The sequence below is a fragment of the Thiomonas delicata genome (genome assembly GCF_900088825.1).
GTDB lineage: Bacteria > Pseudomonadota > Gammaproteobacteria > Burkholderiales > Burkholderiaceae_C > Thiomonas_A > Thiomonas_A delicata.
Window position 1 is genome coordinate 918,852 of sequence record NZ_LT592170.1, and the last position, 114,176, is coordinate 1,033,027.

Genomic DNA, 114,176 nt, shown 5'->3' on the forward strand with positions numbered 1-114,176 from the left:
GCCGATCCAGTTCTCCTGCATCAGGCGCACGCGCTCGGGCCAGCCCGCCAGGTAGTTGGGGTCGTCCGGGTTGCTCACCGCCGACAGCAACTCGTCGGCGTAGCGCGTGATGTTGAGGTAATAGCCCGGGATTTCGCGCTTTTCCACCACCGCGCCGCTGCGCCAGCCGCGCCCGTCGATGACCTGCTCGTTGGCCAGCACGGTCTGGTCCACCGGGTCCCAGTTCACCACCTGGGTGCGGCGCTCGGCAATGCCGGCTTGCAGCATCTTGAGGAACAGCCACTGGTTCCACTTGTAGTACGCCGGCGTGCAGGTGGCGACCTCGCGGCTCCAGTCGATCGCCAGCCCCATGGCCTGCATCTGCCGCTTCATGGTGGCGATGTTGTCGTAGGTCCACGCCGCCGGCGGCACCCTGTTCTTCATCGCCGCATTCTCGGCTGGCAGGCCGAAGGCGTCCCAGCCCATGGGCATGAGCACGTTGTACCCGTTCATGCGCAGATGGCGGGCCAGCATGTCGTTGATGGTGTAGTTGCGCACATGACCCATGTGCAATTTGCCCGAGGGGTAGGGCAGCATGGAACAGGCGTAGAACTTCGGGCCTGGCTTGGTTTCGTCCACGCGGTAGGCGTCGGCGGCCTGCCAGTGTTGCTGCGCGGCGTATTCGACCGCGGCGGCGTCGTACTTGTCGTTCATGGATGGTTCGGAAGAAGCGCCACGGATCATGGCCGGCAAAGGGCTCGGGCGTCGGCATGCATGTTAGTGGGGAGGCGGCCTGGCGGTGCCGCCCCATGCCGTGCGCGGCAGGCGCTTCGCGCGCAGAATTGCCGCGATCAGCGCTCCGCACTCCGTCTTGGCCATGCTCCGTCAGCCCACCTTGTTCGTTTCGCATGGTTCGCCCATGCTTCCTCTGGAACCCGGTACGGCCGTGCCCATGCTGCGGCAACTCGGGCTTGATTTGCCGCGTCCGCAGGCCATCCTGGCATTCTCGCCACATTGGATGGCGCGCGAGCCCTTGGCGGGATCCAGCCCGCGGCCCGCGACGCTTCACGACTTCGGCGGCTTCGACCCGGCGCTGCGTGCGCTGCGCTATCCGGTCCCTGGCGACCCGGCGCTTGCAAGGCGGGCCGCTGCGCTACTTCGACAGGCGGGATGGCCGGCAAGGCTGGACGCCGAGCGCGGCCTGGATCATGGGGTCTGGGTGCCGCTGCGCGTCCTGTTCGCGCAGGCCGACGTTCCTGTCGTGCCCCTGGCCATGCCTTGGCCGCTCGATGCCGCCGGGGCTTTTCGCCTGGGCGAGGCCCTCGGCGTCCTGGCCGACGAGGGGGTGCTGTTGTTCGGCACGGGCAGCCTGACCCACAACCTGCATGAGTTCCGTCCCGGCGCCGCCACGGACAGTCCGCCCGAGCCTTATGTGGTGGCGTTCACCGACTGGATGCGCCAGTCGATCGAGCAAGGCGATATCGCGGCCCTGCTCGACTACCGGCGCCGCGCGCCCCATGCGCAGCGCGCCCACCCCACGGACGAACACCTGTTGCCGCTGTTCTGGGCGCTGGGAGCTGCCGGGGCCGCTGTTCGGTCGCGGTACTGGCACGGCGGCGTGCACTACGGCGTGCTGAGCATGGATGCGTGGACATTCGGCGCCTGAGGGGCCGCGTCTGACCCTAGCTTTGCGCTGGCGACACGGACAGGCCTCGCCCGGAGACGCGGCCTTCGCGGCGGCGCCGGGCGTCGCTTTTCAAAGACAAAAAAATCGTGCGAAAACAAGGCTTTGTATACATCTAGTTTTTGGTGTCTGATCAAAGCGACGCTTTTTTGCGGCCACGCTGGACTTTCTTTGGCTTTGCGCGAGGTTGGCATCGCGGCTGATTTTTTAAGCTCTTCATTTTCAAGATTAAATCTGGGATGGCACGCAAACTGCTTCCATCGTCGGCATGTTCAGAGGGCGATGCGGTCCGCTGTGGCGATCTGTCCGCGCGTTCTTGGCTCCCATGAGGCCCGCTTGGGCCTGATCCCCATCGTCAAGCCTTTGTGACCTCGCGATGGGTCATGGTTTTGCTGACTCTTGACTGTTTCGCGGTGCGTATCCCGGCTCATCATGGTTTCGAGGAGGATTGGTCATGTTTGGAAACCCAACGCAAACTGCGGCTTCGCGTCCCGCCACGCGGCGAGCGAAGCTGTTCGAACCCCTGAGCGCACCCGTGACCGGCGTTTCTTCCAGCCATGTGAATCCGCTCGCTGCGGGTTTGTCATACAAGGCCAGCAAGGACTACGAACTGGCGGCGAGCTGGTTGGGCAAAGCCGCCGAGCAGGGAAACAGCAGCGCCCAGTACCACCTGGGGTCGCTCTACAAACATGGCCAGGGCCTTGTCCAGGACGACAAGCAAGCCGCCTATTGGTATGGCCGCGCCGCAGCGCAGGGGCATGCGCGCGCCCAGTGCGCCTTGGGGGTTCTGTACAAGCTCGGGCTGGGTGTTCCCCAGGACTTCGCCTTGGCCTTGCAATGGCTGCGCGCAGCGGTCATGCAAGGCCACGGCACGGCCCAATCTCACTTGGGCGTTCTGTATCAGGAAGGTCTGGGCGTGACGCGCAACCTCGAGCAAGCCGCCCATTGGTTTCGACAGGCCGCCGAACAAGGATGCAGCGCGGCGCAGTATTACCTGGCCATGCTGTACCGGGATGGGCGCGGCGTCGCGCGAGATACCGAGCAGGCCGCCCACTGGCTCCGACAGGCCGCCGACCAGGGAAGCAGCTTGGCTCAGTACGCCCTCGGAGATCTCTACAAGAGCGGCCTGGGCGTACCCCAGGACGACGAGCAGGCGGCAGCCTGGTTGCGCAAGGCCGTGGACTACGGCCATGCCGAGAGGCCATGAAGGCACGGCCATGCGCACGAAACTTCAGTTTCGATCGGCGATCGGTGCCTGGAGTGGGCGGGGGATGCAACGCAAAAACCGGGTCGCGCGCGCTGGCCCTTGCGTTGCGGAGTTTCAGATGATTTTGGCGCCTGGCTTGGCGTGCTCGCGTAACCGTCTTGGTGCGGTTCGCACGAGTTTTGTGCGGCGCAGCATCCGTGCGTCGCTAAATGCCGCGGCAAGGGGTCCTGCGTCTTTCGCCGCGGCCAGCATCCAAGCCTGCGCTTTGCGATCGGTATCGGGTCGTCGGCCTGCCAGTTGCGTCTTGGCCCATGACTTGCTTATCAAACGATGTGACAGGCCGCGGTCGCAGCGCGCGACCAGCGTTTAGCAATCCGTTCGGGGCTTGGCCCTTTTGCACGTGATCTGCACGTCTCGCGATAACGACGCGAGACCGCAGCAAGGCGCAGATTGCGCGCTGCAAGGGTCAATGCCGGATACCAGGAGGTCCATGTCATGATGCGAGGAGCGGTGCAGTCGTCCTACGACAACGCGGAGCTGTTTCTCCGCGTGATGGATACCCTCTTCATCGTCGGCGCGCTGATTGCAAGCGTCTTGCTCAACAAGGGTGTGCCTGGTGATCACATCTATATGCTGATCACCACCGCGCTCTTGTTTTTTCAGGTTGGCGCCCGGTTCTGGGGGCTTTACGACTCGTGGCAGAAGCTGCCGCTGCACGAGGAGGCGCGGCAGATCGTTATCGTCTGGTGCGCCGTTCTGATCGCGCTGCTGGCCACCGGATTTGCGCTGCATGTCACGTCCGATTACTCGCGGATTTCCCTAGGGTTGTGGTCCCTGATGGTGCCCACGCTGATGGTGGGGCAGCGCGCGTATCTGCGCCATCACATCGAGCGCAATGCCCGCCAGGGCGTGGGCGTCCGCATCCTGGCTTTCGTCGGCGCCAACCGCACGGCAGACCGCATCGCGCGCCAGTTGAGCAATCGGATGTGGTCGGGCCTGCGCATCGCCGGGGTGTATGACGACCGCGCCGCCAAGCGGGTGAACTTGCGCGACCTCTCGCTGATCGGCAATTTCGACCGCCTGGTGCGCGACGCCAGGGCCGGCCGCGTGGATTTCGTCTTCATCACCCTGCCGACCTACGCGGAGCAGCGCATCGACGGCCTGGTGCGCGACCTTGCCGATTCCACGGCCTCCGTGTTCATCGTGCCCGACGCCTACATTTTCGAGCGCAACCAGGTGAATTGGTGCGAGGTCGCGGGGCATCCCATCATCAGCGTGTACGACACGCCGTTCTTCGGCGTCAACGGCCTGCTCAAGCGCATCGAGGACGTGGTCATCTCCAGCTTCATCCTGCTGCTCATCAGTCCGCTGATGCTGGCCATCGCCGCCGCGGTGCGCTTCACCTCGCCGGGGCCGGTGATTTTCAAGCAGCGCCGCTACGGACTCAACGGCCAGATCGTCGAGGTCTGGAAGTTCCGCAGCATGACCGTCACCGAGGACGGCGACACGGTCGTGCAGGCCACCCGCGGCGATTCCCGCATCACCCCGGTCGGCGCCTTCCTGCGCCGCACTTCCCTGGATGAACTGCCGCAGTTCTTCAATGTGCTGCAAGGCCATATGTCCATCGTCGGACCGCGCCCGCACGCGGTGGCGCACAACGAGCAGTACCGGGCGCTGATTCACGGTTACATGCTGCGCCACAAGGTCAAGCCCGGCATCACCGGATGGGCGCAGATCAACGGCTGGCGCGGCGAGACCGACTGCGTGGAAAAAATGCAAAAACGGGTGGAGTACGACATGCAGTACATCCGCAACTGGTCGCTGGTCATGGACATGCGCATCATCCTCGCCACCATTTTCAAGGGTTTTCGCGGTCAGAACGCGTACTGATCCCGCATCCGCCATGGCCTACTTCGACATCCTGCTGCCGGTCAAGAACGGTGCGGCCTATCTGGCCGAAGCCCTGGCCAGCATCCGTGCCCAGACCTTCACGGACTGGCGCCTGCTGGTGCTCGACCACGGCTCGACCGACCGCACCCTGGACATTGCCCAGGCCCATGCGCTCGAGGACGCGCGCATCCGCATCCACAGCCTGCCCGACGCCCGTGGCCTGTCCGGCCTGCTCAATGCCGGCCTCGATCTGTGCGATGCGAACTATGTGGTGCGCCACGACGCCGATGACATCGCCCTGCCCGAGCGCCTGCGCCATACGCAGGCGGGCTTCGCGGCGCATCCCGCCATGGTGGCCATCGGTGGGCAGCTGACCAACTTCGACGACCAGGGCAGGACGCTGCGCCAGCATCTCTTGCCCACCGAACCCGGCCGCATCGCCGCCGCGATGCTGTTCTGCAACCCGGTGGCGCATCCCACCGTGGCCATGCGGCTGGACCGGTTGCAGGCTTTGGGCGCGCGCTATGGCGTGGAGTTCGGCGCCGGTCAGCCGGCACGCCCCGCGCCCGAGTTCGGGAATCTGGTGGAAGACTATTTCCTGTTCGGCCAACTTGCGCTCCTCGGGTTGGTGGCCAATCTGCCGCAACAACTCATCCGCTACCGCGTTCATCCTGGCGGCGTGGGGCGGCAGAAATTCGCGGCGCAGATGGCCGCCTCGCAGAACGTCTCGTTGCATCTGGCCGAGCGCCTGCGCGGCATGGCCGGCACGGTCCGTTTCGATCCAACGCCCTTTTGCAACCACGGCGGCATCTTGTTCGACCTGGGCGAGGAGCGAACCGATTTCTCCCCCGAATTCGAAGCCGTGCGCACGGCCTTGCTGCGCATGGACGCCCACCCGGCGCAGGTCCGGCGCGAACTGCGCTACCGCCAGATCCTGGCCAACCGCAGCCGCGCGGTCATGCTCGCCCGCTATGCCCTGTTCCGCAGTCTCCACCGACCGATGATGAACGAGGAAACCACCATCAAGCTCCATCTTCTCGGCCGCAAGGGCCCGCAGGCGCAACGGCTTCCGGCGCCGGCTGCGGTCTGACACGACATGGAGACGCGCATGGACATCGCCTACCTCATCCTGGCCCACGATCAGCCGGCCCATTTGCGCGAGCTGATCGCGCGCCTGTCCACGCCGGACAGCCATTTCTACATCCATATCGACAGGAAGTCCCGGCTCGCCGACTTCAGCCTTCCAGCCAACCCGCGCGTGCACGTGCTGCAGCAGCGCGCCCGTGTGTTTTGGGGCGATTACTCCCAGGTCGAAGCCATTGTGTCGTTGATGCGCGCGGCGCTTTCGCAGCCGGGCCCGGCGCACGCGCGCTTCGTCTTGCTCAGCGGGTCGGACTATCCCGTGCGCAGCAATGCGTTCATCCACCAGTTTTTCCAGGCCCATGCGGACATGGAATTCATCAACCTGACGCCCATGCCGTCGGCGGATGGGTCCAAGCCGCTGTCGAGGCTGGCGACCTATCAGCCGCGAAAAACCGCTTCCCGTGTGGTCAACCGCCTGAAGCGCACCGCCCAAGGGGTGGGGCTGCTTCCCAGGCAGCGGGATTTCGGGCCTGCCCTGGGCAGACTGAAACCCTATGGCGGATCGCAATGGTGGGCCTTGACTCGCCCGGCGGTCGCGTATGTCCTCGACTTCATGGACGCACATCCGGCCTATGTCGACTTCTACCGCAACACCGTCGTCCCGGACGAGTCCTGTTTTCACACCATTCTCGGCAACTCCCCCTTTGCTGCGCTGGCGCAGCGCAGCCTGACCTATGCCGACTGGAGCCGCCGCCGTCAAAGCCCTGAATACCTGAGCCTGGCGCATGCGCAGTTTCTGACCGCAAACCCGTCGCACCCGCCCAGCGCGGACTTTCCGCAGGGCATGCCCTTTTTGTTCGCGCGCAAGTTTTCCGCGCAATCGCGCGAGCTGCTGCGGCTGCTGAACGCCAGCCTGGACGGCAAGCCGCAGGCGCGCGATGCAGTCGCACGCGCGAATCCAGGCAATCCTGGCGCGGGCCGGCCCATGGCCTCGGCCTCGCGCGTCAACTGAAAAGGCAAGACGGCCATGGAAATCTTCTTCTATCGCGGTGCATCCCCGAATTTCGGCGATGAGCTCAACACCTGGCTCTGGCCGCGGCTGCTGGGCGAAGTTTTCGACGGCGCCGGAGATCTGTTCGTCGGCATCGGCTCGAACATCGTGCGGGGCTTTGCCGCGACGCGCAGGAAGATCATTTTCGGGGCGGGCTACGGTGGCTATACGGCATTGCCAGAACTTGATCACACGTGGTCGTTTTACTTCGTGCGGGGCAAATTGACAGCGCGCGCGCTGGGCCTGGACGAGGCCTTCGGTATCGGTGACGCCGGGATTTACGTCCGCTCCTGCCAGATACCGCGACAACGTATCGAGGGCCGGGTGGCGTTCATCCCGCATTGGGAAAGTGTCTGGCCTGGTCGGTGGGACGAGGTCTGCCGTCTGGCCGGACTGCATTTCATCGACCCGACGAACCCCGTGGAGTCCGTCCTGTCCGAGATCGCCAGTTCCGACTACGTCATCACCGAGGCCATGCATGGCGCCATCATTGCCGATGCCTTGCGCGTTCCGTGGATTGCCGCCCGCCCGAAGCGCGCCCATCGCATGAAATGGCACGATTGGGCTTCCGCGCTGGGCATGGAGATCGATTGGGCGCGCCTGCCCAGAAGTTCACTGCTGGAGATCGCCCAGCAGCATGCGCCGGCTGGCAGCGGCCTGGCCAGAACGCTGGCTTGCAGAAGGCGGGTCACGACCCTGCTGCGAGACCATACGCCGCATTGGTTGTTGCAGCGCACGGCGGAGCACCTGCGCGCCGTGTCGACCAGCGTCGAGCCACGGCTGAGCCGCGACGCCGCGATCGAATCCGTCCATTCCCGCATGCTCGACCAGCTCCATCGCTTCGTGCGCAAGGAAGGCGTCGGGCGCGTCCTGGTCTGACCGCAGGACGCCGAGATCCATACCCCTGCCGCCATGACCCGCCCCCGCCCCGCCATGACCGCCGCCTCTCCCCTGCCCAACAGGCGCTGGGCCGCCGCCTCCGACATCGAGGTCAGCGTGATCGTTTGCACGCGCAACCGCGCGCGGCAGCTGGTGGCCTGCCTGAACCATTTCCGCCGGCAGCAAACCGCCGTGCGCTGGGAACTTCTGATCGTGGACAACGGCTCCACCGACGCGACCCGCAGCGTGGCCGATGCCTTCATCGCCGACCTCGATGTGCCGGCCTGCACCCTGTCCGAGCCGACGCGCGGCAATGGCGCCGGGCGCAACGCCGGCATTGTCTGGGCACGCGGCCAGGTGATCGGTTTTACCGACGACGACTGCTACGTCGCCCACGATTATGTGGAACAGCTCGCCCGCACCTTCCGCACCCACGCGGTGGACTACATCGCCGGGCGCATCCTGCTGTTCGACCCCGACGACGCGCCGGTGACCATTGCCGAATCGACCGTTCCGCGCGACGTGCCGGCGCACCAGCCCGTGCCCGGCGCATTTATTCAGGGCGCGAACATGGCCTTTCGCCGCGCCGCCTTGCTCAAGCAAGGCGGATTCGATCCGGTGTTCGGCGCCGGCGCCCGCTTTGCCGGCGAGGACTGGGAAGTCGCGATGCGGGTCAGCGATGGGGGCGGCGCCGGCCGCTACGAGCCCGCCGTCGTGGTTTGGCACCATCACGGCAGAAAACTCCCGGACGTGCCCGCCTTGTGGCGCTTTTACCTGATCGGCGAGGGCGCGATGTATGCCAAGACGCTGCTGCACAGCCGCTTCAAGCTGGCCATCCTCAAGATGATGTTCCTTGCCCTGCGTCGTCAGTACACATGGCGTCCGACCCGGCCTTTTCTGTATCTGGTGCGGGGCTTCATTCAATACCTTGCCCTGCGCGCCGCCCCGGGCCTACGCTGAAACCAGAAATGAGCGAGCCAACCGCAGGGATCAAGGAGAAGGCGTTTTCCGCCGTGCGCTGGACGGCCGTCTCCGCGGCCACCGGGGCCATCGTGCAACTGCTGCAGGTGATGGTGCTGACACGCATCCTGACGCCGGCGGACTATGGCGTCATGGCCATCGTCGCCGCGGTGCTGACCTTTCCCTGGGTGATCAACGGCACCGGGCTGAACAGCGCCTTCATCTATCGCCGTCATGTCACCGAGGGCGAGCGCTCCAGCCTGTTCTGGGCCGGCGTGATCTTCGCCGTGCTGCTGGGGGGCGTGGTGTTGGCGCTCGCTCCGCTCATCGCCTGGGCCTACGGCGACCCGCGGCTGTTCCCGCTGCTCGCCCTGTCGTCGGCGACCTTCCTGGTCAGCGGCGTGGGCGCGCAGTTCCGCATGAATGCGGAAAAAAACTTGCGCTTCAAGCCCATGGCCATCATCGAAACCGCGGCTGCGGCGGTCAGCATGATGGTGGCCGTGCTCACGGCGATGGCGGGCGCCGGGCCCTACACCCTGGTCTGGGCGAGCCTATCCGGCGCCGTGGTCAACAGCGGGCTGTCGTGGTTCTACCTGTCCGCGGACTGGAAGCCGAGCTGGCACATCAGTTGGCGGGAACTGCAGCCCTACGTCCATTTCAGCCTGGCCGCGGTGTCCAGCGCCATCATCAGCAACGTCAACCGCAGCCTGGACGTCATCGTCTTGGGCAGGTTCGTGCCGGCCGGCAGCCTGGGGCTGTACAGCGTGCCGCGCAACTTCATGCAGCAGTTGCAGACCTTCGTCAACCCGATCATTTCGCGGGTTGGCTTTCCGCTGATCTCCAGCGTGCAGCACGACCGTGCCCGGGTCAGCGCCATCACCACCTCCACCCTCAACATGGTCGGCGCGCTGAACGCCCCGGTCTACGTCGGCATGGCGCTGTTCGCCGACCCGCTGGTGCGGGTGCTGTTCGGCACGGAATGGCACGGCACCGGGCATCTGCTGTCCATTCTGGCGGTGGTGGGCTATGTGCGCGCCATGTTCAGCCCGATTCGCGACCTCATTCTCGGCGTCGGCCTGGCGCAACTGGAACTGCGCTGGAACTTGGTCGTCCTGGCCGCCACCGTCCCGGCGATCCTGATCGGTTCCATGCACGGCCCGTTCTGGCTGGCGATCTGCCTGGCCGCCACCGCGACGCTGCTGCTGCTGCCGGCGTGGTACGGCATTTATCGCCCCTTGGCGGGCATCGGTTTTGCGCAGTTCATGGTGCTGATCCTGCGCCCGGTGCTGCTGGCCCTGGCAGGGATGGTGCCGGCCGTGCTGATCGCGCGCGAGTTCAGCCTGCCCTTGGCCCAGCTCGCCGCGGGCGCCCTGGTCACGGCGCCGCTTTACCTGCTGCTGAACATGCTGACCAATCGTCCCTTTGTCCATTCGATGTCTCGCTTGTTGTTGGTGCGACGTGCGTAAAGCGATCACGACCATGCTCCTGTCCCCCTCTCATGTCCCACGCCGTCCGCGGCGCGCACAGCCCCTGCGGGATGCGCTGCTGAGGCCGATTCGGCGTCTCGGCAGCGGTGTTGCCGCATTGGGTCTGCTGTGCGCCGCGCTGCCCGCGCAGGCCGCGGAATTTCCGCCCGCATGGGCGCCCGACACACCGGGGTTGCACCCGGTGCTGCGCTTGCAGCACACTTGTTCAAGCAATCTGTTCGGGTTGAGCAGCGGCGCGGCAGCGCAGCGCCTGTTCGGCGATACGCAGTTGTCGGACTGCTGGACCACCGCGCAGGGCGGCTTGCGTTTCGACAACGACGGCGCGGTCGGCCGCCTGCACGGCCATGCTCTGGTCGAACGCACGCAGTACAACCACTACCGCGCGCTGGATTTCACCGGTCACGATGTATCGTTGACCTATAACCTCGACCACACCCCGCATTGGAGCGCGTATGCCTCGGCCAGCGACCGCGCCGCGCTGCAGGATCTGACCATCCTGCAGGCTCCTGTGCTCGACGTGGTACGCAAGCAGGTGGTGAGCGCTGGGGGCATGCGGCGCCTTGAAGGTCCGTTTTCCCTGACGGCCGATACGGCATTGATCCGTATCCGCAACGCAGCGGCCAGCCAGCGTCCCTACGACATGGATATCGGCCTGGTCCGCCTGGGGCCGCGCTATACCAGCGCAGCGGGCAACAGCGTTGGCTACGTGTTGTCGCTGCAGCAGGGCCGCTACCCCAACGCCGCCATGCAAACCAGCGGTGCGCCGCTCGCCGACTATCACCAGATCGAAAACGCCGCGCAGTTCTTCTGGTCGGATGCGGCTTATTGGCAGGTGTCGGGCACGGCGGGCTACATGCAGTACACCGCGCCGAGCCTGCCGTCGCTGGACTTCCATGGCGCGGTGGGCGATGTAGAGGCCAAACTCGCAGTGACCGGCAAGACGGCGTTGGGCATGAAGCTCTATCGCAAACTGATGGCCTACAACACCCTCACCACCAACTATCAAGTGGTCACCGGCGCGCAACTCAACGCGACTTGGGACGTCGATGCCGCCGTGCGTCTGGGGGCCGAATGGACGCGCGACCAAGCGTTCTTTCCCGGCACCACCCGGCGCGACAACATCCAGGGCGGAGCCATCACCTTGGCCTACCTGCCCCGGCCGGGAACCCAACTTGCGCTGCTTCTTGGGCGCACAAACCGCAGTTCCAACGTGGTTGACGCCAGCTATGTCAACCGCACCGTGAGCCTTAACCTGCAACAAGCGTTCTGATCCACTACCGGAGGCCGTTCTGCCATGCGTATCCGTCATCTGCTATTTCTACTTCTGGCCGGTTTGTCCACCATGTTCTGGGGCGGGCCCGCTGTCGCCGGGGAGTACATGCTCGGCACTGGCGACATCGTCAGCGTCAGCGTCTACGGCCATCCCGAATTGCAAGTGCCCGCTGTCGAAGTGGACGCACAGGGCCAGGTGGTGCTGCCGCTGGTGGGTTATGTCACCATCGGCGGCATGAGTCCCACCAGCGCGGGCAAGGCCATCGCCGCCAAGTTGAAAGAGGGCGGATTCATCCTCAAGCCCTACGTCAACTTGCTGGTGAAGAAGTATTCCAGCCAGCAGGCCGTGGTGCTCGGCAATGTCAACAAGCCGGGCCAATACGTGCTGCAGCGGGACAGCCGGCTCACGGACCTGCTCGCGCAGGCCGGCGGTGTGAGTCCCACCGGGGCGAACACGGTGATCTTGCAGCGCGATCAGAACGGCAAGCGGGTGGACACCCCGATCCGCCTCGCCGGCCTGTTCGATGGTTCTGCGCCCGCTGCCGATCCGACCATCGTCAGCGGCGATGTGATCTACGTGCCGCAGGCGCCGGTGTTCTACATTGAGGGCGAGGTGCAGAAGCCGGGCGCTTACCGGATCGAGCCAGGGATGACCCTGTTGCAGGCCATCGCCCTGGGCGGCGGCCTGACGCGGCGCGGCACCCTCCACGGCGCGGAAATCCGCCGCCCCGGGGCCGATGGCAAGCTCGATGCCATTGCCGCAGACGCTGGCGCGCGCATTCGCGCCAACGATGTGATCGACATCCGGCAAAGCCTGTTCTAGGAGCCGTCATGGACCTTCAGGGATTCCTGCTCGTTCTGCGCGCCCGCTGGTTCGTCATCGCCGCGCTCACCGTGCTCGCGGCCGCGGCTGCGGGCATCACCGCGAAGCTGCTGCCCAAGCACTACATGGCCACGGCATCTGTGGTGATCAACAGCCAGTACGTCAACCCGGTGACCCGCGCGCAGATGCAGGGCATGCTGATGCCAGCCTATCTCAACACCCAGGCGATGATTCTGACCAACCGCACCACGGCGCTCAAAGTGGTGGACATGCTGCACCTGACCGACGACAAGACCTACCAGAAGCTGTACGCCGCCCAGGCCGCCAAGCTCCCGCCGGGCGTCAGTTCCCTGCGCGAGTGGATCGCCCAGCATCTGCTGTCGCAGTTGAAGGTCAACACCTCCGATCGCGACAACGTCATCAGTTTCAGCTATACCGCGCGCGACCCCGAGCAGGCCGCGCGTATCACCAACGCCTTTCTCGACGCCTACGTCCAGACCAATCTGGCGCTGAAGACCGGGCCCGCGCAGCGCACGGCTCAGTGGTACGCCAGCCAGCTCAAGACCATGCAGGCCAAGATCGAACAGGCACAGTCCAAGCTCATCGCCTACCAGAAAGAGCATGGGGTCATCCTGTCCGAGAAGGATGGGCAGGCCTCGCTGCCGCTCCAGGCCCTCGTCACGCAGCAGGCCATCGCCGCGGCGCAGAACTATGGCGATCTATCCAAGGCCCAGCTTCTGGGCGAACACAACGCCGACGTGATGCGCGACCCGGTGGTGCAGGCGCTCAAGACCAGCCTGGCTCAGGCACAGGCCAAGCTCAGCCAACTCGCGCAGACCGAAGGCGCCAACAATCCGCAGTACATCGCCGCGCAGACCGAGGTGAGCAGTCTGCAGCGCAAACTCAGCCAGCAGGTCGCCGCGGTGCAACGCGCGGTGCAGGCCACGGCGCAGGCCTCGCGGCAGAGCATGGCCGACATGCAGGCAGCGGTGCAGGCTCAGCAGAAGCGGATGATCGCTGACAACACCCTCAAGGCCGAGGGCCAGTTCCTGGTGCAGCAGGTGACCAATGCGCAGCGGCTTTACGACGCCACGCTGCGCAGCTATCAGGAAAGCGAGTTGCTGTCCAAGTCGGATCAGACCGACATGTCGGTGCTCAGCCGCGCCGTCGCCCCGATGGAGCCCATCGGCCCGCGCGCCTTGGTCAAGGCCGCGCTGGGTGCCGCGCTCGGCCTCATCCTGGGCGTTTTGCTGGCCTTGCTGCTCGAACAGCTGCAGCGCAAAGTGCGCTCCGTTCAGGAAGTCATCGATCTGACCGGTGCTCCGCTTCTGGGCACGGTGCAGATTCGACCCTTGTTTTTGCGATGATGGACGCCCCGACCGACCACGAGCCGATCTTGGTGGGGCGCGTTGCGCGCCGCCAGACGGCGAACAACCAGAACAATCCCATGAGCGTACTGCCTGCCGAAACGCGATCCAGCGCCACCGTCCCGATGGCGCTGGGCAAGGATCTGAAACTAGGCCAGCTGCTGCTCGACTCGGGCAAGCTCAGCGCGGCGGACGCCGAGCGCGTGCTGCGGCTGCAGAAGGCCAAGAACCTTCGCTTCGGCGACGCCGCCGTGCGGCTTGGCCTGGTCAGCGAGCAGGACATCCTGCTCGCCTTGTCGCAGCAGTTCGATTACCCCTACCTTGCCCCGGGGGCGAATGGGTTCAGCGATGAACTCGTGGCGGCCTATCAGCCTTTCACGCCGCAGGTCGAGCAACTGCGCGCCTTGCGCAGTCAGCTCATGCTGCGCTGGTTTGGCACCGGACAGCGCAGCCTCGCCCTTGTCGGCACCGGACCGACGGGTTCGATGAGCAACCTGGCGGCCAACCTGGCCATCGTGTTCTCCCAGCTTGGCGAACGCACCCTGCTGATCGACGCCAATCTGGGCCGGCCGATGCTGCACGAGCTGTTCAATCTTCCGGTGCGTCACGGTCTGTCGGACGTGCTGATCGGACGTGCCGGCTCCGAGGCGGCGGTGCGCATCGAACCGCTGCTTGGCCTCACTGTGTTGAGTGCCGGGACCCAGCCGCCCAATCCGGCCGAGCTGCTGGCGCGACCAACCTTTGCCGAGTTGCTGGCGCTCAACGCGGAGGTCTTCGACGTCATTCTCGTCAACACCGCGCCCACCCACCTCGCCGAAATCCTGCCCGTCTGCGCGGCCACGCAAGGCGCGCTGCTCATGGTCGACCAGCATCTCAGCGCCGCCGCCGACGTGCGGGCGGCGGCCAGCGCCATCCAGCACGCCGGGCTGAGCCTGGTGGGCAGCGTGCTCAACCGGCGCTGAACGCCCCCGAAGCGATGGCACGACCGCTTGCCTCACCTGCCCAACCGCGCCAGCGCACGCTGCTGGCGCTGACGATTCTGGGCGGCGGTGCGCTGGCCCTGCTGGCGGGTTACGTCGTCGGTCGGCTGAACCTTGGCGGCCACATCCATCTGGCCCTGCTCGTCGCGCTACCTGCCGCTTTCGTCCTGGGCCTGCTGTTCATCTATGCAAGGCAAACCTTGCTGTGGCTCATCATTCTGTTCCGTGCCAATCTCGATCCGATGCTGAACATGACCAAGATCGGCGGCGGCAGCTCGGCCATCGGCCTGGGCGGTCTGCTCAACGGCCTGGTCATCGGCCTCATCGTCATGGAACTGTTCAACCGCCAGCGCATCCCGGTGAAGCGTCTGCTGCTTCAGACCTGGCTGCCCTTGCTCGTGGTCATGGTCGGCACCTTGACCATCACCCCGCGGCTGGTGCCGGGGATCAAGAACGACCTCAGCCTGCTGTCCAACGCCGCCATCTTCTTGCTCGCCTTCGTCTACGTGCGTGATAAAGCCAGTCACGACGCCTGGCTGCGGGCCGTGCTGTTGTCGACCATCGGCCCCACGCTCTACGGCCTGTACCAGATCGTCACCCACACAGGCTTCCACGACTTCCAGGTGGGATTGCGCATCGACAGCACCTTCTCGCACCCGAACATCTTCGCCTTCTATCTGGTGCTGATGGTGTCGCTGCTGTTCGTGGTTTGGCGCGGCGGCGTCCTCGCCGTCGGTCCGCGGGTGCGGCGCCTGCTGCCGCTCTACATCCTGGTCTTGCTGGCCCTGCTGATGACGACCAAGACGCGCAGCGCCTGGGGCGCCATGGCGTTCTTCTTCCTCGCCTACAGCCTCGTGATGGAGCGCAAATTGCTCCCTCTGCTCGTCATCGCCGGATTCGCCTCGTTGTTGCTGCCCGACGTGCGGGAACGCATCAGCGAACTCACCACCGGCAACAGCGGCATGTACTACCAGCCTCTCAACTCCTTCGCCTGGCGCAAGGAGATGTGGACCGCGGCGCTGCGCTTCATGGAGCCGTCGCACTATTTGTTCGGCTACGGCAAGGAGTCCTACGAGTTCTACTCACGGCTGTTCTATCCGCTGAGCAACGGCGTCGGCCCGCCCGCGCACAACGTGTACATGCAGGTGTTCTTCGACGGCGGGGTGATGGGCCTGAGCGGCTTCGTCTGGCTGCTCCTCGGTACCGGAGCGCTTGTCGCGGGCGTGCGCAAGACCGACCGCATGGAGGGTTTTTTGCTCTTGATGCTGGTGCTGGAGTTCGCGTTGGTTTCCGTGTCCGACAACATGCTCGACTACCTGGTCTACAACTGGTATCTCTGGTTCGTTCTCGGCACCGGGGTCAGTCTCCATTTCCGGCGCATGGCGCAGGCCGCAGCCAAGCCGCAGCCGACGCACGGCACCGTGTTCGAACGGCCTGCGCTGGCGCGGGCGGCGCAGCGGGGACGGTGATGTTGCTCAAAAACGATCCGGACTGGCAGCAGGATCTGCAGCGGCTCGGCATGACGCGCCCTTTCTTCAAGGAGCAGTCGATCTGGGCGATCTTCGTGTATCGCTACGGGCGCCGGGTCGACTCCATGGCTCCCGGCGTCGGCAAGCGCATCAGGACCAAGCTCTATTGGCTTTTGTTCCGTTGGGTCGAAACCTGGACCGGCATCAGCTTGCCCAAGGAGGCGGAGATCGGCGGCGGGCTGCGCATTTTTCACTTCGGCTGCATCTTCGTGCATCCCGGCGCGAAAATCGGCAAGAACTGTACCCTGCGCCAAGGCGTGACCATCGGCAACAAGTCCGAGGGAGGCCCGGTCCCGGTTCTGGAGGACGATGTGGAATTGGGCGCTTTTGCGCAGGTGTTGGGCGGCGTCGTGCTCGGCGCCGGTTGCCGCGTGGGCGCTTTGTCCGTCGTCGTCCATGACGTCGGCGCCGGCGTGACCGTGGCCGGTGTTCCAGCGCGGCCCCTGGGCCGCGGCGCGCCCGAATCGGTTGCGCGGCTGAAGTCGTTGATCCAGCAGGCGGACTGCTGACATGCGTGCCATCGCCAATCAAGCCGAAACGCAACCCGCCGGCGCGGATGCGGGAATGAAGATCGCCTACTTCATCAACCAATACCCCAAGGTCAGCCACACCTTCATCCGGCGCGAAATCCAGGCGCTGGAGCGTCAGGGCTTTTCGGTGCTGCGCATCGCGCTGCGCGGCTGGGATGCCGAGCTGGCGGATGCGGCGGATCTGGCGGAGCGGGATCAAACCCGCTATGTGCTGCGGCATGGGCTGCGCGGCCTGTTGGGTCCGCTGCTCGGCATGGCGCTGCGTCATCCTGTGCGCACGTCGCGGGCGCTGGCCTGGGCCGCTCGCCTGGCGCGGCTCAACGAGCGCAGCCTTCCCTATCACTGGATCTATGTCGCCGAGGCTTGCCGGCTCGTGCAATGGGTGCGGGCTGCGGGCGCTGTGCATGTGCATGCGCACTTCGGCACCAACTCGGCGGAGGTCGTGCTGTTGGCGCGGCTGCTCGGCGGACCCAGGTTCAGCTTCACGGTGCATGGGCCGGAGGAGTTCGACAAACCGCTGGGCATCCATCTCAGGGAAAAAATCGAGCACAGCGCTTTCGTCGTGGCGATCAGTTCGTTTTGCCGAAGCCAGTTGTTTCGCTGGGTGGGCTCCGCGCACTGGGGCAAGGTCGAGGTGGTGCGCTGTGGCATCGAGCCGAACTTCCACAGCGGCGTCGAGGTGCGATGCAATCCCAACCGGCAGCTGGTCTGCGTCGGGCGCTTGAGCGAGCAGAAGGGCCACCTGTTGCTCATCGAGGCGGCCGCCTTGCTTGCGGCGGAAGGCGAAGACTTCACGCTGCTTCTTGCGGGTGATGGCGAATTGCGCGCGCAGATCGAGGCGACCATCGCGGCGAACGGCTTGGGCGGGCGCGTCGTGATCACCGGCTGGATTGGAAGCATGCAAGTGCGCGAGCTTCTTCTGGGCTCGCGGGCCTTGGTGCTGTCGAGTTTCGCCGAAGGCTTGCCCGTGGTCGTGATGGAGGCGATGGCCTTGGGGCGCCCAGTCGTGGCCACGCAAGTCGCGGCGATGGCTGAACTGGTGGAAGACGGCCGCAGCGGCTGGCTGTGCCCGGCGGGAGACGCGGCCGCGCTGGCGGCGGCGATGCGGCGTTGCCTGCACGCCAGCGAGGAGCAGCTCACGGCCATGGGGACACATGGCCGTGCCGTGGTGCTGTCCAGGCACGACGCCGACAGGGAGGCGCAGAAGCTCGGGAACTTGTTCCAGGCGGCTGCCAACGCCGCGGGCGCAGGCGCCATGAACGCGACCGACCGGCTGTCCGAAAGGCGCGCTCTACCGCCCTTGGAAAATTTGGCGCGCAGCGACGGGAGAATGCTCCCGTGAGCGCGGTGCTCTACGCCATCTTGCTGGTCGCTTGCATCGCGCTGGCGCTGCCCGTCGGCTTGCTGCTGTTGCAGGTCTTGAGCGCCTGGCTGCCGGGGCGTGCGGCGCAGCCTTGCTCCGATGCGGCGGGGCGCATCGCCGTGCTGGTGCCTGCGCATGACGAGGCCCTGAACATTCGCCGCACGGTGGAGAACCTGCAGCAGGATTTGCGCCCGATCGACCGTCTGCTGGTGGTGGCAGACAACTGTGACGACGACACGGCCGCCATCGCGCGGGCGGCCGGCGCAGAGGTGGTTGCGCGGCATGATCCGCTGCGCCGCGGCAAGGGCTATGCCTTGGATTTTGGACTGCGCCATCTGGCGTCGGACCCGCCGGATGTGGTGGTCATCGTCGATGCCGACTGCACGGTGCGCCCAGGGTCGATCGGCCGCGTTGCCGCCGTTGCCTTGCGGACCTGCGCTCCCGCGCAGGCGCACTACCGCATGGAGCTTCCGCCGGATGCCGGACTGAAGCTCAAAATCGCCGGTTTCGCCTGGCGCGTCAAAAACCTGGTCCGTCCCCTGGGCTACCTTCACCTGGGCCTGCCCTGCCAGCTCATGGGAAGCGGAATGGCCTTCCCTTGGACCTTGATCGAACAGGCCGATTTGGCGGACGCACACCTCGTCGAGGATCTCAAGCTCGGCCTCGAGTTCGCGCGCCTTCGCACGGCACCCAGGTTCGTGCCGCAAGCCGAGGTGACCAGCGTCTTCCCGGCCAGCGCCGCCGGCGTGGCGACCCAGCGCAGGCGCTGGGAGCATGGCCATCTGGGCATGCTGGTCGACGTGGCGCCGCGGTTGCTCTGGCAGGGTCTGCGCACGGCCAATGTCGGCTTGCTGGCTTTGGCCGCCGATCTGTGCATTCCGCCGCTTGCGCTCTTGGCCTTGTCGATGACGGCGGCAGTCCTGGCGTCCACCTTCGCCTGGTGGACGCTGGGCTGGACGACTCCGGCCTTGATCGCCTGGGCTTCCTGCCTGGCGTTCGCCTTGGCCGTCCTGGGCGCATGGACGCGCTTTGGTCGGGACGTCCTGAGCCTTTCAGAGATGACGGGCATTCCGCTCTATGTGCTTTGGAAGGTGCCCGTCTATCTTCGCTTCATGCTGCGGCGCGAGCGCGACTGGGTGCGTTCGGCGCGGGATGTCGAGAAATGAAACCGGACATGTCGGAGCACCAGGCTTCACGCGCCGAAGACGCAACGCTGCGCCTGTTCGGCCTGCCGTTGCGGAACACGACGCTTGCGTTGGCCGCCGGCGAACTGCTTCGCGCGGCGGCACGGGGGCAGCGGCGCAACGTGTATTTCGTCAACGCGCATTGCGTCAACGTCGCCGCTTCCGATGCCGTCTATGACGGAATTCTGCGGGCGGCCGACCTGCTGTATGCGGATGGCATCGGGATGCGGATTGCCGCCCGCGCGGCGGGTGAGACGCTGCGCGACAACGTCAATGGCACCGACTTGTTTCCGCTGTTGTGCGCGGGAGCGGCGCAGGCTGGGCTGGAACTGGCGTTCATCGGTGGCAGGCCGGGTGTGGCGCAGGCCTGTGCGCGCAACATGATGGCCGCGCACCCCGGATTGAAGGTGGCCTACGTCCAAGACGGATATTTTCCCGCGGCGCGGACGGGCGCCGTGCTTGAGGCCTTGGCGCAGTCGCGGGCGCGGCTGATTTTCGTGGCGATGGGCGTGCCCCGACAGGAGCAGTTCATCCACCGCCATGACGCCGAACTCGGCGATACGGTACGCCTCGGGGTTGGCGCCTTGTTCGACTTCTACTCCGGCACCATGCCCCGAGCGCCGTCGGTGTTGCGCAGGCTGGGCATGGAATGGCTGTTTCGCTTGCTGGTGGAACCGCGTCGCCTGTTCAGGCGGTATGTGCTGGGTAACCCACGGTTCCTCGCCCGCGTGATGTGGCGACGTCTGCTGAGCCGCGCGACCTTGACCCATGCGCCGCTCTCGGGCTGAGCGAGCGGGTTTGGGCGGGATTTTTTAGGAGGCATCCATGCCAGAAGCGTGAATTTGCGTCACCGTGGAGAAATTGACTGGTTGTCAGCCGAATGACGCAGGACATTTCCAAAAACCATCCATTCCTATTCAGGCATGACGATCCGGTTTGTAGGATGCCGATCTTCCGCTGCCTTGTTTCCACGACCGTGCCGGCCGGGTCATGGCGGTCGTCGCGTCGAACGACGCGGCAAGCCAGCGATTCAGCGCGCGGTTGCAAGGATTTTTCATGCGCCAAGTCTTGGGTCTTTCAATTGCTTTCGTTCTGCTCGTGGCCAATGGTGGTTGCGGAGGAGAGGGCGGCTCCTCCCTGAGCGCGGGCGGTAACGTGGCCGCCGCCGCCACCGTCACGGGTCGCGACGACGCTGGGACTCCGACTGGGGCGGCGATTCAGGCGACTTCGCTCAGTCATGTGTTCTCGCCACGCAGCTTCTGGTATCAGCCCATTCCGGCCAACGCGCCGCTGAATCCGAAGTCTTCGATCTACACGCAAGACCTGCTCGACCAGATCAAGAACCATTACGGTACCGTCAACCTCAACACCACCAGCTTCGCCAGCCCGATCTATTACGTGCGGACCAGCGGCGGATCCGACGCGGTGACCTGGGTGGACGGCACGCCGATCTATCCGGTCAGAAAGCGGGTCAATGTCAAGTTCTGGGACTGCCAGAACAAGGGCCGGACTCCTCACGAACTTGTCGAGCAATGGCGGGGCGTGCCGATTCCCGCAGGCGCGACGCCGGCGAACGGAAGCGACAGCGAAATGTCCATCTATGACCTCAGCACGCACACGCTGTGGGAATTCTGGGTGACGCGCAGGGTGGGCGGCGAATGGCAGGCCTGCTGGGGCGGGCGGGTGCGGGACACGATGCAAAACCCAGGGATCTTCCCGCACCCCTACGGAGCCACCGCCACCGGCCTGCCCTTCATCGGCGGCGAGATCTCGGCCGAGGAACTGGCGCGGGGGCAGATCAACCACGTCATCGGCATCGCCCTGGTCAACGCGGCGAGCTGGAAAGAGTTTTCCTGGCCGGCCAGCCGCTCGGATGGCTACAACCCGAATGACGTGCCCGATCGCATCCCCGAGGGCATACGCTTGCGGCTCGATCCCAGTGTCGACGTCGATGCACTGAATCTCACCCCTGTAGGCCGCATCATCGCCAAGGCGGCGCAAAAGTACGGCTTCGTGGTCTGGGACAAGGCGGGTGCTGTTTCGCTTCGAATGGTCAATCCCGCAAGCTATGAACTCGCGGGCCTGCCAAATCCCTACCCCGCCTTGTTCGACAATATCGCTTCTTATGATGTGCTGAAGGGCTTTCCATGGGACAAGATGCAGTTCATGCCGATGAACTACGGCAAGCCCTAGCCGCCCGAACGTCGACGCCGTGCTGCTGCAGAGCAAGAGAGGTTGCGAGCTTGATGCCGGGACTGCCGGGCGGAAGCCCGCGCAAACCCTGCCACGCAGGGTGATCGCGAGCCGCGCATCATCGCCTGCATGTCCATGACCGTCGCGTCTTTCTGGGTTTCCGTCACCGATTTCGGCGATACCGCGGTGTTGCTGCCGCTTGCCCTCGTCATTCTGGTCTGGATGGGTCTGGGCGCACGGCGGCTGGCCCTGTTCTGGGGGAGCTTGCTGGTCGCGGATATCGCGCTTGTGGCGCTCACCAAGATTGCCTACATGGGCTGGGGTTTGCATCCGCCCGGGATCGATTTCACGGGCCTGAGCGGGCATAGCGCATTGTCGATGCTGATTTGGCCCACGATAGGCGTGCTGCTGTCGGTCGGACGGCGGCGACTGTGGCGGTTGGTCATGCCGTTGTTGGGCGCGGCACTGTCGTTGGCGATCGCGATCTCGCGGCTGGCCACCGATGCGCACACGCCGCCCGAAGTGGCGCTCGGCGCCTTGTGGGGCGGCGGCCTGGCACTGACGTTCCTTTATTCCTGTTGGCACGAGACAAGGCTCAGCCTGCCTCGCCCCGGCCTCCTGCTGCCGCTGATCCTGCTTCTGCCGCTGGCGCTGGGCTACGGGCGGGTCTTCCCCTCCATGCAAGTGCTCGCGGATGTGTCCTGCCTATTGAGCGGTCATGCCCAACCCTATACCCGAACCGATTTGGAACGGCAATTCCAGCAGACAACGCAGGAGCATTTGACGAGCGTGTCACCGCCCGCCACGCCGAGCATGGGGTCTTTCTGCTTGCCTCCCGCGGCGCGTTTTTCGATTGGGGCCAGCAACGCCATGCAGCAGTCCTGGGTCTCCAACACTCAGGCTTGCCCATTTGAACTGGATGCCGGGTGCGCCGGAGAAGGTGTGCGCTCGTCGCTGGTTAGGGCGTTGGGCACAGAATGAACACGGCAGGGCAGTGCTCCGGGACATAAAAAAAGCCGGTCAATTGACCGGCCTTCCAACTAACAAGGCTTTTGCTCGAGGCAAGAATGCCAAGTTCGTCAATGTGGTTGCGGGGGCCTGCTGCGAACGCTGGTTGCGTGCAGTCCGGGTGCCGCTGGGTTGAGGAACCACAGTGCCGAGCAAGAGGGCTCGGTTGGTTCATGGGGATGCCCGACAGGAGGCCCCAATTCTGCAGCACTGCTGAAGTAGCGGACAAGTCAAAGGAGCGCCGGTCGGTTCGCGGCTTGCAGATGCGAATCTTAGTGTGGCCGCGTGCCCCCGAAGGCGTTCCACGCTGACGGCAGAGCTGTCGAAGCTTGAGCTGCCAAAGGTTGGTTCAGTTCAACGATGACTGAGTAGCCCTCGAACTGCTCAGGGATTCGCGCAGACCGATCCCAAAACTGCTTGCTCAATCTCACGATGAGCTTCGTCTGTCCGTCACGCATTGCAGGCCAGATCACCGCTGCCCCAGGAGGCAGCGACAAGCTGGCCAACAGAGCGGTGGCGGCAGGGCTTGGCTTCATTTCAGACTCCGTGCGTAGCTTCAATGGTCGCACCGAATGCAGTCATGATCAAGTCTAGCGGGACAATGACCGAGATGGAGCCGTTGCCCGCAAAGACGAGCCCTACCGAGGCAATCTCTCCCGACGGAAGCTCACCAACAACCAGTGAACCGGAGTCTCCGCTGTCAGAAAAAGCGCCGCCGACTCCCTCAACGACCCAAGCCTCGTTGAAGAAAACGTTGAACTGCTGTTGGAGTTCAGGGACAACGTAGCTTACCGATTGGTAGCCAGCGACTTTGCCCATCACTAAGCCGCGCGTATGCCCCGTCGTGCGTCCAACCTTCTGGACGGCCATGCCATCAGCAAGCGGCGCGATCGACGCAGGAGTTGCGTACACCGATCCCTGCATTGCGCTGACCTTTGCGTCATCGACGATCCGCATGAGTGCTGCGTCCAAATTGCCGGACACATTGACTGTCGCTGGCGATCCGTACACCATTGGCGCACATCTCTCGTATACACCGATGCTGAACGGATGAATCAAGAAGTTCGGATTGATGTCCAGGTTGCCGGGAGCCAATACGGGATGCCCACCTTCTGCATAGCTACAGCGGCCGATCACGTGGTTGTTTGAAAGGCCAAACAGATCGCCATTGATGCGAACGAGCGCTCCAAGAGTGCCCGCACCAAGGCTGCCACCGAGGCCAATCGAACTTCCGCAGGCAATTCGATTGTCGTGTAGATAGTGACTCGGGGCGCCGACGCCAGCCGGTGGCGTCCCGCCGACTTGTCCGATGACCCCGTGCCGGTACTCTACGTCGTAGGCGTCGATGGTTGACGGCAGCCTTTCGGTCTGCTTTGCCGTGAAGCCCTTGTTCAGGTAGACAAGGATCTTGCCTTCGGTCGCATTGACAGCAACGGCGTGGACTCTTCTCGCGTTCACAGCTCGGTTCAAGGGTGCGTCGAGACCGGCGAACGCACCCTCCACAAGTCCAAAATAGTCATCGCCAACCGGGATGTCCGTGACCTGTGCGGCGGCGACTGTCGGTGCCAGTCCATGCCTGGCGGCCCATGTGCGAAATGCGGCTCCTGCTTCGAAGATGGACATCTGTACTCCAGGCAATGGATGGAGATACGCGCGATCGCCCCAATAACGCGACTGCGCAATGTAGAGAAATCGTAGCTGATCCCGTGTATACAGCCTGCGAGGGCAGAACAAGCTAGCCCATATGCCTCACAGGAACCCACAAGGGGGTTAGCCTGCCTCGCCCATGGTGCTGACAAGCACGCCTAGATACCCTCAACGGCCACCCCATGTTCCGCGAGCCAAGCCTTGCGCTTGGCGTAGTCCGGCATCGCGCGCTCCACTCGCAGCCAGAACGCCGGGGTGTGGTGGGGCTCGTGCAAATGCGCCATCTCGTGCACGACCACGTACTCGGCGATCCTCGCTGGCAGCAGGATCGCCTTCCAGTGGAAGTACAACCAGTCGCCCTTGCCGCAGGAGCCCCAGCGGTACCCGAGGTCTTGCACCTTGATGCCAGCGGGGTCGACCTCCATCCTGCTCTGGTATTCGGCCACCCGGCCGCTTAGCCAGGCGGCTGCGCGGTCGCAGTACCAACGCGTGAAATGCTCGCGCGCGCTGGGCAAGGCATCCTGGCGCAGACAGAATCGCCCGGCAGCCAGCTTGAGCGGCGCGTCCTGGGCCTCGACCAGCTTCAGCCGATGGCTGCGGCCCAGATAAAGAAAACCCTCGCCGCCGACGAACTCCTTGCGCGGAACGCGACGCCGCAGCGCGTCCTTTTCAGCGAGCTTGGTGTAGACCCAGAAGCGCTTCTCGTGGACGAAGGCGCGCAGGCGGATTTCGTCGATTCCAGTCGGAGCACAGAGCACCAGCGATCCGTCCCGCTCGACCGTGATCTCCATCGTCTTGCGCAGCGGGCTGAGCCGCAGCGCGAACTGCAGGTCGTCGACCTGAAGGCTGCGGGGATTTGCAGGCACGACCATCGATTCATACCCGAACGAGCTTGTCGTGGCTGGCGCGTGCTTGCTCCATCAGCCGGTCCGCCAGGATGCCGGCCTTGTCCGAGTCGACGAGCGGCGGACGCAGGCGCATTAGATGCTCGAACAGTTGTCCGTTCAGATTGTCCTGGTCGGCGCGCTTGCTCGGCATCCAGATATTGCGATTGCCCTGCAATTCCTGAACCAGCAAGTCCACCAACTCGACGGTCACATCCTTCAGGCGCAAGAGTTCTGCCGGCGACGGTGCCTGCCCTGGTTCAACCACGTCCAACACCGTGCGCAAGAAGGGGGCGCAGTGTTCGGGAAGCCCTCCGGATGCATCCTCGGCGCCGATCTGGCCGGTCTTGAGTTCATCGATGATCGTCTGCAACTGCGCGATCACCTCGTCCCACTGCTCGCCCAGGGTCTTCAGGATGTCACTCAGCCGCTCCGACAGCTTGCGATACAGAACAGGGTCTTCGTCGGTGTGCTTGCTGTTGATTCATTTCCAAAACTGGGCCATTTGGGGACGCGTTCACGTTGAAATCTGAGCCACGTTGCCGCTCTATCGTGCTGAGTTTTTCAGCACAGGGGAGCAGGAGTGATCAACGTGAGCACATTGAGCAAGTTGCGCCGCCTCGTGCTGAGGCAGGACGTGTCGGTGCGCGAGGCCAGCCGCAGGCTGGGCATCTCGCGCAACACAGCCACCAAGTGGCTCAAAGATGGTCAGATGACCGAGCCCAGATACCCTCAACGGGTGTCAGGTCCCAGCATCCTGGATCCGTACAAGGAGCAGTTGAGCCAGTGGCTCAAAGCCGATAGCCATCGCAGCAAACGCGATCGGCGCGGGATCAAGGCGATGTTTGAAGCGCTGCGGGCGCAGGGCTACAGCGGCAGCCGGGGGCCGGTGTACACATTTGCCCAGCGCTGGCAGCAAGAGCAAGGCAACGCGGCACGCGGCGCGGGGTTTATACCGCTGAGCTTCGAGTTGGGCGAGGCGTTCCAGTTCGACTGGAGCTGCGAGTACCTCTTCATCGGTGGGCTGCGTCGCCGCCTGGAGGTGGCACACACCAAGCTGGCGGCCAGTCGTGCCTTCTGCCTGGTGGCGTACTACAGCCAGGCGCACGAGATGCTGTTCGATGCGCACGCGCGCGCGTTCGCTCTCTTCGGTGGCGTGCCCCGGCGGGGCATCTACGACAACATGAAGACGGCGGTGGACAAGGTCGGCCAGGGCAAGCAGCGCAGCGTCAACGCGCGCTTTGAGGCCATGACCGGGCACTATCTGTTCGAGCCGGAGTTCTGCAACCGGGCCGCCGGCTGGGAGAAGGGGGTCGTCGAGAAGAATGTTCAGGATCGGCGCAAGGACATCTGGCGCGAGGCCAGTGAACGGCGCTGGGGATCGCTTGGCGAGTTCAACGACTGGTTGCAGCAGGCCTGTGTGAAGGCCTGGGCCGAGATGAGCCACCCTGAATGGACGCAGCTCACGGTGGCCGATGTCTGGCAGGACGAACGGGTTCGCCTCATGCCCAACCCCCGAGCGTTTGATGGCTATGTGGAGCAGCCGGTTCGGGTCTCTGCCACTTCGCTGATCCACTTCCAGCGCAACCGCTATAGCGTGCCGTGCGAATGGATCCACGCGGTGGTCAGCTTGCGGGCCTATGCCGATGGTCTGCTGGTGGTCGGGCCTGACGGGCGACAGGTGCGCCTGGCGCGCAGCTTCGAGCGGGATCAGACGCTCTACGACTGGATGCACTACATCGCGCTGATCGAGCGCAAGCCCGGCGGGCTGCGTAACGGCGCACCCTTCAAGACCATGCCCGAACCCCTGCAGGAGCTGCAGCGCCAGTTGCTGCGCCACAGCGGTGGTGACAGGGTGATGGCGCAGGTGCTCATGGGCGTGAGCCTGCACGGCTTGGAGGCCGTGTTGGTGGCGGTGGAGCTGGCGCTGCAGTCCGGGCGGGTGAGTGCCGAGCATGTGCTCAACGTGCTATCGCGCTTGCAGGAGCAGCGCATGCCCGAGCCACCTGTGGCCACGAGGCTCACGCTCAACACGCCGCCACTGGCCAACCTGCAGCGTTACGACGCACTGCGCAGCCTCCCGCTTCACGAGGCTTCACCGGAGTCCGACCATGCATGACGTCATGGATGCCTTCAAGGCGCTGGGCTTGCATGGCATGGCCAGTGCATGGCCGGAGGTGCTGGGAACCGCCCGCATGAAGTCGCTTGATCACGAGGCCGTGCTGCACCAGCTCATCAAGGCCGAGACCGCGCAGCGCGAGGTGCGCTCCATGGCTTACCAGATGCGCGTGGCGCGGTTCCCATCGCACCGCGATCTCGCTGGCTTTGACTTTGCTCACACGCCAATCGATGAGGCGTTGGTGCGCCAGCTGCACACCCTTGGCTTCGTGGACTCGGCGCACAACGTGGTGCTGGTCGGCGGCCCCGGAACGGGCAAAACCCACCTGGCCACGAGCCTGGGAATCGAGGCCATCCGCATGCATGGCAAGCGGGTGCGCTTCTTCTCCACGGTGGAGCTGGTCAATGCCCTGGAGCTGGAGAAGGCGCAGAACAAGTCTGGGCAAATGGCACACCGGCTGATGTACGTCGATCTGGTGATCCTGGATGAACTGGGCTACCTGCCGTTCACGCAATCAGGCGGCGCGATGCTGTTCCACCTGCTCTCCAAACTGTACGAGCGAACGAGCGTGGTGATCACCACCAACCTCACCTTCTCGGAATGGAGCAGCGTCTTCGGCGACGCCAAGATGACCACGGCTTTGCTCGACCGCCTCACGCACCACTGCCACATCGTGGAGACCGGCAATGAGAGCTGGCGATTCAAGCATTCCAGTGCCGCTGGCGCGGCACCACCAAAGCCACGCGGCAAAGCGCAGAAAGGAGATCGAAAAACAGCAGACCCGATAGACTTATCCACAACCGAGTAGCCAAAACATCCATCAACCCAGTGGCTCAGCATTCGACGTGATCACTGGCTCAGTTGTGCCGATGAATCAACACTCGCCCCGGAGGAATGGGAAATGGTCCCCGAACGCGCTCTATCCGGATGCAAAAGGGGTCGGTCTCCTCGGGAATTCCACCTATGTGGGAAAACTCGTTTGGAACAAGACCAAATGGATCAAGGACCCTGTGACCGGCCGCCGCCGCCGAAGGGCCCGCCCTGCTTCCGAATGGGTCGTCAAGGAGTTGCCCGATCTTCGGATCATCAGTGATGCGCTGTGGGCGGAGACAGAGGCTCGTATCAGAGCCGTGAGGTCTCGAACGAGTAAGCAAAGGCAAGAGAGCGGTCGCACTGTGAGTGGTGGGCGTGGGCCCGGCTACTTGTTCTCCGGCTTGATGCGCTGCGGTGTCTGCGGAGGCGCGTACATCATGGTGGACAAACACCGGTATGGGTGCGCAATGCATCGTGACCGCGGCTCGGCTGCATGCCCGAACGCACTGAAGGTGCCTCGCAAGCGTGTTGAGGACTTGCTGCTCCAGGGTATCAAGCACGACCTGCTATCGGATGACGCGTTCAAGGTCTTCGAGGATGAAGTCCGGCGAATCCTGGTGGAGGCTCAACCTCACCCGCGTGAGGCAGCTCGCAACATCACCCGCGCAGAGACCGAGATCAAGAACATCATGGCTGCCATCCGCCAGGGGGTGGTGACGCCGACAACGCTCAAGGCGCTGCAGGACGCCGAAGCTGAGCTTCAGGCAGCGCAGGACCAAAAGCGGGAAATCGAGCGCCTAGAGCCAATGAAGATGATCCCTCAAGCGCGTGAGGCACACCGCAAATTGGTCTCAAGCCTCGAGCGGGTCGAGGACGTCGCCAGCGTCAGGAAGGCGATCGGCACCATTGTGGGTGAGATTCGCCTGGTTCCTGAGGGGGGTGAGCTTGTCGCAGAAATGACAAACGCCGGGCTGGCCGGCGTCTGTCAATTAACGTTGGTTGCGGGGGCAAGATTTGAACTTGCGACCTTCGGGTTATGAGCCCGACGAGCTACCAGGCTGCTCCACCCCGCGTCTGGAAACGATAAGTATATCTTGAAAAGGAAACTGGCGCATCTTCTTGTGCATCGCGGTGCGCTTGTCGGTGCCTGGGTTAGAGGTTGGATTCCTCGCCGGTTTGTGCCGAGCCGCTGTCCTCGAGAGCTTGCAGTTCCGCCGCGGCCTGGGCGGTGCGTTCGGCGTGATCGAGCACTTCCTTGGCCTTGCGCGCCTGGTGGAATGCCATGCCGGAGCCAGCGGGAATGAGGCGGCCGACGATGACGTTTTCTTTCAGGCCGCGCAATTCGTCGCGCTTGCCCATGATGGCAGCCTCGGTGAGTACGCGGGTCGTTTCCTGGAAGGAGGCGGCAGAAATGAAGCTGTCGGTGGACAGGCTGGCCTTGGTGATGCCGAGCAGGATGTTGTTGTACGTCGCGGGAATCTTGTTCTTCTCGATGAGCGCGGCATTGGTCTGCAGCACTTCGGAGCGCTCGACCTGTTCCCCGGTGATGTAATCGCTTTCGCCCGGGTCCTTGATCTCGACGCGGCGCAGCATCTGGCGCACGATGACCTCGATGTGCTTGTCGTTGATCTTCACGCCTTGCAGGCGGTAGACGTCTTGCACCTCGTCGACGATGTAGCGTGCCAGCGCCTCCACGCCAAGCAGGCGCAGGATGTCCTGGGGCTCCGCGGCGCCGTCGACGACGAGCTCGCCCTTGTTGACGACCTGGCCTTCGTGCACCAGGATGGTCTTTTCCTTCGGGATCAGGAATTCGTGGGACTGGCCGTCGAGGTCGGTGATGACCAGACGGACCTTGCCCTTGGTTTCCTTGCCGAAGGAGACCGTGCCGGTGACCTCGGCGAGCATGCCGGCGTCCTTGGGTGAACGCGCCTCGAACAATTCGGCGACGCGGGGCAGACCGCCGGTGATGTCGCGAGTCTTCTGGCCTTCCATCGGGATGCGCGCCAGCACTTCGCCAGGGCCGACATCCTGGCCGTCGCGCACCTGAATCAGCGCGCCGACCTGGAAGCCCACCGCCACGGCATGCTCGGTGCCCGGGATCTTGACCTCATGGCCCTGCTCGTTGAGCAGCTTGACCTGCGGCCTGATGATCTTGGCCGAGCCGCGCCGCTTGGGGTCGATCACGACCAGCGTGGACAGGCCGGTGACCTCGTCCAGCTGCTTGACCACGGTCACGCCTTCCTCGATGTTTTCGAACTTCACCCGCCCGGCGTACTCGGTGATGATGGGGCGGGTGAGCGGATCCCAGCTGGCCAGTGTGGTGCCGGCCTTGATCGCCATGCCGTCCTTCACGAACAGCAGGGCGCCGTAGGGAACCTTGTGGCGTTCGCGTTCGCGGCCGTAATCGTCGGTGATGAGCACCTCGCCAGAGCGGGAGATGGCCACTTGCTCGCCCTTGGAGTTGGTGACGTAGCGCATGGTGGCGGTGAAGCGTGCCGTACCCGCGCTCTTGGCCTCGACGCTGGAGACAATCGCCGCGCGCGAAGCTGCGCCGCCGATGTGGAAGGTGCGCATGGTCAGCTGCGTGCCGGGTTCGCCGATGGACTGGGCGGCAATCACGCCGACGGCTTCGCCGGTATTGACCAGCACGCCGCGGCCCAGGTCGCGGCCATAGCACTTGGCGCACATGCCGTAGCGGGTTTCGCAGGTAAGGGGGGTGCGCACCTTGATTTCGTCGATGCCGGCGGACTCGACCAGATCCAGAAGATCTTCGTCGAGCATGTCGCCAGCCGGAATGATCACTTCCTGTGTCTCCGGGTTGGTCACGTCGGTCGCCGCGACGCGGCCGAGCACGCGGTCGCGCAGGGATTCGATGACTTCACCGCCCTCGACCAGCGCGCGCATCGCCACGCCGTGCGTGGTGCCGCAATCGTTCTCGGTGATGACCAGATCCTGCGTCACGTCGACCAGGCGGCGGGTGAGGTAGCCGGAGTTGGCGGTCTTCAGCGCCGTGTCGGCCAGGCCCTTACGCGCGCCGTGGGTGGAGATGAAGTACTGCAGCACGTTGAGGCCTTCACGGAAATTCGCCGTGATCGGCGTTTCGATGATGGAGCCGTCAGGCTTGGCCATCAGGCCGCGCATGCCGGCGAGCTGACGAATCTGTGCCGCGGAGCCGCGCGCGCCGGAGTCGGCCATCATGTAGATGGAGTTGAACGATTCCTGGCGCACTTGCTTGCCATGGCGGTCGGTGACGGGCTCGGTGGCGAGGCGGTTCATCAGCGCCTTGCCCACTTCGTCGCCGGTACGGCCCCAGATGTCCACGACCTTGTTGTAGCGCTCGCCCTGAGTGACCAGGCCGGAGGCGTACTGTTGGGCGATTTCCTTGACTTCCTGCTCGGCGTGGGCGATGAGGGCGTGTTTTTCATCCGGAATCAGCATGTCGTCCACGCTGATGGAAATGCCGGCACGGGTCGCCAGGGCGAAACCCGACTGCAGAAGCTTGTCGGCGAAGATCACTGTGTCGCGCAGCCCGCAGCGGCGGAACGACGAGTTGATCAGGCGCGAGATTTCCTTTTTCTTCAGCGCCTTGTTCATCACGCTGAACGGCAGACCCTTGGGCAGGATTTCCGACAGCAGGGCGCGGCCCGCCGTGGTTTCCACGACCATGGTCTTGGGCGTGAGGGTGCGTGTGGCCTTGTCGCGTTCGTATTCGGTCAGGCGCACGCTGATGCGCGCGGTGATCTCCAGGTCGCCGGACTGCAGCGCGCGGTGAACTTCACCGACGTCGGAAAACACCATGCCTTCGCCCTTGCCGTTGATGCGCTCACGGGTGGCGTAGTACAGGCCCAGCACCACGTCCTGGGAGGGGACGATGGAGGGTTCGCCGTTGGCGGGGAACAGCACGTTGTTGGAAGCCAGCATCAGCGTGCGGGCTTCCATCTGCGCTTCCAGCGACAACGGCACGTGCACGGCCATCTGGTCGCCGTCGAAGTCGGCGTTGAAGGCGGCGCAAACGAGGGGATGCAGCTGGATGGCCTTGCCCTCGATCAGCACCGGCTCGAAGGCCTGGATGCCCAGGCGGTGGAGCGTGGGGGCGCGGTTGAGCATCACCGGATGCTCGCGGATGACCTCTTCCAGGATGTCCCACACGATGGGGGTCTGGGAGTCCACTTCCTTCTTCGCCGCCTTGATGGTGGTGGCCACGCCCAGCGCTTCCAGGCGGTTGAAGATGAAGGGCTTGAACAGCTCCAGCGCCATCAGCTTGGGCAGTCCGCACTGGTGCAGCTTGAGCGTGGGGCCGACCACGATGACCGAGCGGCCCGAGTAGTCGACGCGCTTGCCCAGCAGGTTCTGGCGGAAACGGCCGCCCTTGCCCTTGATCATGTCGGCCAGGGACTTGAGCGGGCGCTTGTTCTGACCCACCATGGCCTTGCCGCGGCGGCCGTTGTCCAGCAGCGAATCCACCGCTTCCTGCAGCATGCGCTTTTCGTTGCGCACGATGATTTCCGGCGCCTTGAGTTCGAGCAGGCGGCGCAGACGGTTGTTGCGGTTGATGACGCGGCGGTACAGGTCGTTGAGGTCGCTGGTGGCGAAGCGGCCGCCGTCCAGCGGGACCAGCGGACGCAGGTCGGGCGGGAGCACCGGCAGGACGGTGAGCACCATCCACTCGGGTTTGGAGTTGGTCTTGCGGAAGGCGTCCAGCACCTTCAGGCGCTTGGAGTTCTTCTTCACCTTGGTGTCCGAACCCTGCAGGTCGCCGCGCAGCGCGCCGACTTCCTGTTCCAGGTCCATGTGCGCCAGCAGGTCGCGAATGCCCTCGGCGCCCATGAAGGCGACGAACTCATCGCCGAATTCCTGGCGTTTGGCGGCGTACTCGTCCTCCGACAGCACCTGGCGCTTGGTCAACGGGGTCATGCCCGGATCGGTGACCACATAGGCTTCGAAATACAGCACGCGCTCGATGTCCCGCAGCGGCATGTCGAGAATCATGCCCAGGCGCGAGGGCAGGCTCTTGAGGAACCAGATGTGGGCCACGGGCGAGGCCAGCTCGATATGGCCCATGCGGTCGCGCCGCACCTTGCTCTGCGTCACTTCGACGCCGCACTTCTCGCAGATCACGCCGCGGTGCTTCAGGCGCTTGTACTTGCCGCACAGGCACTCGTAGTCCTTGATCGGGCCGAAGATCTTGGCGCAGAACAGGCCGTCGCGCTCGGGCTTGAACGTGCGGTAGTTGATGGTCTCCGGCTTCTTGACTTCACCGAATGACCAGGAGCGGATCTTTTCCGGCGAGGCCAAGCCGATGCTGATGGCATCGAAATGCTCGTCCTTCTGGAACTGCTTGAACAAATCGAGTAGGGCTTTCATGCGAACCTCCAAATCCTGTGTGTCAAAAGGGCGCGATCCGTGTGATCAGTTGCGCTCAAGTTCGATGTCCAAACCCAGCGAGCGGATTTCCTTGATCAGCACGTTGAACGACTCGGGCATGCCCGCCTCGATCGAGTGCTCGCCCTTGACGATGTTTTCGTACACCTTGGTGCGGCCGTTCACATCGTCGGACTTGACCGTCAGCATTTCCTGCAAGACATAGGAGGCGCCATAGGCTTCGAGCGCCCACACCTCCATCTCGCCGAAGCGCTGGCCGCCGAACTGGGCCTTGCCGCCCAGCGGCTGCTGGGTGACCAGGGAGTACGGGCCGGTGGAGCGGGCGTGCATCTTGTCGTCGACGAGGTGGTGCAGCTTGAGCACGTGCTTGTAGCCGATGGTGACGGGGCGCTCGAAGGCGTCGCCGGTGCGGCCGTCGAACAGGACGGCCTGCTTCTTCGACGCGGTGAGCTTGAGGCGATCGGCCACGTCGTCGGGATAGGCCATCTGCAGCAGCTGGTTGATCTCCTCCTCGGAGGCGCCGTCGAACACGGGGCTGGCGAAAGGCACGCCCCGCTTGAGGTTGTCGGCAAGTTCCAGGATCTCGGCGTCGCTCAGGGTGTCGAGCTGTTCCTGCTTGCCGCTGAAGTTGTAGAGCGTGCCCAGAAACTTGCGCAGTTCGTTGGCCTTCACATGTGCGCGCAGCATGTCGTCGATGCGCTTGCCGAGGCCGTGGGCGGCCCAGCCCAGATGGGTTTCCAGGATCTGGCCGATGTTCATCCGCGACGGCACGCCCAGCGGGTTGAGCACGATGTCCATGGGTGTGCCGTCGGCCATATAGGGCATGTCTTCTTCGGGCAGGATCTTGGAGACGACACCCTTGTTGCCGTGGCGCCCGGCCATTTTGTCGCCGGGCTGCAGGCGGCGCTTGACGGCCAGGTGGACCTTGACCATCTTGAGCACGCCGGAGGGCAGCTCGTCGCCCTGGGTGAGCTTGCGGCGCTTTTCCTCGAACATCTGATCGAACGCGTGCCGGCGCTTCTCGAGCGACTCCTTGAGCTGCTCGATCTGCTGCGCCACGGCCTCATCGCTGGGGCGGATGTCGAACCAGTGGTAGTGATCGACCTCCTTGAGGTACTCGGCCGTGACCACGGAACCCTTGGACAGCTTCTTCGGCCCGCCGGTGGCGGGCTTGCCGATCAGCAGCTTGGCGATCCGGTCGAAGGTGTCGGCCTCGACGATGCGCATCTGGTCGTTCAGGTCCAGGCGGTAGCGCTTGAGCTCGTCGTCGATGATCTGCTGGGCGCGCTTGTCGCGCTGGATGCCTTCGCGCGTGAACACCTGCACGTCGATGACGGTGCCGTACATGCCGGATGGCACGCGCAGCGAGGTGTCCTTCACGTCGGAGGCCTTCTCGCCGAAGATGGCGCGCAGCAGCTTTTCTTCCGGCGTGAGCTGGGTCTCGCCCTTCGGCGTGACCTTGCCGACCAGGGTGTCGCCAGCCTCGACCTCCGCGCCGATGTAGACGATGCCCGACTCGTCCAGCCGCGCGAGCTGGCTTTCCGACAGGTTGGGGATGTCGCGGGTGATTTCTTCCGAGCCCAGCTTGGTGTCGCGCGCAACCGCGTTGAGTTCCTCGATATGGATCGAGGTGTAGCGGTCTTCGGCCACCACGCGCTCGGACAGCAGGATCGAGTCCTCGAAGTTGTAGCCGCTCCAGGGCATGAAGGCCACGAGCATGTTCTGGCCCAGGGCCAGTTCGCCGAGGTCGGTCGACGCTCCGTCGGCCACCACGTCGCCGCGGGCGATGATGTCGCCGCGCTTGACCAGCGGACGCTGGTGGATGTTGGTGTTTTGGTTCGAGCGCTGGTACTTGATGAGGTTGTAGATGTCCACGCCGACTTCGCCGGCCAGGGTTTCCTCGTCGTTCACGCGCACGACGATGCGGGCGCTGTCGACATAGTCGACCACGCCGCCGCGCAGGGCGGTGACCGCGGTGCCGGAGTCGACCGCGGTGACGCGCTCGACCCCGGTGCCGACAAAGGGCTTCTCGGGGCGCAGCACCGGAACGGCCTGGCGCTGCATGTTGGCGCCCATCAGCGCGCGGTTCGCGTCATCGTGCTCCAGGAAGGGCACGAGCGAGGCGGCGACCGAAACGATCTGGGCGGGCGACACGTCCATGTACTGCACGCGGTCGGGCGCAACCAGAATGGTTTCACCGTTTTCGCGCGCCGAGACCAGCTCGTCGATCAGGCGGCCCTGTTCATCGATCTTGGCGTTGGCCTGGGCGATGATGTATTTGCCTTCCTCGATGGCCGAGAGGTAGTCGATCTGATCGGTGACCATGCCGTCGGCCACCCTGCGGTAGGGCGTCTCGATGAAGCCGTACTCGTTGAGTTGGGCGAACAGCGCCAGCGAATTGATCAGGCCGATGTTCGGCCCTTCCGGGGTTTCGATCGGGCAGACGCGGCCGTAGTGCGTGGGGTGCACGTCACGGACCTCGAAGCCCGCGCGCTCGCGGGTCAAGCCGCCCGGGCCCAGGGCGGAGACGCGCCGCTTGTGCGTGATCTCGGACAGCGGGTTGGTCTGGTCCATGAACTGCGACAGCTGCGAGGAGCCGAAGAATTCCTTGATGGCGGCCGAGATGGGCTTGGAATTGATGAAGTCGTGCGGCATCAGGTTTTCCGTCTCGGCCTGGCCGAGGCGTTCCTTGACCGCGCGCTCGATGCGCGAGAGACCGGCGCGGAACTGGTTCTCGGCCAGCTCGCCGACGCAGCGCACGCGGCGATTGCCGAGGTGGTCGATGTCGTCGACTTCGCCGCGGCCGTTGCGCAGCTCGACCAGCAGTTTGATGACCGCCATGATGTCGTCGTGCGACAGCACCATTTCGCCCTCGATCTCGTCGCGGCCGAGGCGGCGGTTGAATTTCATCCGGCCCACGCGCGAGAGGTCGTAGGCGTCGGCGTCGAAGAACAGGCGCTTGAACAGCGATTCCACGGCATCTTCGGTCGGCGGTTCGCCGGGGCGCATCATGCGGTAGATGGCCACCTTGGCGGCCAGCTGCTCGGGTGTTTCGTCCATGCGCAGGGTCTGCGAGATGAACGGACCCTGGTCGAGGTCGTTGGTGTACAGGGTCTCGATATGGCGGATGCCGGCGTCGCGCATCTTCTTCAGCAACGGCTCGGTCAGCTCCTCGTTGGCGAGCGCGACGATCTCGCCCGTCTCCTCCGACACCACGTTGCGCGCCAGCACCTTGCCGATCAGGAAATCTTCCGGCACCGAAATGCGTTGCGTGCCGCCATCCTCGAGGGTGCGCAGGTGGCGTGCCGTGACGCGTTTGTCCTTGGCCACGACGACATTGCCGGATTTGTCGACGATGTCGAAACGCGCGACTTCGCCCTTGAAATGCGCGGGCACGAATTCCATCATCGCGCCCTGATCCATCAGGTCGAAGCGGTCGAAGCTGAAGAAGTGGGCCAGGATCTGCTCATTGTTCAGGCCCAGGGCCTTGAGCAGGATGGTGACCGGCATCTTGCGGCGGCGGTCGACGCGGAAGTAGAGGATGTCCTTGGGGTCGAACTCGAAGTCGAGCCAGGAGCCGCGGTAGGGGATGATGCGCGCCGAGAACAGCAGCTTGCCGGACGAGTGGGTCTTGCCCTTGTCGTGCTCGAAGAACACGCCGGGCGAGCGGTGCAGCTGCGAGACGATCACGCGTTCGGTGCCGTTGATGATGAACGAGCCCTTGTCGGTCATGAGCGGAATCTCGCCCATGTAGACCTCCTGCTCCTTGACTTCCTTGATCGTGGGCTTGGCCGCTTCGCGGTCCATCACGATCAGGCGCACCTTGGCGCGCAGGGCGCTGGCATAGGTGAGACCGCGCTGCTGGCACTCGCGCATGTCGAACACCGGGCGCGCGAGGTTGTAGCCCTGGAACTCCATGCGCACGTTCTGGTTGTGCGAAACAATGGGGAAGATGGCGGTGAACGCGGCCTGGAGGCCCTCATTCTTGCGCTTGTCGGACGGCACGTCCTTCTGCAGGAAGGATTCGTACGATTCGAGCTGGGTGGCCAGCAAGTATGGCACTTGGATGACGCCTTGGCGAGTGCCAAAGCTCTTGCGAATCCGCTTCTTTTCGGTGAACGAGTAGGACATGGACGCTCCGCTGCGCAGGACTGAAACCGTTTTGGAATGCACACCACTGCAGGTGTACATTCAAAAACCGATCCGACTTCGACAATAACCGCGCCTGCATCAAGGCGCGAAAGCCCGGAAGACCAAAAGCCTTCCGGGCCAGGCAGCTGCCGGTGGGGTTACTTGATTTCCACCTTGGCGCCGGCTTCCTCCAGTTTTTTCTTGGCGGCTTCGGCGTCGGCCTTGGCCACGGCTTCCTTGACGGCCTTGGGCGCGCCGTCCACCAGGTCCTTGGCTTCCTTCAGGCCCAGGCCGGTGAGTTCGCGCACGGCCTTGATCACGGAAACCTTGTTGGCGCCGGCTTCCAGCAGCATGACGTTGAATTCGGTCTGCTCTTCGGCCGCGGGCGCAGCGGCGCCGCCGGCGCCGGGAGCGGCCACGGCCATGGAGGCGGCGGACACGCCGAATTTCTCTTCGAAAGCCTTCACCAGATCGTTGAGTTCCAGAACCGTCATGCCGCCCACGGCGTCCAGAATCTCGTCTTTGCTCAATGCCATTTTGTGTACTCCTGAATACGATTAAGAATGTAGGGGTTTGGAGCGGAGGATCAGGCGGCTGCCTCTTCCTCGCGCTTCTTGGCCAGTGCGGCCACCGAGGCGACAAAGCCCGTAAGCGGGGCTTGCATCACGCCCAGCAGCTTGGCGAGAAGCTCCTCGCGACTGGGAATGCTCGCAAGCTGTTTCACGCCTTCGGCATCGAGCAGTTTGCCGTTGTAGGCGCCAGCTCGAACGACCATCTTGTCGTTGGTCTTGGCAAAGTCGTTGATGACCTTGGCCGCGGCGATGGCATCCTCGGAAAATCCGTAGATCAAGGGGCCGGTCATTTCGCCAGCCAGCACCTCGAAACCGGTACCTGTGACGGCGCGCCGGGCCAGCGTGTTTTTCAGAACCTGCAGATGCACGCCCTTGCTGCGCGCCTGGGCGCGCAACCGGGTCATGGGCTCCACATCGATTCCGCGGTATTCCGCCAGCACCAGAGTTTGCGCCTTGCTCGCAACGGCCGCGACTTGCGTCACGACGGCTTGCTTTTCAGTGCGATTCAGACTCAAAGTTGACTCCTGAAGAAAATGGCCTGGGCGCGGACGCGCCTCAAACCGGGTTGCAGCGTCCTCTGGAGTTCAACAAGCCCGTTGCGCCATGCGTGCAACGAGACTGCAGGTTCCAGCGGGTCCGCCATCTGCGTCGGCTTTGAATGTCGAATCAACCCGACCTTCGCAATTAAGATGTGCATTCGCAAATCGCCAACGGTCTTGGATCGCTCGGGTATGCAAGGTTTTTCAACTTCGCACGCCCGACCCACCAAATTGCTGACAGCCGCAGCCTGGGCTGCGGCTGGTGTTCATATTCCCTCAGGCGGCCGCTGCCATGATGCTGGCAGCGTCCACGCGTACGCCGATGCCCATGGTGGACGAAACAGCCACCTTGCGCAGGTAAACGCCCTTGGCGGTTTGCGGGCGCGATTTGTTCAGTGCGTCGACCAAGGCCTGCAGATTGCTTTTCAACGCCTCGGGCTGGAAAGATGCGCGTCCGATCGTCGAGTGCACGATGCCGGCCTTGTCCGCGCGAAACTGCACCTGTCCGGCTTTGGCATTGCGCACGGCGCCAGCCACGTCGGGGGTGACGGTACCCACCTTGGGGTTGGGCATCAAGCCGCGAGGGCCGAGAATCTGGCCCAGTGCGCCCACTACGCGCATCGCGTCGGGGGAGGCAATGACCACGTCGAAATTCAAATTGCCCGCCTTGACCTGTTCGGCCAGATCTTCAAAGCCGACCACGTCCGCACCGGCAGCCTTGGCCTCTTCAGCCTTGGCGCCCTGGGCGAACACGGCGACGCGCTTGATCTTGCCGGTTCCGGCGGGGAGCACCACGGAGCCGCGGACGACTTGGTCGGACTTGCGCGCGTCGATGCCCAGCGCCACGGCCACGTCGATCGATTCGTCAAACTTGGCGATGGCGCATTGCTTGATCAGGTTCAGGGCTTCGTCAACCGAGTAGAGCTTGTTCGGCTCGACTTTGGCGCGAATCGCGGCATAGCGCTTGGGTAGTTTCTTGGCCATTTACACGCCCTCCACAGTCACGCCCATCGAGCGGGCAGTTCCCGCGATGGTGCGTACAGCCGCGTCCAGGTCGGCGGCGGTCAGATCCTTCATCTTGGTCTTGGCGATTTCTTCGAGCTGGGCGCGGGAAATCTTGCCGACCTTGTCGGTCAGCGGTTTGCTGGAACCTTTGTCGAGCTTGATGGCCTTCTTGATCAGGACGCCGGCGGGCGGGGTCTTGATGATGAAGGTAAAGGATTTGTCGGCGTAGGCCGTGATCACGACAGGCAGGGCCAGTCCCGGCTCGACACCCTGGGTCTGGGCATTGAATGCCTTGCAGAACTCCATGATGTTCAGGCCGCGCTGGCCGAGCGCCGGACCGATGGGCGGGGACGGGTTGGCCTTGCCGGCCGGCACTTGCAGTTTGATGAAGCCGACGATTTTCTTCGCCATGCAGTTCTCCTAGCGAGTTCAAACGCCCGCCGAAGCGAGCTCCTCGTTCATGCGGCCTCTGGAGCCCCCGATCTTGGGGACTGGGAATCGCGCAGCATGCCGGGCCGCCCCGCAAGCTTGCGCGCTGCTTCTGGGATCGGCCGCAAACAAGCGGCGCAAGCACAGAAGCAGGATTGAAAACTCAGAGCTTCTCGACTTGTTGGAATTCGAGTTCCACGGGGGTTGCGCGGCCAAAAATGGTGACCGACACACGTAGCCTGGACTTCTCGTAATTCACCTCTTCCACATTGCCGTTGAAATCGGTGAAAGGGCCTTCCTTCACGCGCACCATTTCGCCGGCCTCGAACAAGACCTTGGGGCGCGGCTTCTCCACGCCTTCCTGGATCTGGTTCATGATCTTGTTGACATCAGTCTCGCTGATCGGGGCCGGACGGTTCTTGGCGCCGCCGACAAAGCCCGTAACCTTGCTCGTGTGCTTGACCAAGTGCCACGTCGCGTCATCCATTTCCATCTCGACCAGGACGTAGCCGGGGAAGAAGCGGCGCTCGGTGATGGTCTTGCGGCCATTCTTCATTTCGACGACTTCCTCGGTCGGCACCAGGATGCGGCCGAACTTCGACTGCATGCCGGCGCGCTCGATGCGCTCGAGGAGGTTGCGTTCGACAGCTTTCTCCATGCCCGAATAGGCATGGACCACGTACCACTGCTTTTGGCCGGCAGGCAAGGTTTCAACCATCGACCACTCCGATTATTTTTTCCATCCCAGGATCACGTCGTAGAGCAGCCACTCCAACGATTTGTCGGTGATCCAAAGGAAAAGCGCCATGAGGATGACGAAACCAAACACGATGGCCGTCATCTGGATGGCCTCCTTGCGTTCGGGCCAAACCACCTTGCGTACCTCGCGCACGGATTCGCGAGTATAGGCAATCAGGGCTTTGCCGGGTTCCGTCAGCAGGAATAACCCGGCTGACAGCCCCAGTAAGAGCACCAAGGCGACGACCCTGAGCCAAAGCTCCTGGCTGTGCAAAAGATAATAGGCCGCGAAAGCGGCCAGAAAGGCGATTCCAGCCGCCCCCAGCTTGGCCTTGTCGGCGGACGTGGAGACGGTTTCTACGTTGGGTTGGGCCATGGTTGACTGATCGTGCTACATCCGGTGGTGGCAGGGGCAGAGGGAATCGAACCCCCAACCTTCGGTTTTGGAGACCGACGCTCTGCCAATTGAGCTATGCCCCTGTGGAACCCTTCAGATTGGCCACTTCACTGCTAGAAACGAAAGAATGATCGCCGGGCGTTGGCCTGGCGATCATTGGACTTTACTCGATGATTTTTGCGACGACGCCGGCGCCGACGGTGCGGCCGCCTTCGCGGATGGCGAAGCGCAGGCCTTCTTCCATGGCGATGGGGGCGATGAGCTTGACGGTGATGCTCACATTATCGCCGGGCATGACCATTTCCTTGTCCTTGGGCAGTTCGATGGCGCCGGTGACGTCGGTGGTGCGGAAGTAGAACTGCGGGCGGTAGTTGTTGAAGAAGGGGGTGTGGCGGCCGCCCTCGTCCTTGCTCAGCACGTACACCTCGGCGGTGAAGTGGGTGTGGGGCTTGATCGAGCCGGGTTTGCACAGCACCTGGCCGCGCTCGACTTCTTCGCGCTTGGTGCCGCGCAGCAAGATGCCGACGTTGTCGCCGGCCTGGCCCTGGTCGAGCAGCTTCCTGAACATTTCCACGCCGGTGCAGGTGGTCTTGAGGGTGGGCTTGAGGCCGACGATCTCGATTTCCTCGCCGACCTTGATGATGCCGCGCTCCACACGCCCGGTGACCACCGTGCCGCGCCCGGAGATGGAGAACACGTCTTCCACGGGCATGAGGAAGGCGCCGTCGACGGCGCGCTCGGGCGTGGGGATGTAGGTGTCCAGGGCCTCGGCCAGCTTGAGAATGGCGCCTTCGCCCAGTTCGCCCTTGTCGCCTTCGAGGGCCAGCTTGGCCGAGCCCTTGATGATGGGGGTGTCGTCACCGGGGAAGTCGTACTTGGACAGCAGCTCGCGCACTTCCATCTCGACGAGTTCGAGCAGCTCGGCGTCGTCGACCATGTCGCACTTGTTGAGGAACACGATGATGTAGGGCACGCCCACCTGGCGCGCCAGCAGGATGTGCTCGCGGGTCTGGGGCATGGGGCCGTCGGCGGCGGACACGACCAGGATGGCGCCGTCCATCTGGGCCGCACCGGTGATCATGTTCTTGACGTAGTCGGCGTGGCCGGGGCAGTCGACGTGGGCGTAGTGGCGGTTGGCCGTCTCGTACTCGACGTGCGCGGTGTTGATGGTGATGCCGCGCGCCTTTTCTTCCGGCGCCGCGTCGATCTGGTCGTACGCCTTGGCCTCGCCGCCGAACTTGCTCGACAGCACGGTCGTGATCGCCGCCGTCAGGGTGGTCTTGCCGTGGTCCACGTGACCGATCGTCCCCACGTTCACGTGTGGCTTGGTCCGCTCAAACTTGCTCTTCGCCATGATGAATGCTCCTGAAGACGATGAAGGTGCGAAAGGATTCGAATAAGAATGTTGGTGCCCATGGCGGGAATCGGACCCGCGACCTCTCCCTTACCAAGGGAGTGCTCTACCACTGAGCCACATGGGCGAATGGGGTGCTGCCGAACGCAACAGCCGATGCAGACAAGCCAAGTCTCCGAACACACCAACCGAAGCTGGAGCGGGAGACGGGAATCGAACCCGCGCCATCAGCTTGGAAGGCTGAGGTTCTACCATTGAACTACTCCCGCCTCGGTTCATTCGAGACACGGCCTGCTTGCGCACGAATCAAGGCTGCTGGCTGCGATGGCTTGTATTTCCCGCCATATTTTTCCCGCATCACGCAGCATCACCGGTTCATCGTGTTTGAATCAGCTGATTTATTCGCTTGGTGGAGGAGGTTGGATTCGAACCAACGTAGGCGTAAGCCAACAGATTTACAGTCTGCCCCCTTTAGCCACTCGGGCACCCCTCCGAGGCGAACCTAAAATTTTCAGGCAGTTTCGGGGTCTTGTCAACAAAAAGCTGCGGCGAACGCAGTCATGCCTGCGCCTCCAGGGCGAAGAAGGCGGCCAGTGCGGCGCCCGGGTCGTCGGCGCGCATGAAGGCTTCGCCGACCAGAAAGACGTGGACGCCAGCGGCGCGCATGCGTGCCACGTCTGCAGGGCAGAGAATGCCGCTTTCGGTCACCACCATGCGCTCCGGCGGGATGGCGTCGAGCAGCTCGAGGGTGGTGTCGAGACGGGTTTCGAACGTCCGCAAATTGCGGTTGTTGATGCCGACGAGCGGCGTGCGCAGCGCCAGGGCGCGCTCCAGTTCGGCGCGGTCATGCGCCTCGACGAGCACGTCGAGCCCGAGGTCCGTCGCGCAGTCCTCGAGTTCGCGCAACTGCGCATCGCCGAGTGCCGCGACGATCAGCAGGATGCAGTCGGCGCCCATGGCCGCGGCCTCGAGCACCTGGTAGGGATCGACGATGAAGTCCTTGCGCAGAACCGGCAGGCTGCATGCGGATCTGGCCTGGACCAGGTATTCGGGGGCGCCTTGAAAATACTCGCGGTCGGTGAGTACGGAAAGGCAGGTGGCGCCATGCCGCGCATAGCTCGCGGCAATCTCTGCGGGGCGGAAGTCTGGGCGCAGGAGGCCCTTGGACGGACTGGCCTTCTTGACTTCGGCGATGACCGCCGGTGCGCCAGTGGCCACGCGTTTTTGCAGGGCGGCAGCAAATCCGCGACGCGGCCCGTGGGCGCCGAGCCGGTCTCGCAGCATGGCGGGGGAGCGAACCGAGCGGGCCTCGGCCACCTCGCGCGCCTTGGTGGCGAGGATGCGTTGCAGGACGTCGCTCATGCGCCTGCCCCGGCGGTTTGCGTCTCCAGGCCGAGATTGCGGGTGTAGGCGATGAAGTCGCCAAGCTTGTCGCGCGCCTTGCCATTGGCCAGGGTCTTTCGGGCAAGGTCCAGGCCTTCGGACAGCGAGGATGCGACATTGGCGGCGTACAAGGCGCAGCCGGCGTTCAGCAGCACGACGTCTCGCGTCGGTCCGTCGACGTCGTCCAGCGCCTGACGCATGCGCGCGGCGGATTCCTGCGGGCTTTGGACCTGCAAGTCCTGCAGCGTGCAAGTCTTGAGGCCGAAGTCGGAGGGGTGGATGCGGTATTCGAGGATCTGGCCGTCCTTGAGTTCGCCCACCAGGGTTTCGCCGGCCAGCGAGACTTCGTCGAGGCCGTCGAGGCCATGCACGACGAGCACATGCTGGCTGCCCAGGCGCTGCAATACGCGCACCAGAATGCCGACGAGATCCGGGTGGAATACGCCGAGCAGTTGGTTTGGTGCGCCTGCCGGGTTGGTCAGAGGGCCGAGGATGTTGAACAGCGTGCGCACGCCAAGCTCCTTGCGCACCGGGGCGGCGTGCCGCATGGCGGCGTGGTGGCTGGGGGCGAACATGAAGCCGATGCCGGTGCCGGCAAGGCATCGCGCAACCTGTTCGGGGCTGAGCTGGATGTTGGCGCCCAGCGCCTCCAGCACGTCGGCCGAGCCCGAGGACGAACTCACGCTGCGTCCGCCGTGCTTGGCCACGCGCGCGCCAGCGGCAGCGGCGACGAACATGCTGGTGGTGGAAATGTTGAAGCTGTGGGCGGCGTCGCCGCCCGTACCGACGATGTCGACCAGATGCTTGGTGTCCGCCACCGGAACTTGGGTGGCGAATTCGCGCATCACGGTGGCCGCGGCGGTGATTTCGCCGATGGTTTCCTTCTTCACGCGCAGGCCGGCGATCAGCGCCGCCATCATGACCGGCGACATTTCCCCGGTCATGATGCGCCGCATCAGGGCGAGCATCTCGTCGTGGAAGAGTTCACGGTGCTCGATCACGCGCACCAAGGCTTCCTGATTGGTGATGGGCATGGCGGTGTCGTCCTAGCGGTTGGTCAGGCGCAGGAAATTCTGCAGCAGGCGATGGCCATGCTCGGTTTCGATCGACTCGGGGTGGAACTGCACCCCCTCGATGGCGAAGGTGCGGTGGCGCAGGCCCATGATCTCGCCGTCCTCGGTCTGCGCCGAGATTTCCAGGCAATCGGGCAGCGTGTCGCGCTCGACGGCCAGCGAGTGGTAGCGCACCACGGTGTAGGGGCTCGGAAGCCCTTCGAACACGCCCTTGCCGTCATGGGTGATGGGGCTGGTCTTGCCGTGCATGATGGTCTTCGCGCGCACCACCTTCCCGCCGAAGGCGGCGCCGATGGCCTGGTGCCCCAGGCACACGCCGAGGATGGGCAGTTTGCCGGCGAAGTGCTGCAGCACCGGGACGCTCACGCCCGCTTCGGCGGGAGAGCAGGGTCCGGGAGAGATGACGATGCGCTCGGGTGCCAGGCGTTCGATGGCGTCGAGCGCGAGCTCATCGTTGCGGATGGTGTGTACCTCCTGCCCCAGTTCGCCGAAGTATTGCACCAGGTTGAAGGTAAAGCTGTCGTAGTTGTCGATCATCAGCAGCATGTTCGCGAATCCTCTTGTCTAGCCGATTGGTTTCATTGCCGCTCAACCGCACTGGGGACGCCCCGGGGTGGGGACCGGCGTGTGGCAGGGGCTCGTGCGCCTGTGCGGCGCGGGGACATGTCAAGCGATTGGCTTGCGCCAATGCCGAACACGAACGGCGGAGGATGGGAACATGGCGAACATGCGCACATTATCGCCGGTTCGGGCCGCGCCTGGAACGACCTGGCCGCCAGACCGCCGTGCCCGTCACGCCGCGTGCTGAAGCGCGTCCACCAGGGCGATGTAGTCGCGCATCGCCTGCGCGGAGGGCATTCCCGCGAGCGTTGCCCAGGCATCCCATTTGGCCCGCGCCACGAAATCCGCAATGCCGGGGCGTGCTCCCGCGGCATCGCCCTCGGAAGCTTGCTTGTACAGGGCGTAGAGCCGCAGCAAGGTCGCATTGTCGGGGCGGCGGGGCAAGTTTTTTGCGCGGGCGACGGCGGATTCGAAATCGGTTTGCGGATGCATGTCCATACGGCTTCTTCTGGAGAGATTAAAAAGAACGATCGTACGATTTCGTCGGGCGCAGGCCATGGCCGCGTGGTCAGCCTTCGTTGCGCACCCCGGCGTGCACCTGGCCCGCCGGCACATGGCGTGAAGCGGACTGCACATGGCCGGTCTGGTCGTCGAAGAAAAAGTCGGGCTGGAATTCGCGCAGGAAAGGCCCTTTGTCCAGGCCGCCGAGGAACATGGCTTCGTCCACCGCGATGTTCCAGTTCATCAGCGTGCGGATGGCGCGTTCGTGGGCCGGGGCGCTGCGCGCGGTCACCAAGGCGGTGCGCAGGCGCATGCTCACGCTGCCCGAGCTTGCGGCCTGTTGCAGGCGGTGCAGCGCTTCGAGCAGGGGCTTGAAAGGGCCGGGCGGCAAAGGCTGCGCGGCCTTGCTCGCTTCATGCCGCTGAAAGGCGGGAAGGCCTTGGTCCTGGAACACGCGCTCGGCTTCGTCGGAAAACAGCACGGCATCGCCGTCGAAGGCGATGCGCACTTCGTCCGGATGCGCCTCGGAGGCGTGCGCCGATTCCGGATAGACCTGGGCCGAGGGGTAGCCCGCGGCGAGCGCCGCGCGCACGTCGTCGGGATTGGCGGACAGGAACAGATGCGATTGCAGCGCGTGCAGGTAGTGGAATGGGGGGCGCCCGCGCGTGAACACGCCGCGCTCGATGGGCGTGGCGTGGTGCTGCGCCGAACGGAACACGCGCAGACCCGAGACGGGATCGTTGCGCGACAGCAGGACCACCTCGACGCGATCGCGCTCCGTATCGCTGGTGTTGAAGGCCAGCAGCTTGCGCACCAGCTGGAACGCGACACCGGGACGCGCGGGGGTTTCCAGCCGGTCGAGTTGCAGGCGCATGTAGGCGGCGTCGTTGGATTCCTCGAAGGCGCGGTTTTCCTCCTCGAAGTCGAACAGGGCGCGCGAGGAGATCGCGACCACGAGCTTGCCACGCAGATCGGCCGACATGGGCTTATTTCACCAGGTTGTTGAGTTGGATGATGGGCAGCATGACGGCCAGCACGATGATCAGCACCAGCACGCCCATGCCGAGAATCAGCAGGGGCTCGAGGATGGTCACCAGGGTGAAGGCGCGGCGCTGCACCTCCTGGGCGTGCTGGGTTGCGGCGCGCTCCAGCATCTGCGGCAGCGTGCCGGTCTGTTCGCCCAGGCGGATGAAGGTGATGAGCACGGGAGGAAACCGCTTGTGCAGGCCGAGCGCGGCGGACAGCGTCGAGCCCTCGCGGACCAGGGCCAGGGCTTCCTGCGCATCGGCCTTCAGCACGGTGTTGGCGAGGGTGTCGATGGCGGCCTGCAGCGCGCGCAGGATCGGCACCCCGGCGGCGGTCAGGATGGCCAGGGTGGAGGCGAAGCGCGCCGTGTTCAGGCCGCGCACCAGCCGGCCCAGCAGCGGACTGCGCAGCAGCGCGCCGTCCAGCGCGGCGCGCGGGCCGGGCAGCTTGAGCGCCTGCCGCGTCAGCACGCCGCCCGTCACCAGCAGGCCGAGGATGGCAAAGCCCCAGTGGCGCAGGAAATCGCTGAACCCGATGAGCGCGATGGTCAGGATGGGCAGCTTCTGGTGCGCGCCCTGGAACACGCCGACCACTTGCGGCACGACATAGGTCAGCAACAGCACCACCACGGTGATGGCGACCAGCACGACGATGGCCGGGTAGGCCATGGCCTGGATCAGCTTGCCGCGCAGCGCCTGGCTGTTTTCCAGGTAGTCCGCCAGGCTGGCGAGCACCGTGCCCAGGTTGCCGCTGTCCTCGCCGGCGGCGACCAGCGCGCAGTAGATGGGCGAGAACTCGCGCGGGTGCTGGCCGAGCGCCATGGCGAAGCTGTGGCCGCCGGCCACTTCGCTCTTGATGGCCGAGAGCATGTGGCCGATCTCGGCGCGGTCCGCGTCGTCCGCCAGCGCGGCGAGCGCACGTTCCAGCGGCAGGCCCGAGACCAGCAAGCCGGCGATCTGGCGCGTGAGCAGGGCGATCTGCTGCGCGTTGAGCAGCCGGCGCGTGAAGCGGCGCGCCTGGCCCGGCGCGTGTTCGGCGACGATGGCGTCGACCTCGAGCGGAATCAGGCCGCGCGCCCGCAGCATGCCGCGCGCGCCGCGGGCGCTGTCCGCCTCCAGCACGCCGCGGGTTTCGGCGGCGGTGGCATCGAGGGCGACGAAGCGGTAAGCCGGCATGGCTGGGTTGGACGGAGGTCTGGGCGGTCGGCCGCGGCGGCTCAGTCGCGCGTCACGCGCATCAGCTCGGCCAGCGAGGTCTCGCCGCAGCGCACCCAGCGCATGCCGTCGTCGCGCATGCCGCGCATGCCGGCAAGGCCGGCCAGGCGGCGCAGTTCGGCCTCGCTGGCGCGCTCGTGCACGGCGGCGCGAATGGCGTCGTCGGCCGTGAGCAGCTCGAACACGCCGGTGCGGCCGGCATAGCCCGTGTGGTTGCACGCCGTGCAGCCCACCGCTTCATAGCCCTCGCTGTCGACAGCCGGCTTCTTGCACGCGGGGCAGAGCCTGCGCACCAGGCGCTGCGCCAGCGCGCCCAGTAGCGAAGAGGCCAGCAGGAAGGGCTCCACGCCCATGTCGATGAGCCGGGTGACGGCCGAGGGCGAGTCGTTGGTGTGCAGGGTGGCCAGCACGAGGTGACCGGTGAGCGAGGCCTGGATGGCAATCTGTGCGGTTTCGAAATCACGGATTTCGCCGATCATCACCACGTCCGGGTCCTGCCGCAGGATGGCGCGCAGGGCGCGCGCGAACGTGAGGTCGATGCGCGGGTTCACCTGGGTCTGGCCGATGCCCGGCAGGTCGTATTCGATCGGGTCTTCCACCGTCATGATGTTGGTGGTGCTGGCGTCCAGCCGCGCCAGGGTCGAGTACAGGGTGGTGGTTTTTCCGCTGCCGGTGGGGCCGGTGACGAGCACCAGGCCGTGCGGGTGGTGCGCGAGCGCGTCGAACTTCACCAGCATGTCGGGGGCCATGCCCACCGCGCGCAGGTCGAGCCGCGCGGCGGACTTGTCGAGCAGGCGCAGCACGGCGCGTTCGCCGTGTGCGCAGGGCAGGGTGGAGACGCGCACGTCGAGCGCCCGCCCGCCGATGCGCAAGGAAATGCGCCCGTCCTGCGGCAGGCGCTTTTCGGCGATGTCCAACTGGGCGAGGATTTTCACGCGCGAGATGAGCGCGCCGTGCAGAGCCTTGTTGGGCCGCACCACGTCGCGCAGCGTGCCGTCCACCCGAAAGCGCACCACCGAGGACTGTTCGTAGGGCTCGACGTGGATGTCGCTGGCCCCGTCGCGCGAAGCCTGGGTGAACAGCACGTTGAGCATGCGGATGATGGGCGCGTCGTCGGCCGCCTCCAGCAGGTCTTCCACCGCCGGCAGGTCCTGCATCAGGCGCGAGAGATCGACGTCGCCCTCGACCTCGCTCACCACCTCGGCGGCGCTGCCGTCGCGTGCCGCGTAGGCGGCGCCGATGCGCTCCTGCAACTCGGCGGCAGCCACGCGCTGCACCGTCTGCACGGCATGCGCGCGCTGCACCTCGGCCAGTCCGGCGGCGCGCGTGGTCTCGCAGACCCAGAGCTTGAGCGCCGGCCCGTCCTGCTCGGCGAGCAGGGACTGGTCGCGGCAGAAGGCATAGGGCAGGGGATAGCGGGCCGACATCGTCAAGAACCTTTCAGTTCGGCTGCCGTGACGGCTTGGGCGGCGAGGCCTGGGGGCGCCCTACCCGGACCAGCAGGCGCTTGCCCTGGACTTCGGTCGTGTAGGGGGCGGCCTGGCGCAGGTTGAGCACCACGCGCGTGCGGCCCTGGGCCTCCATCACGCTGGCCGAGCGCAGGTCGCCCTGCTCGAAACTCACGGCGTTGCGCCCGAGGCCGGAGGCGGCGCCGGGGAAGTCCAGGACGATTGCGGCCGGCTGCTCGACGGTGAAACTCGCCGGCGGCGCCGACAGGGGGCGGGAGAAATCGAGCTGGACCACCGTTTCGGCATCCTGTTTGCTGGCCTGGATGCCTTGCAGCACATTGTCGTTGGCTTGCGCCAAGGGCGGCTCGAGGCCTGCCACCGGAGCTGCCGGCCCGGGCGCCGCGCTGGATGGCGGCGTGATTTCGGGCAGGATGGGGCCCGGCAGATTGGGCATGCCGAACTGGCTGGGAAGCTGGCTGCCGCTCTGCAGGCCTTGCATATGGTCGTACTGGGTCTGGCTGATATTGCTGCCCTCCCCCTCGGTGCGCACGATGATGGGCCGCAGGAACACCATCAGATCGGTCTTCTGCGCCTGGCGCGAATTGGAGCGGAACAGCGCGCCCAGGCCGGGGATGTCGCCCAGGCCGGGGATCTTGCTGTCGTTGCTGCTCACGCTGTCCTGCATCAGCCCGCCCAGCACGATGGTCTGGCCGTTGTTGACCAGCACGGCGGTCTGGATCGAGCGCTTGTTGGTGATGATGCCGGCGGCGTTGGTGGTGTTGGCGATGCTCGACACCTCCTGGTAGACGTCCATCTTGATGGTGTTGCCGGCGGTGATCTGCGGCCGAACCTTCAGCGTCAGGCCCACGTCCTTGCGCTCGATGGTCTGGAACGGCGTGACCGTGGCGGTCGATCCGGTCTGCGCGTATTGGCCGGTGACGAAGGGCACGTTCTGGCCGACGACGATCTTGGCATCCTCGTTGTCCAGGGTCATCAGGTTGGGGGCGGACAGGATGTTGGCGCCGTCCTGGGTCTGCAGGAAATTCGCCAGCAGTCCCAGCGTGGCGAGCCCCGCGACGTTGTGCAGGATGCCGATGTTGAGTCCGTTGGGCAGGGTGATCGCGCCGCTGGCCAGGGCCTGGCCGCCCGCCGCTCCACTGGCGATGGCGGTCTGGAGGTTGATGATGTTGCTGCCGCCGGTGCCGAAATTGCTGCCGCCGACGATGGCGTTGTTGTTGCCGCTGCTGCCCGCGATGGCCTGCCACTGGATACCGAGCTGGGCCGCCTTGTTGGCGTCGACCTCGGCGATCAGGGCTTCCACATAAACCTGGGCGCGGCGCACGTCGAGTTTCTGGATCACCCCGCGCAGCTGCTGGTAGACCGGCTGCGGCGCGTTGACGATCAGGGCGTTGAGCGCGGTGTCGGCATAGACCGAGCCGCCCTGCGGCAGGGGCACGGTCTCGCTGCCGCCCTGCTGGCCGAAATCGGGCGTCTGGCCCAGCCCGGGACTGGTGGCGCTGGCCGCGCCCATTCCGGATTGAGGGCTATTGGTGCCCCCGCCCTGCTGGGTCGTGGGTTGCGGCGCGCCGCTCCTCGGGCTGCTGCCGGGGGACGTGGACGCCATGCCGCTGTTGGCGAGCACGCCGCGCAGGGTGCGCGCGAGGTCGGCGGCGTTGGCGTTGTGCAGATAGACCACGTGGATGTTGTCCGCGTCGTCCTGGCGGTCGAGCTTGGCGATCATCTGCTCGATCTGCACCAGCTGCGCGCCGTTGGCGGCGCGGATGATGAGCGCGTTGCTGCTGCTGTCTGGCAGCACGACCGCGCGCATGCCGTTGGCGCCGACGGCCGCGGTCTGTGTGCCGGGCGCCGCGCCCGGTGTCGCGCCCGCCTGCATGTCGATGAGTTTTTGCAGCGTGGGCGCGAGCTCGGAAGCCACCGCGTATTTCAGCGGCACCACGTCCACCTCGCTGCCGGTGGGCACGTCCAGCCCCGCGATGATGCGCGCGATGCGCTTGAGGTTGTCGGCGTAGTCGGTGATGATCAGCGCATTGCTGCCCGGGTCGACGTTGATGGTGTTGTTGGGCGAGATCAGCGGCCGCAGCACCGGCAGCAGGTTGCTGGCCGCCTGGTTGCGCAGTTGGAAAATTTGCGTGACCACCTGGTCGCCCCGGCCCGGAATGGCCCCGATCCGGTTGCCGACGCCAACCGGCGTGGTCTGCAGCCGCGCGTCGGCTTCGGGCACCACCTTGAACACGCCGTCGTGTTCGACCACCGCATAGCCCGCCAGGCGCAGCTGCGTGAGCAGCGCCTGGTACACCTGCTGCGGCGGCACGGGTTTTTGGAATTGCAGTGAAATCTGGCCCTTGACGCGCGGGTCGACGATGAAGTTGCGCCCGGTGGCGGCGGCGACCGCCTGCACCGCGCTGGCGATCTCGGCGTTGACCAGATTGATGGTCATCGGCGTGTTCGGTCCGGGATGCGCCGCCGAATGGCTCGGCGCCGCCCAGGCCGGCGGCGGCACCAGGCCGGCCAGCGCCAGCGCCAGCAACAGCGCGCCGGGCGCCCGCGCCAGCAGGACCGAGCGTGTGCCCGTCTTTCCCCGCGCCGCAGGCTGGAGCCCTGGTGACGGGTGTCGAAGTCTGGCGTGCTGCTCGCTCATGGTCGGTCGTCTCAAGAATGCGTTGTTGCCGTCGTGACGGTTTCGGTCCAGCGTCCTTCGGCCCATCGAGGAAACGCTAGGCCGCTCCCACGTTTTTTTGACCCCCGCAGGTGCGGGGCGGCGCGCCGCCCACGGGGTGCGCTCACAGGCCGATGCGCACCTTGTCGCCCTCGCGTTGCCCCAGCAGACTGAGCAGATTGGCCAAGGCCTCTTCCTGCCCCGCGGCGGCCTGTGCCGTCCCGGCGAACTGCAGCTGCTGGCCATTCCATACGCCCTTGCCTGCCAGAATCAGGGGTCCCGAAAGCGTGGAGAGTTGCATGTCCGCCTTTGCGCCGTCTCCATGCACCCGCAGGAGGTAGCTGCCGAGGGGCGCCACCGTGCTCAGGCGCGAGCTCATGTCGCTGGCCTTCACCTGAACCGCGCCCATCAAGCGCAACCTGCCGGCGGCTGATTCTAGGCTGGCATTGTGAAAGGCCAGCGCGATGCCGCCGCGCAGCGCCAGCGTGTTCCACGGCGTGCCCAGGCCTTCGAGCAAGGCGGCGGGGACAAGCGCTTGCCAGTCGGGTGGCTGGACCTGCCACAGGGTCCAGCCACCGATGTGCGCCTGGACGGCCAGTTGCAGCGGCGTTTCGGCCAGGCCGGGCCAGCGCAGGCCGAGTCGGATCCGCCCGTGCCAGAGGTCCGTCAATCCGATGCGCCAATGCAGAACGCCCGGCGCCAGCGTCGCGCCGCGGCTTTGCGGCCCGCCCGCCAGCACCACCCGCGCCGAGCCATCGCGCCAGGTGCCCTGGGTCTGCGCCAGCAACACGCGCTGCTGACTGGCGGCGGCCACCGCCGCGCCCAGCCAGCTTGCCGGCGCTTCGGCGACGATGACCCAGAGCAGACCCAGCAAGCCGGCCAGCCAGAACGGCCAGCGTGCGCTGGCACCCGAAGGCTGGCGTGGAGGACGTCGGCGGGCCATGACGTTGCGAAGGGGAGCGCGGGGATTGGCTGCGGGCTTGCGCGGTGGGGCGAGATGTCTTTCGCACCGGCGTCAAGGGTTGCGCGAGCCTTGCTGCTGCGAAATCTGGATGCGCCCGGCCAACAATCCGTCGGCCCCGCGCGCAAGCTCGGCCCGGGTGACCGCGGCGCCCCAGTCGCGTCGCGCGGCTTGCGCCAGCTCCAGCAGGGCTTGCGGCTTGAGGTGGAGGACGTCCAGCGTGACGCTGCCCGGCAGGGCGGTGATCTGGGCCTGGGCGCCGTGCTCGCGCAGCCAATCGTCCAGGGTGCTGCGCAAGTCTCCGGATTGTCCCGTGACCGCCGGCGCGGCGGCCAGGGCGGACAGTTCCTGGGCCTGGGCCTGGGCCGTGCGCAGGGTGGATTGCAGTTGCGCGATGTCGGCCGGCGCCGTGCGCAGCGTGTGCAGCGCCGGGCGCAGCAGCGCCAGCCACACGACGGCGGCGCCCACCACGGCGGCGGCCACGCTGACCAGGCGTCGCTCGCGCGTCGACATCCCTGCCCAGCGCGCCTGCAGGGCCGCCAGGACGCCGGGGAGCTTGCGGGAGCTTGCGACCCTGGCCATCAGCTGGGTGTGCGGACGGTGAACTGGCCGCTTTCGGCGCTGCAGGACAGGCCGAGGAGGGCGCAGCGGGTGAGCGCCGGTTGCATCTGGGCCGTTCCGAGCCCGAGTTGGAGCTTGCCGGGGCTGTAGTCCAGCTTGGCGATGGCCGTGTTCGCGGGCAGCACCCGCGCGGCGGAGCCCATCAGAACTTCCAGACTGGTGCTGGTGGGTTTGCCGGCGCGGGCACGCGCAGTGTCCAGCGCGCGCTGCATTTGCAGCCGCGCGTCAAGCACCGCGGGGGCTCCCGGCAGGGCGTTGCTCACGACGGTTTGAACCTGGGTTTGTAGCTGGCTGCGGTCGTTGCGCAGCTTCATGGCGTCGAGGTTGATGCCGACGATCTGGATCACCGCCAGCACGCCGCCGAGCATCGCGGCGCGGCGCCAGGCGGGGGTCTTGAATTGCTTGGCCAGCCCGGCCATGCCGCGTTGCATGGCGGCTTGCGGCGCCAGATCGAACTGACGCAGGTTCCAGGGCGACTGCGCGGCGCGCGCCAGCATCTGGGGCGCGGTGGCGGGCACGATGTCGGCGGTGGCGCCAAACCAGCCGGTGGCGAGATCCAGCAGGGCCGGCTCCACCAGCACGCGCGTGAGGCGGGCGGTGAGCAGGTCGGGGGCTTGCGCCCCGGGCTGCGTGGCGCTGGGCAGATGCAGCCACGCAGCCTCGCCCTCGGCGTCACGCCACAAAAGGCGCAGGCCATCGGCCATGGCTTGGAGCCAGGCTTCGCCCGGGGCGAGGAGTACGGGTTCCGGAACCAAGGCCGCCAGGTCGCGTCCGGCTTGGGTCAGGGTCTGCAAGGCAGCGGCGATGGCAGCACGCTCGCAGGCGCATGCCATGCGCACGCTGCCGTCGGCCTCGCGCGGGCCCGCCGCCAGGTGCTGGGCCGCGGGGTCGGTCAGCAGGCGGTCTTCCAGCGTGCCTGCCAGCGCGGCCTGCAGGCGCGCGCCGGGCATGGCGGGCAGGTTCACCCCCAGCAGGGTGAGTTGCTCGGCGGGCCAGACGCCGACCACGCGCTGGGCGCGCGGCAGCAGTGCCGGCTGGCTCTGCCCCGTTTCGGCAACGGCCCCGGTCGGGCCCAGCAAGGCATAGTCCAGCGCGGCTTGCTTGCTGCCGGGAGCGAGACGGACGACGAGCGTGTTCACGTGAGCACTCCCGCGCCGCGCGCGGCCCCGCCGGGCGGGGTTTCGCCCATCTTCGGGCGGCCGTGCGATGGTCTCATGCGCGAGGATTGTAAGGATGGGTTTGTGACATCCGCGCGGTCGTCACGATGCGGAGGGGCGTGCGGCGGCCATCCAGGGCGGCACGCGCTGCATGCGCAGCACCTGGGTGATGAGACCCACGCGCTGGATCAGGGCGCGCTCGGCGTATTCGAAGCGGTCGATGCGCACGCGCGCGGTGGCCTCGAAAAAGCCGCTGGACACGCCGACCAGCATGGGATCGAGATTCGGCTTGGCCTGCGTGCCAAGCGCCGTGCCGATGTCGCCGGTGTTGCGGAAATAGGCGGTTTTGCGCGACTGCACCAGGCGCGCCGCGGCATCGGCCGAAATGTCGAGCACGGCGGCCAGCGTTGTGGCGTCGGCCGTGTTTGCGTTGAGCGGCGTGGGCTGGGGCAGCAGGGTGACGTAGGGGGCGAGCGCCGGCAGCGCCTGCGCCACCTCGGGCGACAGGCGCGCGAGGTCTTGCAGGCCGCGCAGGGGGAGGGTGGTCGATGGCGCGGCGGCGCCGGGTGGCGAAGCCGGCGCCGCCGGTGTGGATGGCTGGTTGGATGCTTGGGCTAGGGCGATGCCCGAGGCGATGGTGTCGGCCACCGAACCGGCCACGCCCAAGGTGGCGCAAAGGCGCTGCAGCGCAGCTTGCGCGTTGGGGTCGGGCTGCCCGTTCGGCGCCAGATCGGCCAGATTGAAGCGGCTTTGCGCGTCGGTGATATGCCCTTCCAGCCAGGCATCGGGCAGGCTTGCGGTGCTTTGCCCGCGCGCGGCCAGGAAGGTGGACAGGCGCGATTCGGCCAGCGGCACGGCCCATGGTTCGCTCAGCGTGTCCACGCTGGAATTGCGCGCGTCCTCGCGCAGGATGAGTCGCGCCCAGTCCACCGCGCCGCGCAGGATCCAGCGCGCCTGGGTGGCCTGCTTGGCGGTCTGCTCGCGGCTGATGGCGGCCCACTGGTGCCAGAACATGCCGGACACCATCACCGCGGCGAGGGCCGCGATCAGCAGTGCGGTGATCAGCGCCGCGCCGCGCGCGCGCGGCGGTGTCGGCCTGGCGATGTTTCGCCGCGGCTCTTTGCCGCCAGCGCGTCGGGCCTTCCCAAGTTTTTGCGGCCGGGCCCGCGGCGCGGCGCGGCGAAGGAACCCGGCGGCGGAAACGTCGCGTTGCGCCTTCACTGCCGGTTCTCCAGCAGGAATTCGCGCGTGATGGTTCCCTGCAAGTCCGGGGTGGCGCTCTGCAGGGTCAGGCGCAGCGCCGAAGGCGTGCGCAGCGCGGCAGCCTGCGGACTGTCGCCCGTGCCGTCGGCGGCGGTGTAGGGGTTGACCCAGGCGCCCGATTGCGCCAGCAGCCCGAGGCCGGCGAAACGGTACACCAGCACCGTCATCGCGGTGATGTCCGGCAGCACCTCCAGCGCCTGCCCCTGCGGGTTCTGCATCGCGCCGAGCAGGGCGCTGGGCGATGCGCTGGGCTGGCTGGCCCAACGCATCCAGCGCCCGTCGCGCAGGCCCCAGCGCGCCACCTGCAGCAAGCCGGCGTCGGCGGGAATCCGCGCGCCGGGCCAGGCCCGCACGTCGCCGCCCAGCGCCTGCGGCGCGCGGCGCACGATGAGTAGGTCGCCGTTGCCGGCTAGACTCACCGCGGGCAGGCCGGCGCCCTCGTCGCGGGCGGCGTTCAGGTCGTCGGCCATCTGGCGCAGGCCCAGCGACAGGCGCTCGGCGGCGTGCAGGCGGAGATTGGCGGCGTCGCGCCCCTGCGCCACGCTGTCGAGCCCGCGCCAGCTCAGCGCCGCCATCACCGCCATGATCAGGGCCGCCACCAGCAGTTCGATCAGGGTGAAGCCGGCGCCGCGGGCGCGGTGGCGCAAGGTGCGGACGCGCATCACAGGTTGCCGATGATGGTGACCACGTTCCATGCCGTCCAGCCGGAGGCGTCGCGTACCTGCACGTCGACGCGCCGGAAGTTCGGGTTCGGCGTCGGTTGCACGTCCACGTTCAGCGTGAAGCCGGCCTGCGCCTCGGTACAGATGGACTCGCTTTGCCCGACGGGCAGGAAGTCGCGCGTGATGCGCTGCTCGACCAGGAAATTCTCGGCGCACTGCTGCGCCAGCACGGCCTGGCGATAGCGCTGCGCGTTGTCCTGCAGCCCGCCCGAGGCGCGCATCGCCGCCAGCAGGGCGATGGCCACCACGGCCAGCGCCACCAGCACTTCCAGCAGGGTGAAGCCATCGCCCTGCCGGCGGCGTGCGGACGTTGCCATGCCGGCCTCAGCGCTGGCTGCTCACCGCGAACGGCGCGAGGCCGTTGCTGGCGATGGTGACGACGCGGCCGTCGCCCTGCAGCGTGACCTGCATGGGTGGCGAGACCGGTTCCGTTCCGAACACCAGCCAGCTTGTCGAGGCGCCGGTGCCGGACGCGCCGCCGCTGGCTTGAACCACGACGTTGCCGGCGCGCACGGCGTCTGCGTTGACGCGCGGCAGATAGCCCGGCGGCGGTGTGCCGCCGGCGTCCAGCCATTGCCAGGCGCGGGCGACGAGCGGCGCGTCGTTCAGCGGCACCCAGCCGGTCGGCGAGGGTTGCAGGAAGGTGTAGCCCGCTGCGCCGGGAGCCCAGGCCAGCGGTTCGCCGCGCGCTGCAGCCTGCTGGCGCGCGGCGTCCAGCAGGGCGGCCAGGCGGTCGGCCTCGCGCTGCATGCTGTCCTGGCCGCTTCGCGGCAGGGCCAGCGCAGCCAGTCCGGTGAGCAGAGCCATGACCAGCAGCACCACCAGCAGTTCGACCAGCGTGAAGCCGCGCTGGCGGGCGCCGCGACCCGCCATGGCCGTGGCCGCGCTATTGCCAGCTGCCGATGTCGGCATTGGCGCCATCGCCGCCGGGCTTGCCGTCGGCCCCGTAACTGAACACGTCGACCGGGCCCTTCACGCCCGGATTGAGGTACTGGTAGGGGCGCCCCCAGGGGTCGGTGGGCAGCTTGTCCAGGTAGGGTTTCCAGTTGGCCGGAACCGGCGCCGTGGATGGCTTGACCACCAGGGCTTGCAGCCCCTGGTCCTGCGTCGGGTAGTTGCCGTTGTCCAGCTTGTACAGCTTGAGCGCCTGCATGATGGTGGCGATGTCGGTCCTGGCGGCGGTTTCGCGCGCCTCGTCGGTGCGGCCCAGGATGTTGGGCACGATGAGCGCGGCCAGCACGCCCATGATCACGAGCACCACCATCAGTTCGATCAGGGTGAAGCCGCGTGCGCCGCGCCGTGGGGCTGCGGGAACGGAATTCGGCAAGCTTGAGGCGGGGTTTGCGGGTTGAGCGGGGGCAATCATGCGGATGCGTCCGTGTTGGCTGTCGGGCCTCGCGGCGCGGCGTGGCGAAGCCGCACCGCGAGGCATCCAGGCGCGGCCCGTCGGCCGTCACCGTCTGGCGGCCATAATACGGGCCTCATGTTCAAGTTCTCCCGCTTATCGCCTGCTGCCGACGTGGTGTCCGACACGCCCTCGGCCGCCTCCCTGCGCCTGGCCTGGCTGGCGGCGCTGGTGCTGGCGTTCGCGTGCGCGGCGAGTGCCGGTTACTGGGGCCTGCGCCTGCTGGCACGTCCCGCACAGGTGCCGGCCGATGCGCGGGACGTGGGGCGCCTGGATGCCGAGTCGCTCGCCGCCGCGGCGCCCCGGCTGTTCGGCCACGCCATCGCGGCTCGGCAGCAAGAGCCGGTCGCGCCGGCGCGGTTTCGCCTCTGGGGGGTGATCGGCGGGGGGACGCAGGCCGGCTCGGCCCTGATCGGCGTCGACGGCAAGCCACCGCGTGCCATCGCCGTCGGCGATGCGGTCGCGCCTGGCGTGCGCCTCGAATCCACCGCCTATGGCGAAGCCGTGCTCGTGCAGGATGGGGTTCGCGTCGCGTTGAAGCTGCAGCCGACGCCCGGTCGCCCGAGTTCGCCCGCCACCGTCACGGCGCCTTCGTACGCGTTACCGCAGGCGGTCGATGCGCAGGAGTCCCCTGCGCCGGCCCCCACCGTGCCCAGCTTCACCCCCAGTATGGCGCCGAGCCCAGTGCCGCGCCCACCGCGTTAGCGCGCCGGGGGCTCAGAGAAAAAGCCGCACCAGAGGGTTGCGGGTTTCCTCCACGTGCGCATAGCCCAGGGTGCCGAGGAATTCGGTGAACCGGGCCTCGTCTCCCGGGGGGACTTGGATGCCCACCAGAACGCGGCCGCTGTCGCCGCCCTGGTTGCGGTAATGGAACAGGCTGATGTTCCAGTCGGGCTTCAAATGGTTCAGAAAGCGCATCAGGGCGCCAGGGCGCTCGGGGAAGTCGAAGCGGAACAGGCGTTCATGGGACGCGAGCGAGCTGCCGTCTGCGGCCGCTGGCGCGCGACCTCCAACGAGATGGCGGATGTGGAGCTTGGCGAGTTCGTCGTCGGTCAGATCCAGCGTGGCGTAGCCGGCGCGCTCCAGGCTGTTCGCGATGCGCCGCGCGTCGTCCCTCCCGCTGACGCCCACGCCCACGAACACGTGCGCCCGCTGCGGGTCGCCGAGGCGGTAGTCGAACTCGGTGATCGCGCGCGCGCCCAGCAGCGCGCAAAGGCGCCGGAAACTGCCCGGCTGTTCGGGGATGGTGACGGCGAACAGGGCTTCGCGCGCCTCGCCCACCTCGGCGCGTTCGGCGACGAAACGCAGGCGGTCGAAATTCATGTTCGCGCCGCAGGTGATGGCGACCAGGGTTTCCCCCTTGAGCTTGTGCTGGGCGGCGTACTGCTTCACGGCGGCCACCGACATCGCGCCGGAAGGCTCCAGCACGCTGCGGGTGTCCTCGAACACATCTTTCAGCGCGGCGCAGACCTCGTCGGTGCTGACGACGACGAAATCGTCCACCAACTCGCGCGCCAGGCGGAAGGTTTCGGCCCCCACCCGCTTGACCGCGGTGCCGTCGGCGAACAGGCCCACGTCGGCCAGTTCGACGCGCTTGCCGGCGCGCACGCTGCGCAGCATGGCGTCGGAGTCATGGGTCTGCACGCCGATGATCTTGATCTCCGGCCGCACCGCTTTGATGTAGGCGGCCACGCCCGAGACCAGGCCGCCGCCGCCGATGGCGCAGAACACCGCGTGGATGGGCGCCTGATGCTGGCGCAGGATTTCCATGCCGATGGTGCCCTGGCCGGCGATGACGTCCGGGTCGTCGAACGGGTGCACGAAGGTCAACCCCTGCTGTTCCTGCAGCGTCAGGGCATGCGCATGGGCATCGCTGTAGCTCTCGCCCTCGAGTACGACGTCCACGTTCGTGCCGCCGAAGGCGCGCACCGCGTCGATCTTCACCTTGGGCGTGGTCGACGGCATCACGATCACCGCGCGGCATCCGAGACGGTGCGCGGAAAGCGCCACGCCCTGCGCGTGGTTGCCCGCGGAGGCGCAGATCACGCCGCGCCGTCGATCTTCGTCGCTCAGGCCGGACATCTTGTTGTAGGCGCCGCGCAGCTTGAAGCTGAAAACAGGCTGCTGATCCTCCCGCTTGAACAGCACCTTGTTGTGCAGCCGACGGCTGAGGTTGCGTGCCGGGTCCAGCGCCGTTTCATGCGCCACGTCGTAGACGCGGGCCGTCAGAATGCGTTGCAGATAGTCGGTATGCTTCTTGGTCACGGACCAGCCTGTCGAAGGGGATAAGTGCTCATTCTAGGCAGCCCCTCGCCCCCAAGGGCCTGCGCTGCGCGGCGAGCGGGCAAAAAAAACCCAGGCTTGAGGCCTGGGTTGGAATCCACCTAAGGAGGAGGGTGGAGGAGACAAGGGGTGCCGGCCGTGTGGCCAGCGCGATGCCATCATAAACGATGGCCCTGCTGCGACGCAAAACCACACGAGGAACTCGGATAATTTAGTTAATCAGCATCTACTTATATGTAAGTTGTTTGTTAATCAATGACATGGCTCGCTTTTGAGGCCGATTTTTCAAGCTTTTGCCGATTTGCGTTTTTGCAACAGAAGAAGCCAATGCCTGGAATGTTGCGTCGCGGCATCTTCGGCCAGCCGGCTTCCCCGGCGCGGCTCGGGTCCGCATGACGGCCTACACAACCCAACACGGAACTTCAGTCATCATGGAATGCACAGTGCAATGGGCCGGAGACGGCGGCATGGCCTTCATCGCCACCACGGGCAGTGGCCACATCTTGGCGATGGACGGCGCGCCGGCGGCCCAGCCGGGAGATCCGGGCGGCCACAACCTTGCCCCGAGGCCGATGGAAACGGTGCTCGCGGGGGCGGGCGGCTGCTCGGCCTACGACGTGGTCTACATCCTCAAGAAAGGCCGGCAGGACGTGCGCGGCTGCAGCGTGAGGCTTCAGGCCGAGCGTGCCGCCACCGACCCCAAGGTGTTCACCAGCATCCACCTGCACTTCACCGTCACGGGCAAGGGGCTGGCCCCGGCGGTGGTCGAACGGGCGGTGCATCTGTCGCACGAGAAATACTGCTCGGCCACGGCCATGCTGGCGAAAACCGCGGCCATCACCACAAGCGTGGACATCGTCGAGGCCTGAGCCCAGCCGCGGCGCCGCCGGTCATATCCAGTGCGCCGTCGTGGTCATGACCTTGGCCGCAGCCCGCATGGCCGCGCGCGCCAGGGCGGGCAGCGGCGCGGCGCCGAGCTTTTCCGCGGCGCGCGCGTGCGCCACTTCGTCGGCCTGCATTTGCGTGACGACCGCGCGAGACGCGACATCCGCCGCCGGAAGGCGCTGCAGGTGCGAGGCCAGGTGCTGCTCCACCTGGTTTTCCGTTTCCACCACGAAGCCCAGGCTGACCTTGTCGCCGGCCAATGTTCCGGCCAGCGCGCCGAGGCCGAACGCGCCTGCGTACCAGATCGGGTTGAGCAGGCTCGGGCGCGACCCCAGCTCATGCAGGCGCTGCGCGGTCCAGGCCAGATGATCGCCTTCCTCGCGCGAGGCGCGCAGGAAATGCGCACGCAAGCTCGGCTCGCGCGCCACCAGCGCCTGGCCTTGGTACAGGGCCTGGGCGCAAATCTCCCCAACGTGGTTCACGCGCATCAGCGCGCCCGAGAGCCGGCGGTCGGCATCGCACATAGGCATCGGCGCCTGGTTCGTTGCAGGGCAGTCGGAGGTCGACGCGGGGTTGGCGCCGGGCTCGTGGGGATATGGCAAGGGCCGTGCGGCCGGCGTCACACCGGACAAGGTTTTCAGTGCATTGTCCACCGCCGTCAGCAAGCGGTCGGCCGGTGGGGGCAGCGCGCCCGCGGGACCCGCGGACACGTTGCGGCAGGAAGCCAGGTTGGGCATGGACGATCTCGATGCAAATGGACTTGCCGCAAGCATAGGCGCTTCGCTTTCCGGGATGGCGGCGTGGAATCGGGCTGCCGGGCGGGAGAGGCGAGGCACTCCCGTTCCATGCGTCAGGCAAAGTGCGCCGGAAGGCTGCGATAGACCGATGGAAGCCGTTTTGATCTTGTTGCGCAGGTGCAACGAGCAAGGACGATTCTGGAGATGCAGGAAAAGGATGCCTTGCAACACGGGGTCTTGGATGCTGAAATGCGGTTAACTCCCATCCCGGAGTTGGCGAGTGCGGCGCCCCGGCTTCGAGCCGAGTCGCCTTGCTACGCAGCGGTAGGCTGCCATGCGGCAACCGCAATGCAGCAATCGTTTTGTCCAACAATTTTCTGGAGATGTATCAATGAAAAAATCACTACTCGCACTGGCCGTGTTCGGTGCCTTTTCCGGCGCTGCCTTCGCGCAAAGCAATGTCCAGCTGTACGGCATCATTGATGTTGGCGTGACCCATTACACCGGCCTGAAGCCCGCTGGTACGCCTGCGGCTGGTCAGACCACGAGTTCGACCGGTCTCAGCTCCGGCGTGCAAAGCGCCTCGCGCATCGGCGTGAAGGGTACCGAGGACCTCGGCGGCGGCCTGAATGCTTTCTTTGACGCCGAAACCGGTTTCTGCGCGGCGGGTACCAACCAGGACGGCACCACCACCCAAACAGCTGGGAATCAGACTTACTGCACCGGCGGTGGCTTCATGCAGCGCCAGGCTTTCGTCGGTTTGGCTGGCAACTTCGGTACCCTGTCACTCGGTCGCCAGTACACGCCGCCCTTCACGAACGAAGCCAATATGGACCCGTTCGGTTTCGGTTTGACCGGGGATATTGCCAATCTGTCGCTGGTTGGCCGCTATGGGCTGTACCGTGCCAACCAGGCTGCGGCGTATGTAACCCCGGATATGGGCGGATTTAAAGGGACTGTTGCTTACTCATTTGCACCCGGCAATGCGGGTACCGTCCCGACGGCAAGCGGTCCTGGTTCCAACGTTTCCCGCGCCATCAGCTTGAACGGTCAGTACGGCAATGGTCCCATCACGGCCGGCCTGAACTATACACAAGTGACAAATGTGTACCAGAACCCGACCACGTTCGTCAACGACGGCAAACTGAAGGGCTGGCAACTGTATGGCGCCTACGACTTCGGCGTGGCCAAGGTTTCCGGTATTTATGAGGACGCCAAGCAGGATTACTATTCCGGCGACCAGAAATTCTGGATGCTGGGCGCCACAGTGCCCGTCGGCCCTGGCGCGATCCTGGTGTCGTATAGCCAACTCAAGAATAGTTTGGTTGCTCAAGGCAGCACTGCTCCTGAAGCGGGTACGGCCAAGCAGTACGCACTCGGCTACACCTACTCGCTGTCCAAGCGCACCAACCTGTATACCTCGTACGCCCACATCAGCAACGACGTTGGCACCGCCTTCGCGGTTGGCTCCTCCACCGACAGCTTTGCCGGTGTCTTGGGCCAGGGTTCCAGCGGCTTCGCTCTGGGTATCCGCCACCAGTTCTGATCAGCGCAAGCTGTTTGGTCCTGATTTGAAAGCCGCCTTCGGGCGGCTTTTTTACGGGATTGACGGCTCATGGAACTGGTTGATGTTGGGATGCTTGATTCCGTTTTCGCTCGATTCCGCATCCATGGCGCCGGCGCGATGCGCAGGCGCTCACGTCTTCCCGGCATCTACGGCCGTGTAATGGTGCTGCTTGATGGCCTCGGTGAAGCGCATCCGGGTATGGCTGGCGCGTTCGATCAGGCCGACATGGCGTTGAACGTCGATTCCGGGCAAGGTGAGCACGCGCAGCGAGCGGTCGGTCGCCCAGTTGACGTTGGCCAGGCGCGGAACGATCGAGACGCCGAAGCCCTGGCGCACGATTTCGATCATCGCTTCGACCGAATTCAGCTCCATCTCGTCCGACGTCGAGACGTCGCAGCGGCGCAGCACCTCGTTCACCAGGTGGCCGGTCCACGTGTGCCGGTCGAAGCGGATGAACGGCGCTTGGCGCAGCATGTCCAGCGGTTCGTCCGGCAATGCGAACTGCGCACGGCGTGGAACGATCAGCACCATGGCTTCGGTGTACAGCGGTGTCCAGCGCAGGCTGGAGGCCAGCGGGCGGGGGGACTTGGTCACCACCGCGGCGTCGAGTTCGCCGCGCTCGACGCGATCCGCGAAATCGCTTGAAAGGCCGGCCAAGATCTTGACCTTCAGCCGAGGATGCTGCCGCTTGACTGCGCGCAGCGCGTCGGCGAACGCTCCCATCAGCGCCGAGACCAACGCGCCGACGACGACGGTTCCCGACAACGCGTCTGGGTCGGCCTCGGCCACCAGGGAGTCGTAGAGCAGCACCAGTTGCTCGATGCGAGGCGCCATGGCCCGGCCCGCGGTGTTCAGCACGACCGAGCGCGGGCCGCGGTCAAACAGCGCCTGCTCGAGGCTTTGCTCAAGCGATCGCATCTGCAATCCGACCGCGGCCGGGGTGAGACCGACTTCCCGTCCTGCCGCGGTAAAGCTGCCATGCCGGACGACGGCCAGAAAAGTCTTGAAGCTGCGGATCGAGGACATGGACTGGTGGCTTCGGATGGGCGCGATGTCGTGTCGCGCCGAGGCTTCGGCGGCAGAAGCGGTTTTCACGGGCCTGCATCCGCAATACTAAAGTTTTTCTTGTTCTTGACGAAACAAAGGTTCGCTTTTCTTTTTTAACGCGGCTGGCCACAATGGCCTCACATTGAGACGCTGCCGACACCGCGCGCGAACCCTATGGCCGACAAAAACTCTTCCCTGCGTGTCTCGATCTGGCGTGGCAAGGACCAAGGTCGTTTCGCCAGCTACGACGTCCCGAAACTGGAAAGCCAGACGGTGCTCGACGTCGTCAGCTATGTTCAGCGCCAGCTCGACCCCAGCCTGAGCTATCGCTACGCCTGCCGCGTGGGCATGTGCGGTTCGTGCGCCATGACGGTCAACGGCGTGGCGCGCTGGACCTGCCGCACGCATGTGGCCAAGGTCGCGCGCGACGGGGCGCTGGAGATCGCGCCGTTGTCGAATCTGCCGGTGATCAAGGATCTGGTCACCGACATGCGGGAATTTTTCGACAAGTGGGCGCGCGCGATGGGCCGCTTCCAGGGCGGCAGGACGCGCTCCGACGCGTTCGCGCGTGTCGATCCGGCCAGTCGCGAACGCCGCGCCGCCGACGCCGGCATCGAGTGCATCGGCTGCGGCGTGTGCTACGCATCATGCGACGTGGTCGGTTGGAGACCGGAGTTCCTGGGGCCGGCGGCGCTGAACCGCGCCTGGACCCTGGTCAACGACGTGCGCGACGTGCAGCGCGACGAGCGGGTGCGGGCGACCTCGGGCGACAGGGGCTGTCACGCTTGCCATACCCAAGGCTCATGTACCCTGCGCTGTCCGAAATCGATCGCGCCGACCGCCGGCATCGCCGGGCTCAAGCGCCTCGCGCTGGGCGGCAGCTCCGTGGGCCGGCGATGAGCGCGCGCATGCAGGTGCGGCTGTGGCTGTGGCAGCGCATCAGCGCCGCGCTGCTGGCGCCGCTGGTGCTGATCCACCTGGGCACCATCATCTACGCGGTGCACGCGGGGCTGAGCGCCGCGGCCATCCTCGGGCGCCTGCACGGCAACCTGTGGTTCGGCGGCTTCTACGCGCTGTTCGTGCTGGCCTGCGCGGTGCACGCGCCGATCGGCGTGGCGAAGATGGCCGAGGAATGGCTGGGCTGGCGCGGCGCAAGGGTGACGTCGCTGGCCGCGGTCTTCGCCCTGCTGCTGCTGGCGGGCGGGCTGCGCGCGGTTTACGGCGTGGTGCTGTCATGAAGCGCCGCAACGACTTTCGCGCCCGCAACCACCCGGCCTACTGGGCCTTCTGGCTGCACCGGGTCTCGGGCCTGCTGCTGGCCTTGTTTTTGCCGCTGCATTTCTGGGCCCTGGGCCAGGCACTGCACGGCGCGGCGGCGCTGCAGAATTTCCTGGGCCTGGCCGAGCAGCCGCTGTTCCGCTTCGCCGAGTGGGGGCTGGTGATGCTGCTGGCGCTGCACATGACCGGCGGCATCCGCCTGCTGCTCATCGAGTTCGCGCCGTGGTCCGGCCTGCGTCAGGACTGGATCGCGGTGGCGCTGGGCGCGGCGGCCGCCGCGGGCATGGCTTTCGCGCTGGCCCTGCTCGGTTGAGCGCGCCAAGCAAATCTAGCGAGGAAATCCGGCATGAACATCGATCTGCAGACCATCGAGGACACAGCGCGCGAGCTCTATATACGCGCGCTCAAGGTGCTGCCGCCCGACATCAAGCAAGGCTTCGCGCAACGCCTCGGCAGCGAAAGCGTGCCGCGCGCGCAAGGTGTGCTCAGGACCATGGTGACGAACATCGAGGTCGCCGAGCGCACCGACAACCTGCTGTGCCAGGACACCGGCGTGCCGATCTACAAGCTGCGCATCGGCGGCGGCGTCGAGGTCGACGGTCATGCGCTGAAGATGGCGATCCGACGCGGCTGCGAGCGGGCCACGCGCGAGTACCCGCTGCGTTCGTCGGTGGTGCACCCGCTGACGCGCCGCAACGAGCACACCTCCTGCGGGATCGAGGTGCCGGTGATTCACATCGATTTCGTCGAGACGCGGGACTTCCTCGACATCGAAATGATCCCCAAGGGCAGCGGCTCGGAAAACAACTCGTTCCTGAAAATGGCGACCCCTGCGGAGGGCATCGACGCCATCAAGACCTTCGTCGTCGACTGCGTGGTCGCCGCCGGCGGCAAGACCTGTCCGCCGACCATCGTGGGCGTCGGTCTGGGCGGTACGTCGGATCTGTGCGTCGCGCTGGCCAAGTGTGCGGCCACGCGGCCGCTGGGCACCCGCTGCAGCGACGCGGACGGCGCACGCCTCGAGGCTGAGCTGTCGCACGCGGTCAACCAACTCGGGATCGGGCCGCAGGGGCTCGGTGGCGACTCCACCGCCTTTGCCGTGCATATCGAACTGGCGGCCACGCACATCACGATGAACCCCGTCGCCGTGAACATGCAGTGCCATTCCGCCCGGCGCGCCCGGGCCAGCTTCACGCCGGCCGGCGTTCACTACGGATTCTGATCATGGCCCACCACGAACTGAACACCCCGGTCAGCGAGGCGCAGGTGCGCGCGCTGCTGGCGGGCGACACGGTGACCCTGCAGTCCACGCTGTTCGGTATCCGCGATGCGACCCAGATCCACATGTTCGACCGCGGGCGCACGACCCGTTTCGATCTGCATGGGCACGCCGTGATCCACACCGCGCCCAACGTGCGCCGGGTCGCGCACAGCCCCGAGTTTCCGGCCGGCTACGCGCCGGTGTGCATTGGCACGACGACCTCGGACCGCATGGAACGCTTCACGTGGCCGCTGATGCAGCAGCATGGCGTGCGCATGATCGTCGGCAAGGGCGGACTGCGCGCCGGCTCGCTCGAGGCCTTCGCCAAACTTGGCGGCGCGTACCTGGCCATCGTCGGCGGCACGGCGGCCCTGGAGAGCACATGGATCGAGCGGATCGAGGACGTCGACCTCGACGACCTGAACCCGGAATCGCTGTGGAAGTTCCACATCCGTGATTTCGGGCCGCTGCTCGTGGCGATGGACAGCCACGGCAACAGCCTGTACGACGACGTGAGGCACGACGTGCAGGAACGCCGTGTCCGCGTGCTGGCCGAGCTTGGCGTGAGAACGGCGTGAGGCCCGCGCACATGGACCTGAAGCGGATCGACACCGACATCCTGATCCTCGGTTCGGGTGGCGCCGGGCTGTTCGCAGCGCTGCATGCGCACCAAGCCGACCCTCGGCTGTCGATCACGGTCGCGGTCAAGGGCCTGCTGGGCAAGTGCGGTTGCACGCGCATGGTGCAGGGGGGCTACAACGTCGCGCTCGCCCAGGGCGACTCGGTCGAGCGCCACTTCATGGACACCATCGAGGGCGGCAAGTGGCTGTCCAACCAGGATCTGGCCTGGACCCTGGTGACCAAGGCGGTGGAGCGCATCCACGAGCTTGAAAACGAACTCGGCTGCTTTTTCGATCGCAACCCGGACGGCACCGTGCACCAGAAGGCCTTCGCCGGGCAGACCTTCGACCGCACGGTGCACAAGGGCGACCTGACCGGGATCGAGATCATCAACCGCCTGGCCGAGCAGGTCTGGGCGCGCGGCATCGACCGGCTCGAGGAGCACCGCGCGGTCGAACTGATCAAGACCGCCGACGGCAGCGCGCTGGCCGGCGTGCTGATGATCGACCTGCGCAGCGGCACGTTCGTGTTCGTGCGCGCCGGCGCGGTGCTGCTGGCCACCGGCGGCGGACCGACCATGTACAAATTCAACACGCCGTCGGGCGACAAGAGTTGCGATGGCCTGGCCATGGCGTTACGCGCCGGGCTGGCGCTGCGCGACATGGAAATGGTGCAGTTTCACCCCACCGGGCTGTTGGCGGGCGCGCACACGCGCATGACCGGGACCGTGCTCGAGGAGGGCCTGCGTGGCGCGGGAGGCTGGCTGCTCAACGGCCGGGGCGAGCGTTTCATGCACAACTACGATCCGCGCGGCGAGCGCGCCACGCGCGACATCGTCTCGCGCGGCATCTTCGCCGAGATGCGCGCTGGGCGCACCTCGCCCAATGGCGGCGTGTACATCCAGATGGCCCACCTCGGCGCGGACCAGGTCAGGCGGCAGTTCAAGGGCATGGTCGAGCGTTGCGCCGACTGCGGTTTCGACCTGGCCGGCGGCAAGGTCGAGGTCGTGCCCACTGCGCACTACATGATGGGTGGCGTGGTGTTCCGCCCGGACTGCAGCACCGAACTGCACGGCCTGTTCGCCGCCGGCGAGGACACCGGCGGGGTGCATGGCGCCAACCGCCTGGGCGGTAACGGCGTGGCCAATTCGACGGTCTTCGGCGGCATCGCCGGCGAAACCATGGCGCTGTGGGTGCGGGCCAACCCGGGCCAGCGCGAGCCGGATCTGGCGGCGATTCAGCGCAGCATCGCTGAACACGAGGCCCCGTTCATGCAAAAGCCGGGTGATCTCGACGCGATCCGCGAGGCGCTATACGGCTGCATGTGGGAAGACGTCGGCATTCTGCGCGACGCGAACGGACTGGCGCGGGCCCAGGCCCGGTTGGCCGAACTGGAAGGCGAACTGGCCGTGGCTGGCGTGGCTGATGGCGAGCGTGCCTACAACCTGAGCTGGCACGACTGGCTCAATCTGCGCAACCTGATCGCGGTCAGCCGCGTGATTGCGGCGGCGGCGGCCAGCCGGGAGAATTCGCGCGGCGCGCATTTTCGCGAGGACTTTCCGGATCCCGGCGAACTCGCCACGTCGACCTACAGCGTCGCGCGCCAGGAGGGTGAGCGGGTTGCGGTGTCGCGTGATCCCGTGGTGTTCTCCCGCGTCCGGCCCGGACAGACCCTGTTGGACCACATCGAACCGGCACAGGCGAACGTGGCCGCGGGGTGACCCCGGCAACCCGTGGCGCCATGCCGTGGGGGTCGGCCGCCGCTACAGGTTGTGCCAGATCAGACTCGTGCCGCCAGCGATCAAGATGCCCCATACCGCCTGCACGATCCGATGTGCCGGCAGCTTGCGGCTCAGGTGGCTGCCCAGGTACAGGCCGCCCATCACGACGGGCAGCAGGGCGAGCGCGAGTTGCAGCACATGCGGCTGCTTGTACAGGCCCACCGATGTGAAAAGGACGAGCCTCGCGAGGCCGCTGAAGAAAATCAGGGTGCTGATCGTTGCGCGCAGGGCGCGCACGTCGGGCAGGCGGCGCGCCAGGTAGGCAACGTAGATGGGGCCGCCCGTTCCGAACAGCGCCGTGAACAAGCCACCCAGCAGGGCAAGCGGCGCTGCCCAAGCCACCGAGATCGACCGCTGCGGCGCCCGGAACGCCAGGTTCCACGCCGCGTAGGCCAGAATGAAGCAGCCGAGCGTGACGAGCAGCGGCCTTTGCGGCGCGCGCACGAGCAGCGTGACCCCGACCAGCATGCCGGCGACCATGAACGGAATGATGCGCAGCAGTTCGTCGCGCGCCACGGCGCTGCGGTTGCGCAGTCCCAGCACGATGCCAGCGCCGAGATCGAAGATCAACATCATCGGCACCACCGATCGCAGCGGCAGGAAGTGCGTCAGCAGCGGTACGGCGGTGATCGACGAGCCGAAGCCGGTCAGCCCGTAGATGGTGTAGGCCAGCGCGATGATCAGGGTCGCGCTGAGCAGCGTCACCCACGGAAACGGGAGATCGATCACCATGCGCGCGCTATCTCGTTCGTTGCAAGCCGCGCCCGGGCGGACTGTCGATGCCGCGGCGGCATGGCCCTTTCCCTTGCGGGCCCGGCCAGCGGCTGCTTCACCCGCGCGCCAGCGACTGCAGCTGCTCGTACAGGGGCGCGGCGATCTCGATGCCGTCGGCGCGCGCCTTCTCGGCCCGTTCGAATCGGCGCTGTCCCGGCAGCCTGACCCCGGGGTCCTGGCACATCGTCTCGACCAGGGTTTCCAGCCGTTCGTCGAACACGTCGCGGCCGGCGAGCGCGGCCGGGTCGATGACCATGAAGGCCTGGCCGATGCGCGGCCGGTTGCCGGCGTCCGTGAAAAACGAATCGGCCTCGAAGCCGAACGATGCGCCGGTCAGTGCGCAACACAGCAGCTCGACCATCAGCGCCAGCATCGCGCCCTTGACCCCGCCTGCCGGCAGCATCGCGCCCTCGAGTCCGGCCTTCGGGTCGGTGGTCGGCCGGCCTTCGCGATCCACGGCCCAGCCCAGCGGAATGCTGCGGCCCTCCTTGGCCGCCACCATCAATTTGCCGCGTGCGACCTCGGACAGTGACAGGTCGATGACCAGCGGCGCGGCCTTGCGGCGCGGAAACACCGCCGCGATCGGGTTGGTGCCGAACAGCGCGCGCCGGCCGCCCCAGGCCGGCATCGCCGCCGGCGAGTTGCCGAAGGCGAGTCCGACCATGCCGGCGCTGCCGACCGGGCCGAGGTGTTCGGCGGCAACGCCGAAGTGGTGGCTGCGCGTGACCCCGGCGAAAGCCGCGCCGCAGGCCCGTGCGCGGGCGATGGCCTCCCGCACCGCCAGCGCGCAGGCGGGAAACGCCAGGCCGTCGTCGGCGTCGACGAGGCAGGCCGCGCTCTTGGCATGGATCACTTTCGGCACGGCAATGCCGTTGACGCGACCGTGGCGCAGATGCGCGGTGTACTGCGCCACGCGCGATAGGCCGTGCGACGGCAGCCCCTGGGACTCGGCCGCGACAAGCGCCTGGGCGGTGGACTGTGCCATGAGCGGCGAGGCCCCGGCTCGGCGCAAGGCGGTGGTGACGAGATCGGTCAGGGCAGGCAGCGCGATGTGAGGCATGGGCGTAAGGTTTGAGGTGGCGGCTGATCAAGTGGCGATGGCTTGCAGGAAATCGCCGACTTTTTCGGCGATCGTCGCGCTGACGCGGGCGTTGGATTCGCGCGTGACGCCCGCCACGTGCGGCGTGAGAATCAGGTTGAGGTTGCGAAGGTCGGCCAGTGGCGAGCCGGCAGCGAGCGGTTCGTGCTCGAAGACGTCGAGCGCGGCCCCGCCCAGCTGGCCGCCGCGGAGTGCCGCGGCCAGTGCGTATTCGTCGATCACGCCGCCGCGTGCGGTGTTCACCAGCACCGCGTCGGAGCGCATCAGCGCCAGTTTGCCGGCGTCGATCAGGTGATGCGTCTGCGGGCTCAGCGGAACGTGCAGGCTGACGACGTCGGCTTCGGCGAGCAGCGCGTCGAGTTCGCGCCGCGCCGCGCCGGTCTGCGTCCAGATCGGGGAATGGGGGTCGACCATCGGGTCGTGAGCCAGCACACGCATGCCCAGCGCGGCGGCCAGGCGCGCCGTGCAGCGCCCGATGTCGCCGAAGCCGACCAGGCCAAGGGTCTTGCCGGCGATTTCGCGCCCTTCCGACAGGCGCGCGCGCGGCCAGGCGCCGGCGGCCACCTCGACGCTGGACAGATAGGCGCCGCGTAGAAGCAGCATGGCCGTGGCAACCACATATTCGGCCACGGCCCGGGCGTTGGCGCCGGAGGCGGGAATGACCTGGATGCCGCGCGCGGCGCAGGCCGGCAGATCGATGTTGTCCAGACCGACGCCGAGCCGGCCGACCACGCGCAGCTGCGGCGCCGCCGCCAGCAGCTCGGCGTCGACGCGGGTGCGATTGCGCACGATCAAAGCATCGGCCGAATGCAGCTGCGACAACAGCGCGGCGCGGTCGTCGACCAGTTGCGGTGCGTAGGTCACTCCGAAGCGGGTACGCAGCTTCGCGACGGCCGGCTGATCCATGAATTCGCAGACGACGACTTTCATCGCGCTTGCGTTTCGGTCGGGACAGCGCCAACGGACGCCCGGTTCACGCCTGCATGCCCCATTTGCGCACGCTGTGGCGCTCGATGGTGCGGAAAATCAGGTTTTCGACGATCAGGCCGATGATGATGATGGCCAGAAGCCCGGCGAACACCTTCGAGATTTCCAGCAGGTTCTTGCTTTCGTAGATGTACCAGCCGAGTCCCCCCGAACCCGAGCTGACGCCGAACACCAGTTCGGAAGCGATCAGCGTGCGCCAGGCAAAGGCCCAGCCGACTTTGAGCCCGGTGAGGATGCTCGGAAAGGCCGCCGGAATCAGGATCTTCACGATGTACGGCAGGCCCCTCAGGCCGTAGTTGCGCCCGACCATGCGCAGCGTGTTGGACACCGACAGGAAGCCCGACTGCGTGTTCAGCGACACCGCCCAGACCACCGAGTGCACCAGCACGAAAATCAAGCTGCCATCGCCCAGGCCGAACCAGATCAGAGCAATCGGCAGCAGGGCGATGGCGGGCAGCGGGTTGAACATCGCCGTCAGGGTCTCGAGAAAATCGGCGCCCACGCGGGTGGCGACGCCGAACGCGGTCAGCACCGCGGCCAGCGCAACGCCGAGCGCATAACCGGTCAGCAGAACTTTGAGGGAGACCCAGATCTTGATCAGCAGTTCGCCGCTGACGATCCCCTTGATGAAGGTGATGATGGTCGACGAGAAGGTCGGAAACAGCAGGCTGTTGTTGATCAGGCGCGCGCCGACTTCCCAGGCGAACGCCAGCAGGATGATGATGACCGTCTTGCGCACCGCGGCGCTGTTGTAGCAGGTCTCGAAACGTGACAGGGGTTTTTCGACGACGCCGAAGCTCGCCGAATCGGTGGGCTCCCGATAGATCTCGGGACGCGGCAGTTGCGGGCTGTCGCTGTCAGGCATGCTGGGCCTCCTGGTTCATGTTCTCGCCCGCGAAGAGCAGGTCGTTGATCTTCGCTTCGAGGCGGCCCGCTTCATCCCGGTCGGTGCTGTCGCGCGAGCGACCCTCGAGTTCGGCGCGGACCTGGCCCGGATGCGGGGACAGCAGCAGGATGCGGTTGCCGAGTTTGATCGCCTCGGGAATCGAGTGGGTGACGAAAATCACCGTGAAATGGGTGTCGTCCCACAGGTGCAGGAGTTCGTCCTGCATCTTGCGCCGGGTCAGCGCGTCGAGCGCGGCGTACGGCTCATCCATGAGCAGCACGTCGGGCTCCATCGCCATGCCGCGGGCGATGGCCACGCGCTGTTTCATGCCTCCGGACAGCATATGGGGATAGTGGTTGGCGAACTTCATCAGGCCGACCTTCTCCAGGTAGCACACAGCCTTGTCTTCGGCCGCGCGTCCTTTCCATTTCCCCGATGACAGCAGCGGAAACATGACGTTCTGCTTGACGGTCTTCCAGGGCAGCAGTTGGTCGAACTCCTGGAAGACCATCATGCGGTCGTAGCCCGGCTTGGAGATCGCCGCGCCCTTCAGCATGATTTCCCCCTCGGCGGGCGTGAGAAAACCTCCGATGGCCTTGAGCAGGGTCGATTTGCCGCAGCCGGATGGGCCGAGCAGGATGTAGCGGTCGGATTTGCAGACCTGGAAATCGACCCTGTAGGTTGCTGTGACCAGATGGTTCTGGGTCTTGTACTGCAGCGTCACTCCGCGCACGTCCAGCAGGACCTGCGGGTTCGGACTCGTCGATGGATTCATGGTCACCACACTCCTACAGCACCAGCAGCGGGGCTTCAATCAGGCGAAGGCAGCGCGTGCGAAGCCGGTTGCGGCTCAGCTGCCGGGAAGATGGTCGACGTTGGGGAAGAAAAGATCCTTCCACGACCGCGGCACCGTCTTGATGGTCCCGACCTTGTGCATGAAGCGCACATACTTCATGACGTGCTCGGGCGTCGTCGTGTAGACAACTTGCGGGTCCTGCAGCATTTTGAGAATGTCTTCGACCTTGTCTTTCTTGTCGTTGGTCATCTTCAGGTACAGCTCGGCAGCCCATTTCTTGTCATGGTTGATCTCGCCGATCGCCTGGTCGAGCGCGGCCACGAATGCGGCATAGATCTTCGGATTTTCCCGATAGAACTTGCTCGTGGTCCAGACCAGATTGAACGACGCTGGGCCTCCCAGCACGGTGTACGAATCGAGGACCGTGTGCACGCCGGGCATCTTGAGTTCCTGGTACTGGAACGGCGGCGCGCCGAAGTGCGCAGTCACAGCCCCGCTGGCCAGGGCCGCCATCGCGTCGGGATGGCTCATCGACACTGTCAGCGCGTCGAGCTTGTGCTCCTGGCCCGGCCCGAAGGCCTGCTCGGCGGCCATTTGCAGCGTCACGGCCTGGATCGAGACCTTGACCGCCGGCAATGCGATCTTGTCTTTGCTCGTGAAGTCCTTGATGGTCTTGACGTTCGGATCGGAGGTGTTCAGATACAGCGGCATCGCATTGAGCGCGGCCACGCCCTTGATGCCGTAGTTGTCGCGGGTGCGGGCCCAGGCAATGACCATCGGCGCGACGCCGCCGGAGGCGAACTGCAGGCTACCGGACAGCAGCGCCTCGTTCATCACGTTGCCGCCGGCGAACTTGACCCAGGAAACCTTCAAATCCTTGATGCCACGCATGGCGGCCTGTTTTTCGAGCAGGTTCTGGTCCTGCATCACCATCAGCGGCAAATAGCTGATGCCGTACTCGCGTGCGACGGCAACTTCCTTGACTTCGGCGCGAGCCGTCGCGGCGCTCGCCAGCAAGACGCCGGCGAGCAGGGTGGCTCCGATCAGATGCTTTTTCATGGTGTCTCCTCATGAGTGTCAGGCGATGATGTTGGGCGATGTGGACATCGCTCCATGTTGTGCGCCTTCACAGTCCCCCGTTGCAGGCGCTGGTCAAGCCCCGGCGCGGCGTATGGCCCGCGCCGGGCAAACCTCCTCGTGACGGCCGGCGGCAATCAATGATCGGCGCGTTCATGCACTTTCGTACAGACGGGTCAGCACGAATTCGCGGTGGCCCAGCGCCTCGGCCGCGGTCAGGCGTCCGTTGGCCGTGCGCAGAAGGCACTCCAGCGCCTTGTCGCCGGCCTGGTCGAGATTGATTTCTCGCTGCAACAGTCCCGAGACGTCGACGTCGATGTGCTCGCGCATCAAGCGCACCGTGCGCGGGTTGGCGCATAGCTTGATCACCGGCAGGATCGGATTGCCGATCACGTTGCCTTGGCCGGTCGGGAAAAAATGCGCGACGTAGCCCGAGGCGGCGCACAGCGTGACCATCTCGGCCGCGGCCGAGGAGGAATCCATGAACCACAGCCCCGAATGGGTCGGCACTTCGGCCTTGTCGAGCACGCCGTCAACGCGGCATTGCTTGCCGATCTTCTGGATGTTGCCGAGCGCCTTTTCCTCGATCGTCGTGAGCCCGCCGGCAATATTGCCCTTGGTCGGCTGGCTATCCGACAAATCGCTTGTCTTATGCCGGTTGATCATGTCCTGGTAACGGTTGAACATGAACATGAAGCGCTCGCGCACCTGGTCGTTGGCGCAACGCGCCGCGACGATGTTCTCGCCGCCGGTAATCTCGGATGTTTCGCCGAACACCAGGGTGTTGCCCAGCCCGTAGAGCTTGTCGAAGGCGTTGCCCACGGTCGGGTTGGCGCCGCAGCCCGAGGTGGTGTCGCTTTCGCCGCATTTGGTGGACACCCACAGTTCGCTCAATGGGCAGGGTTCGCGCTGTTTCTCGCTGGCCCACTGCACATACTCGCGCGCGGCTTGGCTGGCGCGCTTGATGGTGTCGTGGTCGCCATGGCCCTCGATGCCGAATCCAACCACCGGCTTGCCTGTCGCGGCGATGCCGTCGACCACCTTGTTCGTCCAGCTGTCCTCGATGCCGATGACCACGACGGCCGCGACGTTGGGGTTGCATCCTGTGCCGATCAGCGTGCGGAAATGCAGGTCCAGGTCGGCACCGAACTGCAGGCGGCCGTAGGGGTGGGGAATGGCCATCGTGCCCTTGATGTTGTGGGCCACGGCTTCGGCGGCGGCGTTGGATAGATCATCCAGCGGAAGAATGATCACATGGTTGCGTATACCCACCCGGCCGTTTTCACGGCGATAACCCAGGATCGTGGTGTCTTTGGAAATGGTTGGCATTTGCTTTCCTCGAGGGATTGTCAGAAGTTCCGGGCGCGCCGAACAGATCGGCGCAATGTGCCGGCGGCAGGTCTATCCCATGCTGGGCCTGGGTCGGCGCGCATGGGGTTGCTTACCAGCGCTTGGTCTTGATGTTGTGGACATGCGCGTGTTCGCCGGTATGGATCGGGGCGACGACTTTGCCGATATCGACGGCGTATTTCCATACGGTGTCGCCAACGGCCATGTCCTTGAGTGCGATCTTGTGCCCTATCGGAATGTCTTGCGCGGCCTTGACGCTGGTCATGCGGTCTTCATCCATGATCCAGCCATTGAGCGTCATGCCTGCTTTGACGCCCTCGGCGACGACGACGGCAACGGAATCCTTGGAATCGTGCAGTACGAAGTGAATCATTCTGTCTCCTTGGTGTGTATGCGCTCCGGCCTTGTGCCCGCATGTGAGGCGCAAGAATACGTATGCATATCATCCAAGTCAACTAGATGACCTAGATGTATTGCTGGGTAAAATAGAACAAAATGTTTCGGGCCATGGCGTGCCCGAGGCTTGCCACCCCGCACAAAACGAACGAGGCGCGATGACAGACGAAATCTCAACCGGAATGTCTCCAGGTACACACCTGTACAAAGCGGTGAAGCACAAGATCACCGAGTCGTTGCGCACTGGGGAGTGGAAGCCCGGCGAGGTCATTCCCTCGGAAAAGAAGCTCAGCGCGCGCTTTTCCGTGAGCATCGGCACGGTGCGCAAGGCGGTCGACGAGCTCACCGCGGAGAACGTGCTGATCCGCCACCAGGGGCGAGGGACCTTCGTTGCCTCGCATGGCCGTGGGCGGTACTTTTTTTCGTTTTTCCACATCGTGCGTCAGGATGGGCATCGCGAATTCCCAGCAGTCGAACTCGTCGAATTCGACAGGCGCCAGGCTGACGCGAAAACAGCGGCCGCCCTGGGCATCGGTGTCGGCGATAGGGTTTTGTGTTTCACCAACAGGCTCAGCCTGCAGGGTGAGCCTGTCATCCTGGATCAAATCACCGTGCCAGCCGCGCTGTTCAAGACGCTGAACGAGCGCACGCTGCGTGATCGCCGCTCCACCATCTACCAGCTCTACCAGGAGCAAGCCGGCATCAGCGTGATCCGGACCGCCGACCGCGTGCGCGCGACCAAGGCCGACGCCGCCAAGGCGCGTCTGCTGCAAGTGCCGGCCGGGCACCCGCTCCTGCTGGTGGTGCGCGTGGCCCATTCATTCAAGGACCGGCCGGTCGAATTGCGCCACTCTTACGTCAACACCGATCGCCACGAATATGCCGTCGACCTGATCGGTGACCAGTTCTAGGGCCCTGGCCCATGGCGGCTATGGTCGCCATGGCGCGGCGGCGGCCCAATTCCTCTTCAAACCTTGAAATTCCAATCTTTGCTCCTACAATTAGCACTCGCATGATGTGAGTGCTAGTAAGGCGGCCGAAAAGGCCGTTGCTCTTCTGCACCGCATCAATAACCGGGTTTGATCGCCTGGTTTGCGTATTTCCACCCTCGAATTCCATCAACAGGAGCAACACGAATGAAATTGCGTCCATTGCATGACCGCGTGATCGTCAAGCGCGTCGAACAGGAAACCAAGACGGCATCCGGGATCTACATTCCCGACAATGCCGCCGAGAAACCCGACCAGGGCGAAGTGCTGGCCGTGGGTCCTGGCAAGCGCGATGAGAAGGGGCAACTCAGCCCGATGGCGGTGAAGGTCGGCGACCGCGTGCTGTTCGGCAAGTACGCTGGCCAGACCGTGAAGGTGGACGGCGACGAACTGATGGTGATGCGTGAAGACGACCTGATGGCCGTCATCGAGAAGTAAGTCCGTCTCAATCCAGCAAAGCATTTCGGAGAAATACCTATGGCAGCGAAAGAAGTCGTTTTCGGCGCGGATGCGCGCATCCGCATGATGGAAGGCGTGACCATTCTGGCCAACGCCGTGAAGGCCACACTGGGGCCCAAGGGTCGCAATGTGGTGCTCGAGCGCTCGTTCGGCGCCCCCACCGTGACCAAGGACGGTGTGTCCGTGGCCAAGGAAATCGAACTGAAGGACAAGCTCCAGAACATGGGCGCGCAGATGGTGAAGGAAGTGGCGTCGAAGACCAGCGACAACGCCGGCGACGGCACCACCACCGCCACCGTGCTGGCCCAGGCCATCGCGCGTGAAGGCATGAAGTATGTGGCCGCCGGGATGAACCCGATGGACCTCAAGCGCGGCATCGACAAGACCGTGATCGCGCTGGTCGAGGAGCTGAAGAAGATTTCCAAGCCCTGCACCACCAGCAAGGAAATCGCCCAGGTCGGCACCATCTCGGCCAACTCGGATGAGGACGTCGGCCAGATCATCGCCGAGGCGATGGACAAGGTCGGCAAGGAAGGCGTGATCACCGTCGAAGACGGCAAGAGCCTGAACAACGAACTCGACATCGTCGAGGGCATGCAGTTCGACCGCGGCTACCTGTCTCCCTACTTCATCAACAACCAGGATCGCCAGGTCGCGACGCTGGAGAATCCCTACGTTCTGCTGAACGACAAGAAGATCTCCAACATCCGCGATCTGCTGCCGATTCTGGAGCAGGTGGCCAAGTCGGGCCGTCCGCTGCTGATCATCGCCGAAGACGTCGACGGCGAAGCGCTGGCCACCCTGGTGGTCAACAGCATCCGTGGCGTGCTGAAGACCGTGGCCGTCAAGGCCCCCGGCTTCGGCGACCGCCGCAAGGCCATGCTGGAAGACATCGCCATCCTGACCGGCGGCAAGGTGGTTTCCGAGGAAACCGGCATGACCCTGGAGAAGGTCACCCTGGCTGATCTGGGCCAGGCCAAGCGCGCCGAAGTGGCGAAGGAAAACACCACGCTGATCGACGGCGCCGGCAATGCCGCCGACATCGAAGCGCGCGTGAAGCAGATCCGCGTGCAGATCGAGGAAGCCACCTCCGACTATGACCGCGAGAAGCTGCAAGAGCGCGTGGCCAAGCTGGCCGGCGGTGTTGCCGTGGTCAAGGTCGGCGCTGCCACCGAAGTGGAAATGAAGGAAAAGAAGGCCCGCGTCGAAGACGCCCTGCATGCCACACGGGCTGCCGTGGAAGAGGGCATCGTGGCTGGCGGTGGCGTGGCGCTGCTGCGCGCTCGCGCCAACGTGAAGATCACTGGCGCGAATCCGGATCAGGAAGCCGGCATCAAGCTGGTGATGCGCGCCATCGAAGAGCCCATGCGCCAGATCGTCGCCAACGCCGGCGACGAGCCCAGCGTGGTGCTCAACAAGGTGCTCGAGGGCAAGGGCAACTACGGCTACAACGCCGCCAACGGCCAGTACGGCGACATGATCGAGATGGGCATCCTGGATCCCACCAAGGTCACCCGTACCGCGCTGCAAAACGCCGCCTCCGTGGCCGGCTTGCTGCTGACCACCGAGTGCATGGTGGCCGACGCGCCGAAGGACGAGGCTGCAGCCCCGCCGATGGGCGGCGGCATGGGCGGCATGGGCGGCATGGACATGTAAGTCCACCCGCTCCGTCCTGGAGCGTGGCCCGCGCCTCGCGGCGCGGGTTGCATGACAAGGGCCTGCAAACCTTCGGGTGTGCAGGCCCTTCGCTTTTTGTGCGCCTTGGCCCGATCCTGGCATGGATGGCGGTGTATCGCGGATGGAACGGCGCGATTGGCAGATGGCGCACGACTACCTAACATGCGTCACACCCGATTGACTTGGAGTCCCGCGATGGCACGTTTTTGCACGCAGTGCGGCACGCCCAACAAGGACGAGGCCGGATTCTGCATCGGCTGCGGCATGCAGATGGCCGGGCAGCGTCTCGCAGCGGCTGCGCAGCAAGTTGGACATGAGGCCGCTGCGACTGCTGCGCCCGTCACGGCGCGGCCTGCCGAAAGCGGTGAATCCGGGGTTCGCGGCGGTCTTGACACGTCCGATGTCAGCAAGGCGCAGAGCCTGGCCGAGATCAAGTCGCGGATCGAAGCGGAGGACAGGGCGCGTGCCGCAGCCCTGGCCGCGGCGCAAATTCCATTGACGGTCCGGGACGCCGCGAACCGCGCGAAAGCCGCGCGCGCGGCGCGCAGAAGCGGCGCGGCAGGGATGGCGGCGGAAGCGGATTCGCCAGATGTGGGCTCGTCCTCGTACAACTGGGACAAGAGCGCGCGCAAGGACGGCTTCCTGCCGCGAGCTGCCGCCGCATTGGGGGCCGTGATGGCTCTTGCCGTGGCCATCGTGTGGTGGGGGCAGCAGCGCTCGGTGCAGAACATGGCTCGCGTGGCCAGCGCGCCCGCCGGTGGCGGGGCGGCTTCGGCAGCGAGGTCGGCGCCGGCCCCGGTGCATGAAGTCCAGACGGAGGCGAAAGCGGCCACCCCCATGTTGGAGCCCACCGCCCGGCCCAAGCCGTCGCATGCCGCGATCGCCGCCAAGCCGGCTTCCGCCTTGGCGCATGCGTCCCCAGCGGGCGTGGGCGCGCCGCATGCTGAACCGACCGCGCAAGCCGGTGTCGCGCATCGTCTCGGCGCCAAGGCGCAACCGCAAACCTTCGCCCCCGTGCCTGCGGCGCAGACCACGGCTGCGCCGCGGAGTCAGGCCTCGAGGCCGCTGCCAACGCGTGCGCAGGCGACCGACGCAGGAAGCATGCAGGCCACGGCGGTGCAGGCGCTGCGGCAGGCGCTGGCGGCATGCCAGGGCAAGGACAATTTCTTCACGCGGCAACTGTGTATCCAGGAAACGCGCTGGAAATACTGCGGCGGCCCGTCGGGCGCCGAGCCCCTTTGGGGCAAGATTCCCGAATGCCCGAGTGCAACCGCGCAGCACGCCAGCCCTTGAGCGCGGCCTGGCATGCGGCAACGTGGCTGCAGCCGCGGCCGTTTCGACAACCGAGGGAGAACATGATGACCGTGAAGACCACCAACAACCTCAGCGTGTTGCTGCGCAGCTATGAGGCCTTGCACAACTGGCGCGCGCTGGTCATGCTCGCGGGCAGCGCCTTGCTGGCCGGCCTCGCCATGGCCGGGGGGAGCATCGCCGTGGAAAGCTCCGGAAGCTATGCGGTGATGGGACTCATGGGACTGCTGGCGTTCATCATCGCCCTTGTCGGCATGAACGCCAGCGGGCTGATGCTCGTCGACCAGGCCTACGACCAGACGGTGCGCGGTTTCGGCGCGGCATTCATGGGCGGGCTGCAGGCGGCGCTCTACGCCGTTGGCGCGCTCATCCTGCTGGGGTTGGGATTCGCGGCCATCGTGCTGGGCGTCTTTGTGCTCTCGCTGCTGGGGCGCATTCCTGGAATCGGCGGGTTTTTCGGCTTCATGCTCGCCGGACCCTCGGTGGTGCTCGTCGCCATGGCCTATGTCGTGTTGCTGTTTGCGGTGCCGCTGATGGTCGTGGCCATCTGGCATGGCGAAGGCCTGCTCGGCAGCCTGTCCCACGCCGCCGACATCGTGCTCAAGAAACCGTTGGAAGTGTTCATGCACGTCCTGGTTCTGGGCCTGCTCGTTTTTCCCGTGGCGGTCCTGATCTTCGGCCTGGTTTTCGGTGCGAGCATGCTGGTCGGAGGCATGTACGGCACGGGAGCCTTGAGCGGCGCCACGCTCGATGGCGGCGGCCATGGCCCCATGGGGATGTTCATGAATTCCATGGCCAGCTATGGCTTCGGCGGGGCCGGCATTTCGATCAGCCTCGTGCTGTTTCTGGCATGGTCGGTGGTCGGCTTGATCTACGTCCTGGGCATGATCTTCGTGTACCGCGCGGTGAGCGAAGGCGTGGAGTCCGAGGCGGCAGGCCTGGTGCGCGAGCGTTTGTCCCAACTCAGGCAGAAGATGGACGCGTACAAGCCGCGCGGCGGGGCCTCGGCTTCGGCGGCGGACGCCACGAACGCCGAATCGACCGTCGGATCGGGCATGCCGGAGCGGGGCGAGTCCATGGACGCGGTGCAGGCTCCGGCTCCAGCCGCTGAGCCCCACGCCGCCGCGCGTTGTCCGGCGTGCGGGGCCGAGGTACGGTCGGGCGATGCGTTTTGCGGCAACTGCGGGCATCCGTTGCGCTAGGGCAGCCGGCGTTTACGCGACACCGCGGCCTTCGCGTCGCGGACCCACCGTGCCGTGGATGTCTACGCATGGCCCCCAGGCCGCGCGGTTCATTCGCGATGGGCAGCTTTGTGTGGCGGATGGCGTTGCCGTGGTTGGCGTCGTTTCTTCGGCCTTGGCGTCACGGCGGCGAAGTCACCGGGAGTTCTGGACCGAGGCGTGCGGCATGGTCGCTCAAGGCATGCGGCGCAACGCATTCCGGATACGCTTCGTCTTCATGGGCGACACCGCGTGGATTTCCTTTGTTTGGCGTTTCTTGCCGTGGGGGCTGGCCTTGGTCCTGGCGGGTCCCGCGCATGCGGCGGGCGCGGCGGCTTCGGGGCCGCCGGCGCCGAAGGCTTCGGCTCCGCTGCTGGATGTCGCCCCCGCGGTGCTGGGCGTGCCCAAGGCGGGGAAGCGTCTGTCCATCGGCGATGGCGGCAAGGGCGGACGCACGTCGGAACCGGCCCAGCCCCCGACCGCGCCGCAGGCGGCCACCGGGCCCGCGCCGCGTATTTGCCTCGCCTTGTCGGGCGGAGGGGCGCGAGGGCTGGCGCATATCGGTGTGTTGATGGCGCTGCGCGCATTGCGCGTGCCCGTGGACTGCATTGCCGGGACCAGCATGGGGGCCATCGTCGGCGGTCTGTACGCAGCCGGCGTGCCGCTGGCCGTGTTGCGCCAGCAGGTCGGCGGGCTGGACTGGAAGGCGGTGTTCCGCGGCAGGCCGCCGCGCGAGGGGCTGGATTTCCAGCGCAAATCCGATGACGTGCGCATGCCGGGCGGCATCGAACTGGGGATCAACGACCACGGGCAGGTCAGCCTGCCGGATGCGGCGGTGAACAGCACGGCGCTGGAAACGGTGCTCACCAATCTCACGCTGCAAACGCGTTCCGTGCATGACTTTGACGCGCTGCCCATCCCGTTTCGCGCGGTGGCGACGAATATGGTGAACGGCCGCAAGGTCGTGCTGGATCAGGGCGATCTGGCGACCGCGCTGCGCGCCAGCATGTCGGTGCCCGGGGTGTTCCCACCGATCGAGGTCCAGGGCGCCCTGTTGGGGGATGGGGGGCTGGTGGACAACATGCCCATCGACGTGGCGCGCGCCATGGGGGCGCAGGCCGTCATCGCGGTGAACATCTCCACGCCGCTGTCCTCGCGCGAGGCGCTGGGCAGCATCGTGGGCGTGACCGGGCAGATGATCAACATTCTGATGGAGCAGAACGTCACGTCCCAGATCAAGACGCTCACTGCGGCGGACGTTCTGATCACGCCGGATCTGGGCAGCATCTCCTCGGTGGACTTCGACAAGGGCGAGCAGGCCCTGCGCGACGGTTACGCCGCGACCATGGCCGCAGCCCCGCAACTCGAGCGTTACGCTCTGTCGGAGCAGGCCTATCGGGCGTGGCGCATTCGCGTGGATACGCACGCGCAGGAACTCGTGGCGGGCCTGGCCCAGCGACCGCTGGTGGCCGTACGCGTCGAAGGCTCGGCGTGGGCGCCGGGCGCAACGCTCGAGGCCAATCTCAGTCAGAAAGCGGGCCAGCCGCTGCGTTATGCCGATGTGCACCGCGATCTCGATTGGCTGGCCGGACTGGGCGATTTTTCCCGCGTGGACTACCGACTGGTGCGCGATGGCGAGGGCGATGCCCTGGACTATCGCGTCACCGACAAGCCCTGGGGGCCCAATTTCCTGCGTTTCGGCCTCGGACTGTCCACGGACTTGCGCAACCAGACGCGCTTCGAATTGCAGCTCATCCAGCGCCGACCCTGGCTCAACAGCCTGGGCGGGGAGTGGCGCAATTTCGTGCAATTGGGGTGGGAGAATCGATGGACGTCGGAGCTTTACCAGCCGCTGAACAGGGTCGATTCTGTTTTTCTCGCGCCTTATCTGGACCTGGATTCGCACCCCATCGACGTGTACGCGGGGAATCAACCCATCGACCGCTACCGCCTCACCACCTCACGCGTCGGGCTCGACGTGGGGACGCCGGTGTCGGACTACGGGGAACTACGGCTCGGCTACAGCCTGGCGCAGATTTCGGCCAACACCATCTTGGGCGCATCCAACCTGAGCGGCAGCGTGCGCGAGGCGGGCATTCGGGCACTGGCGGTGTTCGACCGGCTGGATCATGCCTATTTCCCGCGCGAGGGCTGGCGTGCGCGGCTGGAAACCTTCAGCGCCGATCGCCGCCTGGGCAGCGCGGCCAACTACGTGCGCCTGGATCTTTCGGGGCAGTACGACCACAGCTTCGGGCGCCAGACCCTGGAAGCGGCGGCGCACGTGGCCAGTTTTCGCGACATCTCCGGTACCGGATACAACTACTTCTCGCTCGGCGGATTCGATCAGCTTTCGGGTTTCCGCGAGGGGCAGATCATCGGCAACTATCTGGCCTACTTCCGGCTGGGGATGCGGACCGAACTCACCACCGCCGGCTTGTTCGGCGGCGCCACCTACGCCGGCATCAGTCTGGAGCGCGGCAACGCCTGGGCGCAGCGCGACCAGGCCAGCCTGAGGGATCTCCGATCGAGTCTGGCCCTCTATCTCGGTGCCGACACGCCGCTCGGGCCGGTGTACTTCGGCCTGGGCAAGGCGCCCGGGCAGACCGTGAACTTCTATCTCATGCTCGGGCGGCCCTGAACACCCCGGCCGTGCAATGCGGCGCCCTCGCCATTCACGGCGGACCGGAGGACTGCGGTGGTGCGGTGGAGAGGGGCGGCGCAGGTTCGGCCTCGGACACAGGCCGCAGCCACGCTTCGAGCAACTGACTGGCTTCCAGCAAGCCCTGGCGCTTGGTGGCCGAGAACAGCTGCACCGAGATCGGCGCCATCAGGCCGGCACGCGCGGCATTGCGCTGCAAGTCGTCGCGTACGGACTGGGCCTGCAAATGCTGTTGGCTGCGCGTGAGCTTGTCGGCCTTGGTCAGCAGCACATGCACGGGCAGCGCGGCGGGCGAGGCGTAGCTCAGCAGCGTCCAGTCCAGCGGGGTCAGGCCGTGACGGCTGTCGGCGATCAACACCAGCCCGACGAGCTGCTGGCGTTGTGCCAGGTACTGGGCGATGAACCGCTCCCAGCGCTGCTTGGTGGCCAGCGGCACCGAGGCGTAGCCGTAGCCCGGCAGGTCGGCCAGGAGCCCGGCGGTGACGCCGCCAAGCCCGACGGTGAAAAGGTTGATGTGCTGGGTGCGCCCGGGAGTCTTGGACGAAAAGGCCAGGCGGCGCTGGCCGCACAGGACGTTGATGGCCGTCGATTTGCCGGCGTTGGACCGTCCGACGAAGGCAACTTCCGGCCAGGAGCTGGCCGGAAGTTGGTCGAACTGGGCAGCGGTGGTGAAAAAGCGGGCGGATTGCAGCAGTGGGCTGGTATCCGCATGCCCCTTGGCGCCTGGGGTGCTGGAATTCCCTATATTCGTCATGACTTATACATCGTTAGCATGCGGCATCTTATTCCCCCAGTCACTCTCAACGCCGCCAGACGAGGAAGGTATGCGCCCATTCATCGCCAAACAGCGTCGCCCACAGGGGCGCGTTCTTGCCGGATTCGCCACCCTGCTGTGCGTCGGGTTGGCCGGTGCGGCGCTGGCTGGCCAGGACACGGCGCAGCCCCCCGTGACGGTGGTCGTGTCGGCCAAGGCGCCCTCCGACGCCCAGATTGCGCAGGGCAAGCAACTGGCCAAAAGCTGCGCGGCATGCCATGGACTCGACGGCAATGCCACGAGCACCCAGTTTCCCAAGCTGGCGGCCCAACGTTCGGACTATCTGTATCGGGAACTCATGCGCTTCAAGCCGCAGGGTCCGTCCAAGAAACCCGAGCGCGTCAATCCCATCATGAATGGCGTCGCCGCGACATTGTCCCAGCAGGACATGCGTGATCTGGCCGACTATTACAGCCGCCAGGCAATCAAGCCCGCAATCGCCACCAATCCCAAGCAGGCCGAAATCGGCGAGGCGATCTGGCGCGGCGGCATCGCCGACCGCAGGGTGGCGGCGTGCGCGGCCTGCCACGGGCCGGGCGGATTGGGCATGCCTACGCAGTATCCGCGGCTTGCCGGACAATGGGCGGGGTATATCGAGGCCCAACTCCATGCTTTCCGCAACGGCACGCGCGGCGACGGCACGCCGATGCACGATATCGCCTCGCGCATGAGCGACCGCCAGATGCGCGATGTGTCGGATTTTGTTGCAGGTTTGCGTTGAACGATTCGACGGACCTCGTCTCTATGCGAAGATGCAATTCCATCCATCACATGCGGGTACGGTAAGGCCCGGCCGGGCAGCCTTTGCTATAGTGCGGGGGCTGATGCGCCCGGACCAGGCGCCGAGCACTTGGCCATACTATGGCCCGTATGCGAAGCGGAACGATGCGGCGCACGGAAGCAGTATGCAGCGAGGGTGTGCGGCGTGAAGGCATGCGGTGTCAAGCAGCACCAAGTCGGGCTGCCCCAAGCCCCATACGCCCGCCAGCGCGATGGCCAACGGCACGGCAGGCTCTGACCTGTCCTTTGCCGGCACCGGATCAAACTATTCATGTCATCCATCTCGAACGTCAGCACCTCCGGCCTGCGCCTGCGTAGCGGATCCCGCTCCTGGCGGTCCTTCGTCGAGTTGCTTTCGTCGATGCGCTTCGCGATTTCGCTGCTCGTGGTCGTGGCCATCGCCAGCATCATCGGCACGGTCTTGCAGCAGGGCGAGCCGCTGAACAACTACATCGACCAGTTCGGCCCATTCTGGGCGGCGGTGTTTCATCGCATCGACCTGTTCAATGTGTACAGTTCCTGGTGGTTCGTGATGATCATGGGCTTCCTCGTCGTGTCCACCTCGCTGTGCCTGATCCGGAACACGCCGAAGATCCTTGCCGATCTGAGGAACTTCAAGGCCGGTATTCGCGAGCAGGCGTTGCGCTCCTTCCACGACAAGTTCGAGGCCGAGCAGGTCACGCCGCGCGAGACCACGGTGGCGCGCATCGTCGCGCAGCTCAAGGGGCGGGGCTATGCGGTGAAGGTGCAGCCCGCCGAGGGCGACGCGCAAGGCGGCACCATGGTGGCGGCCAAGACGGGCGGCATCAACCGCCTCGGCTACATCCTGGCGCACAGCGCCTTCGTGCTGATCTGCCTCGGCGGCCTGCTCGACGGCGACATGATGATCCGGCTCCAGATGCTGCTGTTCGGGAAGCAGACCCTGAAGAGCAATATGGAGATCTCACAGGTTCCTCAGCGCAACATCCTGTCGGTCAACAACCCCACCTATCGCGGCAATCTGTCGATTCCCGAGGGCAGCAGTTCGAACATGGCGATTCTGACGATCGGTGACGGCTCGGTCCTGCAGCCCTTGCCTTTCATCATCACGCTCAAGAAATTCGTCGTGGACTACTACTCCACCGGCATGCCGCGGCTGTTCGCCAGCGACGTGGTGATCACGGACAGGAAGACGGGCAAGTCCTTCCCCGCCACGATTCGGGTCAACCATCCACTGACCTACGACGGCGTCACGATTTTCCAGTCGGGTTTCGACGACGGCGGCTCCCATCTCATGCTCAAGGCCTGGCCGATGCAGGGGCCGGCCGAGAACACGTTCGATCTCACGGGCGATGTCGGCAGTTCGCGCCAGCTCACCAACGGCAAGCAGGCCCTGCGCCTGGAGCTCACAGGCTTCCGCATGATGAACGTGGAGGATCTGAACCGCGCCGAGCAGGACGGCAAGGCGCCGCCGAGCAGCAGCTTCATGCATCGCTTCGATGAGCACCTCGGCGCCGCCGTCAAGCGCAACGAGACGAGCAAGCTCACCAATGTCGGCCCGGCCGTTATCTACAAACTTCGGGACGCGGCGGGCCAGGCCCACGAATTCTTCAACTACATGCTTCCCGTCGAGCTTGGCGGCACCAAGGTGTTCCTCGCCGGCGAGCGCAGCGAGCTTGGCGGCGCCTACCATTACCTGCGCATTCCGGCGGACTCGAAGGACTCGATCGACGGCTGGATGCGTTTTCGCGCCGCGCTGGATGATCCCGCCCTGCGTACCCGGGCCGTGGATGCGTACGTCAAGGAATCGCTGCCCCCGGGTTCGCCCGCGACGCTTGTCCAGCAACTGCAGGCCACGGCCGGTCGTACGCTGGACATCTTCGCCGGCGAGATTCCGGACGACCCGAAGACTGGCTTGCCAGTCGTGAAGGCGCCTGGCGGCCTTCCTGCGCTGGCCGAATTCCTCGAGAAGAGCGTCCCGAAGGATCAACTCGCCAAGGCCTCCGACGTGTTCATCCGCGTCCTCAACGGCACACTGTGGCAGTTGTGGCAGGTTTCGCGCGCCCAGGCTGGCCAGGCGCCAGCCGTGGATAACGCGGCCAACAACCGGTTTTTCAACGCCGCCGTCCTGGCACTGTCGGATTCGACGTTCTATCCGGCGCCCCTGTATTTGCAATTGACCGATTTCAAGCAGGTCGAAGCCAGCATCTTCCAGGTCGCGCGCGCGCCCGGCAAGGTTATCGTGTATTTCGGCGCCATCCTGCTCATCCTCGGCGTGTTCGCCATGCTGTATATCCGCGAGCGTCGTGTGTGGTTCCTCGTGCGCGACAGCGGCCCGTCGGGCAGCAAGACCCTGATGGCGATGAGTACCAACCGCCGCACGCTGGAATTTCAGAAAGATTTTGAAACCCTACGCACCGCCACGCTGGGCGTAGCATCACAGGCTCCGGCGGCAGCAGCGCCGGGTTCGGACCACCCCTGAAGGGACTTTCGCCATGGAACTCACGAGCAAATCCCACGCGTTGGGCATCGATGCAGGCCCGCACGATGTGAAGCACACCGGCCCGGTGGCCTACTTGCGCCGCCGCACGGCGTACGACTGGATCTTCGCCGCACTGATTCTTGGCGGGGACGCCTATGTGCTGAGCCACTATGGCCAGAACATGAACTACTACGTCCAACTCATTTTCCTGGGGGCGACGACTTCGCTGATGTTCCTGGGCTGGGGCTGGACGGCGCTCAAGAACCTGGCCATCACCGTGGCCGCGCTCTCGCTGCTCGGGATCTGGCTGTACAACGGCCCGGGCGGCACGCCGGTGCTGGCGCGTGGCGAGCAGAATTTCTTCCTCAAATACTTCCTCTCCAGCCAGACGGCCATCATGTGGATGGCGGTTCTGTTTTTCCTGAGCACGGCCACCTACTGGGTGGGCATGTTCACCGGCCCAGCCCAGGTGACCGCAGGCGGCGCTTTGGCCGGCGGCGGAACGATGGGCACGTCCGGTGGTGGCGAGATGATTCGCGACGCGCGCGGCTGGCAGTCGAATTTCGCGCAGTATTTCGCATCCCGCCTGGCGTGGGTCGGCGTGACGATGGCGCTGGTTGGAACCATGATGCGCTGGTACGAGGGCTATCTCATCGGCCCGGACGTCGGCCATATCCCGCTGTCGAATCTGTACGAAGTTTTCGTGCTGTTCTCCTGGTTGACCACCGCGCTGTACCTGTACTTCGAACACAAGTACAAGACACGCAGCATGGGCGCCTTCGCCATGCTGGTGGTCAGCGCCGCAGTGGGCTTTCTGCTGTGGTTCAGCATGGTGCAGAACGCGTTCGAGATTCAGCCTCTGATCCCCGCGCTGCAAAGCTGGTGGATGAAGATCCACGTGCCCGCGAACTTCATCGGCTACGGCACGTTCGCGATTGCGGCGATGGTGGGTTTCGCCTACCTGGTCAAGTCGCACGCGCAGGAAACATCCCTCTGGAAGCTCGGTCCCCTGTGGGTGATCGGTTTCGTGATGTTCTTCGAGCCGCTGATTTTCCGCCAGGGTGGTATCTCGGAATACTGGGGCGTGTTCGCTGGAATCTCGGCGCTTGCCGTGGGCGGTATTTTGTACAGCCGCCAGCGCATTGCTTCCCACCTGCCTTCCTTGGAGGTGATGGATGATGTGATGTACAAGTCCATCGCGATCGGCTTCACCTTCTTCACCATCGCCACCATTCTTGGCGCCATGTGGGCAGCCGAAGCCTGGGGCGGCTACTGGAGCTGGGACCCGAAGGAAACCTGGGCCTTGATCGTCTGGCTGAACTATGCGGCTTGGCTGCACATGCGTCTGATGAAGGGCCTGCGCGGACAGGTCGCCGCCTGGTGGGCGCTGACGGGCCTGTTGGTGACGACCTTTGCCTTCCTTGGGGTCAACATGTTCCTGTCCGGTCTGCATTCATACGGCAAGCTGTAAGCACGGTTTTACTTGGAAAGACAAAAGGCCCTTCGGGGCCTTTTGTCGCGTATGGCCAGTGGATTTTCGACCCGAATCGACAGCCAATAGCCGCCAGGCGGCCAGGGTCGGAGGCTGTCGTGTAAGGTTTGGGCGGGCAGGGCGACCAAGCCTCAGGGGGAATAAACATGGCGCTTTCGCCGTCTATTCCGGCTGAAGGCACGCGTCCGCAGCACAACGGGTGATGGGGTTTCTGCAACGAGTCCGAATCCGCATCCATCGCATCCGCCACACGTCCACGAGGGCATCATGAGCAAACGCCAAGAGCAGGGTTTCGAGCAGCCGGCTCCATCGGAGATCACGCCGGAACAAGCCTATCGCGGTCGCCGCGGCTTTCTTGCCGCGGCAGGCGTCGGCGCCGCCGCAGCCGTGGCGGCCGTCGTGGCGCAGCGGGCCAACGCCGTTCCGGCCGATTCAGCCCATCCAGGAAAGCTGCCGCAACTGCCGGCAACCAAGGATGCGGCCCTGTCGACCCGCGAGGCCCTCACGCCTTACAAAGACGTGACGACCTATAACAACTTCTACGAATTCGGCACCAGCAAGAGCGATCCCGCCAAATATGCCGGAAGCCTGCAGACCCGGCCATGGACCGTGGTGGTCGAAGGCGAGGTGCACAAGCCGCGTACCTTTGGCATCGAGGATCTGCTCAAGCTCGCGCCGATGCAGGAGCGCATTTATCGACACCGTTGCGTGGAAGGCTGGTCGATGGTCATTCCCTGGCTGGGATACTCGCTCTCAAACCTGCTCAAGGCCGTGGAGCCCACCGGGAATGCCAAATATGTCGAGTACATCACCCTGCTGAACCCGGCGCAAATGCCGGGCCAGAACGATCCCATCCTGCAATGGCCGTATCTCGAGGGGCTGCGCATGGACGAGGCGATGCACCCCCTCACGCTGCTGACCTTCGGTCTATACGGCGAGGTTCTGCCCAACCAGGACGGCGCGCCGATACGCATGGTCATTCCCTGGAAATACGGCTTCAAGGGGGGCAAGTCCATCGTCCGCATCCGTCTCGTGGAACAACAGCCTGTGACCTCGTGGATGAAGGCGGTGCCGCAGTGGTACGGCTTTTATTCGAACGTCAATCCCAAGGTCAGCCCGCAGAACTGGAGCCAGGAGAACGAGAGGCGTATCGGCCAGGGCGGATTCGGCGGCCTGTTCTCGCCGCGCGTGCCGACGCAGATGTTCAATGGCTACGGCGCACAGGTTGCAAGCCTCTACAAGGGCATGGATCTGACCAAGAATTTCTGAACCCGCCTCGCGCCCGCTGCGCTCCACATCATTCACGGCTCCGACGCACGCATGAATCGTCTCGACACGCCTACTGCGCCGACAGCGGGGCCTGGGCTTCGGTTGCGCCGCGCCACCCTGCAGGCTCGATGGTTCAAGCCCATGCTGTTCATGCTCGGCCTGCTTCCGCTGGCGTCGCTGGTGTGGCGGGCGTTGACGGTGCAGTTGGGTGCCAATCCGGAGCAGACGCTGATTTGGACCACGGGACTGTGGGCGTTGCGCTTTTTGCTGTTGACCCTGGCCATCACGCCCTTGCGCAAGCTCACGGGCTGGGCCGAACTGGCAAGGCTGCGACGCATGTTCGGACTTTTCGCCTTCACTTACGCCTTACTGCACTTCACCTGCTACCTCTGGCTGGTGAACGGCTTCAGCGTGGATGCGGTGTTGAAGGATGTGGTCAAGCATCCCTTCGTGCTGGCCGGCATGACCGCGCTGGTGCTCATGCTGCCGCTGGCTGCAACATCGACGAACGGGATGATCAAGCGCCTGGGGGCTGTGCGCTGGCAGGCTTTGCACCGTCTGGTCTACGCGGTGGCCATCATCGCCGTGTTTCACTATTGGTGGGGCAAGCTGGCCAAAAACAACACGGTCGATCCGAAGATCTACGCGACCATGCTGGGCGTTTTGCTGGCTTATCGCGTGGCGAAGGTCTGGCAGACGAGGCGGCGCAATGTCGGGCCGCGGCGCGCGGCCGCGCGCATCTGACGCCGGCCGTGCTCGGTCAAAACACCAGGCGCTGCTCGTTGCCGAGGAGTTGCTCCACCGTTTCGCGCTCGCGAATGAGATGCGCCTGTTCTCCATCCACCAAGACCTCGGCGGCGCGAGGTCGGGTGTTGTAGTTGGAGGCCATGGCCATGCCATAGGCGCCGGCGGAGAGTACGGCGAGGAGATCGCCTTCACGCAAGTCAAGATCGCGCTCGCGCCCCAGCCAGTCGCCCGACTCGCAGACCGGGCCGACCACGTCGTAGCGTCGCGCATGCCGCCCGTCGCGCGGCGTTGCGGGGACGATGGCCTGCCACGCCTGGTACAGCGCCGGGCGCATGAGATCGTTCATCGCCGCGTCCGTCACCGCGAAGTGCCGTTCCAGGCTGGACTTGAGGGTCAGCACCTCCGTGAGCAGAAGTCCCGCATTCCCCACGACCGAGCGGCCGGGCTCGAACATCACTTGCCGGTGGCCGTGCCCGGCGTTTTCCAGGCGCTGGAGCAGGGCGCCCATCCAGGCTGCGGGCGTGGGCGGCGCCTCATTCGCATAGCGTATGCCCACGCCACCGCCCAGGTCGATGTGCTCGAGCTTGATGCCGTGGTGCTCGATGTCGCGGATCAGGTCGAGCATGCGATCGAGTGCGTCGAGGTAGGGTTCGAGGCTGGTGATCTGCGAGCCGATATGACAGTCGATGCCGACGATGCGCAGGTGCGGCAGCAGCGCCGCATCGCTATAAGCCTTGCGCGCCAGGCCCTGAGGGATGCCGAATTTGCTGCTCTTGAGGCCTGTCGAAATATAGGGATGGGTCCTCGCATCGACTTCCGGATTGATGCGCAGGCTGACCGGAGCCGACCTACCGAGTTCGCCGGCCACGCGGTTCAGCCGGTGCAACTCGCTTTCGGACTCCACGTTGAAGCACTGCACGCCAGCCCGCAGAGCCGCGCGCATTTCCGACTCCAGTTTGCCGACTCCCGAGAACACGACCTTGCCGGCATCGCCGCCGGCCGCGAGCACCCGTGCCAGTTCGCCGCCCGAGACGATGTCGAAGCCCCAGCCCAGCCGCGCCAGGAGTTGCAGGATGGCCAGGCTGGAATTCGCCTTGACCGCGTAGCGCAGCGAAACCGGTTTGCCCTGTGCCGCAGCCAGGTAATCCTGCGCCGCCTGTTCGATGGCCGCGCGCGAGTACACATAGAGCGGGGTGCCGAATTGCCGCGCGAGATGGGAAACCGGAACGGCTTCGACCATCAGGTCGCCGGCGCGATAGGCGATATGCGGGTGGCCGGGGAGTTCCGGGGGCGCAGCGGGAGGCTTCGACATGGCTGTGGTCGGACGAAAAGAGAGATGCTTGAACGGGCTGGGCCCAGGCCCAGGATGGCTGCAGGCGGGCGTGCCGGATCAGCCCCGGCTCGGCGCGGCCTGGGGCGGCTGCGGCAGATAAAGCGGCCCTTTCTGGCCGCAACCCGCCAGCAAGACGGAGGCGCCCAGCAGCACGGCCAGCAAGACGCCGCGCCACGCGCAGTTCATGCTTGTTCCTAGAATCGGGCGGATCCGCATCATTCAAGTTTATCAGCCGCCCTATGAACGACTTGCCGCAATCAGACTATTTACGCCTTGCAGAGGCCGCGCTGCGCTCGGTGGAAGCGGCGGCCGACGCCGCCGACCTCGATTCCAAGCGCGAGGGAGGTGTTCTGACCCTCGAACTGGATAACGGCGAGAAGATCATCGTCAATCTGCAGCCTCCCCTGCAGGAGCTGTGGTTGGCAAGCAAGTCGGGGGCCTACCATTTTCGTTATGCAGGCGAGGCATGGCTGGACACGCGCGGCAGCCGCAGTTTCCAAGCACTCTTGCAGCAAGCCCTCGCCGAGCTGGGGGGGCCTGCGCTTGAACTCGACTGAGGCCCGGGGCCCCAGACCAGGGGTCTCAGTTGAACGTCGGAAACAGCTTCGACAAAGGGTCGGCAGCGGCCGGGGGCGGGGCCGAAACGTCGAGGGCATGCACCCCGCCGCCGGCGGCGAAATCTTCATACACGAAGTCGTCGCCCATGGGCACGACGCCGGGCGGCGCGACGTAATGCGTGACGGGCACGCCCTGCAATGCCGTGCGCATGAAATCGATCCAGATCGGCAGCGCGACGCGGCCCCCGGTTTCTTTCGGGCCGAGCTTGAGCGGGGTGTCGTAACCCACCCATGCCACGGCCGCGAGTTTCGGGTTGAAGCCGCAGAACCATGCGTCCACCGAATCGTTCGTCGTGCCGGTCTTGCCATACAGGTCGGGTCTCTTGAGCTCGGCCTGCGCGCGTGCGGCGGTCCCGGTTTTCGTGACTTCCTGGAGCAGCGTGTCCATCACGAAAGCGTTGCGCGGAGAGATCACGCGTAGGCGTTCATCGCCCGCATGCTGCGGTGCTGGCGTGTACAGCGTCTTGCCGGAAGCATCGGTGATGGAGGTGATGAAGTAAGGTTGCACAAGGTAGCCGCCGTTGGCGAAAACCGAGTAGGCGCGCACCATCTCCAGCGGCGTGGCCGAGCCGGCGCCGAGCGCGAGGGTGAGATAGGGCGGTTGCTTGGACGTGTCAAAGCCGAATCGACCGCTCCATTGCTGCGCATACTTCGTGCCGATGGCATTCAGCACGCGGATGGCCACCATGTTCTTCGACTGGGCCATGCCGCGTTTGAGGGTGATGGGGCCTTCATAGATGCCGTCGTAATTCTTGGGCTCCCATGCCTGCCCGCCGGTGGTTGCCGCATCGAAAAAGAGCGGCGCGTCGTTGACCATGGTCGGCGGCATGAACCCCTTGTGCAGGGCCGCGGAGTAAATGAACGGCTTGAAACTCGATCCCGGCTGACGCTGGGCTTGCGTGACATGATTGAACTTGTTTTGCTCGAAGTCGAAGCCACCGACCAGGGCCTGGATGGCGCCATCGCTGGGGTCCATCGCCACGAAGGAGGCTTGCACGCGCGGCATCTGCGTGATGACCCAGCGGCCATGCGGCTGTTTCCAGATGCGCACCACCGCGCCGGCGCGCAGGGCCACATTGGGTTGCGCCTTGGGACCGAGCCCCAGCGCTGCGACCTGCTGCAGGCCGTCGCCCGAAATATCCAGTCGTTGGCCGCCGGGAAGCATGACCTGCACCAGCTTGGTCGTGGCCGCCGTGACCACGGCGCAATACAGCCCTTCGGTCTCCGGACGGTCGCTGCAGGCGTCGTCGACCGTCTGCAGCCATGGCTCGGAGCCGTCGGGCGGATTGATATAAGCCTCCGGTCCGCGCCATGGCTGTCTCAGTTCATAGCGCATGACCCCGGCGTGCAGAGCGCTCCACGCCGCATGCTGATCGCGACTGATGATGGTCGTGACGACGTTGAATCCCCGCGTATAAGCCTGTTCGCCATAGCGCGCAAACATGGCCTGTCGAGCCATCTCGGCAACGTAGCCGGCATGCGCGGATGCCTCGGTTCGCGCTGCACGCAGGCCGAGCGGCGCGTTCTTGGCCTGTGCGTAGTCGTCCGGACTGATCCAGCCCAAGGCGCGCATGCGGGCGAGGACGTATTGCTGCCTGGATTTGGCGCGGGCCGGGTTGACGAAGGGGTTGTAGGCCGAAGGCGCCTTGGGCAAGCCGGCAAGCATGGCCGCTTGGGCGAGACTGAGTTGCGCAAGCGGTTTGCCGAAATAGGTCTGCGCCGCAGCGGAAAAACCGTAGGCATGCTGGCCAAGATAGATCTGGTTCATGTAAAGCTCCAGGATCTGGTCCTTGGTGAGTTCGCGCTCGATTTTCAAGGCCAGGAGAACCTCGAAGAGCTTGCGCGTGAAGGTTTTTTCGCTGCTGAGATAAAAGTTGCGTGCAACCTGCATAGTGATGGTCGAGGCGCCCTGGCTTTTCGCCTTGTGGATATTCGCCAGGGCCGCGCGGGCAATGCCCGCCCAGTCGATGCCGCCGTGCTGATAGAAGCGATCGTCCTCCGTCGCCAGCACAGCCAGTTTCATGGTCTTCGGGATGCTGCCGATGGGCATGAAGTTGCGCCGCTCCTCGCCGAATTCGCCGAGCAGGACATGATCGGCCGAATACACCCGCAGCGGGAGTTTGGGGTGGTAATCCAGAAGCTGGTGGACGTCCGGCAGGCGAGGCCAGGCGAAAGCCAGCACCACGCCGACGAGCAGCGCCGCGGCAAGCGGCAGACCTACTGCGAGTGAGATCAGGCTGATCATCAGCCGCTGACCCCAGGAACGATTTTGTCCGCCCGCTTTTTTCTTGTGGGCATTGGCGCCCGGCGGGCCGGACGGAGAAGGAGGGGGCGGTGAAGTCGCCATGGGGCGGAGTGTCGGGAAAACCGTGGAAGAGGGATGCAAGGCCGAGGCGAAGAGGGTAACCCTTCGGCCGCCCACCAGCATGGTCGGGGCGTGGCGACGACGCCTATTCGGACATGCACCGAACTCCGGACATGGGTCGAGCCTCGATAGTGCCCAATTGTAAAAATACTGTTCGAGAGGGCTGAATTTTCATGGGATGGTGCCGTATTGCCTTGAGTACACGTGGGCGTTTTGCAACGAATCGGCCATTGCTTCGGGAAAACCTGACAGGCAATCAAAGACTTGTTGTTAGGATTGAAAAAAATATTGAACTTCTGCCGTCATTCGTGTTGCGGCAGGCGGTTCTCAACGGGCTTTTTCAAGTTCCCACTCATTCAGGGGGTTGCGTTGTCCATATTCAGCAGCATGTTTCGCAAGCGCTATGCGCCGCTGATCGGCCTGGACATTAGCAGTTCCAGCGTCAAATTGGTCGAACTGGCGCTTGACGATCAAAACCGCTACACCTTGGTGCGCGCAGCCATCGAGCCCCTGGAAAAAGGCGCCATCACCGACGGCAACATCGAGAAGCACGATGACGTGGTCGATGCTGTGCGCAGATTGATCAAAAAAAGCGGGACCAAGACCAAGAACGTCGCTCTCGCCCTGCCGTCTTCGGCCGTCATCAGCAAGAAGATCGTGCTGCCCGGCGATTTGCGCGAAGAGGAGATCGAAGTCCAGGTCGAGACGGAGGCGAATCAATATATCCCGTTCGCCATCGAGGACGTGGCCCTGGATTTCAGCGTGCTGGGCCCCAGCCTCAACTCCCCGGGCGACCAAGAGGTTCTCATCGCCGCCTCGCGCCGCGACAAGGTGCTGGATCGCCAGACCATCGCCGAGGCGGCCGGGCTCAAGCCCCAGATCATCGACATCGACGCGTTCGCATCGCGCTTGGCCGCTGGAAGGCTGATCGAGCGCCTGCCGCGCGGCGGGCATGATCTGCTGGTGGCCTTGTTCGAGATCGGCGCATCCAGTACGTCGATGCAGGTGCTGCGTAACGGTGAAACCCTGTACGACCGCGACCAGACCTTCGGCGGCCAGCAGCTGACCCAGGCCATTGCGCGGCATTACGGCTTCTCGCAAGAAGAGGCCGAGGCCAAGAAGCGCAATGCCGACCTGCCTGACGACTATACCGCCCAGGTCTTGGAGCCTTTCATCGAGGGCATGGCGCAGGAACTGGCGCGCGCGCTGCAGTTCTTTTTTCGGGCCACGCCGAATAGCAAGGTCGACTACATCCTGCTGGCGGGCGGCACGGCGGCATTGCCCGGCCTGGTGGAAAAAATCACACAGCTCACCTCCACGGCCTGCGTGGTGCTCAACCCCTTCGAGGGGATGGCCATCGGCGATCAGGTCCGCGAGAAGAAGTTGCGCCTGCAGGCGCCGAGCTATCTCACCAGTTGCGGTCTGGCCATGCGCAGGTTCTTGCAATGAACATCGTCCTGATCAACCTGTTGCCTCACCGCGAGGCCAAGCGCAAGAAGCGCCGCGAGGCGTTTTATGTCGGCATCGTCATGTCCATGCTGGTGGGCCTGCTGCTGCTCGGCCTCGGCTTTACCGTGTTGAGCGCGATGATCGACCGTCAACAGTCGCGCAACGATTTCCTCCATGCGCAAATCGCCCAGCTCGACGTGCAGATCAAGGACATCGCCACGCTGCGCCAGGAGATTGAAAGCCTGCGCGCGCGGCAGCAGGCGGTCGAAAACCTGCAGTCCGACCGGAATCTGCCGGTCTATCTGTTCGACGATCTCACGCAAGACACCCCCACGGGCGTGCAAATCACCTCGATCAAGCAGGAAGGCCAGTCGGTGCTGCTGCAGGGTACGGCACTGAGTCAGGAGCGGGTCGCCGATCTGTTGCGCAATCTGGCCGATGGCAAGGGCTGGCTCGAGAAGCCGGAACTCATCGAAATCCGGTCCGTCACGACCCAGATCTCCAAGGGCAACACGCAGACGGTGTCGGCCTTCCAGCTGCGCGCCACGCTCAAGCGCGCCACCCCTGCCCAAGCCGCCTCCGGCGCGGCCCCAGCAGGCAAGACCAACGTTGCGGGCTGAGGACAGTATGGCCAAATCCCTCAATATGCAGATTGATTTCGCGTCCCTGAAAGAGCGCATCGGCAGTCAATTCCGCGGGCTCAACCAGAACGATCCCGGCACGTGGCCGCCGTTGCCGCGCGCCACGGCGTACGCCGTGACGCTCATCGTGGCGCTGGCCGTGGGTTGGTATGCGTGGCTGTCCGGTGTGAAGGACCAGCTCAACCAGGCGCAGCAGCAGGAAGTGCAGTTGCGCGACGAGTACAAGAGCAAGCTGGCCCAGGCCGTGAGCCTGGATCTGCTCAAGGCGCAAAAGGCCCAGGTGCAGCAATACGTGCTGTTGCTGGAAAAGCAACTTCCGAGCAAGGCCGAGATGGATGCGCTGCTGTCCGACATCAACCAGGCGGGCATCGGCCGCGGCTTGCAGTTCGAGCTCTTCCGTCCGGGCCAGGTCGAGGTGAAGAACTATTACGCCGAACTCCCCATCACCATCAAGGTCAAGGGCAGCTACAACGACCTCGCCGCGTTTACGGCCGACGTTGCCAAGCTTTCGCGCATCGTCACGATCAACAACATCGCCATTTCCAGCCCGCCGGCCGGCAACCCTTCGGGCAAGCTGACCATGGACGCCACGGCCAAGACCTTCCGCTATCTCGATGCCGACGAGGTCGCCGCACAGCAAAAAGCCAAACGACCGGGAGGTAAGAAATGATCCGCCGCATCCCGGCTTTCCTGCCGCTGTTGCCGATCGCGCTTGTCTTGGCGGGTTGCGGAGGGCAACCGCACGAAGATCTGCGCGCGTGGATGGCACAGGAACGCGCCAAGCTGCATCCGCATGTGCAGCCCATCGAGGCGCCGAAGCCCTTCTTGCCGGCGACCTACGACCTGTCCGACCGGACCGACCCCTTCTCCCCGGCCAAGCTTGAAACGGGCGTTCGGCAGGAAATGAACAAGCTGAGCCCCGAGGTGCTGGCGCAGATGAATCGGCCCAAACAGCCCTTGGAGCAGTATTCACTGGACCAGATCCAGATGGTGGGCAGCTACAAGATCAAGGGCCAGGAGTACGCCCTGCTCAAGGCTGGCAATCTGCTGTACCGCGCACATGTCGGCGAGTACGCGGGGCAGCATTACGGGCGCATTACACAAATCGATGAAAGCCAGGTTGTTTTGCGGGAGCTGGTGCAGGACGCCGTTGGCGACTGGGTGGAACGCACCGCAACCCTTCAATTGCAGGAGAGCAGCAAATGATGTCCCTATCGCTTACCCGTGCAACGACATGGCTGGCGCGCGCCGCGGCAGGTCTGGCGCTGATGCTGGGCCTGACGGTCGTGGCTGCGGCGCAGGGTTCCAATGTGCTGCAAAGCGTGGGGGCCAGCAGCCAGGGCGGCGAAATCGTCGTCCAGCTTAATTTCGCCCAACCTCTGGCCGCTCCGCCAGCGGGCTTCACCATCGATCAGCCTGCCCGCATCGTGCTCGATTTCCCGGGGGTGACGTCCGGGCTGAGCCGCGGCGCGGTGAATTTCGATCAAGGCAATCTGCGCTCGGCCAATGTGGTGCAGGCCGAGGGCCGTTCGCGCGTGGTCCTCAATCTGCGCAGCTCGACCACCTACAAGACCGAAATCCAGGGCAAACGACTGCTCGTGCTCATCAACCCCACGGCCTCGGCGCCGCTGAATGCGTCGACCACGGCGGGTTCTGCGCTGTCGCAGCCGGTGCACTTCGCCGACAGCCTCAATACCCAGCAGCTGCCGCTGCAGAGTATCGATTTTCACCGCGGCGCGGGCGGCGCGGGCCAAGTCGTCGTCAACCTGCCCAACAACCAGGTCGGCGTCGACATCCACCAGCAGGGTCAGAACATCGTGGTCGATTTCCTCAAGGCCACGCTGCCCGCCGACCTGCGCCGCCGTCTGGACGTGGCCGATTTCGCCACGCCGGTGAAGACCATCACCACCTTCCAGATGGGCAACAACGTGCGCATGGTGGTCCAGCCCACGGGCAACTACCAGCAAAGCGCCTACCAGGCCGACAATAAATTCGTGCTGGAAGTGCGCCCCGAGGTGCCCAATCCCAATCAGCTGGTGCCGGGGAACGGCCCCGGCTATCACGGCCAGAAGCTGTCGCTCAACTTCCAGAACATCGACGTCCGTTCGCTGCTGCAGGTGTTCGCCGATTTCACGGGCCTCAACGTCGTGGTGAGCGATTCGGTGACCGGAAACCTCACCCTGCGCCTGAAGGACGTGCCCTGGGACCAGGCCCTGCACATCATCCTCCAGGCCAAGGGGCTGGGCGAACGCAAGGAGGGCAATGTGCTGTGGATCGCGCCGCGCGATGAAATTCTTGCCCGCGAAAAATCTGAACTCGAAGCCTCGAAATCCATCCGGGACCTCGAGCCCTTGAAATCCGAAACCTTCCAGCTCAACTACCAGAAGGCTGCCACGGTGGTGCAACTGCTCACCGGCGCCGCGGGCGGCGCGCAGCCTGGCGGCAGCGGGGCGGGCGTGGCCCCCATCCTTCCCGGCCTGCCCACGGCCGGTGCGCCCACCTCGCGCATCCTCTCGCCGCGCGGCACGGTGATCGCCGATCCGCGCACGAATCAGATTTTCGTCAACGATATTCCGTCCAAGCTCGAGGAAATCAGCGCACTCATCGCCAAGATCGACAAGCCGGTCCGCCAGGTCTTGATCGAGGCGCGCATCGTCGAGGCCACGGACCAGTTCGGGCGTAGCTTGGGTGCGAAACTGGGTTTCTACAGAAGTACCGTGCCGGGCCAGAGTAACAATCCTGGCGCCGCGGTCACCGGGAATTACCTGGGTGTAGGTGAGCAAACTGGTCAAGCTGTCATCACGGGCGGTTCCTATATTCCAGACACCCAGTTTGTGAACCTCCCGTCGACGACAATCGCCAATACGATTCTGACCGGTGTTTCGCCAGGGTCTGTTGCCATCAGTTTGTTCAATGCGGCGGCCAACCGTTTCATCAATCTCGAGCTTTCCGCACTCGAAGCAGATGGCAAGGGGAAAATCATTTCCTCGCCTCGCGTGATCACGGCTGATCTGAACAAGGCCACCATAGAACAGGGGACGGAGATTCCGTATCAGCAGGCGACATCCAGCGGTGCGACATCGGTGTCCTTCAAGAAGGCGGTGCTCAGCCTCGATGTCACGCCGCAGATCACGCCGGACGGCAACATCATCATGAATGTCGAGATCCACAAGGACAGCGTCGGGCAGAACACTGCGGCGGGTCCCGCGATCAACACCAACACGGTGACGACCCAGGTGCAGGTCGAGAACGGTGGAACGGTGGTGCTCGGCGGGATTTATTCGTCGCAGGAGCAGAACCAGACCGACAAGGTTCCTCTGCTTGGCGATATCCCCGTGCTCGGCTATCTGTTCAAGACCAACAGCAAGAGCATTCAGAAAGACGAACTGATGGTGTTTCTCACACCAAAGATCGTCACCGGTGCAGATTTGAGCCGTTGATCCATCGCATCCCTGCACCCGCCAGCTGCCAATTTTGACAAGTTGCACGCGTATTTTTCTCATTGGCCTCATGGGCGCCGGCAAGACCACGGTGGGCCGTGCGCTGGCGCAAAGGGTGGGGCTGCGGTTTCTTGACAGCGACCACGAAATCGAACGGCGGGAAGGCTGCACGATCGCGACGCTTTTCGCGCGCGAAGGCGAGCAAGGGTTCAGAGAGATCGAAGCGCGGGTGATCGAGGATCTGACCGAGCGGGACGGCATCGTGCTGGCCACCGGGGGCGGGGCCGTGTTGCGCGAGTCGAACCGGAAGGCCCTGCATGGCCGGGGCGTCGTGGTGTACCTGCGCGCGAGCCCGGACGAGCTTGCGCACCGCACGCGCAATGACCGCAGCCGCCCGCTGCTGCAGACAGCAGATCCGCGCACCAGGCTGCGGGAACTGTTTCGCCAGCGTGATCCCCTCTACCGGGAAACGGCGCATTTCACGATCGATACCGGCCGTCCCTCGGCTGCGATGCTGACCCATCTCGTTCTCACGCAGTTGGAACTCGCCGGAGTGGTGGATCCGTCTCGCGCCCCGGTGCAGCCCGGTTCACGCGAGCGGCCCGGGCGTGATTGACGCGCCATGAGGCCGATCGGGGCACGCTGAACCGCTGGCCAGGCCGGAGCTGGGGTTGCCGCGCTCTTTCTACAATGGGCGGGATCCTCCACGAGCCCGCAGCACACCGCCATGACCACCGTTCGCGTCGAACTCGACCAGCGTGCCTACGACATTCGCATTGGCGCGGGCCTGCTGGGGCGCGACACCTTCGCCGACGTCGCGCAGCCCAAGGCCCGAGCGCTCATCGTCACCAATACCACCGTGGCGCCGTTGTATGCACAGGCTCTGCAGCAGGCCCTGGAGCCGCATTTTGCCGAGGTGCTGCAGTGCGTGCTGCCCGATGGCGAACAGTACAAGGATTGGCCGACGCTGAATCGGATTTTCGACGCCCTGCTCGAGCGCCAATGCGACCGCAAGACGACCTTGTTCGCGCTTGGCGGCGGCGTGATCGGTGACATGACGGGGTTCGCGGCAGCCTGCTACATGCGCGGCGTGCCCTTCGTGCAGGTGCCCACCACCTTGCTGGCGCAAGTGGATTCATCCGTCGGCGGCAAGACCGCGATCAACCACCCGCTCGGCAAGAACATGATCGGCGCGTTCTACCAGCCGCGGCTGGTGGTGGCCGACGTCGAGACCCTGCGGACCCTGCCGCCGCGCGAAGTATCCGCGGGGCTGGCCGAGATCATCAAGCACGGCGCGATCGCCGATGCCGAATTCTTCGGCTGGCTCGAAACCCATATGGAGCGCCTGCGCGCCCTGGAACACGATGCCGTGGTGCACGCCGTGCGCCGCAGCTGCGAGATCAAGGCGGCCGTCGTGGCGCAGGACGAAACCGAAAGCGGACTGCGCGCGATACTGAATTTCGGCCACACCTTCGGTCACGCGATCGAGGCCGGCATGGGCTATGGGCAATGGCTGCATGGCGAGGCCGTGGGCGCAGGCATGGTGATCGCGGCCGGCGTCTCGGAGCGCCTGGGCTTGCTGGACCCCGCTTCTGCCGTGCGTTTGCAGGAACTCGTGCGTCGCGCGGGTTTGCCGGTCGAGGCGCCGGCGCTGCCTTTGCAGCGCTATCTCGATCTCATGCAGGTGGACAAGAAGAACGATGCCGGCAACGTGCGTTTCGTCCTTTTGCAGGGCCTGGGCGGTGCCGTGCTGCGCGCGGCGCCGCAGGACCTGGTGACTTCCAGCCTGTTGGCGCACGGTGCCATTCGAGATGCGTCGCCCGCCATGTCCGGGCCCGGCTCGCCCGCAAGCCGCACCGCAGGCAGCCTTGCCGCCTGAAGCGAGCCACCTCGGGCCCGACCAGTACGCACCGATGCCGAGCATGCGAGGCACGCCCAGCCACGAATCATGGCTGGCTCCCTACGCCTGCAGCGCCAGCACGTCGGGCGGGCGGCGCCAGGCCGAGCCGCCGCCGCGAGACCGCACGGAATACCAGCGGGATCGCGACCGCATCATTCATTGCAGCGCCTTTCGCCGCCTCGAATACAAGACCCAGGTCTTTCTCAACCACGAAGGCGATCTTTTTCGCACTCGCCTGACCCACACCCTCGAGGTGGCGCAAATCGCCAGGTCGATCGCCAGGGCGCTGCGCCTGAACGAGGACCTGACCGAGGCCATCGCCCTGGCGCATGACCTCGGCCATACCCCTTTCGGCCACGCCGGGCAGGATGCGCTCGGCGCCTGCATGCGCGGCGCGGACCCGCATGGCGGCGGCTTCGAGCACAACCTGCAGTCGTTGCGGGTGGTTGATCGGCTCGAGGAGCGCTACGCCGCGTTCGACGGCCTCAATCTGTGCTTCGAAACCCGCGAGGGCATTCTGAAGCACTGCTCGCGGCGCAACGCGGAGCGCCTGGGCGACGTCGGCGCGCGCTTCCTCCGTGGCGGACAACCCAGCCTGGAGGCACAGGTGGCGAACCTGGCCGACGAAATCGCCTACAACAACCACGACATCGACGACGGCCTGCGTTCGGGACTGCTGCATCTGGAACAGTTGGAAGACATCGATTTCTTCGGCGGCCACTTGGACGCCGTACGCGCGGCCTACCCCGGGCTGGGGCAAAAGCGGCTGGTGTCCGAAACCATTCGCCGCATGATTTCCACGCTGATCGCCGATTTGATCGCGCAAACCCAGGCGCGCATCGACGAGGCGCAAGTCTGCAGCCCGGCTGAGGTGCGCGCCAGCCCGCCGCTCGTGGCGTTCAGCGCGCCCGTGCGCGAGCAACTCACGCGTCTGCAGCAGTTCCTGCGCCAGGCGCTTTATCGCCATCCCCAGGTGTTGCACTCCACCACCAAGGCGGCGCGGGTTCTGCGCGAACTGTTCACGGCCTATGTCGACGAGCCGCGCCTGTTGCCGGCCGACCACCAGCGCGACCGCCAAGGCGGACAGCTGCGGGGCATCGCCGATTACATTGCCGGCATGACCGACCGTTACGCCATCAAGGAATACCGCAGACTGTTTTCCGTGCACGACTGGTCGTAGGGAAGCGCGCGGGGCCGGAAAGACATGTTGCGTGCCGGATACAACGCCCGCGCGCTACGTGTCAAGTCGCCCCTCTCGAATACCCCAGGCAAACAATGCCCATACACCAAGTGCCTATGCATTGATTGTCTAGGCAATAAGATGGCGGCATGAACAGTCCGACATCACCCCAGGCGCCCGCATCCGCCCCCGAGGCGCAGACCCGCTTTTATGACGGATCGAGTTACAGCAAGGAGAACTCGGTCGGATTCGCGATGAAGCGCTGCCTGTCTCTGCTGGTGCGCAATCTGGAGGCCCGCATGCAGGCGCTGGATTTGACGGGCATGCAGTGGCAGCCGCTGCTCCAGGTGCTGTATGGCTGCGACACCGTGGCCGCATGCGCCCGGGAGTCGCACACCGATGCCGGCGCCATGACCCGCATGCTGGACCGTCTCGAAGCCAAAGGACTCCTGGCGCGCGAACGCAGCACGGTGGACCGCCGCGTCGTCAACCTCGCGCTGACCCCCAGGGGCCACGAGGTGGCCAAGCAGATTCCCGATGTGCTGGCGGACATTCTCAACCAGCATCTCCAGGGTTTTACGCCGCAGGAATTTCGCACCCTGCTCGGCCTGCTGCAGCGTTTTGCCGACAACGGCGAGGCATTGGCCGCGGCCAACAGCGCGCATCCGGGCGCGGAGCCACCCGCGCCGGTCAGCGGGGACGCAGAGTCCTGAAACATCGCCATCCACCATGACCACAACCCTGACCAAGAACTTGACTGCCGCTGCCTGCGTGCGGCCCGCGCGTCGTCTCCAGGGGCGCCGCTACGCGCTGTTGCTGGCGAGCCTGCTGCTCGCCGGGTGCGCCAGCCAGGGGGCCGTGCAGCCCACGGCGCAAGCTGTGCAGCCGGCCCGGCTGGGCCTGGCCGGCGGGCCGGCCGAGTTCCCGCGCGACAACTGGTGGACCCAGTTCGACGACCCGCAACTGAACCGTCTCATCGCCCAGGCGCTGGCTGACAATCCGTCGCTGCAGGAAGCCCAGGCGAGGCTGCGGCAGGCGCAGGCGGCAGTGGGCGTGGCGCAAAGCAGCCTCGAGCCCAAGCTGGGCGCGGCGGTGAACTCCACGCGCCAGCGCTTCAGCGAAAACGACATCTATCCCCCGCCGCTGGGTGGTGGCATCTACACCGAGAACCAGGCCCTGCTGCAGGGCAGCTACGAGCTGGATTTCTTCGGCCTTCACCGTGCCCAGCTGCAGGCCTCCATCGGCCAGGCGCGGGCTTCGCAGGCCCAGGCCCAGGCCGCGCGGGTGCTGCTCGCGGCCAACGTCGCCAGCGGCTACTTCAACCTCGCCAAGCTGGATGCCCAGCGCGCCGTGCTGGAGCGCACGCTGGCGCAGCGCCGGCATATCGAGAAACTGGTGGGGGACCGCGTGCGCGCCGGGCTGGAAACCAGTCTGCAGCAACGCCAGGCCCAAGCCGAAATTCCCCAGATCCAGCTGCAGATCGAACAGAACGCGCAGGCCCAGGCCGAAGCTCGCCACGCGCTGGCGGCGCTGCTGGGCCAGGGGCCGCAGGTGACGGCTTCGCTGTCCCCGAGCTTGCGCGCGCTACCGATGCCCGCATTGCCCACGGACATTCCGGCCGCGCTCATCGGCCGCCGCGCCGACGTGGTGGCCGCGCGCTGGCAGGCGCAATCGGCCCTGGCCGGCGTGAAGGCGGCGCGCGCCGCGTTTTACCCCAATATCAGCCTGACGGCCTTCGCCGGTTATACCGCGCTCGGCTTCAGCCAGTTCCTGGCCGCCGGAAGCCGCGCTTACGGTGTCGGGCCGGCGCTGACCCTGCCGATTTTCGAGGGCGGCAAGCTGCGCGCCAACCTGCGCGGGCAGGTGGCTGGGGCGGACGCAGCGATCGACCTCTACAACGCCACCCTGGTGAATGCGGTGCGCGAAGTGGCCGACGCGCTGAGCAGCAGACGCTCGCTGCAGAAGCAACTGGCGCAGCAGCACGAGGCCTTGACCCTGGCCGAGGACGCCTACGCATTGGCGCAACAGCGCTATCGCGCAGGATTGAGCAACGATCTCAGCGTGCTGAGCACCGAGAACGCCGTGCTGCAACTCAGGCAGGCCGGCGTGAACCTCAAGGCCCAGGCGCTGCTTGACGATGTGGCCCTGATCCGCGCCCTGGGCGGCGGCTACGCGGCGCCCCAGCTTCCCGCACTTCCGGGTGACGGCGCGGCGGCGACGGCGGCCACGGCGAGCGGTGGCGCGACACGGCCTTCATCCATGCGCTGACATCGCACCCAAGACAACATCATTCCGGAACATCCATGAGCGCCAATCCGCAAAACCAAGCCCAGAACCCAACGCCGATGCCCGGCAACGGCAACGGGAAAGCCGCCAAACGCCGCCGCGCCATGCTCAGCGCGATCACCGTGTTCGTCATCGCCGGTGTCGCCTACGGCGGCTACCACTACTGGCTGTCGCTGCACGAAGTGAGTTCCGACGATGCCTACGTTGGCGGCAATCTGGTCCAGATCACGCCGCAGGTCGGCGGTACCGTGACCGCCATCGATGCCGACGACACGCAAATGGTGCAGGCCGGGCAGGCCCTGGTTCAACTCGACGGCGCCGACACCCGCGTGGCGCTGCAGCAGGCCGAGGCTCAGCTCGCCCAGGCCGTGCGCGCCGTGCGCGTGACCTATGCGCAGACCTCGGCCCTGCAAGCGCAGGTCGCGGTCAGGCGCACCGACGTGGCCACCGCCCAGGCCAGCTTGGCCAAAGCCGAGGACGCCTTGCGCCGCCGCCAGGAGTTGGCCGGCACCGGCGCCGTGGGGGCGGAGGAACTGCGCCAGGCGCAGATCGCCGTCCAGGCCGCCAAGAGCGCCTTGCTGACCGCGCAAGCCGGAGTGCGCGCGGCGCAGGCCGAGGTGGCCGCCAGCGAAGCGCAGACGGCAGGCATCGTGCTGGCGGGCAACCCCGCTGTGCGCTTGGCCGCGGCCCATGTGCGCGAGGCCTACCTGGCCTATGAGCGCACGACCATTCCGGCGCCCGTGACCGGGGTGGTGGCGCGGCGCACGGTGCAGCTCGGCCAGCGCGTGGCCCCCGGCATGCCGCTGATGAGCGTGGTGCCGCTGAACGATGTCTGGGTCGACGCCAACTTCAAGGAAACCCAGTTGCGCGAACTGCGCATCGGTCAGCCCGCCAGCGTGGTGGCCGACATCTACGGCAGCAAGGTGACGTACGCCGGCAAGGTGGTCGGTATCTCGGCCGGCAGTGGCGCGGCATTCGCCCTGCTGCCGGCGCAGAACGCGACCGGCAACTGGATCAAGGTGGTGCAGCGCGTGCCGGTGCGCATCGCCCTCGATGCGGCGCAGGTCGCCAAGTACCCGCTGCGCGTGGGGCTGTCCACCGAGGTGACAGTCAACATCACCGATCACAAGGGCCCGCTGGTGGTGGACGAGCCGCCGCGCCAGCCTGCCGCGAAGACCGATGTGTACGCCGCCAACTGGGCCAAGGCCGATGCGTTGGTGGATCACATCATCGCGGCCAATACCGGCGGCATGCCGCGCGGCCAGATCGGTTTACCCGGCTCGTCTGCGCGGCACGACTGAGGCCCGCCGCACCATGGCTGACATCACCACCCTCGAGGAGGCTGCGGCAGGCGCGACGCCCGAACCCGCTGCCGTCCCGAAGCAGGCCGCGCATCTCACGCCGCTGACCGGCGGCGCCCTGGTGCTGGGCACGATCGCGCTCAGCCTGGCCACGTTCATGAACGTGCTCGACACGTCGATCGCCAACGTGTCGATTCCGGCCATCGCCGGCGACCTTGGGGTGAGTTCCTCGCAGGGCACCTGGGTCATCACCTCCTTCGGCGTGGCCAACGCGATTGCCGTGCCGCTCACTGGTTTTCTCACCCAGCGTTTCGGCGCGGTGAAGGTATTCCTCAGCAGCATCCTGCTGTTCACCCTGTTTTCCTTCCTCTGCGGCCAGGCGCCCAGCCTGGAGGTGCTCATCCTGTTCCGCGTGCTGCAGGGCGCGTCCGCCGGGCCGATGATTCCCTTGTCGCAAACCCTGCTGCTCTCCAGCTATCCGCCGCAGCGCTCGGGTATGGCCATCGCGATGTGGTCGATGACGACGCTGGTGGCGCCGATCACGGGGCCTTTGCTCGGCGGCTGGATCACCGACAACATCTCCTGGCCGTGGATCTTCTACATCAACGTCCCGGTGGGCGTGATCTGCGCCGCAGTCACCCTGGCGCTCTACAAGGAGCGCGAAACGCCGCGGCGCAAGCTGCCGATCGACTGGACGGGGCTGGGGCTGCTGGTGATCTGGGTGGGCGCGCTGCAGATCATGCTCGACAAGGGCCAGGAACTGGACTGGTTCGGCTCCAACGTCATCGTCGCGCTGGCGGTCGCCGCCTTCGTCGGCTTCGTGCTGTTCCTGATCTGGGAGATCTACGACGAGCATCCGGTGGTCGATCTCACCCTGTTCAAGCTGCCCAACTTCACGCTGGGCACCATCATGCTCGCGCTGGCCTATGGCATGTTCTTCGGCAGCCTGGTGCTGCTGCCGCTGTGGCTGCAGGAATTCGTCGGCTACACGGCCACCGATGCCGGCGAGGTGCTGGCCTGGGTCGGGCTGTTCGCGCTCATTCTTTCGCCCATCATTGGCCGCTACATGAACAGCGTCGACACGCGCTGGATCACGACCTCGTCGTTCCTGATTTTCGCCCTGGTGTTCTGGATGCGCTCGCGTTTCACCACGGGCGACAGCTATTGGGAATATTCCATCCCCACCGTGATCCAGGGCATCTCGACGGCGGCCTTTTTCATCCCCTTGCTCGGCATCATCCTGGGCGGATTGCCGCCGCAACGCATCGCCGCGGCCTCCGGGCTGTCGAATTTCGCGCGCATCACCGCGGGCTCGTTCGGCACCTCGATCTACACCACGATCTGGGCCAACCGCGCCAGCCTGCACCACGAGCAGCTCGCCTCCCATATCTACGCCGGCAATCCGGTGTCCAGCCCCGTGATCCAGGGGCTGCAGGCGAGCGGGTTCAGCCACGAGCAGGCCCTGGGTGTGATCAACCGCCTGATCGACCAGCAGGCCTACACCATCGCGGTGGACGAAATGTTCCGATTGAGCGCCTGGCTCTTCATTGCCCTGATCGCGCTCGTGTGGCTGGTCAAACCGGCCCGCCATGCGGGGCCGGTGGATGCCGGAGGGGCGCACTGAGCCGGTTTGCGACAGCCGCGTCGCTACCATGCGGCCATGCTCGAAGACCAAGCCACCTTGTTGTTGTTGATTCGCCATGGCGAGACGGAATGGAACCGTAGCGCGCGCATTCAGGGCCACACCGATATCGCGCTGAACGCGCGCGGTCAGGCCCAGGCCGAGGCGGTTGCCGAGGCCCTTGGCGACACAGAAATCCATGCCGTCTACGCCAGTGATCTGCTGCGCGCGCGCGGCACGGCCATGCCCATCGCCGACCGCCGCGGGCTTGCGCTACGGACCGATGCCGGCTTGCGCGAGCGTGCCTTCGGCAGCTTCGAAGGCCGAACCTTCGCGCAATTGCAGGAGATCTATCCGCAGGAATGCGAGCGCTGGCGCCGGCGCGACCCGGGCTTCGCCGCACCGGGAGGCGAAAGCCTCGAGACGTTCTACCGCCGGGTCACTTCGACGGTTCTGCGCATCGCCGCCGCCCATCCGGGACAGACACTGGTCATCGTCACCCATGGCGGCGCGCTCGACTGCCTGCACCGTTGCGCCACGGGGCAAAGCCTGGACGCGCCGCGGACCTGGGAGTTGCGCAACGCTGCGATCAACCGCGTGCTGGTGGCCGAGGACCGCATGAGCCTGGTCGGCTGGAACGACGGCGGGCACCTGGACAGCGGGCTCGACGAAACCGGAGCTTGAGCCGGCCTCGCGGCCTGCGGCCGCCATCCAAACATCTCGATACATCGATATGGCGGGGCGGCACATAGACTTTGCACTGTGATGGTGCGTCCATCGCCATTGCGCCAGCCTCGACCAGCCTCCCCCATTGCAACCCATGCTTCAGACCGTCGCCACCCGTCCGCTCGCGCGCCATGCGCCCAATTACAGCCCGGCCGAGATCGGGCTTTCAGGTCTGGGAGGGTTGCTGGGAATGGCGTTGACGCTTTGGCTCAGTACCTGGCTGCTGGGGGCCGACGTCGCCGTCACGGTATTGGCCTCGATGGGCGCAAGCGCCGTGCTGCTGTTCGCGGTTCCCCACAGCGCGTTTTCCAGCCCCTGGGCGGTGCTGGGCGGGCACGGCGTTTCGGCGTGCATCGGCGTGGCTTGCGCCGAACTGGTGCGGGACCCTTTGCTGGCGGCATCGCTGGCCGTCGGGCTGTCCATCATGGCCATGTATGCGCTCAACTGCATACACCCGCCGGGCGGGGCCACGGCATTTTTCGCCGTCATGGGTGGGCCGGCCTTGCATGCGCTGGGTTTTTCCTACGTGCTGGCGCCAACCTTGCTGAACGCCGTTTTGTTGCTGGGCGTGGCGCTCTTGTTCAACGGCGTCTTGCGCGCAGGGCAGGCCGCGCACGTGGCGGAGGTCGAGGCGCAGGCTGCGCTGCCGCCCGAGGTTCTGATGATCAAGCACGACGACCTGATGTACGCCCTCGGCGAGATCCGGTCTTTCATTGACGTGAGCGAAGACGACTTGATGCATATCTACAAGCTGGCGCTTCAGCACGCGATTCATCCTCAACCCGCGCTCGACTCCCCTGCGCGGGCCTGATGCGTCGGCGCGCGCGATCGTGGGCCGCTTCTCAATCACGCAGCGTTGACGCTCCCCCTGCGGGCGGCAGCGGCCTCGCGGACACGCTTTTGTATGTTTTTTCAACCAACAGATTGACGATGCCACGCGCGGCTTCCTGTGAAATCCCCGTCGTCGCTCGCCCCGATCCGCAGACCGAAGTCGCGCGCATCGGCGTGGAGTCCGGTGGCTTGGGGCGGCGCACGCTGTTCATCAGTCTGCTGGCCATCGCCATCGGCGTGGCGGCCGCCTGCATTGCCCAGGCCTTGCTGGCTCTGATCGGGCTCATCACCCATCTCAGTTTCCAGGGCACGATGGGCTGGACGCTGGCCGACCCCGCTCATAATCACCTGGGTCCCTGGGTGATCGCGGTGCCGGTGGCGGGGGCGCTCGTCGTCGGTCTCATGGCCCGCTACGGCTCGCCGGCGATCCGGGGCCACGGCATTCCCGAGGCGATGGAGCAGATTCTCACCAACCGCAGTCGCATCTCCGCGCGCGTGCTGTTTCTCAAGCCTTTGTCGGCGGCGATTTCGATCGGCACCGGCGGGCCCTTCGGCGCCGAAGGCCCCATCATCGCCACCGGCGGTGCGCTGGGCTCGGTGGTCGGACAGTGGGTGCACATCACCCCGGACGAACGCAAGAGGCTGCTTGCCGCAGGGGCCGCAGCGGGCATGACGGCAACCTTCGGCACCCCGCTGGCCGCCGTGCTTCTGGCCATCGAGTTGCTGCTGTTCGAATTCCGCCCCGCTTCGCTGATTCCCGTGCTTGCGGCCTGTGTCACCGCGGCGGGCGTGCGCACTCTGTTCGTCGGCTTCGCGCCGTTTTTTCCCATGGGGGCGCTGGCCTGGCCGCATGCGCCGGCGCTGCTGGCCTGCGCCATGCTGGGTGCCGTGGTGGGGCTGGCGGCGGTGCTGGTGACCCGGATGGTGTATGCCGTGGAAGATGCCTTCGCCCGCTTGCCGGTGCATTGGATGTGGTGGCCGGCGATCGGTGCCGTGGCGGTGGGCGTGATTGGCTGGTGGCAGCCCCGCACCCTGGGCGTGGGCTACGGCAACATCACCGACGCCCTCTCGGGAGGATTCATCGGTCCGGCCCTGTGGATGCTGGGCATCGCCAAGCTGCTGTCATGGTCGGTCGCGCTCGGGAGCGGCACATCGGGCGGCACGCTGGCGCCGCTGATGACCGTGGGCGCTTGCCTCGGCGCGGTGCTCGGCCATGCCGCCGCTGCGCTGTTTCCGCAACTCGGCCTGGACCCGCGCCTGGCGGCCTTGGTCGGCATGGCCGCCATCTTTGCC

Annotated in this window: 102 protein-coding genes and 5 tRNA genes (1 of these 107 only partly in view); 58 read left to right on the forward strand and 49 right to left on the reverse strand. The window is 65.5% G+C overall.

The window, feature by feature from the left end:
* Window positions 1–693 (reverse strand): class I tRNA ligase family protein (locus THIARS_RS04325; protein ID WP_141202373.1); only part of this gene is annotated, 693 nt, incomplete at its 3' end.
* Window positions 694–898: 205 nt separating this feature from the next.
* On the opposite strand from THIARS_RS04325, the gene THIARS_RS04330 reads away from it, so the two are divergent.
* From THIARS_RS04330 to THIARS_RS04420, 19 genes are all read left to right on the forward strand, one after another.
* Window positions 899–1,645, forward strand: coding sequence for a dioxygenase family protein (locus THIARS_RS04330; RefSeq protein ID WP_245845508.1), 747 nt, complete (start codon window positions 899–901; stop codon window positions 1,643–1,645).
* Between the two features lie 472 nt (window positions 1,646–2,117).
* A complete protein-coding gene (locus THIARS_RS04335; RefSeq protein WP_094159630.1) occupies window positions 2,118–2,870 on the forward strand; it encodes a tetratricopeptide repeat protein in 753 nt (250 codons plus the stop codon).
* Window positions 2,871–3,365: 495 nt separating this feature from the next.
* Window positions 3,366–4,760 (forward strand): undecaprenyl-phosphate glucose phosphotransferase, encoded by a 1,395-nt coding sequence (locus THIARS_RS04340; RefSeq protein WP_094159631.1) that lies wholly within the window; start codon window positions 3,366–3,368, stop codon window positions 4,758–4,760.
* A 13-nt stretch (window positions 4,761–4,773) separates the two neighbouring features.
* Window positions 4,774–5,850, forward strand: a complete 1,077-nt coding sequence (locus THIARS_RS04345) for a glycosyltransferase family 2 protein (protein WP_094159632.1) — start codon at window positions 4,774–4,776, stop codon at window positions 5,848–5,850.
* 18 nt (window positions 5,851–5,868) lie between these two features.
* A complete protein-coding gene (locus THIARS_RS04350) occupies window positions 5,869–6,855 on the forward strand; it encodes a beta-1,6-N-acetylglucosaminyltransferase (protein WP_186436567.1) in 987 nt (328 codons plus the stop codon).
* A 15-nt stretch (window positions 6,856–6,870) separates the two neighbouring features.
* Window positions 6,871–7,773 carry a polysaccharide pyruvyl transferase family protein gene (locus THIARS_RS04355; protein ID WP_094159634.1) on the forward strand — a complete coding sequence of 301 codons (903 nt, stop codon included), beginning with the start codon at window positions 6,871–6,873 and terminating at the stop codon, window positions 7,771–7,773.
* 33 nt (window positions 7,774–7,806) lie between these two features.
* Complete coding sequence (locus THIARS_RS04360; protein WP_094159635.1) at window positions 7,807–8,733, forward strand: glycosyltransferase family 2 protein; 927 nt, start codon at window positions 7,807–7,809, stop codon at window positions 8,731–8,733.
* 8 nt (window positions 8,734–8,741) lie between these two features.
* A complete protein-coding gene (locus tag THIARS_RS04365; RefSeq protein ID WP_186436568.1) occupies window positions 8,742–10,199 on the forward strand; it encodes an MOP flippase family protein in 1,458 nt (485 codons plus the stop codon).
* A gap of 13 nt (window positions 10,200–10,212) precedes the next feature.
* Complete coding sequence (locus THIARS_RS04370) at window positions 10,213–11,490, forward strand: porin family protein (protein ID WP_141202334.1); 1,278 nt, start codon at window positions 10,213–10,215, stop codon at window positions 11,488–11,490.
* Window positions 11,491–11,514: 24 nt separating this feature from the next.
* Complete coding sequence (locus THIARS_RS04375; protein WP_094159638.1) at window positions 11,515–12,315, forward strand: SLBB domain-containing protein; 801 nt, start codon at window positions 11,515–11,517, stop codon at window positions 12,313–12,315.
* An 8-nt stretch (window positions 12,316–12,323) separates the two neighbouring features.
* On the forward strand, window positions 12,324–13,682 hold the full coding sequence (locus THIARS_RS04380; RefSeq protein ID WP_094159639.1) for a Wzz/FepE/Etk N-terminal domain-containing protein: 1,359 nt from the start codon (window positions 12,324–12,326) through the stop codon (window positions 13,680–13,682).
* 80 nt (window positions 13,683–13,762) lie between these two features.
* Window positions 13,763–14,644, forward strand: a complete 882-nt coding sequence (gene epsG, locus THIARS_RS04385) for a chain length determinant protein tyrosine kinase EpsG (RefSeq protein WP_245845510.1) — start codon at window positions 13,763–13,765, stop codon at window positions 14,642–14,644.
* 14 nt (window positions 14,645–14,658) lie between these two features.
* A complete protein-coding gene (locus tag THIARS_RS04390) occupies window positions 14,659–16,131 on the forward strand; it encodes an O-antigen ligase family protein (RefSeq protein WP_094159641.1) in 1,473 nt (490 codons plus the stop codon).
* Window positions 16,131–16,700, forward strand: a complete 570-nt coding sequence (locus tag THIARS_RS04395) for a serine acetyltransferase (RefSeq protein ID WP_094159642.1) — start codon at window positions 16,131–16,133, stop codon at window positions 16,698–16,700. Before THIARS_RS04390 ends, THIARS_RS04395 begins: the two co-directional genes overlap by 1 nt.
* 55 nt (window positions 16,701–16,755) lie before the next feature.
* On the forward strand, window positions 16,756–18,063 hold the full coding sequence (locus tag THIARS_RS04400; protein WP_094160628.1) for a glycosyltransferase family 4 protein: 1,308 nt from the start codon (window positions 16,756–16,758) through the stop codon (window positions 18,061–18,063).
* The gene (locus THIARS_RS04405; RefSeq protein WP_094159643.1) at window positions 18,060–19,250 is read left to right on the forward strand and encodes a glycosyltransferase family 2 protein; all 1,191 of its coding nucleotides are present in this window, start codon (window positions 18,060–18,062) and stop codon (window positions 19,248–19,250) included. Before THIARS_RS04400 ends, THIARS_RS04405 begins: the two co-directional genes overlap by 4 nt.
* An 8-nt stretch (window positions 19,251–19,258) precedes the next feature.
* Complete coding sequence (locus THIARS_RS04410; RefSeq protein ID WP_245845516.1) at window positions 19,259–20,056, forward strand: WecB/TagA/CpsF family glycosyltransferase; 798 nt, start codon at window positions 19,259–19,261, stop codon at window positions 20,054–20,056.
* A gap of 202 nt (window positions 20,057–20,258) precedes the next feature.
* A complete protein-coding gene (locus tag THIARS_RS04415; protein ID WP_245845519.1) occupies window positions 20,259–21,461 on the forward strand; it encodes a DUF4124 domain-containing protein in 1,203 nt (400 codons plus the stop codon).
* 129 nt (window positions 21,462–21,590) lie between these two features.
* On the forward strand, window positions 21,591–22,442 hold the full coding sequence (locus tag THIARS_RS04420; RefSeq protein WP_094159645.1) for a phosphatase PAP2 family protein: 852 nt from the start codon (window positions 21,591–21,593) through the stop codon (window positions 22,440–22,442).
* A 564-nt stretch (window positions 22,443–23,006) separates the two neighbouring features.
* Here the strand turns inward: THIARS_RS04420 and THIARS_RS04430 are convergent.
* The 3 genes from THIARS_RS04430 to THIARS_RS04440 all read right to left on the reverse strand — a co-directional run bounded on the left by THIARS_RS04430 (window position 23,007) and on the right by THIARS_RS04440 (window position 25,385).
* Window positions 23,007–24,092: a hypothetical protein gene (locus THIARS_RS04430; protein ID WP_094159647.1), complete on the reverse strand. Its 1,086-nt coding sequence runs from the start codon at window positions 24,090–24,092 to the stop codon at window positions 23,007–23,009.
* 182 nt (window positions 24,093–24,274) lie between these two features.
* A complete protein-coding gene (locus THIARS_RS04435) occupies window positions 24,275–24,982 on the reverse strand; it encodes a M48 family metallopeptidase (RefSeq protein ID WP_425444223.1) in 708 nt (235 codons plus the stop codon).
* Between the two features lie 10 nt (window positions 24,983–24,992).
* Window positions 24,993–25,385 (reverse strand): hypothetical protein, encoded by a 393-nt coding sequence (locus THIARS_RS04440; RefSeq protein ID WP_245845521.1) that lies wholly within the window; start codon window positions 25,383–25,385, stop codon window positions 24,993–24,995.
* Window positions 25,386–25,592: 207 nt separating this feature from the next.
* Here THIARS_RS04440 and istA point away from each other — a divergent pair, with 207 nt between their 5' ends.
* The 3 genes from istA (at window position 25,593) to THIARS_RS19240 (ending at window position 28,972) form a co-directional block, all read left to right on the forward strand.
* Window positions 25,593–27,119 (forward strand): IS21 family transposase, encoded by a 1,527-nt coding sequence (istA, locus tag THIARS_RS04445; protein ID WP_094158949.1) that lies wholly within the window; start codon window positions 25,593–25,595, stop codon window positions 27,117–27,119.
* Window positions 27,112–27,927 carry an IS21-like element helper ATPase IstB gene (gene istB, locus THIARS_RS04450; RefSeq protein WP_094158948.1) on the forward strand — a complete coding sequence of 272 codons (816 nt, stop codon included), beginning with the start codon at window positions 27,112–27,114 and terminating at the stop codon, window positions 27,925–27,927. The genes istA and istB overlap by 8 nt, the downstream gene beginning before the upstream one ends.
* 61 nt (window positions 27,928–27,988) lie before the next feature.
* A complete protein-coding gene (locus tag THIARS_RS19240; RefSeq protein WP_425444236.1) occupies window positions 27,989–28,972 on the forward strand; it encodes a recombinase zinc beta ribbon domain-containing protein in 984 nt (327 codons plus the stop codon).
* Here the strand turns inward: THIARS_RS19240 and THIARS_RS04465 are convergent.
* The 30 genes from THIARS_RS04465 to gspG form a co-directional block, all read right to left on the reverse strand.
* A tRNA-Met gene (locus tag THIARS_RS04465) sits at window positions 28,929–29,005 on the reverse strand. The genes THIARS_RS19240 and THIARS_RS04465 overlap by 44 nt on opposite strands.
* Window positions 29,006–29,084: 79 nt before the next feature.
* Window positions 29,085–33,296, reverse strand: a complete 4,212-nt coding sequence (gene rpoC / locus THIARS_RS04470; protein WP_094159649.1) for a DNA-directed RNA polymerase subunit beta' — start codon at window positions 33,294–33,296, stop codon at window positions 29,085–29,087.
* Between the two features lie 45 nt (window positions 33,297–33,341).
* On the reverse strand, window positions 33,342–37,445 hold the full coding sequence (gene rpoB / locus THIARS_RS04475) for a DNA-directed RNA polymerase subunit beta (RefSeq protein ID WP_094159650.1): 4,104 nt from the start codon (window positions 37,443–37,445) through the stop codon (window positions 33,342–33,344).
* A gap of 158 nt (window positions 37,446–37,603) precedes the next feature.
* Window positions 37,604–37,981 carry a 50S ribosomal protein L7/L12 gene (gene rplL / locus THIARS_RS04480; protein WP_094159651.1) on the reverse strand — a complete coding sequence of 126 codons (378 nt, stop codon included), beginning with the start codon at window positions 37,979–37,981 and terminating at the stop codon, window positions 37,604–37,606.
* A gap of 50 nt (window positions 37,982–38,031) precedes the next feature.
* Complete coding sequence (gene rplJ / locus THIARS_RS04485) at window positions 38,032–38,532, reverse strand: 50S ribosomal protein L10 (RefSeq protein WP_094159652.1); 501 nt, start codon at window positions 38,530–38,532, stop codon at window positions 38,032–38,034.
* Window positions 38,533–38,832: 300 nt separating this feature from the next.
* On the reverse strand, window positions 38,833–39,540 hold the full coding sequence (rplA, locus tag THIARS_RS04495; protein WP_094159654.1) for a 50S ribosomal protein L1: 708 nt from the start codon (window positions 39,538–39,540) through the stop codon (window positions 38,833–38,835).
* Entirely contained in the window at window positions 39,541–39,972 is a 432-nt protein-coding gene (gene rplK / locus THIARS_RS04500) for a 50S ribosomal protein L11 (protein WP_094159655.1), read from the reverse strand.
* Between the two features lie 181 nt (window positions 39,973–40,153).
* Window positions 40,154–40,708 (reverse strand): transcription termination/antitermination protein NusG, encoded by a 555-nt coding sequence (nusG, locus tag THIARS_RS04505; RefSeq protein WP_094159656.1) that lies wholly within the window; start codon window positions 40,706–40,708, stop codon window positions 40,154–40,156.
* A 12-nt stretch (window positions 40,709–40,720) separates the two neighbouring features.
* Window positions 40,721–41,104, reverse strand: coding sequence for a preprotein translocase subunit SecE (gene secE, locus THIARS_RS04510; protein WP_094159657.1), 384 nt, complete (start codon window positions 41,102–41,104; stop codon window positions 40,721–40,723).
* Between the two features lie 28 nt (window positions 41,105–41,132).
* Window positions 41,133–41,208: transfer RNA gene (locus tag THIARS_RS04515), tRNA-Trp, on the reverse strand.
* A gap of 80 nt (window positions 41,209–41,288) precedes the next feature.
* Window positions 41,289–42,479, reverse strand: a complete 1,191-nt coding sequence (gene tuf / locus THIARS_RS04520; protein WP_094159063.1) for an elongation factor Tu — start codon at window positions 42,477–42,479, stop codon at window positions 41,289–41,291.
* Window positions 42,480–42,531: 52 nt separating this feature from the next.
* Window positions 42,532–42,606, reverse strand: a tRNA-Thr gene (locus THIARS_RS04525).
* A 68-nt stretch (window positions 42,607–42,674) separates the two neighbouring features.
* Window positions 42,675–42,748 (reverse strand) — tRNA-Gly (locus THIARS_RS04530).
* Between the two features lie 138 nt (window positions 42,749–42,886).
* Window positions 42,887–42,972, reverse strand: a tRNA-Tyr gene (locus THIARS_RS04535).
* A 65-nt stretch (window positions 42,973–43,037) separates the two neighbouring features.
* Window positions 43,038–43,841: an indole-3-glycerol phosphate synthase TrpC gene (gene trpC, locus THIARS_RS04540; RefSeq protein ID WP_094159658.1), complete on the reverse strand. Its 804-nt coding sequence runs from the start codon at window positions 43,839–43,841 to the stop codon at window positions 43,038–43,040.
* Window positions 43,838–44,896 (reverse strand): anthranilate phosphoribosyltransferase, encoded by a 1,059-nt coding sequence (gene trpD / locus THIARS_RS04545; RefSeq protein WP_094159659.1) that lies wholly within the window; start codon window positions 44,894–44,896, stop codon window positions 43,838–43,840. Before trpD ends, trpC begins: the two co-directional genes overlap by 4 nt.
* A 12-nt stretch (window positions 44,897–44,908) precedes the next feature.
* On the reverse strand, window positions 44,909–45,481 hold the full coding sequence (locus tag THIARS_RS04550) for an anthranilate synthase component II (protein ID WP_094159660.1): 573 nt from the start codon (window positions 45,479–45,481) through the stop codon (window positions 44,909–44,911).
* 246 nt (window positions 45,482–45,727) lie between these two features.
* Entirely contained in the window at window positions 45,728–46,054 is a 327-nt protein-coding gene (locus THIARS_RS04555; RefSeq protein WP_425444224.1) for an acyl-CoA-binding protein, read from the reverse strand.
* A 10-nt stretch (window positions 46,055–46,064) separates the two neighbouring features.
* A complete protein-coding gene (locus tag THIARS_RS04560; RefSeq protein WP_094159661.1) occupies window positions 46,065–46,979 on the reverse strand; it encodes a 5'-nucleotidase in 915 nt (304 codons plus the stop codon).
* A gap of 4 nt (window positions 46,980–46,983) precedes the next feature.
* Window positions 46,984–48,198: a type II secretion system inner membrane protein GspF gene (gspF, locus tag THIARS_RS04565; RefSeq protein WP_094159662.1), complete on the reverse strand. Its 1,215-nt coding sequence runs from the start codon at window positions 48,196–48,198 to the stop codon at window positions 46,984–46,986.
* A 41-nt stretch (window positions 48,199–48,239) separates the two neighbouring features.
* Window positions 48,240–49,664, reverse strand: coding sequence for a type II secretion system ATPase GspE (gene gspE, locus THIARS_RS04570; RefSeq protein ID WP_094159663.1), 1,425 nt, complete (start codon window positions 49,662–49,664; stop codon window positions 48,240–48,242).
* A gap of 13 nt (window positions 49,665–49,677) precedes the next feature.
* Complete coding sequence (gspD, locus tag THIARS_RS04575; RefSeq protein WP_094159664.1) at window positions 49,678–52,344, reverse strand: type II secretion system secretin GspD; 2,667 nt, start codon at window positions 52,342–52,344, stop codon at window positions 49,678–49,680.
* A gap of 142 nt (window positions 52,345–52,486) precedes the next feature.
* Window positions 52,487–53,305 carry a type II secretion system protein N gene (gene gspN / locus THIARS_RS04580; RefSeq protein WP_094159665.1) on the reverse strand — a complete coding sequence of 273 codons (819 nt, stop codon included), beginning with the start codon at window positions 53,303–53,305 and terminating at the stop codon, window positions 52,487–52,489.
* Between the two features lie 72 nt (window positions 53,306–53,377).
* Complete coding sequence (gene gspM / locus THIARS_RS04585) at window positions 53,378–53,905, reverse strand: type II secretion system protein GspM (protein ID WP_094159666.1); 528 nt, start codon at window positions 53,903–53,905, stop codon at window positions 53,378–53,380.
* Window positions 53,905–55,083 (reverse strand): type II secretion system protein GspL, encoded by a 1,179-nt coding sequence (gene gspL, locus THIARS_RS04590; RefSeq protein ID WP_094159667.1) that lies wholly within the window; start codon window positions 55,081–55,083, stop codon window positions 53,905–53,907. Before gspL ends, gspM begins: the two co-directional genes overlap by 1 nt.
* A gap of 120 nt (window positions 55,084–55,203) precedes the next feature.
* The gene (gene gspK, locus THIARS_RS04595; RefSeq protein WP_245845523.1) at window positions 55,204–56,322 is read right to left on the reverse strand and encodes a type II secretion system minor pseudopilin GspK; all 1,119 of its coding nucleotides are present in this window, start codon (window positions 56,320–56,322) and stop codon (window positions 55,204–55,206) included.
* The gene (locus THIARS_RS04600) at window positions 56,319–57,026 is read right to left on the reverse strand and encodes a PulJ/GspJ family protein (RefSeq protein WP_094159668.1); all 708 of its coding nucleotides are present in this window, start codon (window positions 57,024–57,026) and stop codon (window positions 56,319–56,321) included. The genes gspK and THIARS_RS04600 overlap by 4 nt, the downstream gene beginning before the upstream one ends.
* The gene (gene gspI, locus THIARS_RS04605; RefSeq protein ID WP_094159669.1) at window positions 57,026–57,403 is read right to left on the reverse strand and encodes a type II secretion system minor pseudopilin GspI; all 378 of its coding nucleotides are present in this window, start codon (window positions 57,401–57,403) and stop codon (window positions 57,026–57,028) included. The genes THIARS_RS04600 and gspI overlap by 1 nt, the downstream gene beginning before the upstream one ends.
* A gap of 7 nt (window positions 57,404–57,410) precedes the next feature.
* Window positions 57,411–57,998: a GspH/FimT family pseudopilin gene (locus THIARS_RS04610; RefSeq protein ID WP_186436569.1), complete on the reverse strand. Its 588-nt coding sequence runs from the start codon at window positions 57,996–57,998 to the stop codon at window positions 57,411–57,413.
* Window positions 57,973–58,452, reverse strand: coding sequence for a type II secretion system major pseudopilin GspG (gspG, locus tag THIARS_RS04615; protein ID WP_094159671.1), 480 nt, complete (start codon window positions 58,450–58,452; stop codon window positions 57,973–57,975). Before gspG ends, THIARS_RS04610 begins: the two co-directional genes overlap by 26 nt.
* A 117-nt stretch (window positions 58,453–58,569) precedes the next feature.
* Here gspG and THIARS_RS04620 point away from each other — a divergent pair, with 117 nt between their 5' ends.
* Window positions 58,570–59,196, forward strand: a complete 627-nt coding sequence (locus THIARS_RS04620) for a hypothetical protein (RefSeq protein ID WP_094159672.1) — start codon at window positions 58,570–58,572, stop codon at window positions 59,194–59,196.
* Window positions 59,197–59,208: 12 nt separating this feature from the next.
* Here the strand turns inward: THIARS_RS04620 and ilvA are convergent, their stop codons facing one another.
* Complete coding sequence (gene ilvA, locus THIARS_RS04625; RefSeq protein ID WP_094159673.1) at window positions 59,209–60,756, reverse strand: threonine ammonia-lyase, biosynthetic; 1,548 nt, start codon at window positions 60,754–60,756, stop codon at window positions 59,209–59,211.
* A gap of 449 nt (window positions 60,757–61,205) precedes the next feature.
* Here ilvA and THIARS_RS04630 point away from each other — a divergent pair, with 449 nt between their 5' ends.
* The gene (locus tag THIARS_RS04630) at window positions 61,206–61,643 is read left to right on the forward strand and encodes an OsmC family protein (protein WP_094159674.1); all 438 of its coding nucleotides are present in this window, start codon (window positions 61,206–61,208) and stop codon (window positions 61,641–61,643) included.
* A 21-nt stretch (window positions 61,644–61,664) separates the two neighbouring features.
* Here THIARS_RS04630 and coq7 read toward each other — a convergent pair whose 3' ends face one another.
* Entirely contained in the window at window positions 61,665–62,396 is a 732-nt protein-coding gene (coq7, locus tag THIARS_RS04635) for a 2-polyprenyl-3-methyl-6-methoxy-1,4-benzoquinone monooxygenase (protein WP_094159675.1), read from the reverse strand.
* Window positions 62,397–62,787: 391 nt separating this feature from the next.
* On the opposite strand from coq7, the gene THIARS_RS04640 reads away from it, so the two are divergent.
* Entirely contained in the window at window positions 62,788–63,942 is a 1,155-nt protein-coding gene (locus THIARS_RS04640) for a porin (protein ID WP_094159676.1), read from the forward strand.
* Between the two features lie 150 nt (window positions 63,943–64,092).
* On the opposite strand, the gene THIARS_RS04645 is transcribed toward THIARS_RS04640, so the two are convergent.
* Entirely contained in the window at window positions 64,093–64,989 is an 897-nt protein-coding gene (locus THIARS_RS04645; RefSeq protein ID WP_094160633.1) for a LysR family transcriptional regulator, read from the reverse strand.
* 195 nt (window positions 64,990–65,184) lie between these two features.
* Here THIARS_RS04645 and THIARS_RS04650 point away from each other — a divergent pair, with 195 nt between their 5' ends.
* The 6 genes from THIARS_RS04650 to THIARS_RS04675 are packed head-to-tail and all read left to right on the forward strand — an operon-like array spanning window position 65,185 to window position 69,890.
* Window positions 65,185–65,910: a succinate dehydrogenase/fumarate reductase iron-sulfur subunit gene (locus THIARS_RS04650; protein WP_094159677.1), complete on the forward strand. Its 726-nt coding sequence runs from the start codon at window positions 65,185–65,187 to the stop codon at window positions 65,908–65,910.
* Window positions 65,907–66,248 (forward strand): succinate dehydrogenase/fumarate reductase transmembrane subunit, encoded by a 342-nt coding sequence (locus tag THIARS_RS04655; protein WP_222423027.1) that lies wholly within the window; start codon window positions 65,907–65,909, stop codon window positions 66,246–66,248. Before THIARS_RS04650 ends, THIARS_RS04655 begins: the two co-directional genes overlap by 4 nt.
* Window positions 66,245–66,601, forward strand: coding sequence for a succinate dehydrogenase, cytochrome b556 subunit (gene sdhC / locus THIARS_RS04660; protein WP_094159678.1), 357 nt, complete (start codon window positions 66,245–66,247; stop codon window positions 66,599–66,601). The genes THIARS_RS04655 and sdhC overlap by 4 nt, the downstream gene beginning before the upstream one ends.
* Before the next feature lie 33 nt (window positions 66,602–66,634).
* Entirely contained in the window at window positions 66,635–67,510 is an 876-nt protein-coding gene (locus THIARS_RS04665) for a fumarate hydratase (RefSeq protein WP_094159679.1), read from the forward strand.
* Window positions 67,511–67,512: 2 nt separating this feature from the next.
* Window positions 67,513–68,127 (forward strand): fumarate hydratase C-terminal domain-containing protein, encoded by a 615-nt coding sequence (locus THIARS_RS04670; RefSeq protein ID WP_094159680.1) that lies wholly within the window; start codon window positions 67,513–67,515, stop codon window positions 68,125–68,127.
* A gap of 11 nt (window positions 68,128–68,138) precedes the next feature.
* A complete protein-coding gene (locus tag THIARS_RS04675) occupies window positions 68,139–69,890 on the forward strand; it encodes an L-aspartate oxidase (protein WP_094159681.1) in 1,752 nt (583 codons plus the stop codon).
* Between the two features lie 42 nt (window positions 69,891–69,932).
* Here the strand turns inward: THIARS_RS04675 and THIARS_RS04680 are convergent, their stop codons facing one another.
* The 8 genes from THIARS_RS04680 to THIARS_RS04715 form a co-directional block, all read right to left on the reverse strand.
* The gene (locus THIARS_RS04680; RefSeq protein ID WP_094159682.1) at window positions 69,933–70,682 is read right to left on the reverse strand and encodes a sulfite exporter TauE/SafE family protein; all 750 of its coding nucleotides are present in this window, start codon (window positions 70,680–70,682) and stop codon (window positions 69,933–69,935) included.
* A 97-nt stretch (window positions 70,683–70,779) separates the two neighbouring features.
* On the reverse strand, window positions 70,780–71,784 hold the full coding sequence (locus THIARS_RS04685; protein WP_094159683.1) for an Ldh family oxidoreductase: 1,005 nt from the start codon (window positions 71,782–71,784) through the stop codon (window positions 70,780–70,782).
* Window positions 71,785–71,811: 27 nt separating this feature from the next.
* On the reverse strand, window positions 71,812–72,753 hold the full coding sequence (locus THIARS_RS04690) for a hydroxyacid dehydrogenase (protein ID WP_094159684.1): 942 nt from the start codon (window positions 72,751–72,753) through the stop codon (window positions 71,812–71,814).
* 43 nt (window positions 72,754–72,796) lie between these two features.
* Window positions 72,797–73,675, reverse strand: a complete 879-nt coding sequence (locus THIARS_RS04695; protein ID WP_094159685.1) for an ABC transporter permease — start codon at window positions 73,673–73,675, stop codon at window positions 72,797–72,799.
* Entirely contained in the window at window positions 73,668–74,471 is an 804-nt protein-coding gene (locus THIARS_RS04700) for an ABC transporter ATP-binding protein (RefSeq protein WP_094160635.1), read from the reverse strand. Before THIARS_RS04700 ends, THIARS_RS04695 begins: the two co-directional genes overlap by 8 nt.
* 75 nt (window positions 74,472–74,546) lie before the next feature.
* Window positions 74,547–75,551, reverse strand: a complete 1,005-nt coding sequence (locus tag THIARS_RS04705; RefSeq protein WP_094159686.1) for an ABC transporter substrate-binding protein — start codon at window positions 75,549–75,551, stop codon at window positions 74,547–74,549.
* 171 nt (window positions 75,552–75,722) lie between these two features.
* Window positions 75,723–76,898: a UxaA family hydrolase gene (locus THIARS_RS04710; protein ID WP_094159687.1), complete on the reverse strand. Its 1,176-nt coding sequence runs from the start codon at window positions 76,896–76,898 to the stop codon at window positions 75,723–75,725.
* Window positions 76,899–77,010: 112 nt separating this feature from the next.
* A complete protein-coding gene (locus tag THIARS_RS04715; protein ID WP_094159688.1) occupies window positions 77,011–77,292 on the reverse strand; it encodes a UxaA family hydrolase in 282 nt (93 codons plus the stop codon).
* A 43-nt stretch (window positions 77,293–77,335) separates the two neighbouring features.
* Between THIARS_RS04715 and THIARS_RS04720 the strand changes: the two genes are divergently transcribed.
* From THIARS_RS04720 to THIARS_RS04745, 6 genes are all read left to right on the forward strand, one after another.
* On the forward strand, window positions 77,336–78,226 hold the full coding sequence (locus tag THIARS_RS04720) for a GntR family transcriptional regulator (RefSeq protein WP_342747730.1): 891 nt from the start codon (window positions 77,336–77,338) through the stop codon (window positions 78,224–78,226).
* 225 nt (window positions 78,227–78,451) lie between these two features.
* Complete coding sequence (gene groES / locus THIARS_RS04725; protein WP_094159690.1) at window positions 78,452–78,742, forward strand: co-chaperone GroES; 291 nt, start codon at window positions 78,452–78,454, stop codon at window positions 78,740–78,742.
* Between the two features lie 39 nt (window positions 78,743–78,781).
* Window positions 78,782–80,419, forward strand: coding sequence for a chaperonin GroEL (gene groL / locus THIARS_RS04730; protein WP_094159691.1), 1,638 nt, complete (start codon window positions 78,782–78,784; stop codon window positions 80,417–80,419).
* A gap of 216 nt (window positions 80,420–80,635) precedes the next feature.
* Window positions 80,636–81,733: a zinc ribbon domain-containing protein gene (locus THIARS_RS04735; protein ID WP_094159692.1), complete on the forward strand. Its 1,098-nt coding sequence runs from the start codon at window positions 80,636–80,638 to the stop codon at window positions 81,731–81,733.
* Window positions 81,734–81,798: 65 nt separating this feature from the next.
* On the forward strand, window positions 81,799–82,953 hold the full coding sequence (locus THIARS_RS04740) for a zinc ribbon domain-containing protein (RefSeq protein WP_094160636.1): 1,155 nt from the start codon (window positions 81,799–81,801) through the stop codon (window positions 82,951–82,953).
* A 205-nt stretch (window positions 82,954–83,158) separates the two neighbouring features.
* On the forward strand, window positions 83,159–85,609 hold the full coding sequence (locus tag THIARS_RS04745; RefSeq protein WP_245845527.1) for a patatin-like phospholipase family protein: 2,451 nt from the start codon (window positions 83,159–83,161) through the stop codon (window positions 85,607–85,609).
* 34 nt (window positions 85,610–85,643) lie between these two features.
* Here the strand turns inward: THIARS_RS04745 and yihA are convergent, their stop codons facing one another.
* The gene (gene yihA / locus THIARS_RS04750) at window positions 85,644–86,384 is read right to left on the reverse strand and encodes a ribosome biogenesis GTP-binding protein YihA/YsxC (RefSeq protein ID WP_094159693.1); all 741 of its coding nucleotides are present in this window, start codon (window positions 86,382–86,384) and stop codon (window positions 85,644–85,646) included.
* Between the two features lie 70 nt (window positions 86,385–86,454).
* Here yihA and THIARS_RS04755 point away from each other — a divergent pair, with 70 nt between their 5' ends.
* The 5 genes from THIARS_RS04755 to THIARS_RS04775 all read left to right on the forward strand — a co-directional run bounded on the left by THIARS_RS04755 (window position 86,455) and on the right by THIARS_RS04775 (window position 93,190).
* Window positions 86,455–87,165 (forward strand): c-type cytochrome, encoded by a 711-nt coding sequence (locus THIARS_RS04755; RefSeq protein WP_186436570.1) that lies wholly within the window; start codon window positions 86,455–86,457, stop codon window positions 87,163–87,165.
* A gap of 330 nt (window positions 87,166–87,495) precedes the next feature.
* Window positions 87,496–89,685 (forward strand): cytochrome c biogenesis protein ResB, encoded by a 2,190-nt coding sequence (locus THIARS_RS04760; protein ID WP_245845528.1) that lies wholly within the window; start codon window positions 87,496–87,498, stop codon window positions 89,683–89,685.
* A 13-nt stretch (window positions 89,686–89,698) separates the two neighbouring features.
* Complete coding sequence (gene ccsB, locus THIARS_RS04765; RefSeq protein WP_094159695.1) at window positions 89,699–91,156, forward strand: c-type cytochrome biogenesis protein CcsB; 1,458 nt, start codon at window positions 89,699–89,701, stop codon at window positions 91,154–91,156.
* Between the two features lie 288 nt (window positions 91,157–91,444).
* Complete coding sequence (gene msrP / locus THIARS_RS04770) at window positions 91,445–92,446, forward strand: protein-methionine-sulfoxide reductase catalytic subunit MsrP (protein ID WP_094159696.1); 1,002 nt, start codon at window positions 91,445–91,447, stop codon at window positions 92,444–92,446.
* Between the two features lie 51 nt (window positions 92,447–92,497).
* Window positions 92,498–93,190 (forward strand): protein-methionine-sulfoxide reductase heme-binding subunit MsrQ, encoded by a 693-nt coding sequence (locus THIARS_RS04775; RefSeq protein ID WP_094159697.1) that lies wholly within the window; start codon window positions 92,498–92,500, stop codon window positions 93,188–93,190.
* Between the two features lie 16 nt (window positions 93,191–93,206).
* Here the strand turns inward: THIARS_RS04775 and lysA are convergent, their stop codons facing one another.
* Both lysA and lptM read right to left on the reverse strand, forming a co-directional pair.
* Window positions 93,207–94,505: a diaminopimelate decarboxylase gene (gene lysA, locus THIARS_RS04780; RefSeq protein WP_094159698.1), complete on the reverse strand. Its 1,299-nt coding sequence runs from the start codon at window positions 94,503–94,505 to the stop codon at window positions 93,207–93,209.
* A gap of 78 nt (window positions 94,506–94,583) precedes the next feature.
* Window positions 94,584–94,712, reverse strand: coding sequence for an LPS translocon maturation chaperone LptM (lptM, locus tag THIARS_RS04785; protein ID WP_141202335.1), 129 nt, complete (start codon window positions 94,710–94,712; stop codon window positions 94,584–94,586).
* 53 nt (window positions 94,713–94,765) lie between these two features.
* On the opposite strand from lptM, the gene cyaY reads away from it, so the two are divergent.
* A complete protein-coding gene (gene cyaY, locus THIARS_RS04790; protein ID WP_245845535.1) occupies window positions 94,766–95,083 on the forward strand; it encodes an iron donor protein CyaY in 318 nt (105 codons plus the stop codon).
* A gap of 25 nt (window positions 95,084–95,108) precedes the next feature.
* Here the strand turns inward: cyaY and THIARS_RS04795 are convergent, their stop codons facing one another.
* A complete protein-coding gene (locus THIARS_RS04795) occupies window positions 95,109–97,388 on the reverse strand; it encodes a penicillin-binding protein 1A (RefSeq protein ID WP_186436571.1) in 2,280 nt (759 codons plus the stop codon).
* A 507-nt stretch (window positions 97,389–97,895) separates the two neighbouring features.
* On the opposite strand from THIARS_RS04795, the gene THIARS_RS04800 reads away from it, so the two are divergent.
* The 15 genes from THIARS_RS04800 to THIARS_RS04870 all read left to right on the forward strand — a co-directional run.
* Window positions 97,896–98,957 (forward strand): pilus assembly protein PilM, encoded by a 1,062-nt coding sequence (locus tag THIARS_RS04800; protein WP_425444237.1) that lies wholly within the window; start codon window positions 97,896–97,898, stop codon window positions 98,955–98,957.
* Window positions 98,954–99,577, forward strand: coding sequence for a PilN domain-containing protein (locus tag THIARS_RS04805; protein WP_094159702.1), 624 nt, complete (start codon window positions 98,954–98,956; stop codon window positions 99,575–99,577). Before THIARS_RS04800 ends, THIARS_RS04805 begins: the two co-directional genes overlap by 4 nt.
* A 7-nt stretch (window positions 99,578–99,584) precedes the next feature.
* A complete protein-coding gene (locus tag THIARS_RS04810; RefSeq protein WP_094159703.1) occupies window positions 99,585–100,268 on the forward strand; it encodes a type IV pilus inner membrane component PilO in 684 nt (227 codons plus the stop codon).
* Window positions 100,265–100,804, forward strand: a complete 540-nt coding sequence (locus tag THIARS_RS04815; RefSeq protein ID WP_094159704.1) for a pilus assembly protein PilP — start codon at window positions 100,265–100,267, stop codon at window positions 100,802–100,804. The genes THIARS_RS04810 and THIARS_RS04815 overlap by 4 nt, the downstream gene beginning before the upstream one ends.
* Window positions 100,801–103,038 (forward strand): type IV pilus secretin PilQ, encoded by a 2,238-nt coding sequence (locus tag THIARS_RS04820; protein WP_094159705.1) that lies wholly within the window; start codon window positions 100,801–100,803, stop codon window positions 103,036–103,038. Before THIARS_RS04815 ends, THIARS_RS04820 begins: the two co-directional genes overlap by 4 nt.
* Window positions 103,039–103,069: 31 nt before the next feature.
* The gene (locus tag THIARS_RS04825; RefSeq protein WP_425444238.1) at window positions 103,070–103,654 is read left to right on the forward strand and encodes a shikimate kinase; all 585 of its coding nucleotides are present in this window, start codon (window positions 103,070–103,072) and stop codon (window positions 103,652–103,654) included.
* 111 nt (window positions 103,655–103,765) lie between these two features.
* A complete protein-coding gene (aroB, locus tag THIARS_RS04830; RefSeq protein WP_094159707.1) occupies window positions 103,766–104,917 on the forward strand; it encodes a 3-dehydroquinate synthase in 1,152 nt (383 codons plus the stop codon).
* Window positions 104,918–104,951: 34 nt separating this feature from the next.
* Window positions 104,952–106,118: a deoxyguanosinetriphosphate triphosphohydrolase gene (locus tag THIARS_RS04835; RefSeq protein WP_288118055.1), complete on the forward strand. Its 1,167-nt coding sequence runs from the start codon at window positions 104,952–104,954 to the stop codon at window positions 106,116–106,118.
* Between the two features lie 149 nt (window positions 106,119–106,267).
* A complete protein-coding gene (locus tag THIARS_RS04840) occupies window positions 106,268–106,831 on the forward strand; it encodes a MarR family winged helix-turn-helix transcriptional regulator (protein WP_094159709.1) in 564 nt (187 codons plus the stop codon).
* 16 nt (window positions 106,832–106,847) lie between these two features.
* Complete coding sequence (locus THIARS_RS04845; protein ID WP_094159710.1) at window positions 106,848–108,386, forward strand: efflux transporter outer membrane subunit; 1,539 nt, start codon at window positions 106,848–106,850, stop codon at window positions 108,384–108,386.
* Between the two features lie 35 nt (window positions 108,387–108,421).
* A complete protein-coding gene (locus THIARS_RS04850) occupies window positions 108,422–109,705 on the forward strand; it encodes an HlyD/EmrA/EmrK family protein (RefSeq protein WP_094159711.1) in 1,284 nt (427 codons plus the stop codon).
* A gap of 13 nt (window positions 109,706–109,718) precedes the next feature.
* Complete coding sequence (locus THIARS_RS04855) at window positions 109,719–111,329, forward strand: DHA2 family efflux MFS transporter permease subunit (protein WP_094159712.1); 1,611 nt, start codon at window positions 109,719–109,721, stop codon at window positions 111,327–111,329.
* 36 nt (window positions 111,330–111,365) lie between these two features.
* Entirely contained in the window at window positions 111,366–112,010 is a 645-nt protein-coding gene (locus THIARS_RS04860) for a histidine phosphatase family protein (protein WP_094159713.1), read from the forward strand.
* A 136-nt stretch (window positions 112,011–112,146) separates the two neighbouring features.
* Window positions 112,147–112,863 carry an HPP family protein gene (locus tag THIARS_RS04865; RefSeq protein ID WP_222423028.1) on the forward strand — a complete coding sequence of 239 codons (717 nt, stop codon included), beginning with the start codon at window positions 112,147–112,149 and terminating at the stop codon, window positions 112,861–112,863.
* Window positions 112,864–112,982: 119 nt separating this feature from the next.
* Window positions 112,983–114,176, forward strand: partial view of a chloride channel protein gene (locus tag THIARS_RS04870; protein WP_094159714.1) — the 5' portion only. It continues 618 nt past the right edge of the window; only the first 1,194 of its 1,812 coding nucleotides appear in the window; the start codon lies at window positions 112,983–112,985; its stop codon lies off the right edge, out of view.

Coding starts and splice junctions, on each gene's coding strand:
- THIARS_RS04330 (WP_245845508.1), top strand. CDS start 899: ATGCTTCCTCTGGAACCCGGTACGGCCGTGCCCATGCTGCGGCAACTC.
- THIARS_RS04335 (WP_094159630.1), top strand. CDS start 2,118: ATGTTTGGAAACCCAACGCAAACTGCGGCTTCGCGTCCCGCCACGCGG.
- THIARS_RS04340 (WP_094159631.1), top strand. CDS start 3,366: ATGATGCGAGGAGCGGTGCAGTCGTCCTACGACAACGCGGAGCTGTTT.
- THIARS_RS04345 (WP_094159632.1), top strand. CDS start 4,774: ATGGCCTACTTCGACATCCTGCTGCCGGTCAAGAACGGTGCGGCCTAT.
- THIARS_RS04350 (WP_186436567.1), top strand. CDS start 5,869: ATGGACATCGCCTACCTCATCCTGGCCCACGATCAGCCGGCCCATTTG.
- THIARS_RS04355 (WP_094159634.1), top strand. CDS start 6,871: ATGGAAATCTTCTTCTATCGCGGTGCATCCCCGAATTTCGGCGATGAG.
- THIARS_RS04360 (WP_094159635.1), top strand. CDS start 7,807: ATGACCCGCCCCCGCCCCGCCATGACCGCCGCCTCTCCCCTGCCCAAC.
- THIARS_RS04365 (WP_186436568.1), top strand. CDS start 8,742: ATGAGCGAGCCAACCGCAGGGATCAAGGAGAAGGCGTTTTCCGCCGTG.
- THIARS_RS04370 (WP_141202334.1), top strand. CDS start 10,213: ATGCTCCTGTCCCCCTCTCATGTCCCACGCCGTCCGCGGCGCGCACAG.
- THIARS_RS04375 (WP_094159638.1), top strand. CDS start 11,515: ATGCGTATCCGTCATCTGCTATTTCTACTTCTGGCCGGTTTGTCCACC.
- THIARS_RS04380 (WP_094159639.1), top strand. CDS start 12,324: ATGGACCTTCAGGGATTCCTGCTCGTTCTGCGCGCCCGCTGGTTCGTC.
- epsG (WP_245845510.1), top strand. CDS start 13,763: ATGAGCGTACTGCCTGCCGAAACGCGATCCAGCGCCACCGTCCCGATG.
- THIARS_RS04390 (WP_094159641.1), top strand. CDS start 14,659: ATGGCACGACCGCTTGCCTCACCTGCCCAACCGCGCCAGCGCACGCTG.
- THIARS_RS04395 (WP_094159642.1), top strand. CDS start 16,131: ATGTTGCTCAAAAACGATCCGGACTGGCAGCAGGATCTGCAGCGGCTC.
- THIARS_RS04400 (WP_094160628.1), top strand. CDS start 16,756: ATGAAGATCGCCTACTTCATCAACCAATACCCCAAGGTCAGCCACACC.
- THIARS_RS04410 (WP_245845516.1), top strand. CDS start 19,259: ATGTCGGAGCACCAGGCTTCACGCGCCGAAGACGCAACGCTGCGCCTG.
- THIARS_RS04415 (WP_245845519.1), top strand. CDS start 20,259: ATGGCGGTCGTCGCGTCGAACGACGCGGCAAGCCAGCGATTCAGCGCG.
- THIARS_RS04420 (WP_094159645.1), top strand. CDS start 21,591: ATGTCCATGACCGTCGCGTCTTTCTGGGTTTCCGTCACCGATTTCGGC.
- THIARS_RS04430 (WP_094159647.1), bottom strand. CDS start 24,092: ATGTCCATCTTCGAAGCAGGAGCCGCATTTCGCACATGGGCCGCCAGG.
- istB (WP_094158948.1), top strand. CDS start 27,112: ATGCATGACGTCATGGATGCCTTCAAGGCGCTGGGCTTGCATGGCATG.
- THIARS_RS19240 (WP_425444236.1), top strand. CDS start 27,989: ATGAATCAACACTCGCCCCGGAGGAATGGGAAATGGTCCCCGAACGCG.
- rpoC (WP_094159649.1), bottom strand. CDS start 33,296: ATGAAAGCCCTACTCGATTTGTTCAAGCAGTTCCAGAAGGACGAGCAT.
- rpoB (WP_094159650.1), bottom strand. CDS start 37,445: ATGTCCTACTCGTTCACCGAAAAGAAGCGGATTCGCAAGAGCTTTGGC.
- rplL (WP_094159651.1), bottom strand. CDS start 37,981: ATGGCATTGAGCAAAGACGAGATTCTGGACGCCGTGGGCGGCATGACG.
- rplA (WP_094159654.1), bottom strand. CDS start 39,540: ATGGCCAAGAAACTACCCAAGCGCTATGCCGCGATTCGCGCCAAAGTC.
- rplK (WP_094159655.1), bottom strand. CDS start 39,972: ATGGCGAAGAAAATCGTCGGCTTCATCAAACTGCAAGTGCCGGCCGGC.
- nusG (WP_094159656.1), bottom strand. CDS start 40,708: ATGGTTGAAACCTTGCCTGCCGGCCAAAAGCAGTGGTACGTGGTCCAT.
- secE (WP_094159657.1), bottom strand. CDS start 41,104: ATGGCCCAACCCAACGTAGAAACCGTCTCCACGTCCGCCGACAAGGCC.
- tuf (WP_094159063.1), bottom strand. CDS start 42,479: ATGGCGAAGAGCAAGTTTGAGCGGACCAAGCCACACGTGAACGTGGGG.
- trpC (WP_094159658.1), bottom strand. CDS start 43,841: ATGAGCGACGTCCTGCAACGCATCCTCGCCACCAAGGCGCGCGAGGTG.
- trpD (WP_094159659.1), bottom strand. CDS start 44,896: ATGCCCATCACCAATCAGGAAGCCTTGGTGCGCGTGATCGAGCACCGT.
- THIARS_RS04550 (WP_094159660.1), bottom strand. CDS start 45,481: ATGCTGCTGATGATCGACAACTACGACAGCTTTACCTTCAACCTGGTG.
- THIARS_RS04555 (WP_425444224.1), bottom strand. CDS start 46,054: ATGGCCTGCGCCCGACGAAATCGTACGATCGTTCTTTTTAATCTCTCC.
- THIARS_RS04560 (WP_094159661.1), bottom strand. CDS start 46,979: ATGTCGGCCGATCTGCGTGGCAAGCTCGTGGTCGCGATCTCCTCGCGC.
- gspF (WP_094159662.1), bottom strand. CDS start 48,198: ATGCCGGCTTACCGCTTCGTCGCCCTCGATGCCACCGCCGCCGAAACC.
- gspE (WP_094159663.1), bottom strand. CDS start 49,664: ATGTCGGCCCGCTATCCCCTGCCCTATGCCTTCTGCCGCGACCAGTCC.
- gspD (WP_094159664.1), bottom strand. CDS start 52,344: ATGAGCGAGCAGCACGCCAGACTTCGACACCCGTCACCAGGGCTCCAG.
- gspN (WP_094159665.1), bottom strand. CDS start 53,305: ATGGCCCGCCGACGTCCTCCACGCCAGCCTTCGGGTGCCAGCGCACGC.
- gspM (WP_094159666.1), bottom strand. CDS start 53,905: ATGGCCAGGGTCGCAAGCTCCCGCAAGCTCCCCGGCGTCCTGGCGGCC.
- THIARS_RS04600 (WP_094159668.1), bottom strand. CDS start 57,026: ATGCGCGTCCGCACCTTGCGCCACCGCGCCCGCGGCGCCGGCTTCACC.
- gspI (WP_094159669.1), bottom strand. CDS start 57,403: ATGGCAACGTCCGCACGCCGCCGGCAGGGCGATGGCTTCACCCTGCTG.
- THIARS_RS04610 (WP_186436569.1), bottom strand. CDS start 57,998: ATGCCGACATCGGCAGCTGGCAATAGCGCGGCCACGGCCATGGCGGGT.
- gspG (WP_094159671.1), bottom strand. CDS start 58,452: ATGATTGCCCCCGCTCAACCCGCAAACCCCGCCTCAAGCTTGCCGAAT.
- THIARS_RS04620 (WP_094159672.1), top strand. CDS start 58,570: ATGTTCAAGTTCTCCCGCTTATCGCCTGCTGCCGACGTGGTGTCCGAC.
- THIARS_RS04630 (WP_094159674.1), top strand. CDS start 61,206: ATGGAATGCACAGTGCAATGGGCCGGAGACGGCGGCATGGCCTTCATC.
- coq7 (WP_094159675.1), bottom strand. CDS start 62,396: ATGCCCAACCTGGCTTCCTGCCGCAACGTGTCCGCGGGTCCCGCGGGC.
- THIARS_RS04640 (WP_094159676.1), top strand. CDS start 62,788: ATGAAAAAATCACTACTCGCACTGGCCGTGTTCGGTGCCTTTTCCGGC.
- THIARS_RS04645 (WP_094160633.1), bottom strand. CDS start 64,989: ATGTCCTCGATCCGCAGCTTCAAGACTTTTCTGGCCGTCGTCCGGCAT.
- THIARS_RS04650 (WP_094159677.1), top strand. CDS start 65,185: ATGGCCGACAAAAACTCTTCCCTGCGTGTCTCGATCTGGCGTGGCAAG.
- THIARS_RS04655 (WP_222423027.1), top strand. CDS start 65,907: ATGAGCGCGCGCATGCAGGTGCGGCTGTGGCTGTGGCAGCGCATCAGC.
- sdhC (WP_094159678.1), top strand. CDS start 66,245: ATGAAGCGCCGCAACGACTTTCGCGCCCGCAACCACCCGGCCTACTGG.
- THIARS_RS04665 (WP_094159679.1), top strand. CDS start 66,635: ATGAACATCGATCTGCAGACCATCGAGGACACAGCGCGCGAGCTCTAT.
- THIARS_RS04670 (WP_094159680.1), top strand. CDS start 67,513: ATGGCCCACCACGAACTGAACACCCCGGTCAGCGAGGCGCAGGTGCGC.
- THIARS_RS04675 (WP_094159681.1), top strand. CDS start 68,139: ATGGACCTGAAGCGGATCGACACCGACATCCTGATCCTCGGTTCGGGT.
- THIARS_RS04680 (WP_094159682.1), bottom strand. CDS start 70,682: ATGGTGATCGATCTCCCGTTTCCGTGGGTGACGCTGCTCAGCGCGACC.
- THIARS_RS04685 (WP_094159683.1), bottom strand. CDS start 71,784: ATGCCTCACATCGCGCTGCCTGCCCTGACCGATCTCGTCACCACCGCC.
- THIARS_RS04690 (WP_094159684.1), bottom strand. CDS start 72,753: ATGAAAGTCGTCGTCTGCGAATTCATGGATCAGCCGGCCGTCGCGAAG.
- THIARS_RS04695 (WP_094159685.1), bottom strand. CDS start 73,675: ATGCCTGACAGCGACAGCCCGCAACTGCCGCGTCCCGAGATCTATCGG.
- THIARS_RS04700 (WP_094160635.1), bottom strand. CDS start 74,471: ATGAATCCATCGACGAGTCCGAACCCGCAGGTCCTGCTGGACGTGCGC.
- THIARS_RS04705 (WP_094159686.1), bottom strand. CDS start 75,551: ATGAAAAAGCATCTGATCGGAGCCACCCTGCTCGCCGGCGTCTTGCTG.
- THIARS_RS04710 (WP_094159687.1), bottom strand. CDS start 76,898: ATGCCAACCATTTCCAAAGACACCACGATCCTGGGTTATCGCCGTGAA.
- THIARS_RS04715 (WP_094159688.1), bottom strand. CDS start 77,292: ATGATTCACTTCGTACTGCACGATTCCAAGGATTCCGTTGCCGTCGTC.
- groES (WP_094159690.1), top strand. CDS start 78,452: ATGAAATTGCGTCCATTGCATGACCGCGTGATCGTCAAGCGCGTCGAA.
- groL (WP_094159691.1), top strand. CDS start 78,782: ATGGCAGCGAAAGAAGTCGTTTTCGGCGCGGATGCGCGCATCCGCATG.
- THIARS_RS04735 (WP_094159692.1), top strand. CDS start 80,636: ATGGCACGTTTTTGCACGCAGTGCGGCACGCCCAACAAGGACGAGGCC.
- THIARS_RS04740 (WP_094160636.1), top strand. CDS start 81,799: ATGACCGTGAAGACCACCAACAACCTCAGCGTGTTGCTGCGCAGCTAT.
- THIARS_RS04745 (WP_245845527.1), top strand. CDS start 83,159: ATGGTCGCTCAAGGCATGCGGCGCAACGCATTCCGGATACGCTTCGTC.
- yihA (WP_094159693.1), bottom strand. CDS start 86,384: ATGACGAATATAGGGAATTCCAGCACCCCAGGCGCCAAGGGGCATGCG.
- THIARS_RS04755 (WP_186436570.1), top strand. CDS start 86,455: ATGCGCCCATTCATCGCCAAACAGCGTCGCCCACAGGGGCGCGTTCTT.
- THIARS_RS04760 (WP_245845528.1), top strand. CDS start 87,496: ATGTCATCCATCTCGAACGTCAGCACCTCCGGCCTGCGCCTGCGTAGC.
- ccsB (WP_094159695.1), top strand. CDS start 89,699: ATGGAACTCACGAGCAAATCCCACGCGTTGGGCATCGATGCAGGCCCG.
- msrP (WP_094159696.1), top strand. CDS start 91,445: ATGAGCAAACGCCAAGAGCAGGGTTTCGAGCAGCCGGCTCCATCGGAG.
- THIARS_RS04775 (WP_094159697.1), top strand. CDS start 92,498: ATGAATCGTCTCGACACGCCTACTGCGCCGACAGCGGGGCCTGGGCTT.
- lysA (WP_094159698.1), bottom strand. CDS start 94,505: ATGTCGAAGCCTCCCGCTGCGCCCCCGGAACTCCCCGGCCACCCGCAT.
- lptM (WP_141202335.1), bottom strand. CDS start 94,712: ATGAACTGCGCGTGGCGCGGCGTCTTGCTGGCCGTGCTGCTGGGCGCC.
- cyaY (WP_245845535.1), top strand. CDS start 94,766: ATGAACGACTTGCCGCAATCAGACTATTTACGCCTTGCAGAGGCCGCG.
- THIARS_RS04795 (WP_186436571.1), bottom strand. CDS start 97,388: ATGATCAGCCTGATCTCACTCGCAGTAGGTCTGCCGCTTGCCGCGGCG.
- THIARS_RS04800 (WP_425444237.1), top strand. CDS start 97,896: ATGTTTCGCAAGCGCTATGCGCCGCTGATCGGCCTGGACATTAGCAGT.
- THIARS_RS04805 (WP_094159702.1), top strand. CDS start 98,954: ATGAACATCGTCCTGATCAACCTGTTGCCTCACCGCGAGGCCAAGCGC.
- THIARS_RS04810 (WP_094159703.1), top strand. CDS start 99,585: ATGGCCAAATCCCTCAATATGCAGATTGATTTCGCGTCCCTGAAAGAG.
- THIARS_RS04815 (WP_094159704.1), top strand. CDS start 100,265: ATGATCCGCCGCATCCCGGCTTTCCTGCCGCTGTTGCCGATCGCGCTT.
- THIARS_RS04820 (WP_094159705.1), top strand. CDS start 100,801: ATGATGTCCCTATCGCTTACCCGTGCAACGACATGGCTGGCGCGCGCC.
- aroB (WP_094159707.1), top strand. CDS start 103,766: ATGACCACCGTTCGCGTCGAACTCGACCAGCGTGCCTACGACATTCGC.
- THIARS_RS04835 (WP_288118055.1), top strand. CDS start 104,952: ATGCCGAGCATGCGAGGCACGCCCAGCCACGAATCATGGCTGGCTCCC.
- THIARS_RS04840 (WP_094159709.1), top strand. CDS start 106,268: ATGAACAGTCCGACATCACCCCAGGCGCCCGCATCCGCCCCCGAGGCG.
- THIARS_RS04845 (WP_094159710.1), top strand. CDS start 106,848: ATGACCACAACCCTGACCAAGAACTTGACTGCCGCTGCCTGCGTGCGG.
- THIARS_RS04850 (WP_094159711.1), top strand. CDS start 108,422: ATGAGCGCCAATCCGCAAAACCAAGCCCAGAACCCAACGCCGATGCCC.
- THIARS_RS04855 (WP_094159712.1), top strand. CDS start 109,719: ATGGCTGACATCACCACCCTCGAGGAGGCTGCGGCAGGCGCGACGCCC.
- THIARS_RS04860 (WP_094159713.1), top strand. CDS start 111,366: ATGCTCGAAGACCAAGCCACCTTGTTGTTGTTGATTCGCCATGGCGAG.
- THIARS_RS04865 (WP_222423028.1), top strand. CDS start 112,147: ATGCTTCAGACCGTCGCCACCCGTCCGCTCGCGCGCCATGCGCCCAAT.